Genomic DNA, 112,839 nt, shown 5'->3' on the forward strand with positions numbered 1-112,839 from the left:
TATGTTGATGATAAAAAAGCGAATCGATTAAACGATAAAGCGATTATCATTCGCTGGCATAAGCTCTGTAAAGGTACTGTACTTACGCAAAAATACATACAGGGTGAAAAGCTAAGTAAAGCCGAACTTATCTTTTTCAATCAAACAGTAAACGACTACCGCGAGCGCCTATCAAGTATTAGCTGGTTTATGCGGTTGTTAAATGAAAACATTGCTCGCAGAGCAAATAAAGAAGATAACTGCACAGGTAGATTCTGGGAAGGCAGATTCACATCACAAGCATTATTAGATGAAGCAGCACTTGCTGCTTGTATGGCGTATGTCGATTTAAACCCTATTAGAGCGAAAATGGCTAACACCCCAGAGGAGTCATACCATACCAGCATCAAACAGCGTTTAACGTATGCAAAGGATGGCAAGCAACCAAAACAACTACTGCGCTTTGCAGGCATGTCTCGTCAGGTTATGGCAAAAGGGCTGCCGTTTGAGCTTAAATCGTACCTTGAACTTGTTGAGTTAACTGGACGTTGTATACGAGAAGACAAACGCGGTTATATTGATAGTATACACTTGCCTTTATTAGAAAGGGTGAATATATCTTTAGAAAACTGGTTAAAGCTTACAACCCAATTTACGCGCGTATTTCATGGTGCAGTAGGCAGGCCAGCCTCACAAAAAAGTTATTGTGAAAACTTAAAGCGAAAGCGGCGAGCGAATATCAGTAACTGCGAAAAGCTATTGGCATAAAACTTAAACTACTCAGTAAAACTATTCAGTAATAAATCACAACTGCACCATGCAGTTATTTTCATGGGCCGAATTTAGGTTTAAGCGTGCTAATTTTTTTATGGATGAAATGTAAGTAACTGAGTAGTAAAAGATAAATTCTTAACCAACAAATTAAATTTAATGGCAACGTTTTGTTTGTTTAATTATAGTGGCTGTCTATTTTAACTGATTAAAGTAGCTTCATAGTTTAGCTGTAGTTTAAAATGGCGATAATTTTAATCTTTTTTAAATTTAGCTGCTGGTAATATAATAACTATTCCCGCCCATATCCCCCAGAAAAATATAGCAGGAAAAATGTCACTGATAAAATAGGACATACTTGTATAGTATCCTTCAGGCGCTGATGAATCTGAAGAAACAAAAAACACACCTATAGGTTTAAGGTAGGCAGGATAATGCGAATTGGATTGAAAAATCATACTAATATAAGGCCATACGAGTAACCAATAGATAGATCCAGAAATCTTATTAAACAATATCCGTTTTAATTTACTTTTACTTATGAACATTTATAATTTTCCGTACTAGGTAGGTTTTTTTGTGCTAACCACTTTGCTTTATATGCTCCCCAACCAGCTAGTGAATCTTTATTTTGAGAAACCGATTGTAACCCCAAAATAATCAACTCTTGTGTTGCTTTTACAGCTAGTTTACCTGAATTAGTATTCAAAGACCCTGAGTGTATATCACCTTTGGAGTGTGGAGTAATTGTGTCTATTGGTGAACCATGTTTCTGCTTATCATAATCAAATATTTTAATGATTGGATGGGGGTGGTTAGCTTCTGCAGCATCAACACCACTGATCATAGCTTCTTTTCTGCATTTGATTTGATATATAGCTTTTTCACTTCTTACTGTATGGGCTGGAGAAAATGAATCTTGTAATGCGTGTAAAGCCAAAGCTAAATGTTTTACCCCGTACCTCCTAGTTTGAAAAGTTACATTTTCATTATCATTTTGAAGCTGTTTTAAAATATTAACTTTTTGCTTACACTCAATCACCCATCGATCCATCTTCTCCTTAATGAACACACAGCCATTAATATATGAGTCATATTCGGTTTCATTAGAAGATTTCATGAAGTGATAACGCTGGCCAGTTGGAGCTTCATGTGTCCAACTTTCATCAAAATCAACCGCTGCGATTCGTCTTGCAAGATTTTTTCTAGGATCGAAAGCGTTAAAATTATATGCTCTAAGGTTGACCATGTAGGCAATAAATGCAGAGATAAAATCAGCTCGATTTGAAACTTCGGGGTTGCTCCACTGATAAGTCCCATTTACGAATATTGGAAGGCTACAGAGTTTCCTTTCCACTTGACAGTTTTTTTGCATTTGAGTAATTGCTTCTACAGATATCTTTATATGTCCATCGGCTTTCATTTGCGATTCCTTTGCTTTATGTTTCTTTAGAAAAAAGAGGTAAGCATCCTGTAGAATAAACTTACTTCTTTCCTGCTTGATTTTTAGCCAGTTGATATTAAGTCAGGCTTATAGTTTATGTCAATGCCCATCAGTATAATTAGGAGCACAGGCGTTACTAGAACACGTTATCCGAGCAGACGCTGCATTGCTTTATACAAGTTATACTTTGGCTATGTCTAACTTTGACTAAATATTAATAAAACAAATTAACATGACACATATGGACGCTCCCTTGAAGTCAAGACGAGCCGATGTATAAACATCTAAGTTTTTGCTTTTGTTAATTATCATGTATCCCATTTCCCAGTAATGATGCGTCACAAGCTTGCTAAAAAACAAAGATAAATAAGCCAGACGCCCATCCTAAATTTTGCATTTTTAGAAACAAGTTGTATAGATAAATTAAGATGGGTGTCAGTCAAAAAGAAATGTATATTTTTGTTAAACCGTTCGGTTTTTATTAAGTAGTTTTATTAAAAACGCCCACTAATGTTAAACTACAAAAAATTTAATTATTTAATATTACCATGGCATTTTACATTCCTTTATTACAACCTCATTTTAAGCACATTGAAATTGGCGATACGTTAACATCCCTTTGGAGTGGCTGTGGCAGTATTGTGCAGTGCCAGCTTGATGATGAGGCATGTGTTATTAAAGCGATTAAAATACCTAGCTATATAAACCATCCAAAAATTAAACAAAGCGAATTTGCACTTAAAAGAAAGCAGCATTCCTATAGCGTTGAATACACTTTTTATAAGCTTTATAGCCAGCATTTACCAGTACATGCGCAAAGTATTGAATGTATAAGCGCAATTAATAAAGATGATGAATACGCGCTGGTGTTTAAAGACTTTACCAAGCATGGGTTTACTCAAGCGAAAAGCGAACATATAAAAGCTATATTAAAGTGGCTTGCGCACTTTCATGCATTTAACCTAAACAAACCTGTTGACGGCTTGTGGCGGCAAGGCAATTATTGGCATTTAAGTACGCGGCCAGATGAGTTTAATAAATTAAAAACAAACGCGAATGAAAAGTCCGATATTAAAAATTTTGTACATAAAATAGATGAGGAACTACAAAGTTGTACGTATAAAACGCTGATTCATGGCGATGCAAAACTTGCTAACTTTGCAGCAAATGAGCGCGATAAAATACTCGGTTATGATTTTCAGTATATAGGTGCAGGTAGTGGGATAATTGATGTAATGTATTTTATGACCAGTTGCTTAAGTGATGCACAATTACACGAATGGGCTGAGGATTACCTTGTGTACTATTTTGATAATTTAAAGGCTGCTATTAATATTTATCACCCTACAGCACCAGCAGGTAAAATAGCTGACGATTGGCTCGTTTTATGGCCTGCGGCATGGGCTGACTTTTATCGGTTTTTAGTTGGCTGGAGTCCTGAACATCAAAAAATAAATAGCTATATGCTTAAGCAAGTAAATAACTGGTTAGCAGCTAATATTTAATAAACAGACTGTGTTAGCCACTTGCATAAATATCAAGCAAAGCAATAGATTTTTGCACAGCATATGAAAATCCCTTTAAAATTACAGGTCAAATGACCTTTTTTAATATAAAATACCGCTAATTATTGTCTCTGTAGGTTTTTATCATGGCTATTCACGTTATTACTCATCCTCTTGTTCAACATAAACTTGGTTTAATGCGCGCATATGGCATTAGCACTAAAAGCTTTCGTGAACTGTGCTCTGAAGTAGGCACATTATTAACCTACGAAGCTACTAAAAACCTTCCACTTGAAGATAATGAAATTACCAGTTGGGACGGCAATAAATTAAATGTGCAGCACATTAAAGGTAAAAAAATTACAGTAGTGCCTATTTTACGTGCAGGCCTTGGTATGATGGACGGTGTAATGCAATTACTACCAGCCGCTAAGGTTAGTGTTGTAGGTCTTCAACGTAACGAAGAAACGCTAGAGCCAATCCCTTATTTTGAAAAGTTAGTAGGTAATATTGACGAGCGTTTGAGCCTAGTAATTGACCCAATGCTTGCAACCGGTGGCTCAATGATTGCCACTATCGACATGCTTAAAAAAGCAGGCTGTAAAGAAATTAAAGTTATTATACTTGTAGCAGCACCGGAGGGCGTTGCAAAAACACTTGAGGCTCACCCAGACGTAGAAATATTTACTGCATCAGTAGACAGCCACCTGAACGAAAAAGGGTACATAGTGCCCGGTTTAGGTGATGCGGGCGACAAAATATTCGGTACAGTTTAGGAGTGTTCAGTGCAAAATAACGCCACATTTTCTATAAAAACCATTTTAACGGGTGCACAAATGCTGTTTGTAGCATTTGGTGCATTGGTGCTTGTGCCGCTATTAACAGGGCTCGATCCGAGTGTGGCATTGTTTACAGCAGGGTTTGGTACTTTGCTGTTTCAGATAGTGACTAAAGGTCAAGTGCCTATATTTTTAGCCTCTTCATTTGCTTTTATTGCACCTATTATTGCTGCCGTGCAAATGTGGGGTGTGCCCGCGACAATGGGGGGCTTAATGGCGGCTGGTTTTGCATATATGCTGTTGAGCTTATTAGTAAAATTTAAAGGCGTAGCAACGCTTCATAAAATTTTACCACCTGTGGTTGTAGGCCCCGTAATTATGGTTATTGGTTTAGCCCTTGCACCTGTTGCTGTAAATATGGCGATGGGTAAAAGTGGCGACGGCAGTCTTCAAATTATTGATTACAATAACGCTATTTTTATTTCGATGTTTTCGTTATTAGTAACGCTTGTTTTTGCAGTATGGGGAAGGGGCGTATTTAAACTTATTCCTATTCTGGCAGGGGTTGTAGCGGGTTATGGCTTATCGCTTATTTTAGGTGTTGTGCAATTTGACGCAGTTAGTAATGCACAATGGTTCGCTGTGCCTAACTTCACATGGCCAGAATTTAAATGGCAAGCTATTTTGTTTATGGTGCCTGTGGCTATTGCGCCAGCCATTGAACACATTGGCGATATGATGGCGATTAGCCAAGTAACCAACAAAGACTTTTTGAAAAAGCCTGGCTTGCACCGTACTTTGTTTGGTGACGGCTTAGCTACATCAGCCGCGTCATTATTTGGTGGCCCGCCTAACACTACTTACTCAGAAGTAACGGGGGCAGTAATGCTTACCAAAAACTTTAATCCAAAAGTAATGATGTGGACGGCCATTATTGCTATTGCTTTAGCGTTTATCGCTAAAATGGGGGCTGGGCTGCAAACAATACCGGTACCTGTAATGGGCGGTATTATGATTCTACTTTTTGGTTCTATTGCCGTTGTTGGCCTAAATACACTGGTTAAGTCGGGAGATGATTTAACTGCGCCGCGCAACTTAAGCATTGTTGCCCTTATTTTAGTGTGCGGTATTGGAGGAATGCATGTTGGTGGTAGCCAATTTAGTTTGGAGGGCGTAAGTTTATGCGCCATCTTAGGTATCGTACTTAACTTAATATTACCTAAAGCAGAGCCTGTAGAGGCTTAATTTTGAACATTAACTAATTAGTTTGCACCATAATAGCGCATTTTAAATGCGCTATTTTTTTAACCTATTAAAAAATATACAAAAAAAATATTGGTCTAGTATCTGCATTTACTCCTTCAGAACGTATTGTATGCAAGGAGTTACTATGTCAGAGGCCAATATTGTGGATATAACCCCGTTTTTAGTAAAGCACCAACTGCCTTTAAAGTATCAATATTTGAGTGAGCAATACTTTGTTCCACTCGCGCATGACATCCTCGAATCTAAAAAAACAAATACTCCTATTTTTGTTGCCATAAATGGATGCCAAGGATCAGGGAAAACAACACTCGCTGATTTTTTAGTTACGTGGTTTTCTAAAAACACATCCCTTAACAGTGTCGCATTATCTATTGACGATTTTTATTTAGCTAAGCAAGCGCGTAAACAACTTGCTGAGGATGTTCATCCACTATTTGCAACTCGTGGAGTACCAGGTACTCATGACACGGAGTTGATGAATAGCACTATTTCGCAGCTATTAGCAGGTTATATAAATGTGCCATTACCACGCTTTAATAAACACATTGATGATTGCGTTTCTCAAAATGAATGGTTAGCTAATTCAACGCCTGTCGATATTGTTATTTTAGAAGGATGGTGTGTAGGCAGTGAGCCGCAGCCATTATTTTCATTGAGTGAACCGCTTAATGAGTTGGAGCAGCTTCATGATAAGGAGGGCGTGTGGCGTCGTTGTATAAACAGTTGTTTAGCCAATGAGTATAAAGCAATTTTTAATAAAATTGATTACACCGTAATGCTTAAAGCGCCAAGCTTTAGTGATGTATTTACATGGAGACAAGAGCAAGAGCAAAAACTAATTGCTAAAGAAGGTGCAGGATCAGGCACGATGACTAATGCGCAGTTAGTGTGGTTTATTTCTCATTTTGAGCGTATTACACGCGAAAATTTAAATACTTTGAGCAGTAAAGCAAACGCACTGATTGAGCTTGATGGTAATCGCGATATAAGTGGGATGCATTTAATTAGCGATGACACCCTTCAGCCAATTATTTTTACCGATTTAGATGGCACTTTACTCGATCATAGCGATTACAACACCAGTAATGTGAGTGTGTTATTGCAACAGTTACAAAACGCACATATCCCAGTGGTGTTTAATACCAGTAAAACATTTTGCGAAGTGGTTGAAATTAAAAACGAATTAAACATCCAACAGCCTTTTATTGTTGAAAATGGCGCTGCAGTTTATATACCCGATCACTACTTTGAACTTAAACCGATTGGTTGTAAAAAAGTTGGCGCTTATTGGTGTTTTGCATTAGCTAAGCCTTTGTCGCGTTTATTAAGTGATTTAGAGTCGCTCGATTCTAAATACAAAGCGCATTACAAATTATTTAGTAACTTAACCGGTGAACAAATCTCTGAGTTAACAGGGTTGAGTGACGTACAAGCAAGGCGTGCGCAAACGCGAGACTACTCAGATCCACTTTATTGGTATGGCAATGATGACTTACTAAATACCTTTGTCGAAGATGTTAAAGCGCTTGGTTACGACATAAAAGTAGGAGGGCGCTTTATTCACATTGCCAAAAATACAGATAAAAGCGCAGCACAGCAGTGGTTAGTTAAGCAGTTTACCCATCACTTTAGAAAGCCTCTCACAGTCATAGCATTGGGCGATAGCGATAACGATAAGCAAATGTTAGAGCAAGCCAATATTGCCATTATTATTGCAAATCCGGCGAGCAAAAAACCGGTTAAATTGTCACATAACAAGGCACGCTATTCACAATCGCCAGCACCATTAGGTTGGATTGAAGAAATAACATCACTACCTTGTATTAACAGTATTTTAAGTATTACTGAGGAGCAAACATCTCATGGCTGATTTTTATCAAAATGGCGTAATTACTACATTACACAATATAGCTGACCGACCAATTGAAGAGCTAGAAAAAGAATTAATCGGGTTTAGTAAGCAGCGTCCAATGGGGCTTATATTACCATCGTTATTTAGCGAGTTAGAAGGCCCTGCGCTGCAAAATATAGTTAGCGAGTTGCGTGAAGTACCGTATTTATCGCAAATTACTATTGGCCTAGATAGAGCTGACGAAGCACAGTATCGCCACGCACTTGGTTTTTTTAAAGAGTTAAATCAAAACCACAAAGTACTTTGGAACGACGGCCCGCGCTTACAAGCTCTTGATAAAGAATTACAAGAGCTAGGCGTAGCGCCAAGAGAGCTTGGAAAAGGCCGAAATGTTTGGTACTGCATGGGTTATAAGCTAGCAACAGCAGAAGTAGAATCTATCGCACTGCATGATTGCGATATTTTAACCTACGACAGAAGCCTACTTGCTCGCTTAATTTACCCCGTTGCGCATCCGCGTTTTAACTATGAATTTTGTAAAGGCTTTTACCCGCGTACAGCAAACGGAAAAATTAACGGCCGTGTATCACGCTTATTAGTAACGCCACTACTGCGTTCATTCAAAACTATATTAGGTAACCGCGACTATTTGGAATACATGGACTCATTTAGATACCCATTAGCAGGTGAGTTTTCGTTCAGACGTGATGTATTAAACGACATTCGCATCCCAAGTGATTGGGGATTAGAAATTGGCGTACTAAGTGAAATGTATCGTAATTATTCACATAATCGTTTGTGCCAAGTAGATATAGCCGATAACTACGATCACAAACACCAAGCACTATCACTTGATGATCAAAGTGCTGGGTTATCTAAGATGTCGATTGATATAACCAAAGCTTTATTTAGAAAGCTAGCAACACAAGGCGTTACTTTTACCAGTGAAACTATTCGCTCACTCAAAGCAACGTATTACCGTATTGGTTTAGATTTTATAGAAACCTACCATAACGATGCAATAATGAATGGCTTAACGCTTGATGTGCATCAAGAAGAAAAAGCAGTAGAAATGTTTGCACAAAATATTATGAATGCAGGGCAACAATTTTTAGATAACCCAATGGAAGCGCCATTTGTACCAAGTTGGAACCGTGTTGTGTCAGCAATGCCAGATGTATTTGAGCGCTTAAAAGAAGCAGTGGAGTTAGATAACAAAGAATATAGCCAACCTAAAAAATAAATGTTCAGGTTAAGTAACTAAAAAATAAAAGGGGCGCATGTGAGCACAGTTAACGAACTATTTTTACAGCGGGTAGAGCAACATCTTCGAATAATTTATGAGGATGTTGAACTGCCCTTATCAATTGCTGAGCTTGCTCAGCAATTGATTAAAATTATTTTAGGCAGCAGTCCACTTCGCGACCCGACACCGCATACAAATAGGTGGGATGAACAAGATATAGTATTGATAGCTTATGGTGATTCAATTATTAAGCATGATAATAGTGATTTTGCGGTATCGAGCCCAATGGAAGCTCCGCTCAAAACACTACACCGATTTATAAAAGATCAATGCGATATGCAACTTAATGCGCTGCATATATTACCATTTTACCCGTACAGCTCAGACGAAGGCTTTGCGGTAATGAACTACGTGCAAGTGAACGAATCGCTAGGGGATTGGGGAGATATTCAAAATATTGCTAAAGACGTAAAGTTAATGGCAGATTTAGTTATTAACCATTGCTCAAGCAGAAGCGTATGGTTTGAGAATTTTTTAAACGATTTACACCCAGGTAAAGATTACTTTAAAACGGCAAGCTTAACTGATGATTTAAGCCAAGTTGTACGCCCGCGTACCTCATCGTTATTGAATACCGTAACAACGCCAAGCGGCGAAAAACACGTATGGTGCACGTTTAGTCACGATCAGGTTGATTTTGATTTTGGCAATCCTGATGTACTTAAAGAGTTTGTGGGCATAATTCGGCATTATTTAGACAACGGTGTGCGCTTATTTAGACTCGATGCAGTTGCTTTTTTATGGAAGCAACTAAATACAAATTGTATTAACTTACCACAAACACATGAAGCCGTAAGGCTAATGCGCACGCTTATTGAGCATGTAGAGCCAAGTGTGGTCATAATTACCGAAACCAATATCCCAAATCAAGAAAACCTATCGTATTTTGGTAACGCCAATGAAGCGCATGCGATTTACAACTTTGCACTGCCACCATTATTGCTACACACTTTGTTAAGTGGTGATAGCACAGCACTTAAACACTGGATGATGAGTATGCCGCCGGCGCAAAACGGCACAGCCTACTTTAACTTTATAGCATCGCATGACGGAATTGGGCTTAGGCCAATTGAGGGTTTATTAGAACCTAGCGAAGTGGCTTCACTCGTAAGCACAACGATGCAATTTGGTGGGCGTGTTTCAATGCGTACCAGTAATGACGGCACACATACCCCATATGAGCTAAACATTGCATTATTCGATGCGCTACAAGGAACACATAACGGCCCAGACAAATTTGGCCTTGAACGGTTTATGTGTGCACACGCAATTATGTTTGCACTTGAGGGAATACCAGGGCTTTATATCCATAGTTTACTTGGCACAACAAACGATTACGAGCGTTTTGAAAACTCTCAACACAACAGAGCCATTAATCGTCATCGTTGGCAAGAGTCAAAATTGTTAGCAGCGATTGGTGAAAAATACAGCCATCATCATAAAGTATTTAACGGTATTAAAGCGTTATTGGGTGTACGTAAAAAGCAAAGTGCGTTTCATCCTAATGCCACGCAGTTTACGCTGCATTTAGCGGGGGGATTATTTGGTTTTTGGCGACAAAGCATCGATCGAAAGCAAAGTATATTTTGTGTTTATAATATAAGCGATAAAGCACAAACCTTAATACTAGCCGATTTAAACCTAATTAATACGCAGCAATGGTTCGATTTAGTTGCAGTAAACACAATAGAAGAAGGGCAGTTAAATATTGAACTCGAGCCATATCAAAGCGTGTGGTTGAGCAACCTGCAGTAAATATTTTTAACGATTTAAATATAAAACTAACTGTAAAGGGGCTTTACAGTTAGTTTTAAGCCATTTCACTACCCGAGTTACTTTCTTTTCTATCCTTGATACAATCTGTAGGTTTTTAACTTAGTAAGGTTGTTCATGAAGTCTTTTTATATATTTTTCACATTGTTATTTAGCTCATTAGCATTTGCTGATCAGCCTGTTGATCTCGAAATAAACATGAAAAACACAGGCCTTGCTTATAAACAAGCAGTACAAGCAACTGATCTAGTAGAATTTAATATCGCAATCGATAAGTTTATTAAGCTGGTAAAAGTAAGTAAAACAGCCAAATTTTATAAAGAGCCCGAACAGTCATTACAAGGCCTTGATAAAGTAATTACTCAGGCTGAGCTTGCTAAAAATGCGGCTAATGAACAAGGGCTCGCAGAGGCGAAAGCATCATTAAAAAATATAGATGATTTACGTAAAAAATATCACAAACTACATGAGCCACCAGGCTTTTTTGAATTATTGTTTGGTTCGTAATCTAGGCTCAAACTAAAAAATTATGTATTAGTAAATATTTTAACCGACATTTAGGTTATATAAGGAATAACAATGGAAATTTCAGTTTCAATGTTAGAAGGCCAAAAGCAAAGTGCAAAATTTGGCGATTTAGAAGTGATAAGCGATCAAAGTATTGCTGCGGGTGGGAGTGCCGAACACCCTGAACCTTTTGACTATTTTTTAGTGAGCATGGTTCTATGCGCAGGGTTTTACGCACGAAAGTTTTGTGAACAACGTGATATTTCTACACAAGGAATGACGCTAACGCAAAACAATGAAAACGTTGATGACAATGGTAAAAAGTTATTTACTATTGAAATTAACCTACCAGAGGGTTTTCCTGAAAAATATAAAAAAGCCCTTATAGCTGCTGTTAATACGTGTACTGTTAAAAAAGTAATTCAGGCCGTGCCTGAATTTTCAGTCATTGTAAAATAGTAACGTCCTAAAATTAGGTAGCTTAAATAAGCTACCTAATTATGCATTAATACCCCGCTGAGATTACTTCTTTTTCATCCCTTGAACGGCTTTAAAGCGAGGGTTGCTTTTACAGATAACAAATACACGGCCTTTGCGTTTAACTATTTGACAACCAGCACGCTTTTTTGCACTTTTGAGTGAGCTAAGTACCTTCATTATTTCTCCTCTTTTTTACTCGTTGAAACACCTTTAAATCGACGATTAAACTGTGCAACACGACCATCTGTAGTTACGGTTTTTTGCTTACCTGTATAGAAAGGGTGTGAATCACTCGACACATCAATAGGCACATACGGGTAAGTTTTACCGTCTACCTCAACAGTGCGATTGGTTTTAATTGTTGAACCGATAATAAAATAAGAGTCGACAGCGGTGTCGTGAAAAGCAACTACTTGGTAGTCAGGGTGAATATTTGGTTTCATAATGCGCCTCAGTAAATGATATGTGATAATATATCATTTAATTTAACGCATTTTTTTGTGCTTTGCAAATAGTTTTAAAAGCAGTGAAAAGCACCAGTTTGATGGCTATTTGTGCAAATAAATCAAAAAATAAGCACTTAGATTAAAAATGCTGGCTATTAGCGTTTAGGCTGTTATAACTATATTTAAGCTAATAAAAACGTTAAAACCGCATTTACAGTTGATCACAGAGGTAATGTATGAGCGACGCAGTACAACAACAAGAAAAAATAGATCAAGGGGTGATGGATACCCTAAGAGAGCGTGACCATAGTGCCTTAGCACATCAACTTAATCCTTTAAGTTGTAACCACAACGACATTGTTGAGTTATTGGCACAATATATGGCACTCAGTGAGCAAGACAATGATGAATTGTTTGACGATTGGTTTGATAATTTATCTAAAGAACAGCATACGGTATTAAAAGTTTTTGAAATTTATCGAGGTCAATATGAGCATCAAAACTAATATTGTTTTAGATGCTTAGTTTTACTCTAAATACGAATAATTTAACTTTATGATTAAAGCGTTATTAGACTAATATAAATTTACTCTCTGATTAAAGTTTGGTTATACCGAGCTAAATTAGTTTAATAATTTCAAGTTTTTAAGAAATGTTTGTTAAAATTAGTCAGTTAACAGGAGTCAACAGTGGCAGACATTAATAAGTTAGTAAATAATATAAAAACAATAGTGAAAGATAATCAAATACCGCTTAATAAACTAATGACACCTGACTTTATTAGCTCACATACAAAGTATAATGATTTTGATAGTTTATTGGCCGGAGGCGGTTTTGAAATAACGGATGAAAAACAATTTAATTTATTTCCTAGTAACGATTGGGAAGCGTACATAACTAGGCAAACGCAGTTTATATCATGGAGAGAGATGAGGATGAGAGCCATGGTTATTTATGTTGGTTATCAAATAACACTCGATGATTAATTTATTACCTTTATTATTTCTATTTTAAAAGATCACAAAGTTAGTTTTGGTTTTATAAAATCTAAAAAAGCGACAATACGAGACGAAACTGCGCTGTTTTTATAATAAACCGCTTGTATAATTTCACGATTATTTGGCCTCATAACCGCATTGGGTAGTAATTCAATAAGTCGCTTTTCATTTATGTCATTTCCAATCATAAAATCCGAGAGTAAAGCAATGCCTTGCCCTACTAAACATAATTGTCGTACTGTCTCTCCGCTACTCGCGCTCAGCGAATAGCTTAGTTTTAAAGGTTGAATTAACGGCCAGCTATTAAGTTTAGGTGAGTCGGTAAAACCAATTAATTTATGGCTGGTTAAATCATTTATAGCATTAATTTTAGGGTTACTTTTTAAATACTCAGGGCTTGCGACTATACGCAGTTTACTATGGCCTAACTTACGAGCATGTAGGTTTGAGTCCTTTAAATCACCAATGCGTATGGCTAGGTCGGTTTTATGTTCAAGTAAATCAATAATGCTATCGTGCGAGGTTATATCAAGCGTTATGTGCGGGTATTGCTTAGCAAATTCGCCAATTAAAGGCGTAAGTTGGTGCAATACAAAAGGGCTTGCCGCATCTATTCGCAGCTTGCCACTTGGCGCTTGTTTTAAAAGCTTTATGGCTTCTTCACCGGTATAAAGCGTATTTAATCCTTCGCGCGCATATTTTATAAAAGTATGGCCTTCTTCAGTAAGCTCTAATCGGCGTGTTGTTCTGTTTAGCAAAGTGCATTGCAGTGTATTTTCAAGGCGTGATACAGCTCGCGACACTTTAGCCACTTGTTGATCGAGCAAATTAGCCGCCCCCGAAAAGCTTCCGCAATCGACTACCGTTATAAACGTTTCTAAATCTTCAGTTCTTGAATGAACAGCCATAAATATACCAACACCATCTTTGCATTATTAACAAAAGTATTTTGTCACTAATGCTATTTTTTGCAAACGATATTTTAGCCAAACTATATTCTTCATATATTAATGAGGATATAACTATGCCATTGGCTTTGTGGGCGCTTACCTTAAGCGCATTTGCAATAGGAACAACTGAGTTTGTAATAGTGGGGTTAGTACCAACTATTGCAAACGACTTAGGCGTAAGCCTACCTTCAGCGGGTTTGCTTGTAAGTTTATATGCGGTTGGCGTTGCTATTGGTGCACCGGTGCTAACAGCTTTAACGGGTCGTTGGAATCGTAAAGTGGTCTTAATAAGCTTAATGGGCTTGTTTGTATTGGGTAACTTGCTTGCTTGGCAAGCGCCAAGTTACGAAACATTAATACTTGCGCGCATTTTAACGGGGCTTGCCCATGGTGTGTTTTTTTCAATCGGATCGATGATTGCCACAAGTCTAGTAAGCAAAGACAAAGAAGCCAGTGCAATTGCCATTATGTTTACCGGGCTTACTGTAGCACTCGTAACTGGTGTGCCACTGGGTACATGGATTGGACAACACTTTGGTTGGCGTGCAACGTTTTTAGTTGTGTCGGTATTAGGTTTAATTGCATTAATCGGCAGCTCTATTTTAGTGCCAAAAAACTTAAAACAATCAATACCAGCCACGTTTAAAGAGCAACTACAAGTAATCGTAAAACCGCGTTTATTACTCGTGTATTTAATGACGATATTGGGCTACGGCGGCACGTTTACAGCGTTTACTTATTTAGCACCTATTTTAGAGCAACAAACAGGCTTTGCGCCTTCGGCTATTGCCTTAATAATGCTTGTTTACGGCGTATCGGTAGCGGTAGGTAATATTTGGGGTGGAAAGATGGCCGACAAACGCGGCCCAATTAGCGCACTGAGCATTATATTCAGCGCTTTGAGTATTATTTTACTGATATTTACTTTTACGATGGAATCAAAAATTGCTGCTGTACTTACTATTTTAGTCTGGGGCGCATTTGCTTTTGGTAATGTGCCAGGCTTGCAACTTTATGTAGTAAAGCAAGCACAAAAGCACACGCCAAATGCGGTAGATGTTGCATCAGGTTTAAACATAGCCGCATTTAATATTGGTATTGCACTTGGCTCAATTATTGGTGGTAGCGTAGTAGAGAGCATGACCCTGCAAGACACAGCATGGATAGGCGCTGTTATCTCTGTTTTAGCACTCGGTGTTACACGCTACAGCGGTATGCTTGATAAACGTGAAATTCAGCAAGCATAAAGTCTTAGCAGGGTCTGTTGACCTTTTAGGATTAAATTTGTTCAATCTAGGGAGGATTTAATCACGGAGCGAGGTTTGTAACCTAGTGGGCTAAGTAAAAATCGAGGGACAAAGAGTAAATCCACCCTAGGAAGAACCTACAGGCAGCGCGTATTTGGCATTTATGCTGCGTTATCGCCTACTTATGTGGAGCAACCACACTGCATAGGCTCTGCCTTGCCTAAATACCAAATACACTGCTGCAAACGTAATCTCTAAAGATTAACAGACCCTAACCTTGAAACTAAAATTAATGACCTCATACCTGTTATAAGGTCATAGATTTTTAAGTGACAGTCGCAATAAGAAGTAAAAGGTGTATTTCGTAAAGCTTTAAAAGAGCTTGTTTTTAACCGATTATTTTATAAGGATAAACCATGACAAAACGTGTAATAGAAATGCCAGAACTAGGTATGGGAACATTCCGCTTAGAGGGCGACACGGCCTATAACTCAGTAAAAATGGCGCTCGAAGTTGGGTTTCGCCATATTGATACCGCACAAATTTATGGCAACGAAGAGCAAGTAGGTCAAGCCATAAAAGACAGTAATATTCCGCGCAGTGAAATATTTTTAACTACCAAAGTATGGAATAACAAATTAAATAAAAGCGACTTTATTCCAAGCGTTAAAAAGTCACTTGAAAAGCTACAAGTTGATTCGGTCGACTTACTGCTAATTCATTGGCCATCGCCTGCTAACGACGAGCCAATGAGTGAATACCTCACTGAATTACTAAAAGCGAAGCAGCTTGGTTTAACTAAGCACATTGGTGTATCAAACTTCACCATTGCAAACTTAAATGAAGCAATGCAAACACTCGACTCGCGTGAAATATTTACCAATCAGGTTGAGGTTCACCCATATTTAACTAATACTAGATTGCGTGCGTTTTGTGCTCAGCACGATATACACGTAACGGCGTACATGCCATTTGTAGTAGGCAAAGTACTTAAAGATCAAACCATTATCGACATTGCTAAAAAGCACGATGCAAGTCCAGCACAAGTTGTTTTAGCATGGGTTAACGCCAGCGGTATGACGACAATTCCATCATCAACTAAGCGCAAAAATTTAGAAGATAACTTTAACGACCACGTTAAATTAGATGATGAAGACATAGCCCGCATTGATGGCCTAGACTGTGGCGACCGCCAAGCAACACCAGACTTTGCGACGCAGTGGGATCAGTAAACTTACCTCAAACGCAAAGTTAAACTAAATATTTTAAGGTGTAGATTATCTACACCTTAACTTTTAAAAAGGAATACACATGTTAACGGTTATAGCGGCACTGTCGTGCAAAAATATTGATGCAGATGTGATGCTTACAGCACTTGAAAACTTACAAAAGTCATCGCGCCAAGAAGTAGGGTGCTTACGTTATGAACTATCGGTAAAAAGTGATGATGAACATACCGATTACGTTGTTAGCGAACAGTGGGCGTCTGACGAACACTTTGAAGCGCATAAAAACGAGCCACACTTTAAAGCGTTTGGTATGCAAGTTACTGGGCTTTTAACCAATAGTAGTATCGATGTATATAAATCAATTGGTTAAATTATTTTTATAGTGCTTATTATGGTATGTATTAAAATACTTAGCTAAATTACATGTAATAAAGTAAATACTCAAATAGGTGCTGTTAACTTACATCACCTTTTTATTTTTTCACTCTAACCTGCCTCTAAAATACTCAACTTCCCCAATATATCAATGCAACCTAATAGGACTCTTTTTATGAATTCGTAGTGTGTCGAAATCTAAGATAGTTTTGTAGTGAACGCCAAATTTTATGATAATAGAAAATCTACTTGGCCCACCTGTTTTAGTTGATAATTCATATGGTTTTGCTCTTACTAATGCAAATTGATGATTCTTCTGTTAGCTTAGCAACTGACATGAAGCTAGGTGGAAAGCACATGGCTCCCTCTTTAGTTGTTGAACTAGGCAAAGAAGCAAGTATTAATATTGATGGTAAAGAGCTTTCAGTTTTAGTAAGCAAATCAAGTAGCTAATAAGTTAAAAATTAGGAATATAATTAATGAGAAACTCAAGAAATGAGATAGTAAAATATGGAGTCTCTTTTGGTACAGCTCTAGCAATTGCTATTTCATGGAGTGCTAACGAGTCTGTGTTATGGGCAATTTTGCATGGTTTTTTATCTTGGTTTTATGTTATTTGGCATGTAATTACGCGATAAGTGCTTTCGCGTGTGCACTGATTGATTATGTTGATTGCGGCCAATGTTAATAGTTGAGCAATTACCATTTAAAACGATTAAGTTAAAAATATAAAAGGAATAATTAATAATGAAAGGTGCGGGTGGAAGCTCTGGTGGTATTGGGCATTTTTTTATTGGTTTAATTATGATGTGCGGTGGCTTTTATATGCTGCTAAACGCAATTTCGGTGACTTCTAATTTTGGACTAAGTTCTCGCATTTATAGTGTTAATGCTTTAGGTGGCTTTGGCGTTACAGGCGGCATGGTTATGATCCCGTTTATTTTTGGTGTGGGCCTAATTTTTTATAATTCTAAAAACATTTTAGGCTGGGTGCTATCGCTTGGCTCGTTAACAGCACTAATATTTGGCGTTATATCGAGTGTTCGATTTAGTATGCGAACTATGACGTCGTTTGATTTGATTGTTATTATAATTTTAGCGTTTGGTGGCTTAGGGCTGTTTTTGCGCTCGCTTAAATCTGTTGATACTTAAATAATTACCACGCTTTGTTTTAAATACAATTTTAACTAGAGGCATTTAACATGATGTTCCAATGCCTAAACTAATATATGAATAATGTAATCCTTCCTATTTACTGCTTAACCAGTAATGTATTTTAAAGAGATTTATGTGAACAACTCAATACAGCTAAAACTAATTGCTACTCATTTATTAGCACAAAGAGAAGAGAACCCAGCGCGTTCAAACTTTCCCAAAGAGTTAGTACTAGACTCGACTGACGATGCGATAGAAGTACAAAAGTTGATGATTTATTTGAATGATCAAACTGTATATGGCTGGAAGTGTATGCTGCCTTTAGATGATGGCTCAATTATATTAGCGCCTCTTTTACATGCACCTATAAAACAAGCTGAAAATTGCCCACTGTATACAACAAACAATAAAGCGCTTATTGAACCAGAAATTGCATTTATTTTACAAAGCGATTTACCGAGTAATAATACCTATACAAATGAAGACGTGGATACTGCATTTGCAAGTGCCCACTTGGCACTTGAGCTTATTCAAAAAAGATTTGATGAAGACACTCCATGCACTCACATTGAAAAGCTGGCTGATGGTTTATCTAATCAAGGCGTGTATTTAGGTCCACAAATAGATAAAGCCAAAGCGTATAACGCAAGTACTGTAAATATAAACGTTAAGCAAACTGAGCTGGAGTTAAATTTAGCGGGTGTGCATCCTGCAGAACTTGCGCAGCTTCCACTTTATTGGGCTGTTAATTACTTATCAGCAAAGGGAATTAACTTAAAAGCAGGGCAAGTGTTTATAACTGGTTCTTACTGTGGTGTGGTTGAGCTTAATACTAATGAGCAAACATGTATTACATATGAAGATTTAAATACATTTAATGTGACATTTTTATCCCATTAAGCGTAATACTCATTTTAACGGTCATAATAAAACAACCCACTAATTAGTGGGTTATTTTTTATTAGGCTAAATTTTAATTATTTGATTTTAGAGAGTAATGCAGGGTTTATTACGAGATTTCTTACACCGTGAGCATGATCTTCATTAAAGGTATTACTTTCACACCACTTACCTACACTGTTTATATCTACTTTTGCTACTTTTGGTTTAACTGACCATGTTACTTGGAAAGGAGAGCCTGCCTCATTGTAACCAGGGCCAGTGGTAGAGCCGGTATAAATAACTGCTTCACCAGTATTAGTAAGTGCATTCGCTGCTTGGTAATAGCCATTAACCGATGACACGTTACTTATTTCGTTAAAATCAAGCGCGTTTGCATCGTTTACTAATACGTATACTTGCGCTTCAACACGTAGTTGCGGATTTTTAATCGAATCACTCAAACAACTACCCAGTGTAGGGCCAGGTTTAACCATTGCACTGCTATGTACATTGTGAACTTCAATAGTGTCGCCGACTGAGAGTGCGCCGTGTTCGCTCGGACAAATCTTTATTTTTGTAGGTTTGCTCTCATTTTTAGTTAAAGAGCCTGAATATACATAGCCACTTTGATAGCCATGACCATCGCCATTGCCTGCATATTTACTAAACTCGCCGCCGGCGTGTTCTGCATTTTTATGAAAATGGATATTGCATAAGTTCATTTGTGATGAAGCAGGCGCATCAGAAAATATTACTGTATTCTCGCCTTTATGATTATCAATATTACGCGGAGATTGAGGGCCAAAACCTTTATTAATTGTGTTTTTAGCAAGTGCGGTGCGCTGTGTTTTTACTACGTCATCGCTTACGTTCTCGTGGTTAGCTTTAGCAAGCGTATTAAAAGAAAGAATTGTGAGTGCAGCAGAAATTAAGCTTATTTTTGTTTTCATTGTCATTGAGTCAGTGCCTTTATTAAGGTGCTTTATTGCGAATTTTCGCTCGTTTGATACGTGATAGTTACGTTAATAGATCTCATTTAATCTAAAAATAATCCTAAAATAGTAAATAATCAACTTAATATAATGTTATTTAATAGACAAATCATACTTTAAAACAAGTGCATCAATGTAGCGAGTGCGTAATGTGCTTTGCTTTTCATGATCGGCACCATGACTCAGTGCACGGTTTAAAAGCTTCATAGCGGGATGTAAGTAAGAACGCTCGTCTTTGTCTAAACTCGCTTTACTTCGTAGTTCGGTAATATCGTCTACAACTAAGCGACCAATATCAACAGCGACTATTTCGTCTATTAATCCATTTTGAGTAAGTACGCCGTATTTACTGCATAAAAATTGTTGCCAGACTTGTTGTAAGTGCTCGTCTATTTCGCAGCCAAATAACTCTTCATTAAATTCAAACCCTTGCTGAGCTAATTTAGTCAAAATGGCAATGTATTGTTGTGCAAAGTAATTAAAAGCATGGCTTGATGATTCTATTTTTTGTTTTATTAAACCTTGCCCCCAATTTACACAGCCGCGTGGGTAGTAATCGTCATACTCTTCGCATTCATACAAACCTGAATATGAACTACAACTAAGTTGACTTTTAATACAATAACTTGGTTTGGGGAAAACACTTTGCTCTTGCCAAGTTAAAAGCATGTCTGAATCTATATTTAATGCTTGGCATAGTTCATCGGTGTTATAAAAATGAGTTGCTAAGTAGTCAGATAAACGCATAAAGCCTCTGGTATCGTTAAAATACAAATACTGTTTATATATACAGTATTTCATTTTGAATTAACAAACTCAATAACACAAGGTATTTTATAATTAAATATGCGCTTACACCTCCAAAAGTACTGGCAAATATGTTACAAATAGCGCAAGTTTTATAAATAATGAATTTTTATGCGCACCCTAGAGCAAATTAAACAAGCAAGCCTTATTACAGCTATTAAAACGCCATATTTAGCAAATGGTGAAATAGACCTAGCAAAGTACGATGAACTCGTTGCAATACAAATTGCAGCGGGCGTTGATGGCATTGTAGTCGGTGGCACAACAGGCGAAGGCCAGTTAATGAACTGGGAAGAGCATTTAATGCTTATAGCGCACAGTGCAAACAAGTATGGCGACAAACTGGTTATTGTTGGTAATACCGGTAGTAACAACACCCGTGAAGCGATTAAAGCAACTAAATATGGCTTTGCCAGCGGTATGGATGCAGCACTGCAAATTAACCCGTACTACGGACGTACGTCAATCGCGGGTGTTAAAGAGCACTTTAAGCGTGTGTTAGATATTGGCCCAGCCTTTATTTACAACGTAGCAGGGCGCACAGGTCAAGACCTAACACCTGATATTATTGAGCCACTTGCAAAGCACGAATATTTTATTGGTGTTAAAGAGTGTGGCGGCAATGAACGCATTGCCCATTATGAGCAACAAGGTATTGCATGTTGGTCGGGTAACGATGACGAAAGTCACGATGCACGCCACACACATAAAGCGCACGGTGTTATTTCGGTTACTTCTAACTTAATACCAGGGTTATTTCGCCAATTAATAGATACTAAAAATAACGAGCTAAATACTTCGTTACAACCATTAATGAACTGGTTGTTCTGTGAACCAAACCCGATTGCTATTAATACCGCGTTGATGATGACAGGTGCAGTAAATCCAGTATTTAGATTACCGTATTTACCGCTTAGCGATGAACAACAAAAAATCGGTTTACCATTAATAAATCAACTTAACGAAAGTGATGTAGTAGGCGGTAAGGCGCAGCGCTTAAATTTAGCTGATGTGTTAACTCTTCCTTAATTATAGTTTTCTGGCCATTAGTAATGCGTGTTTACATGCGTATACTTATGGCCTTATTTATTGCCAGTAGTAATTTAGTTTAAGTTTCCAGGTTGTTAAGTTTGTATGTTTATAACTAATGCGAACATCAAAATTTTGATTTATAGGTATTGATATTTCAGCTTGAGTTGTTGATTTTCCATCATTACCCAAGATAAATTGCTCGTGAGATACCCTTAATTTAATATCTGAATACAATGTTGTTATTGCACCTAGTGCCAACGATGAATCGTAAAGCTGCTCTGTTACTGCAAGCTTCCCTACATAAGCGTTAGCAAGCGTGAAAACCAGCGTTTTATTGTCATTAAACAAAAAAGATTTACCCAGCCCCCCCATTAAAAATGTGCTTGTACAGCTTTGGCAGAGTGTACTTTGCCTTTCAAACCCAGCATTAACTTTCCAAGACCAATTATTATCTTGTGGCCATTTTACATAGGCTGGCGAAAACGATTCTAAATCGAGTAGGTGTAACTTATCGACGTATAAATTTGAATTTAACAAAGACACTTCTAAATCAACCATTTCTAAGTTAGAAAACGCAATACGTGCCACATCTGAAGCTAACGAGTCAAAGTAACTGAGTCTAAAGCCTAACCCCAGGCTGCTTTGTTCATTTATACGTGTTGAAGAGGTAGAGATACTTGATGGTTTTTGACCTTTGTGAGGTGCTTGTTGAGAATATGACGAAACAATCATCTCGTTGCCAATAGAGAGCGCTAATCTCGCTTTAACGAGCGTGTTTTTTAAGCCTTTGATGTGCTCAACATTTTGTTTTTTTATTTGTTGTAATTGCACTAGTTCAAATAATGTTTCAATAATTCGCTTTTTACTTTTTACATCTAGTGTTGAAAATTCATTATGCTTAATAAACTCAGGTGAGTTGTATATCTTCTCTGCAATAGCTGATTCGTTGGCAGTGAGATTATCCATGAACTTAATAAAAACAGTGCTTCGGGATGGCGTAAATAGTATTTTTTTCAATAATTTATTGTTGTCATAGGAAGCTTGGTGCACTTTTGAAAAAACAGTTGTTGGGATCATCCACGGTGAGCTGTTATTTGTTAATTGCTCTCCAATGACGAGCTCAATTAGTTGCGCAATGTGAAAAGCGCAGTTTTCATCAGCAAAATAATAATCGAACTGTGCGCCGAGTAATTCCCACAAGTGATTTGCAATAAATGTTGTGTCGTCATTACTAAGATTGAGCTTATATTCCCACAGGTCTCTTAGCTCTATTTCACCGTAGTTATGCTGATGGCGATAAAATAATTGATCGGAAAACCCGGCTTTATACCCACCAAATAACCCTTTAGTGATATACACAAGACCGTTTTCGTTTTCTGGCACATGAGCACCATAATTTATACTGTAATCGAGTAATTTATTTTTTGTGGCTGTTGAACGATTAAGTTTTAACAACAAATGGCCATAAAGTGACGCTGGATTACTCATGTAGCCTGATGCAAATATAAGGCTTATTGAATGAATAGGTTGCTCATCTCGCCATTTGAATAATTCGGGGCATAGAGCTTTGGGCTGAGAAAATGTTAATCCTTGTTTTTTTAACCACGAGTATCGAGCTGGGTACTTACATTGCATTTGCGAGTCGTTATTAAAGCGGTGCACGGTCGCCCTAAGTTCATCAAAAGGGCTCTGGTGGCCGTTGACAGATATAAAAAAAGACTTGTTGGTAATATAGCTTTTATCGAACGCAGGCTTTTTGTAATGACCTAGTTTTAACCATGTAGGGTGCTGGGCTAACTGCTGTAAATTTGTTGATGCTTGAAGGTTAAATGATGTAATAAAGAAAATAAAAAATATAAACGTATAAACTTTCATAAATACCCAACGGGCTTGGGGCAAAAAGAGTAAAGGGGCTAAATTAGCCCCTTTATAAATTATATTGCAGAGCAGTTAGCCGAGAACTGGCTAGCGATATTGCTTTCAACAAGTGTGTAAAGTGCTTGTGCATCGTTTACAGATGTTTGAGCAAAATCGTTACGGATAGTTGAGATCATTTGTGGGTGAGCTGCACTATCACAACCACGAACGTTTAACATTGCAGAAATGTATTCGCCTTCACCTTGTGCGATTTCTTGCTCTAGGATTGGAAATGTTTGCTGAATAAATTGTGCTGTTTTAACGTTAGCGCCTTTACAACTCTCTACAGATGAAACGTTAGATGAAACTGCAGTTGTTCCTAAATCCCAAATAACATTTGAAATAGCAGCGGCAGTGCCGTTGTCAGGAAAAATCATTGCGCCGATACCACATTGTTGCCACGGGTTAACGTTAGCTTGAGCTGGGGTTACTATGAATGCGCTTGCTAGTACTGCTGCAGTTAAACATTTTTTTATCATTATTAAATCCTTATTTAAATGTCCCTTGAATGGGGCTTGAATTCTATAGATATGTCAGCTTTAGGGCAATAATACTTCTGATAAATTTAATAAAAAGTATATTTTGTTAAATTCAATGAGGGCGGAGCTTCATTTTAATCCAGTTTTACAGTATCAGATCGAAGATGTTATTCAATCAATAGCTTTGTGATTCAACAAAACTAATTTTTAGCTTTTAATCCAGTTTAAAGCTAACTGTTGACTCGTTTTTGCTGTATAATTTGCGACCCTTGATAATGTGGCCGTAGGTTATACAGCATGAATTTTAAATCTTTTAGTTTCGCTCCTGAAATCATCCAGGCGTTGGACGAACTTAACTATCACACTCTTACGCCCATTCAGCGCGCAGCTATTCCTGCTGTTCGTAAAGGTAAAGACGTTTTAGCCAGTGCACAAACTGGTACCGGCAAAACTGCCGCGTTTGCTTTACCTATCATCCAAAAATTGGTTGAGTCTGAACTCAGCACAACGAATGCACCTCATGCATTAGTACTTGCGCCAACGCGTGAACTTGCAGAACAAATTGCAAATAACTTCAGAGATTTTGCAAAGCATACTTCGCTTAAAGTCGTTAGTTTATTTGGTGGTGTTAGTACCGCCGGCCAAGCAAACGCTTTAAAAGAAGGTGTAGATATTGTTGTTGCTACACCAGGTCGTTTATTTGATCATATTCGTTTAGGTAACTTAAGCCTTGCAAGTGTTAAGCACCTTGTTCTTGATGAAGCTGACCGTATGCTTGATATGGGCTTTATTGAAGATATGCAAAACGTTATTAAAAGCTGTGCAGAAGAGCGCCAGATTTTACTGTTCTCTGCAACATTCCCTGCAGCGATTAAACAGTTTGCATCTAAGGTATTAAAACAAGCTGAAATAGTACGTGTTGATCAAACTAACAGTACAGCAAGCACTGTTGAGCATGTTGTTTACCCTGTTGAAGAACGTCGTAAGCAAGAGCTACTTTCTGAATTGATTGGTAAGAAAAACTGGCAACAAGTACTTGTATTTGTAAACATGAAAGAAACGGCTGACGAGCTTGTAAAAGAGCTTAACCTTGATGGTATTCCGGCGGGCGTTTGCCACGGTGACAAATCTCAAGGTAACCGTCGTCGTGCACTTCGTGAATTTAAAGAAGGTAAAGTGCGCGTATTAGTGGCTACGGAAGTGGCTGCTCGCGGTATAGATATTGATGGTTTACCTCGTGTTATTAATATTGATTTACCATGGCTTGCAGAAGATTACGTTCACCGTATTGGCCGTACAGGTCGTGCTGGTCGCCAAGGTCAAGCAATCTCATTTGTTAGCCGCGAAGAAGAAAACACCTTATTTGAAATTGAAACGCTAATTGGCCAAAAAATCAAACGTGTATATTTAGAAGGTTACGAAGTAAGTAATCGTGAAGTACTAATTGATAAAATTGGTAAAAAACCAGCGCATTTACGCCGTACACGTTCTAACAAGTTATCAGGACAGGCAACCGGTGAAGCGAGAGCAGTTAATCGCTCACGTATTTCAAGCGTTCGTAAAAGCTTAAAAGGCGAAAAACTGTCACTTAAAAAGTCATAGTTAACGCCCTTAAGTTTAAAAGCCTGAGTTTACTCAGGCTTTTTTGTGTCTAAATTTTAGTGCTAATACTTATAGTGTTCTAAATCGGAAATTTTTAACAACGTTAGCGTCAGGTTTAAGCGTTTTCTAGCATAGACAGTGCGACCGCTTCAGCTGCTTTAATTCCATCAATACCCGCTGATAAAATACCGCCAGCGTAACCTGCACCTTCACCTGCAGGGTAAAGCCCTTTAGTGTTGATACTTTGGAATGTTTTATCGCGCTTAATATTAATAGGCGACGAAGTACGTGTTTCAACACCGGTTAATAAGCCGTCGTTAGTTGAAAAACCACGAATTTGTTTATTAAACGCAGGTATCGCTTCGCGAAGAGCATCAATTGCAAATTGTGGTAACACTTTACTCAAATCAGTTAACTTAATACCAGGTGTGTAAGAGGGTTGTACTTCACCTAAGTCTGCAGATGATTTACCTTTTAAGAAATCTCCAATTAACTGTGCTGGTGCATCGTAGTTGCTACCACCAAGCTCATACGCTTGCTCTTCAAGTTTGCGTTGTAAGTCTATTCCAGCAAGTGGATTACCAGGGAAGTCTTGCTCTGGTGATATACCTACCACAATAGCGCTGTTAGCGTTGCGCTCACTTCGTGAATATTGGCTCATACCATTGGTAACAACGCGACCTTCTTCAGAGGTTGCAGCGACTACTGTGCCACCTGGGCACATACAAAAGCTGTAAACTGTACGGCCATTGTCACAGTGATGAACAAGTTTATAATCGGCAGAGCCCAAAATTGGGTTTCCCGCATTTGTGCCAAAACGACATTCATCGATCATTGATTGTTTATGTTCGATTCTAAAACCGACTGAAAATGGCTTTGCTTCAACATAAATGCCTTTTTTGTGGATCATATCAAACGTGTCGCGTGCGCTGTGGCCAACGGCTAATACAACATGTCGAGTGTTTAGTTGCTCGCCATTTGAAAGCGTTAAACCTGTTACTTGCCCGTCGTCTAAATGAATATCGTCAACACGTGTGCTAAAGCGAATTTCGCCGCCAAGCTCTATTATACGAGCGCGCATTTTTTCAATCATGGTGACAAGTTTAAACGTACCAATGTGCGGCTTACTTACGTATAAAATTTCATCGGGTGCGCCTGCTTCTACAAATTCAGTAATGACTTTTCGGCCATAATGCTTTGGATCTTTTACTTGGCTGTATAACTTACCGTCTGAGAATGTACCTGCGCCACCTTCACCAAATTGTACATTTGATTCTGTATTAAGTGTGCGTTTACGCCAAAAGCCAAATGTGTCTTTTGTACGTTCACGTACTTCTTTACCGCGCTCTAATATAATGGGTTTAAAGCCCATTTGGGCAAGTAATAAACCTGCAAATAAACCACAAGGGCCAAAACCAATCACGACAGGACGCTCTGTTATATTTTCGCTGGCTTGTGCTACAAATTTATAACTTGTGTCTGGCGCTACTTTTACATGTTGGTCTTTTTCGAATTCGGTGAGTAGATCGGCTTCGTTATCAACTTCTATATCGAGTGTATAAATAAGTAAAATAGCTGATTTTTTACGTGCATCATAACCACGTTTAAACACATTAAAACTGTGCAATTGTTCAGGTTGGATTTTAAGTTTATTTACAATTGCTTGACCAATTGCATCTTCGTCATGATCAAGTGGCAGCTTTATTTCGGTTAAACGTATCATTTATATCTCTTTTAGGTGTCATAGCGGGGTTTTATCTACCGCTCACAATAAGGGGATGCAGGGCACAAAGAGTGTGCAAACATAAGGCGCGTATTTTACGTTAAAATAGCCTGATATGGCACTTATTTATTGTATTTTTGGGATTGATGGGTATGATCCACAGCTGTTGTTTAAAATAGTAGGTGTTAAAGTATTATGGCGTTTGTCGTTACTGAAAATTGTATAAAGTGTAAGTACACCGATTGCGTATCAGTGTGCCCAGCAGATGCATTTTTTGAAGGCCCTAATTTTTTAGCTATTAGCCCAATTGATTGTATTGATTGTGGCTTATGTGTACCTGAGTGTTCAGCTGATGCTATATATCAAGAAGATGAATTACCAGAATCTCAAAAAGAGTTTACTGAGTTAAATGCAGAACTTGCACTGGTCTGGCCGCGCATTACAGAGGTTAAACCTGCTCCAGAAGATGCTGACGTATGGAATGGTATAGACAACAAACTTAAGTTACTCGAAACTTAATTATCACTTTAAAATTAGTCCTTTATTATTAATTCGTTAATATTTAGCATAATAATCTTTGCAAGGTATTAACAAATGTACTCGCTTAAATTACAATTCATCCTATAAATTACTCACAACGAGTAAAGCAAGTTTAAATGGATGTTTATGCAACTCTTTATAACCATAATAAAAAAAATTATTTTTATACTTTCAAGTTTTTCTTTATTACTATCCAGCCTAGATGTAGCCGCTGAAAGACAGCAAGTATCCTTATCCCGCATTGATTCAAATATCACCGTTGATGGTGTTATGGATGAAGCGCATTGGAAAGATGCGACACGTGTTTCCTTACTCTACCAAGACGAGCCTAATGAAAAAGGCACTCCTCCTGTAAAAACTGATGCTTTTATCTATGAAGATGGCACAAACTTATATGTTGCCTATGTTGCACAAGACCCAGACCCTACGCAAATTCGTGCATCACTTCGTGATCGTGATACGCTCTGGGAAGACGACGTAGTTATTCTAGTTATTGATACATTTAATGATGAACGCAGTGGCTATGAATTCCATGTGAACCCGCTGGGCGCGCAAGGCGATATACGAATGACCGATACCGATGGTTGGAGCTCTGATACTTCATGGAATGCTATTTGGGATAGCGCAGGACAAATTAACGAGAAAGGTTATGTTGTTGAAATGCGTATTCCTTTTAAAGCACTGCGTTTTCCTGAAAATAAAAATGAGCTAACGTGGGGTTTTTCTGTAATGAGAAACTATCAACGAGATGTATTATATCAGCTATCAAACATGGGTTTTGACAGAAATGTGAAATGCAGTCTTTGTCAGTTTGATAAGTTAGTTGGCTTTAGTGACATTGAATCAAGTAAAAATATTCAATTAACACCCACGTTGACGGCACTTCGTAACGATAACAAACCTGAATTACCGGGTGATTGGAATAATGGCGATATAGACACTGAGGTGGGTTTAGATTTACGCTGGGGTTTAACAAAAGACGCTGTTTTAAACGCAACAATTAACCCTGATTTTTCGCAAGTAGAAACAGACTCTTTAGAACTTGATGTAAACACAACCTTCTCTATTTATTACGCTGAAAAGCGTCCTTTCTTTTTAGATGGTGCTTCTTACTTTAAAAGCAGCTTATTTGAACTTTTATACACGCGTACAATTGCAGAGCCTAATTTAGGCGCAAAATTAACGGGTAAAACAGGCAATCATAGTTATGCTTTAATGCTGGCTGACGACGACAACAGTAATATTTTACTGCCAACGAATCAGGGCTCTGGCTTTGCAAGCTTAAACGAAAAAACGAATGCGGTGGCTGGGCGTTATCAATATGATATTGGTCAGCAAGGTACTATTGGACTTTCAAGCACACATAGAGAAAGTGATAGCTACCATAATACAGTATTGTCAGTTGATGGTAGTTATTGGTTTAATCAATCGGATACTCTTTTGTATCAAGTATCGACGGCTGATACTCGCAACTCGGCGTTTTTAATTGAAAACTATAACTTATCTGAAACTCAGTCAGATGAAGCTTATGCCTTAGAACTTACCCGCGATAAACGTGATTACAAATTGTTCGCCTCTTATGAAAATATTGGGCAGGATTACCGCACTGATTTAGGTTATCAAGCTAAAGTCGATTATGAAAAAGTAGGCTTAGGTGGCGGACAAACATGGTACAGAGATGAGTCAGATTTACTCACCTCATGGTCATATGAAGCTGACTGGGATAAAACGTGGGCGCAAAACGGCGACTTACTTGAAGAAGAATACGAAGGTTTTTTAAGCTTCAAAGGTCAAAAACAATCCATTTTTGAAATTGGTTTAGTGCACCGTTATGAAAATTATAACGATAATTTTTATAATCAAAATATTGGATATATTTACACTGGGTTCAAACCTACTAAAGATTTAAAGCTTTCGTTATATCTTGAATACGCTAGCCGAATTGATTATGCGAATGAGCAGATTGGCGATGTGTTTGATACCCAAACTCAAGTAATATGGGATATTAACGACCACTGGCAGCTTGATGTGAAACATAATTACAGCCAATTAGACAACCCACAAGGGGATCGTGTATTTACAGCGAACTTGGTTGATTTTAGGCTTCATTATAAATTCAGTATGCGTTCAATACTTAAGTTAATTTTACAATTTGAAGATATAGATCGTAACGAAAAAGCTTACTTTTATCAGGTTAGTCAAACTAATAAGGATTATGGTAGCCAGCTTGTTTACTCATATAAAATTAACGCACAAACATTATTTTATTTAGGGTATTCAGATAGAGGGTACCAAGACGATTCACTTAAAAATATTGAACGAGATCAGCGTACGTTTTTTACAAAAGTTAGCTATGCATGGCAACTTTAAAGTAGCTAAAACGAGGTGATTAATGCTTATTAGTCACCTCGAAAGACTGTTACAATTTTATTTAATTACAATAATCATATGTATAGTTTCGAGTTTAATAGTAAATTCCTTTTACTAGGGCCTGTTGACCTTTCAGGATTAAAATTTGTTCAATCTAGGGGCGATTTAATCGCGGCGTGAGGTTTGTAACCTAGCGGGCTAAGTCAAAACCAAGCAACAAAGAGTAAATTGCCCCTAGGCAGAACCCTTCGGGCAGCGCATGTTTGGCATTTATTCCACGTTATCGCCTATTTATGGGAAATAACCACACTACATAGACTCTGCCTTGCCTAAATACCAAACAGACTGCTGCAAATTTAACCTCGAAAGATAAACAGCCCCTAGCAGATTTAAATTTTCAGTAAAGGTAGTGTTTGCTGAACTACTTCCTCAATAAAATTAATTCAATATAGCAAGTACATAGGGTCTTCGCTTTGTGAAGAACAACGCTCATATCTATCGTTTTTACCTTCTATAGCACTGAAAATAAACACATCAAAAGACACCTTATATTGGACAATATCGAATTTAAAGCTTACGTTTAGTAGTATAAAAAGTTGATAATATTAAACAAAGGCATATCTTTAATGCATGTGAGCCCTCTAATAGAAAAAGAATTAAATGATAGTGTGCGGATCCTTTATTTAAATGCCTATTCTGGATTGTTTATATCTTTTATTGCTAGTACGGGCATAGTTTTTGGTTTTAGTGATAAGTCTTTTACTTCAGTTACCGATAAGCTTATTTGGTGGTTTATCATGGTTGTTGTTTTAGGGATCCGTTTGATAGATGTTTACTATTTTAAACGAAGCAGTAAAGCAGCGAGTTATATTGATTTATATAGATTCTCTTTAAGTGTAATCCTCACGGCGTTGATTTGGTGCTGTTATGGCGTGTATTTCCATTCATCTTTCAGCGTCCTAGAGCTTACAAGTATAATCATCATTTTTTCTGCACTTGGTGGTGGCTCTGCAAATATTCTTTCAGCGCATCGACCAACATGTTTTATATACGCATTTTTGTTATTGATACCATATTCAGTGCTACTGACCCTATCTGAAGAACATTATCAAAATGTATTAGGAGTATTAGGTATAGGCTTTGGGTTTGTTACGCTTATTGCTTTACACAAGGCTGCAAACTTTACGCAAAATGCCATCCATTTAAAAAATCAAAATATTGAATTATTAGAACTGATGGAGCAGCGTGTCGAATTACGAACACAAGAAATTTATCATCTATCAAATAGCGATTCCCTTACTCAATTATTGAATAGAAACGCTTTTTTAAAAGAGTCAAAAAAAAGGCTGTCGCGATACCCTAATGAATCATTTGCGTTGTTATTTATTGACTTAGATGGCTTTAAACATATAAACGATACTATGGGGCATGAGGTTGGCGATCAGATTTTAACAAAAACTGCCCAGAGAATTTCAGCAGTGTGTAGCCAAAATGAGTATAAGTGTCGGTGGGGAGGTGATGAGTTTTTATTACTTACTGATTATAACTGTAAGGATAAAACTAATGATTTTGCAAATAAAATCATTAGTGCCATTACACAAGTACACTCGAATAGCCATTATAAAGCGGGAATAGGTGCAACGATAGGTATTGCATTTTATCCTGAACATGGCAGTGATTTGGACGAATTAATACTAAACGCAGATATGGCGATGTATCATCAAAAGCGTATTAATAGAGGAAAAATTAGTTATTTTGATGATAATTTGCGTATGCAACTTGAGCGTATAAGACGCTTAAATGACAGGCTTTCTTTTGCGGTACAAGACGGAAGTTTATCGCTTGTTTTTCAACCTATTATAGATTCGAATACAAATCGCCCCAGTTCAGTTGAAGCACTTTTACGTTGGCAAATGGATGGTGAACCGGTTCCACCGGATGAGTTTATTCCTATTGCAGAGCAATATGGGATGATTAGTGAAATTGGACTCTGGGTTTTAAAAAACGCGTGTATTCAAGGGCTCGAGTTTCAAAGAATCATTCCCGATTTATCAATTAGTGTTAATGTCTCTGTTATGCAGCTTCAAGGGCAAAAATTTGTTGTTGAAGTTGCTGATATTTTAAGAAAATTTAGCTTTCCAGCTGATAAGTTACATATAGAAATCACTGAGTCAGTATTTGCTAAGGATAAAAGTACATTTTTATCAACGGTTAAATCTTTGCAAGAGTTAGGGGCTAGGATATCGATAGATGACTTTGGTACTGGCTATTCATCCTTATCAAGTATGTTAGATATTGGTGTGGATATCGTAAAAATAGATAAAACGTTTATTCAAGATGTCGATAAAAAAGGTCTGAGTATAGTAAATGCAGTGGTACAAATGGCCAGTTCACTTAGCTTTGATGTGGTTGCTGAAGGTGTTGAGACAATTGATCAGAGCGAAAAGTTATACAGTTTAGGCGTTTCGCATTTACAAGGTTATTATTTTTCTAAACCGTTAGATGCGAGTTCTTTATGCGCTTATCTTGAGAGCATAAAAAAGGCTTCATAAGAAGCCTTTTAATTATTGATGTGTTTTACTTACAAATCAAAAGTACGTGATATGGCAAGTACGATACGCTCATCTGCGTAATCGTAGTCAAGGCTCGTATTTTCAGCCGCCACTTCAATACCAAACCCTTCATAACTAGTTTGATATGCTAAACGGTAATGGTTATATGATTTTTTCTCGTTAACGTCCCACGCCCATTTTTGGCCATCAAGTGAGTTTGATATATCAAAACTTGCACGTAGTGCATGATTTGGAGCCAGCTCATAGGTGTGTGCAACCATTGAGATTACATGACCTCCACCTTGGCCAAAGTAATCCCAGCTATACCAAAAGTTAAGCTCAGTTTGGCCGTATTCACTCGCATAGCCAAACTTAGTGTAAGCTTCAGCGTAGTTACCATCGCTGTTATTACCTTGATAAGTGTAATAAGCAATACCGTAGTCAACGCTAAACTGCTCATCAAGCTGCACATACTTGCCTACATAAGCATCAAGTTCAAAATCAGTGTCATCACCAAAATCTACATTTGACGCCCAAACACCGGCGTATACACCGCTATCAAAAGCATAATCTAAGCTGCCTTGAATTGCAGGGTCGTTATCTGTCTGTGTTACACCATTAAATGTGTAGTCAGACGCTGCCGTGATTGTTGTTGACCAATCAGCAGCTGCTGTTGTTGATAAAAGTGCAAATGGTAGTGCTACTACAAGTTGTTTTAGTTTGTTATTCATTGTTTATCCCTAGTGTACTGTGTCTATTTTTGTGTAATCAATCTTGTTTGCTTTTGGTGAGCTGTCTATATTTTTGACTGTTTTAAATTTACTGTATCCAATAAAAGCAGCACACAGAAAGAATAGTCCAATAACTAATGCGCCTACCCACTGAATTTGTAAAAACTCTAGTTTAAATAATAGTGTTAATAGAGACAGAGCGACAACATTCCCAAGTATATATTTCATTTTACCAAAACGTTTAACAGTAAGGTTTAGGTTATCTGTATATAAACGCACTAACGAGTCGAGTGAGTTGATTACAAATACAATACCTACAAATACCATAGCAAAGTTTTTAATACCTTGAGTTGGGATCCCTGCTTCATGATAGTGATAAAGTACGCTAAACCATATCGCAATAGGAATAGAAGGGAATATCAACATCGCACCTAATACTTGGTATGTTTTAAGTCCACCAACAAAGCGTGATGTAAATTGACCAATCATTATGCTCCAGGCAAACCACCAAAATAAGTAAAACTCATGGTAATCATTCAACGGTAAAATAAATTCGTTAATGTTGGCAAAGTAAGTGCCAATTGAGCCCAAGTTATTAGTAAACGCAGACATTTCACTATCACCAATAACAAACGCGCCAACCCACATGAAAGCTATTAACGCTAAGAATAACCACGTAGTCGCAATACTTAAAATACGCACATATTTAATGTCGGTGCTTGAGTACACTGCAAAACAAATCGCGGCAAATACAATTAAATAAAACTCGCTAACTACACTTGTACCGTCACCTAATTCGGGTAAGTACCAAGGTAAATTTGTAAGTAGTAAATAAGCTGTAAATGCACATGTACCAATAATTACAACATTATTGATAAATTTAACCCAAGGAATTTCGAAAAATTTAACTTTAGGTTCTATTACACAGAAATAAAAGCACGTAAGAAAGTAAAATCCCCAGATCAAGAATCCCCAATAGCCAAATTCAATAGCCAGTGGATTTGCAAACGCGTATTCTGGGCTTGCTTTTATGTCTGCATAACCTGCAAACTCAGTTAAAGGAAACATAATAAGGCCAACATCAAGGCCTGATGTAAAAAGTATCGCTATAAACGTAAAGGTTTTTACCGGTGTTACACCTACTACACGTACATTACCCCATTTAAGTAAGATAATAACAACTGCGAGTAAAGTAAAAATGATGCCTGCATTAAGCCAAATAGTCATTGTTACCCTCCAGTAATGAATAAAAATAATTCATAAGCACTCCGTATTTTATTGTTTTATTCTTGCATTAACACAACGTAACCTATTTACATCGTGTGCCACTACAAGACACGCATTGGTTTAGTCCGACGAGACTAAACCAGAGCATGTGGCTAAAATTAGATCTTTGAACTACGTTGTGTTTCTTGCCAGTTTGTTGTTATGGCAACATTCACATCCGATTTCTGTAATGGGTTTTTACCCAAAATTATGTCAGCTGCTTTTTCGGCAACCATAATGGTAGGTGCATTCAAGTTTCCGTTAGGAACTGTTGGGAATATAGATGAGTCAACAACACGCAGTCCTTCAATACCATGTACTTGCGTATTTGAATTAACAACGGCCATATCATCTTCACCCATTTTGCATGAGCAAGAAGGGTGGTAGGCACTTTCTACGGCTTGGCGAACAAAAGCATCTATTTCTTCATCTGTTTGAATATGTTTACCAGGTTGAATTTCTTCATCGCGGTATTCATCAAAGGCACTTTGTTCGATTATATCGCGTGTTAAGCGAACGCACGCTCTAAAGCCTTCAATATCGTCTTGGTGTTCAAGGTAATTAAATAAAATAGTTGGTGGCTGCTCAGGGTTCGCAGAAGCAATAGTAACACTACCGCGACTTTTTGGTTTGTTATGACCAACATGTACCTGAAAACCATGACCTGCAAATGCACTTCTACCATCGTAACGCATAGCCGCTGGTAAAAAGTGATACTGAATATCTGGCCATTCAACACCTGGTTTTGAGCGAATAAACGCACACGATTCAAAATGATTCGTTGCACCTAAACCCGAACGCGTTAATAACCAGCGCGCGCCAATCAACCCTTTTGAAATAATGCCTAGCTTGCCGTTAAGCGTGATAGGTTGCTTACACTTGTATTGAAAGTAAAACTCAAGATGATCTTGTAAGTTTTGACCTACACCTGGTAGATGATGCTGTACTTCAACGCCTGCTTTTTCAAGCGCTTGAGTATCACCAATACCAGAGAGTTGTAAAATATGTGGAGAGCCGATTGGGCCTGCACTTAGTACAACGTCTTTTGCAGCATGTGCGGTTTTGACGTCGCCATTTACTTTGTATTCAATGCCTGTGGCTTTTTTGCCATCTAAAATCACGCGTTGTGCGAGTGCACCGGTAATAATCGTTAAATTACTACGCGATTTAACAGGGTCTAAATACTCACGAGACGCAGAGCTTCGCACGCCGTCTTTTACGGTCATGTGCATTGGGCCAAAACCCTCTTGCTGCGACGCATTATAATCATCTGTAGAAGCGTAACCTGCTTGTACACCTGCTTTGATAAAGGTGCGGTAAAGCGGGTTTTTCATTTCGTTGCCGTTATTAACGCCAAGCGGGCCTTTGCCACCACGGTAAGTATTTTCACCAAGGTAAAAGCTTTCTGCTTTTTGAAAATACGGTAAACACGATTGGTAATCCCAGCCGTTTGCACCGTGTTGCTGCCATTCGTCAAAATCTTTTGCGTGGCCACGTACATATACCATGCCGTTGATAGATGACGAGCCGCCTAATACTTTGCCTCGAGGACAATGCATTTCACGGTTATCTAAATGAGGCTCAGGCTGCGTATGAAACTGCCATGCGTATTTGTCACTATTCATAGGAATAGATAACGCGGTTGGCATTTTTATAAAAATACTTTTATCGCTACCGCCAGTTTCTAGTAGTAACACGCGGTTACTTGAATCTTCAGATAAACGGTTTGCTAAAACACAACCCGCCGAACCCGCGCCAACAATAATATAGTCGTAATGATTACTCATAGTAGGGCGCCTTAAAATGGGCTTTCTATGTCGGCCATACCAACATAAATAGACTTAGTTTGCGTGTATTGATCAAGAGTTTGTATACCATTTTCACGGCCAATGCCCGATTGCTTATAACCGCCAACTGGCATTTCAGCAGGTGAGTTACCGTATGCATTAATCCAACAAATACCAGCTTGTAACTTATGAATAACGCGGTGCGCACGTTTAATATCGCTAGTAAATACGCCTGCGGCCAAGCCTAGGTGAGTTGCGTTAGCGCGTGCAATAACATCGTCTTCGTCGTCAAAAACAAGCACGCTCATTACAGGGCCAAATATTTCTTCTTTAACGATAGTCATATCATCATTACAATCAATAAACACAGTCGGTGCTACAAAATAGCCATTAGGTGCAGATTCAGGTGAAAGCGTTGTACCACCAGTTAATAGCGTTGCACCTTCTTCAATACCTTTATTAACGTAGCTCATTACTAGTTCTTGGTGCTTTTTAGAGATAAGTGCGCCAAAGTTTGTATTTAAATCTTGCGGGTCGCCAGCAATAATGTTTTTCTCAGTGCGCGCTTTAAGCTCATCAATAAACTGCTGATATACATTTTTATGAACGTAAATACGTGTACAGTTAGTACAAATTTCGCCTTGCGTATAAAAGTTACCTAACATAGCAGCGCTAACAGCTTGCTCTATATTGGCATCATCAAATACTAATAGTGGAGATTTACCACCAAGTTCCATCGTGACATCTTTTAACGTACCGGCAGCACTTGCCACTACTTTTTTACCTGTGCCTACTTCACCCGTAAACGACACTTTATCAATATCGCTATGCTGAGTTAGCCACTGGCCTACATCGCCTGCGCCTTGAACAACATTAAACACACCTGCAGGTACGCCAGCTTCAACAAATACTTCTGCAAGTTTAATTGCGCCAAGTGGTGTTTCTTCAGATGGTTTGAATATAAATGCATTACCAGCAGCAAGGGCAGGGCCCGACTTCCAACATGCAATTTGTAGTGGGTAGTTCCATGCACCTATACCCGCACAGATACCTAATGGCTCTTTACGTGTGTAATAAAAGTCATCACCAACCATTTGTTGTTGGCCTACTTGTGCTGGCGCAAGGCCTGCAAAGTATTCAATTACATCAGCGCCGGTTTCAATATCAACACAATTTGCTTCTTGCATTGGTTTACCGGTATCTAGTACTTCTACGAGTGCTAACTCATCGTTGCGCTCGCGTAAAATAGCCACTGCTTTTAATAAAATACGACTACGTTCAACGGGTGTCATTGCTGACCACTGTGCAAAACCTTGTTTTGCACTGGCAATGGCTGCGTTTTGAATAAATTCGTCGGCAATTTCTACTGCGTAAATAACCTCACCCGTTGCTGGGTTTGTTACATCAAATGTTTTGCCGCTCTGGTTTGCAAGAAAATGGCCGTTAATAAAATTTTGATAGACAGGTGTAGTCACGCTAGGCTCCATATTGCTTGATAAGTGAAAGTACATAGCTTTTTGCTAACTTTTCACTGTGTTTAAACTGATTATTGTCTGATTTACTCAGTACTGCTCTTAACCATAGGCCATCGATCATCGCGGCGCTAAGTTCTGCAGCTTGATTTGCTTGCTCAATAGGCATTAATTGCTTAAAAGAAAATGCTAAATTACTTTGCAAGCGTTTACTGTTTACGTTTTGTAGTCTGTGTAATTCTTCATCGTGCATTGATTGCGCCCAAAAACTCAACCACGTTCGGGTTGTATCATTACGCTGTTGTACAAGCGCAAAGTTGGCTTCGATAATAAACATTAAACGCTCAGTGGCAGTGGTTTGATGACTTACTTTACTTATTAAGCCTTGCTTTAAGCTTGTTAGTAAGTATCTAACCGTGGCTTCAATTAACCCCTGCTTTCCACCAAAATAATGGCTAATGATACCTGATGATAAACCTGCATTTTTACTAATGCTGTTTATCGTTGTGCCTTGAAGTCCCTTAGTAGCAACTGACTCTATAGTTGCGTCAATTAGCTGCTGACGTCTAACAGGTTCCATTCCGACTTTAGGCATAATTATTATTAATTGAACGTTCAATAAAGATAAGCTTAAGGTAATAGCTCTAATAATTCAAGGTTAAGGTAAACACCGAGATATTAAAATGTAGATAGAACATTAATGATCTAGTGATTAATAGAATAAATGCAATGATTTTAAAGTGGGGATATATTTAATAAAATCAAATGGTTAAGTTTGTTTTTTTGAGTATTTGATATGGTGATGATTTCGTTACTATAATAGATTAAGAAAATCATTATAAAATCGTTAGTACCGTAATAGTTAGAGTACTAATAGTGTTATTTTAATGCAAAAGAGTATTAAACCTACAATTAGTTAGTGTTCTAATAAACACATGTGTAAATAGTTGACCCATAAATTAATTAATATTTAAACTAGATTCGGACAACATGATGCTCTGACTTTAAATTTTTATTGCTATTAAGCGTTATTAATAACGCCTTTAAATAGTAGGGGGTAACGTCTTAGTCTATTGCCAATGTAGTCATCAGCTAAAATTTGCTGGCAAATAAAGTCTATATCTTTGCTTGTCTCAAAGACCCAATCAAAACGCTCTATAGCCAGTAAAAAACCACGCTTTAAATGACTTTGAGAGCGGTACTGTTCTAGGTTTTTTTGAATAATTGAGATTTTGCTTGGATCAGCTTGAAGCTCTTCTACTACTTGGTTAATAAAAGTAGTATTGAGCTTACTGGTAGGGCGGTGTCTTAGTTTTCGTGGGTGCATTAGCGCTCGTTTGCAATGTTATATAATTTTTTCAAAAAGTCGTCCTTATGCTTTTCATGTTGGTAGTCAAGGTGGTAAGTATTATGAAAACCAAAGCGCAGTTCTACGCCGCTACCTTGTAAATATACGGTGTAACCGTCTACGTCAGAATAAGCAGTAACCCCTTGATAATGTTTACCTTCATCAGTCATTTCGCCTTTTTGAATTATACGTTCATAAACGGCCAAAATCTGTTTATTGTCGAGTTCGTTTTTCATGCTTTATACCTTTTATTTAGTAACTCATACGATACAGATATGAGGGTCGATCAACTTAAAAACAATAGCTAAAAAAGTGTGATATTGCTTTGTAATTTAGCCTTTTTAAATTATGCTCAAAACTCATTTATTGTTGAGCTTACACCATGATAGACAAGGCGTTACTACTAAAAACTCGTGAATTATCGGATCAATTAATTGCATTGCAAACGCCTATTAGGATACTCGATGCTATTAATTGGGATAAACAAACTAAAGAGGAGTTTTTTAGACAAAAATGTCAAAAAAATCCACTTATTGATCGTGCATACTATCAACAGCGCGACCTCGGTTTTGTACCTAGCGAGTTACGCCAAGCGTTTTCTACTTTGCACCGTAACATTATTAACCAATTGGGGCAGTTAAATCCCATTGCTCAATACATGGGAAAAATGTGCACAGAGTATAAAACGGTATTAAGCATGCTTGAGTATCGTGGCACACCTGAGTTCCATGACTTATCGGTAGAGTTATTTGGTCATCCTAAAGATTTATTTCATGCCGGTGAGCCCTCACTTTCTGAGCTAGCTAATATGCTAGATAAACCGCTGCAAAATTTACTCATAGCCGACATACTACCTGACGACCCTAAAAATATTGCTGCTGTTGATGCGGTGCGTATTTTGTCTGAGCAAGTAAATGCCAGCATGGCAGGTATAAACGTAGAGGTTATGCTTAGCGATGGGATTGTCAGTGATGCAGCCGCCGGTGCAAATAATATAAAACTAAATCAAGATGTAAGTTTTTCCCAGCGTGAGCTTGATATTTTAGAAGTTCACGAAGGGTGGATACACGTAGGCACAACTCAAAATGGTTTGGCTCAGCCTTATTTAACCTGTTTAAGTAAAGGTACGCCAAGCTCGACTATTACCCAAGAAGGTTTAGCGGTACTTACCGAAATTATTACATTAAAATCGACCCCAAGGCGTTTATCTAAATTAGTGAATCGTATTCAAGCCGTTACAAAGGTAATAGATGGCGCTGAGTTTGTAGATATTTACCGTGACTACGTAGCGCAAGGTTTATCAAAAGATGACAGCTACACACTTGCGCAGCGTGTATTTAGAGGCAGTACGCCAACAGGTCTGCCGTTTACAAAAGATATTGCCTACATTAAAGGCTTTGTACTGGTTTATAACTTAATACGCGTAGCAATACAGCTTGGTCGAATCGATAGGCTACCTTTATTATTGGTAGGTAAAATATCGATAGATGACTTTAGATTAATATCGCAGCTTCATGATTTAGGTGTGATAGAGAGCCCACAATTTGTGCCGCCACACTTTAAAGATTTACGCGGTTTGGCCACCTGGTTGAGCTTCGGTCGTTTTATTGGCGACTTATCGTTTGAAAAGTTAGAAAACGATTATAAGCCGTTATTTTTATAATTATAAATTATTGAAATTAAGTCCTTTAATAGAATTAAGAACTGTTGATGTCTAATAAGCTTTTTGGCGTGACAAAGCTAGTTTATATGTTAACGGCTAAGGCGTGTTGAACTTTGTCGATTGAATTTCGTTAAATCAGGGAGAATCATATCGCGGCGCGAGGTTTTTAACCTCGTGGTTCGGTAACTGCTCCTGCTTTACCCTATTGGTTTACTCCATGTAAGAGCCGAGCACAGCTTCCGCGTCTTACCTGCGTCCTTGTCTCTTGAACACAATTTGTCTGTCTGTTGAATTGGTATTAACAATTCGACAGATTCGACCATTTCAGCTAATTTCAACCATCCCTTTGCAGATGGCTTTATGCTAACTCGAACATTTCTCTTACTTTCATACCAACCACCAAAGAGCAACATGCCCTAGTCGTTTATTTTAAGTTATTACTCTAGGTCATTTTTATATAAATACAAAAGCCCGGATAAAATATTTATATCCGGGCTTTTTCATTTCATTATTCAGTTATTAATAACTTAGAATGAAAGTCGAGCGCCTAAGTAAAAACGACGAGGCTCAACCCAGTCGGTTGCTTGACCAAATGCAAATGTACCATCACCTTTTTCTAAGCTCTGTTCAACCGTTGTTGCTTGATCATCAAGCAAATTAAATACATCTAAAAAGAACTCTGCTTTATAGCCATCAAAGTCATGAGTATATTTAACACGAATATCTAATGTGCCATAAGATGGTGTTACTTCGCTACCTACGTTTCCATCAGCTACCCAATTAGTTGTATAACCGCCAAAGTCATAGGCAGTATCAACTTGAAGTGGTAGGTACCGTCCTGAAATTGATTGCGTTTTACTATAGCGAGTACCTGAATTCCAGTTATATACACCACCTACCTCAATATTATTATCAAAATAATATGTACCTAACAATTTAAACTGATGCTCAACATTACCTGGCTGTTTGCCATACATATTTGGCGCACGAGGATCTAAAATTTCCCAGTCACCTTGGAAATCAGCGTTGCCATCTGAATTCGAATTACCTTTTGCATCGTTGTTTGTGTATGACGCAAGCATAAACCAATTATCAGTACGAAGTTTTTTAAACGTTACTTCAATACCTGTATACTCGCGTTTACCGCCAGCAAGAGTACCAATAACATAGTTAGAACCTGGGTTTTCATCATAACCAAAATATGAAAGAGGAAGTTCTAGGTCCGTTCCTGCTAAGTAGCCTTCTTCGGAATAGATACTTAAATCGTAATCTTCCATAATATCTTTAGTAGTACGCTTAGTATACGTTACGGATATATTAGTACTTTCGGTCAGATTCGTTGAATAACCAATTAAGTATTCATCCGTATAAGGTGTTTTAGTACTCGGTGAGAAAAAGGCATCTTGCTGTTTTGCACCACCGCGTGTTCTAAAGGTAACCCAGTCATCGTTGACATATACGCGTTCTTCTAAAACAGAACCGGTTAAATTACCCGCAAAAGAAGTCATGTCAGTACGAAGTGGATCGTAATATCTGCCACCAAACGCCCAAACTTTAGAATCACCATCACCAAAAATATCGTATACAATGCTTAAGCGAGGTGCTATTTCCCAATCAAAAGTAAATATAGTCTCGCCTGTTGATGCTATATGATCCCACTTTTCAGCACGCAAACCTGCGTTAACGGTTAGGTTTTCGTATGTTACGCTGTCTTGTAGATAGATCATTTTACCTTTAGTTTCAAGTTTAGACTTTGCTTGCTGAACTTGTTCTATTTGATAAGCATTTATATCACCGGTAGGGTTACCTGCACTGCTACTAAATATGATAGCTTTAACTTCATTTTCATCGACTATACCATCGCCACTTGTATCTGCACCGTGTAAGTTACCACTATCATTTAGAGCTTTTGCAACACGCACGTAATCAGCCGCTGCAAGACCTTTCTCACCAGTCCAAGAGCCTATTGCGTATGTTTCAAATGACACGCCACTATCAGCGGCCGCAATAGAATTATATTGAGTACTACCATTGTAAACACTGTTTGTAATATTTTCGTTTGTTTCAACAGAGTAACCAGCTTCGATAGTATGTTCACCAAAATCAGTATCTAAATAATATTCAAAGTTAATGTATGCGCTTTTCTTATTTCGATCCCTCAGAGTGTCAGCACCTAAACCCCCGATATCGGTTTGAGCTTTAGATGGCGATGCACTTAAAAAGGCAACATCACTGCGTGTTGATTTATCTGATGCTACAGACGAATATTCAGCTTCATGACTCATATAACCGGCGTTTATAATTAAATCTTCCCACGAATGTGAATAATCAAGTTTATAGTTGTCGCCACCAAGTTTTGTACCTGACTGTCTATTAAATGCCGTTGTAGTTGATGTTGAACCTGATTTTTCTCTCGGATCATTAAAGTAAGTAAAGACGAGTCGATCGTTGTCAGTTGCTTGCCATGTAAGCTTACCAAAGCCAAGATCAGACTCATCTGTTACTGAATGGCTGAATGCACCAGTGTCAGGATCGCTGATGTCGCTGTCACTATTTTTGAGTTGATAAGACGCGAAAAACCAAAGTTTATCTTTGATAATTGGCCCACCTAGGGTAATTGCAGTGTCATAATTTGAGAAATTATTATTTTCTTTTGACTCATTTTCGTAATCGGCGACTAAGCTGTCATTTTGAAAGTAATAATTTATAGAGCCATGGAACTCATTACTACCAGATTTTGTAACAACACGCGATACAAGACCAGCTCCACCGGCATACTTTGCTGCTACACCACCAGTAATGACTTGCTGCTCTTGAATTATCTCTGAGTTGATATTACCACCGGCTGTACCATCAACATTATCTGTTACATTAACACCGTCAATATAATAAACGTTGTCTGTTGAACTACCAACAGTACCACCAATATCAGAATAGTTGACACCTGACTTCGACGATGGATTGCCATCGGTAGTAGGTTTTACACCAGGTACTAGTTGAAGATAGCTTTGAAAGCTTCGACCAGTAGGAAGCGATTCCGTCATATCAAGAGTAACATCAAGACCAGTAGACGATGATGTAGTATCAATTGCAGTTACAGAACGGCCTGATACAACAATTTTCTCTATTGAATCAGTACTGGAAACGACTGAGTAATTTAAATTTAAGTTTTTGTCTGTAATTACTCGAACATTTTTTGCTTCGAATGGTTGAATTGAATTTCCTGTAATATCGACCACATATTTACTTGATGGATCTAAGCCCCTAAGTAAAACATAACCTGCAGAGTCAGATACTCCTTTTTTACTAACTAAACTTTCTGGTGACTGCACTGAAATGGTTGCGCCAGCTACTGGATTGCCTTGTTTATCTGTAACTCTTATTTTCAGTCCACCAGTATCAGCAGCAAACGCAGTGCTAGAAATACTGATAGAGGCAGCAATAGCGATAGATAATAATTTCTTGTTAAATTTTTTCATTAATTTTCCCTAATTCATTGTTATTTGACTTACTTTTGATTAATAAATCACCATAAACATTAACACTATTTTTTAGAATGTAAATAGCTTTAACTTTCATTTATTTGTTTTAAATTAGTTGTTAAGTACTGATTTATGACGGAAGGGGCGGGATTCTAACTCTCTAAATAAGAAAAATAGTCTATTTAGTAGAATGAAAATTATATGTGATTTATCTAAAAAATGCAGTTGGGACGAGCAACTTCGTTTTAATGGTGAAACTATAAAATAGGGCAGTTACACAAGTATTTTGTTAAGCCGTCAAACATTGTTTTTTGCTTGCTCATTTGAAGCGATGATTTCTGCACGTTTAAACGTTGTAGTGGGTTGTCGTAGCTAATTTTATAAGCGCCCATCGTACATCTGATAATTAAACCACTGTTGTTCAATTTAGGTAACTGAATAGGCTGATAATTTCATTTATATTGTCGCAAGTAGGGCTTGAAATATAGAATCAAAATACTGGTTTTATTGTTTAGCACTGTCGGGTGGGGAGTTCGCTTCATCAAACATTAAACCGCAAAATGAACCGTAAATACTACCGTATAAGTAGTACCGTGTTTTGCCTTTACAAACAGACTGCCCCATTATTAATGATAATACTTGTCACACAGCTTATAACAATGAAACGATAAGGTTCTGCAGTAATTTTCACTGTTTCAGATGTTTAGGTAGTTGTTGAGTTTATTAGCGCACAAAATACGTCAAGCGGAAGTGCATTTACACTGTATGGTACAGGAGAATACCACCTGAATTAAGCGCATTAATAGCATTAACTTATTTAGTTGAGCTTACTGATTAACAAAATTAATCGGTAATCTTAATATTCATTTGTGTTGAGCTATATTAAACGTAGTTTTATATATTGCCATCATCCGCTCTGCTACCTCTGGCGAAGTCGAATTATGGTGAGTCTGCTTTAAAAAATCATAGGCTGCAGGTGTTTTCATGTAATTATCAATTAAGGCGATTGCTTTTTTTCCTTCTGAAGTTTTACTACAAGCAAAGTACCCATTTATAAACTCGGGGTATTCACTAATGTCTCGACTTTCTAGCTGAGAAAATTGCGTATCTGTTAAGTTCATTTTCATAGTGTTTTCATAATCGATGATCATATCAACACGTTTATGAATTAATAATTGGCTAAGTTGAGCAAAGCTGTTTGCGCCTGTTATTTTTGCTACTTGGGTTCTATAATCCGAAAATATCGCATCTAATTGTTGATAACTTGTTGAACTAACTATGGCAAAGGTGTATTTGTTATTAAGTAATTTTGAAATAGAAACTTTTGCAGGTAAATCTTTTAAAGTGTTTTTGAAACCGAATAATTTGCGTTGCTGATGCATATAAGTTGGAATTTGAGAAAAGACAAGCTGTTTGTTTCGAGCTTTTGTTTTTATTAAATTAAAGCTACAAACTGCCTCGTTAGTCGATAAACGTTTAATTAATCGAGCATGATTTGTTCTCGTTAAAACGGTATCAAAATACGTGCTCAAAATTGGCTGAAAAAAATTATAGTATTGTTCGCCGGCTCTTGAATCGGCATCTTCATCTGAAAAATACGAATAAGATAAAATAGTGAGGGAGGGGGTCGCATAAATTAAATAAGGTGTAACTAATAAACTGATAAGAATACATATTTTAAAAAACTTCATATTTATGCCTTTTTCTTTAAAAATACCAAGTATCTCCAGTGTTGTCTTTATAAAAAGCCCTTTCGGGCTTTTTTGTACTAAATTTGAATTTTATTATCGAGCGTTGGTGCTTTCAAATATTTTGTCAGCAGAGGCTGCAACAAAACCAGTATAAAGCTCGCCGTCTGCTTTAGGGTAACGAATAGCAAACTCATAAAAGCAGCTAGGAATGCTCATATCACCGTCACTAAAGGTAACTGAGTATTCATCAGCAAGTGTTGACGATTGCTCTAGTAACACCTCTGGTGAGCCTTTAACTTCGCCGCCTGATGTATTAAGCGAAAAACCTGCATTTTTTAGAGCTTGGTTAACATCATGAATGTTATCAAACTTAGCAAGCGTATTAATATTTACGGTAAAGTGATTGGCACGGTAACCCCACGCCGACATCCACGCTGCATATTCGCTTTCAGCTAGCAGTTGTTTGTAAGTATCGGTGCTTACTTGCCAATGCGTGCCTGAATATAAAAAGTTGTCTGCTGTAACTGCACTTTCGTCAATTTGACTTACCATATCTGTCACGATGGCTTGTAACTCTGGCGAGCATTTTTCTACTAATAGCTCAGAGATAAACACTTTTGGCTGAGCCGGATCGCTATGCTCATAGTGTTTTGCGTAAAGTTTTTTAGCTTCAAAGTGGTACTCACCACATTCTTTGTAACCAATTGCTAAAAAGTGAGCGGCGAGCTTTTCAAGACTCACTTTTTCTATATTAAATGTACGCAGCGCAATATGATCGTTAATGATGTCATCTTTTTGCGTTGACCCTAAAAGGTCATGAATTTTATCTGCCGATGGAGTTACGTTTAAATAATTTTTCCAAAGGTTCTCAAATAATGTGTTTACATCAGTATGCATGTTAAGTCCTTAAATCTAAAATTTTGGTTTTATTGCTTATTCAATTACCAAGCCCGGCGCTAGGGTTTGCGGTAAGCTCACTTTGTCTGACTCCACAGATGCTACAGGGTATGCGCAATAATCGGCGGCATAGTATGCACTTGCTCTGTGATTTCCACTGGCGCCAATACCGCCAAATGGAGCTGCACTAGAGGCTCCTGTAATGGGGCGGTTCCAGTTAACAATACCGGCACGAATGCGCTTTAAAAAGTGAGTGTAGTCATCTTCACTGTCGCTAAGTAAACCTGCAGATAAACCAAAGCTTGTGTTGTTAGCTTCAATAATTGCACTGTCAAAGTCGGTATAACGATACACTTTAATTAGCGGTCCAAAATGCTCTTCATCTGGCATGTTGGTAATACTTGTTACATCAATAATACCAGGGCTTACAAAACCTGTGCCTGGTTTTAATTGCTTAAGTTCAACAAGGATTTGCGCGCCTTTTGAGACTAATTCACTTTGCGCGGCAACCATACCCAGTGCTGCTTTTTCGCTTATCATTGCACCCATAAAAGGCTGCTCTGTAGCAAAGCTGTCGTCTACAACTATGTTTTTAGTTGCGCTTATTAGCTTTTCTAAAATAGCATCGCCGCTGGCTGATTTTTCAATAAATAAGCGACGTGCACACGTACAACGTTGGCCAGAGGTAATAAAGCCTGATTGAATAATATCGTGCACAGCGGCGCTTATATCGCTCACATCTTTTACAATAAGAGGATTATTACCGCCCATTTCAAGTGCTAAAATTTTGCCAGGATGTCCTGCAAATTGCTTATGTAATAAGTGGCCTGTGTTTGAACTACCGGTAAAAAACAAGCCATCTATATCTTTATGAGAGGCAAGTGCTTTACCTGTGTCAACTTCACCTTGCACAAGGTTAATAACACCCGCTGGTAAGCCCGCTTTTAACCAAAGTGAGAGGGTAAATTCTGCAACGTGCGGCGTTAGTTCTGATGGCTTAAATACCACGGTATTACCGGCTAAAATTGCAGGAACAATATGCCCGTTTGGTAAATGCCCCGGAAAGTTATACGGACCAAAAATAGCCACAACGCCATGCGGTTTGTGTCTAATAAACGCTTTAGCACCGGGCATTGGGTTTTCGGTTGTACCTGTACGCTCATGGTACGCTTTTACAGATATAGCTACTTTGCCTGTCATTGCGCCCACTTCGGTACGGGTTTCCCATAATGGCTTACCCGTTTCGCGTGCAATAATAGTAGCAAATTCTTCGCTGTGTTCTTTTAATTGTGCTGCGAAGTTTTCTAAAATGGCGATACGCTCTTCAAGTGGTTTGTCTGCCCATTGTAATTGCGCGGCTCTAGCTGCTTTTATAGCAGAATCTACTTGCTGGGCGTTTGCGCCATTACCTTGCCATACCACATCGCCATTACTTGGATTGATTGACTCAAATGCTGGACCAAGTCCCACATGCCACTGATTATTAATTAGGTGTGTATTCATAAATTATTTACAAGCGGAAAAATCGCGCTGCATCTCCTTGGCTTAAATTAAGCGCATTAGCCACATCTTGGCTAATGACGAGGGTATGTTTTGCATGATTGTAATGTGCGTCTTTGGTAAATGTTGCTCTAAAGCCACTTACGCCTTGATTACATACAGCCAGCGTATCAGAGCTATTTTGTGATATGTGATCAAGCTCGCCAATCGTAACAGGGCAAACTTGAGAGTCGCGAATGCTGCGAATATTACCAAGCTTTGCTTCAACTGTTGGGCCTGCATCAAATAAGTCAACGTAGCCTCTGTGCTCAAAACCTTCCTTTTCTAATAGTTTTAGCGCAGGTTTTGTTTTTTCATGCACATGCCCAATCACTGCTTGGGCTTTTTTACTAAGCAAGTTCACATAAATAGGGTATTTAGGCATTAACTCGCTAATAAACACCTTATCGCCTAAGCCAACTAAGTGATCCGCTTGTGGAAATTCGATACTAAAAAAGTGCTCTTGTAGCCATTGCCAAAAAGGAGAATGACCGTCTTCGTCGCTAACACCGCGCATTTCAGCGATAACAGTATCGGCAAAACGCTCGCTGTGCTGAGCCATAAACAAAAAGCGTGAACGAGATAAAAATCGACCCGTTAGGCCTTTACGGCTATTTTCGCGCAAAAATAATGTACATATTTCTGAGCAACCAGTGTAGTCGTTACACATGCTTAAAATATCAACGGTGTTATATACATTTAAAGTAGGCGAGTGGTGTACTGTTTTACCCAAATGATAATGATATAAAGGCACCGATAAACCTACCGCAGCTTCTATAGCGGTTGTGCCAATAACGTCACCTGTTTCACTGTCTTCTAAAACAAATAAATAGCTTTCATCAAGTGGCTGGTTAATGTTTTTGGCAAAGCTTTTTTCAGCACGTTCAATCTTTTCTTTAAGCTGTGTATCGTCCACAGGTAAAGAGGTAAACCCATGACCGGATTCAATCGCTATTTGTTTAAGCGCGTCAAAATCATTGGCAGTAATAGGACGTAATACTTGCATTTATTGCTTGCTCCAATAGCACGCTTGTAGGCGTGCTAATTTAAACTCTATTAACCGTTTACTACATCGCTAACTGCTTTTTCAAAGCGCGCTAAGCCTTCTTTAATATCCTCAAACGGGATAACTAAAGACGGTGTAAAGCGAATTACATTCATGCCAGCTACAAGGTTCATTAAACCATTATTAGCACTGGCTACTAAAAAGTCGCGTGCACGGCCTTCAAATTTGTCATTTAGTACTGCGCCAATTAATAAGCCTTTACCGCGTACTTCGCTAAATACGTTGTATTTTTTGTTAATTGCGTTTAATCCGTCACGGAACAATTGCTCGCGCTCTTTAACTCCGTTTAGTACGTTTGGTGTATTTACTGTATCAAATGCTGCTTCAGCTACAGCACAAGCTAGCGGATTACCGCCATAAGTAGAACCGTGAGTACCAATTTTTAAATGCTCAGCAATCGGTGTACGTGTGATCATAGCGCCAATTGGAAAACCACCACCCAATGCTTTTGCCGTTGTTAAAATGTCAGGAACAACCCCTAAACCTTCATAAGCGTATAAATCGCCTGTGCGACCAACACCCGTTTGTACTTCATCAAAAATAAGTAACGCGTTATGTTTAGTACAAAGTTCGCGTACTTTTTTAGCAAATTCATCTGTTGGTGAAATAATACCGCCTTCACCTTGTAATGGTTCCATCATAACAGCACATGTTTTATCGCTGATCAGCGCTTCAAATGCCGCTATATCGTTAAAATCACAATGTACTATGTCAGCTGGTTTTGGACCAAAGCCATCTGAATAAGCCGCTTGCCCGCCCACAGTTACTGTAAAGAATGTACGACCATGGAAACCTTTATTAAATGCAATAATTTGCGATTTTTCAGCGCCATATACGTCCAATGCATAACGACGAGCTAACTTAAGCGCGGCTTCGTTTGCTTCTGCGCCTGAGTTTGCAAAGTAAACTTTATCAGCGAATGTTGCTTCAACCATTTTTTGAGCTAAACGAAGTGCTGGCTCATTGGTCATAACATTTGATAAATGCCAAATTTTTTCGCCTTGCTCTTTTAATGCTTTAACTAATGCAGGATGACAGTGACCCAAACAGTTAACGGCAATACCACCGGCAAAATCAATGAACTCATTGTTATTTTGATCCCAAACGCGTGAACCTTCACCACGAACTGGGATAATTGCTGATGGGTTATAGTTTGGTACCATTACGTCGTTAAATAAGTCTCTAGTTACTTGCATTTTTGTACACCTAAATTAAATGGGCTTAGATAAAAGATTAGTTGCTAAATTAAAGAAGAATATAGCCGTTATTCTTGAGCAAACACGTTATTATTTTTTATAGGACACTATTATCGAAGGTTCGCAGTTAAAATTGCAGTGCTATTTTGTGAAAAATGGTTAGAATAAAAGGCAAAATAACGAAATAAATAACCATTATGATAACTCCACAAGACGAAAAGCTATTATCGATACTAAAAACAAATGCACGCGCGAGTATTTCTGACCTTGCCAGACTATTGAACCTGTCGCGCTCTACAGTGCAAAGTAGAATGTTAAAGTTAGAAGAAAGCGGGGTAATTAAAGGGTATAGCGTAGACTACGGAGATGACTATTTAAACAAAATGGTATCGGCGCATGTATCAATAAAAGTAAAGCAAAAGCTCACCACTAAAACCAACTTAGAACTAAAACAAATTGATGCCATTTCACAGCTTTATGCCATAAGTGGCGAGTTTGATTTAATTGCGGTGGTCCAAGCACAAAATTTGGAGCAACTTAGTCATTTGCTAGACGATATTGGCAACCTTGATGGGGTAGAGCGTACAACATCGTCTGTTATTTTAGAAACCAAATTCAAGCGATGAGCCAGAGTATGTATTATGTCAATGCATCAGATTACTTTGTTGATGCATTGGTTATTTTTGGCGTCACTTTTACTCTTTTCACCACAGTTTTATTTGCTTCATCAAGCTTAATAAAGTAAGCATTACCGCCAATACCTTTAAACTCTTCATCTGTGAATACAATGGTGTTGTCGTCAAAGAACGTAACAGCCTCTTTTTGAGTAACAATCCCTAGGTCTATTTTTGATACATCACCAGAGAAAAATTTATCACCTTCAAAGTTTTCAAATAACCAAATACTGGTTGAATCAAGTAATACCAATTTTTTACGATCAGGACTTAAGGCTGCTGATGTTATCCAACATAGTTTTTCTAATGTAGTACATGTTTTAAAAGAATCGATTAACTCAGCTTTAAAGTTAGCGGCGTGATCGCCCACTTTATATACCTTAGTAATACCATCAAACGGTTCAGTGCGGTTTTTAGTAAATAAATATAAATGACGGCCAAGCGCGACAAATGCTTCTAAATCAAAATTTCGATTATTGGGTTTTATTGGACTTCCATCCATTTCTGGGTAGGTAAACTTTATAATTTCTGCTTGAGTTATATCTGTTTTTATATCTATTGGGTTTTCTATTTTATAAATAGTGAGCCATCTGCGGTCGTTTTTGTTATTGCCAAAATCACCTAGGAAAAAATGCCCAAACTTGTTTTGAGTCATATCTTCCCAGTCTATGTTTTTGGCATTTTCAACTAAGATTTCTTTGGCGATAGAGCCATCTTTATTGAGCCTATATAGTTTGGGTTCATTGCCTCCATCGTTAATAGCCCATAGGCGTTTTTGCTTATCAAATTCTATACCTGATATTTCTTTTAATTTAGGATCAACTGAGATTTCTTTTTTGCTATAAAGGGTATAGATTGAAGAACCAATAAGTGTGGCTATTATTAAAAAGGTGATTGCTATAGTTATTAGAATGCTTTTTTTCAACATGAAAATTATGATATTTCAAAGTATTAATATGCGGTTTATTATCGTTTATAAAAGCGCATAACAAAAGAATTTTATAAGTTTAAGTAATACTTTTGAATTATTTCATGTTTGGTACTAATAAAAGTTTAGACAATAAATAAAGTGTGGCACGTCTAGTTGGTTTAAATATTGCTCTATAATATTGAGCTTTTCAAAAGTGAATGTTTAGATACTAACTGCACTTTTTAGGTGCAAAAAAAAGAATTGCTGCACTGTAATAATGCGTAAATAAAGTTTTGGTTAACTTACAACGTGTTTAATGATTTTGAATGGAATCCACATCGCCTTTTTGTTTAGTTGTATGGCCTGTGGCAAAGATTAATTACCCTTTATGGTTTAGTTGGAGCCTGCTATGTTGAATAAACGTTTTTTTAAAACAAAAGATGAAGCTGAAGTTACTTTTGAGTTCACTCACCCTGAGGCAGAGCAAGTCTGTTTGCTAGGTGAATTTAATGATTGGCAGCCAGTGCCAATGAAGCTCAATAAAAAACAGGGCGTTTTTAAATGTAAGCAACGCCTTCCTATTGATCAGCAGTTCCATTTTCGTTATCTAATCAATGGAGATATCTGGGATAACGACCACCAAGCCGACGGTTACATTGGTAATACATTTGGCACAGAAAATAGCATAGTGAATACGCAACGTATAAATTAAGGCCAATAAATGGACGCTCTTTCGCAGTTATTTTACCTGCATGGCATTGGTTATGAATTCACTAAATACACTGGTGAACAGGTTGTTTTTAGCGACGATACACGAAAGCAAGCTTTACAATGCTGTGGTATTGACACTAACGATGCTAATCAAATAGCGCATCTTAACTATGAATTAGATGCAGCTACTTGGCAGCAATTAGTTCCGCGTATTAGCTTGCTTGAATGGCCTGAAAATACCTTAAAGATTCGTATAGATGAGCGTCAACAGCATTTATGTGTAGGCATAAAAGTAGAGGCGCTTGGTCTTGACTTGGCATTTCAAACTATGCGTGATTTACCTGTCACAGGTGAATATTACTTGCATGGCGTGCGATATATTGAGGTTGCGCTTGAATTACCTTTTATCCCAGCTGGATATTATGATGCAACGATAAAAGTAGGCGAGCAATTTTCAAATACACAGGTTTGGTCTGTTCCTGAACAAGTATATCAAGTAGATGATATAAAGCGTACAGGGCTCTCTATTCAGCTTTATACTTTAAAAAATAAAGCGCTATTAGGTGTTGGAGATTTTAGCGATTTATTATCGTTAACTCATTTATGTAGTGCGCAAAACATGGATTATATTTTACTTAATCCACTTCATTTATTATTTGCCGATATGCCAGAGCGAGCAAGTCCTTATAGCCCTAACAGTCGTGCTTTGCTAAACCCTTTATATATTGCCATTGATTTATGTGACGACGCTAATAACAATGCAGCGCTAAATGCTTTAATGCAAAGTGATGATGTTATTTCTCTCATGCAAAGCAATGATCAATTTATAAATTACGAAAACGTAAGTCGTATTAAATATACGTTATTTAAAGCGCTTTATAGTCAGTTTGAATTAACTGCCAGTAATGAGCGTCGACAAGCGTTTACAGCATTTTGTAACACTCATACAAGTACGCTAAATACCCTTGAATCAGATAATTTAACGTTTGACTATTATTTGCAGTGGCAAGCGTATTTACAGTTAGCACTTTGTCAAAAAAGTTGTATAGAGCTGGGAATGGCTATTGGTTTAATCAACGATTTAGCTGTTGGGTGTGCTGGCGATGGGGCCGAATTTAAAAATCAGCAATCATTATTTAGCCAAGAGGCAAGTGTTGGTGCCCCGCCAGACCCATGGGCTGAAGCAGGTCAAAATTGGGGGCTTCCGGCACTCAATCCTCGCAGTCTTAGCAATAATCACTTCGAGTTTTATCGCTCACTTATTCGCGCAAATATGCAAAATGTAGGTGGTCTCAGAATTGACCATGTAATGGCTATTAGGCGTTTATGGTGGTGTTTTGAAACGAATGGTAAACAAGATGGCTGTTATGTTTATTATCCGTTTGAGCATTTACTCGCAATTTTAAAAATTGAATCGCATATTAATCAAAGTATTGTTATTGGCGAAGATCTGGGTGTAGTCCCCCCTGAGGTAAGAGATGCTTTAGCCTCTAGCGGTATTTTTTCTAACAGCTTATTTTATTTTGAAAAACAGCACGATGATGAATTTTTATTGGTTAACGATTTACCATCACGTTGCTTATTAATGATTGCCAATCACGATGTGCCTCCTTTTATGGGCTGGTGGCAACACGATGATTTAGATATAAAGCAGCAATACAGTTTAATTAACGAGCAGCAATGCAACGACTTAACCCACCAACGTGTTGAAGAGCAAGAGCGATTATTGCGCTTTATTAATGCCAATCAAACAAAAGAACTTAACCTACAAGCTAATGCAATGGACGTTTACAAATCACTTGCCTTATGTTTAGCAAAGTCGCAATCACGATTACTTGCGCTGCAAATAGATGATTTAGATGAGCAGCTTTACAGTGTGAATATTCCAGGAACAGATACCGAGTATCCCAATTGGCGGCGTGTTTTAACACACACTTGCGAAGAGATTTTTAGTAAAAATGCCTCTTTGTTAGCTGCAATAGATTCAATAAGGAAAGGTTAATGAGTAGCTCAGCAGTAGATAATATTGGATCTTCTTTTAATAGTTATGATGATCAAGTACAAGCGTTAAGCGCAGGTCGTTTTAAAGACCCGTTTAGCTTTCTTGGGGCACATAAACTAACAAACACAGACACAGAGTTACGACTTTACTTACCCACTGCGTTGAATGTTGTAATTAACCTTGGCGGTAAAAAAATAAAAGCGCTGCGATATAAGCAAAGTGATTTGTTTATTGCAAAGCTAAAAACATTGCCAAGCGCGCCATATCAATGTGATGTTGAATACACAAATACAGCCGTTACGTTTTACGATGAATACAGTTTTGACACTGCGCTCGATACACAGGCAATGTACTTATTTAACGAAGGTAGTTTAGAGCATGCATACTCACACTTTGGTGCACATTTTAGCACTCAACAAAATGTAGAGGGGGTGCGTTTTTGTGTGTGGGCGCCAAATGCAGCAAGTGTATCAATTATTGGAGAATTTAATTTTTGGCAAGCTAATCGTCACTTTATGCGCTTTCATCCTGCAAGTGGTGTATGGGAATTATTTATACCAGGCCTTAAAGCTGACATGTGCTATAAATTTGCAATTACCGCACAAAGTGGAGACGTGTTTGAAAAAGCAGACCCATATGCGTTTAAAATGCAGCAAGCCCCCGGTACTGCCAGTGTATTGCAATACAAACCAGAACCTATAATTCTTGATGAACAGGCCTTAAAAAATAGACAAAAGCGTAACCATATTGATGCACCAATTAGTATTTATGAAGTGCATTTAGGCTCATGGCAACGCGCTGAAAATAATCGTTATTTAAGTTACGCAGAGCTTGCTGACAAGCTAGTTAGCTATGCACTTGAAATGAATTTCACCCACCTACAGCTTATGCCTATCAGTGAATACCCGTTTGATGGCTCGTGGGGCTATCAACCCGTTGGTTTATTTGCACCTACTAGCCGTTTTGGTGACTATAACAGTTTTAAATATTTTGTAGAGCAATGCCATAAAGCAAATTTAGGTATTTTACTCGACTGGGTACCTGGGCATTTTCCAAGTGATCCGCATGGTTTGCATCGTTTTGATGGCACTCATTTGTACGAACATGCCGATATGCGTCAAGGTTTTCATCCCGATTGGAATACCTATATTTATAATTACGATCGCCCTGAAGTTAAAAGCTTTTTGATTTCTAATGCAATGTATTGGTTACACCAATTTGGGCTTGATGGTTTACGAGTAGATGCAGTGGCTTCAATGTTGTATTTAGATTACAGCCGTAAAGAAGGTGAATGGATCCCTAATTGTTATGGTGGACGCGAGAACCTTGGTGCAATCGAGTGCCTAAAGCAGGTTAATTTACGAAGTTATAAAAACAACCCTGGCATCATGATGATAGCCGAAGAATCAACTGCATGGCCAGGTGTTACACAAAGTGTTGAGCATAACGGTTTAGGGTTTGGCTATAAATGGAATATGGGTTGGATGAACGATAGTTTGCACTATATGCAACGCGATCCGCTTTACAAACAGCACCACCATCACGAAATAACCTTTTCGATGGTATACGCCTTTAGTGAGAACTTCATACTGCCATTGAGTCACGACGAAGTAGTGCATGGCAAAGGCTCACTTATTGAAAAAATGCCAGGGGATGATTGGCAAAAGTTCGCAAACCTTCGAGCTTATTATGCGTTTATGTGGGCGCATCCAGGTAAAAAATTATTGTTTATGGGTTGTGAAATAGCTCAGCGCACTGAGTGGGGCCACGATCATTCGCTTGATTGGCACTTATTAGAGCATCAAAGTCACAATGGTATAAAACAAACAATTAAAACACTCAATCATGTATATAAAAACCAACCTGCTTTGTACGAACTTGACACAAGTGCAGCAGGCTTTGATTGGATAGATAACAACAATAACGATCAAAGTATTTTAAGTTTTGTACGGTATGCCAAAAATGCACGAAATTTAGTGGTTGTTATAGCTAATTTCACTCCAGAGTCTTATCAAAATTACGTCATTGGTGTGCCAAATAAAGGCCGCTATAAAGTAATTTTAAATACAGATGAAACCGATTATTTTGGCTCAGGGATAGACGTTACACAAAACGAATTAAAGATAGTTACTACCTTCGACAGCCCTAATCATGGGTTCGCTCAAAGCATTTCTATTGCCATTGGTGGTTTAACTACTATTTATTTACAAAAGGTCGAAGATGAGTAATCAATTTGAAGTCACTCACGGCCAAGTTGAACCCTTAGGTTCAAGTGTTACTGACGGCGGTGTAAATTTTGCACTTTATGCACCAAAAGCAACTCAAGCTTATTTATGTTTATTTGACAAAAGTGGCCATTCAGAAATATTAAAGGTGGCAATGAGCATTAACGAAGGCGGCATTTGGAGTATTCATATATTTCCTTTAAATACAGGTGCTTTGTATGGCTTTAGAGTAGAGGGTGAATATAACCCTAAGCACGGTCAATTGTTTAACGAAAACAAACTATTAATAGACCCTTACGCAAAAGACTTATTTGGTGAGTTTACTTGGAGTGAGCGTCATTATGGGCAAATGCCAATCGGCACTAAAAGCACCGTAAATAATGCGATTGATATACCTAAGTCAAAAGTAGCAGCACCTGTGTTGTACGCGCATAAAAAGCCAAACCATAGATGGTCAAATACGGTTATATACGAATGCCATGTGAAAGGAGCAACGTGCCGTCATCCCGAAATACCTAAGTACTTACAAGGGAAATTTTTAGGACTAAGTCATCCCCGTTTTATTGAACACTTACAGAGCTTTGGTATTACAGCTGTGGAACTTTTACCTGTTCATTCATTTATTAGTGAACAATTTTTAACGGGTAAAGGGCTGCAAAATTATTGGGGTTACAACACGCTTAACTTTTTTACACCTCATAAAGACTACTTGGTTAAAGACGATATAAATGAGTTTAAGCAAATGGTGCGAGAGCTTCATGCGGCCGACATTGAAGTTATTATCGACGTTGTTTACAACCATACCGCAGAGGCCGGTAATGATGGCCCAATATTGTCACTTAGAGGCTTTGATAACTTAGCTTATTACCGCACTGTAAGCGATCGACCAGATTTATATATAAACGATACTGGATGCGGTAACACGATTAATATTGACCACCCTCGTGTATTACAACTTGTACTCGATAGTCTTCGTTATTGGGTTGAAGTAATGGGAGTTGATGGCTTCAGGTTTGATTTGGCGACTATTTTAGGGCGTTCTCAATCTGGGTTTAGCGCTTCTCATACTTTCTTACAAGCGGTTGCCCAAGATCCTATTTTAAACAAAGTAAAGCTCATTAGTGAACCGTGGGATATAGGCCCTGGTGGCTATCAGTTAGGTGCTTTTCCGGCACCTTGGCGAGAATGGAACGACCAATATCGTGATGTAATAAAGCGTTTTTGGAAAAGTGAAGAAGGCATTATCGCCACCGTTGCCAAACGTTTACATGGCTCATTTGATATCTTCGAGCACAGTGAGCGCGGTCCGCTCAATAGTATAAATTTTATAACGAGTCACGACGGTTTTACGCTTGCTGACTTAGTTAGCTACGAAGAAAAACACAATGAGGCAAATGGTGAGCAAAATCGAGATGGTCACAGTGCTAATCATTCTTTTAATTGTGGTGTAGAAGGGTTTACAAATGATCCCAAAATAACAGCGCTCCGCTTGCAACAGCAAAAAAACTTTTTGCTTACACTTATTTTGTCCAAAGGAGTTCCTATGCTCTCATCTGGGAGTGAAATAGCGCACTCGCAAGGGGGAAATAATAATGCTTATTGCCAAAATAATCGCACCAGTTGGCTTGCATGGAAAGACTCACAATTAAATCATACATTGACTCGTTTTATAGACGATGCACTAAAAATCAGACGTACCCACAGTGCGTTTAAACACAGTGTGTTTTTAGATGATATTGATGAGCGCTTTACAGTTAGGTGGTTTACCGAAGAAGGTGTAACTATGACTGACGCGCATTGGCATGAAAATACGCGTCAGTTTTTAATGTACAGCTTGCTCGATAAGCAAAATAAACATGCACTTTTAATAATTTTTAATGCGAGTAAAAAAGTAATGTCCTGCCAATTGCCGCAATCTCCAATAAGTGCGCCTTGGCAAATGGTTTTATCAAGTGTAAATAATGCATCTGTAAGTAGTAACAACGATGCGATGGTTGAAATTTCTGCACAAAGTAGCTGGGTTTTCAGTTCAAATTTAGAGGAAGTAGGTCATGGCTAAGCAAGATGAACAAGTGTGTGTAGTAAAGGGTTGGCAAGAAGGCCCTGTTATTGATGAAAGTACGTTAAAAGATGATTTAACACGTCACTTTTATTACACCCTCGGCCGAGATAAGGTCGGCGAATCACAGTTATATTTATATCATGCATTAGCGCTCACTATTCGCGATCGACTTGTTGCTCGTTGCAGAGAAACCAATCAACAAATTAGACAGCAAAAGCGCCGTAAAACGGCTTACCTTTCTCTTGAGTTTTTAATGGGACGAGCACTGGGTAACGCTATTTTAAATCTAGATTTAGATGATCAAGTTGCTTCTGCATTACAAGAATATTGTACAACAGTCGAAACGCTTGAAGATGCCGAACATGATGCAGGGCTAGGTAATGGTGGTTTAGGGCGTTTAGCGGCCTGTTTTTTAGATAGCTGTGCAAGTTTGGCCCTGCCTGTCATTGGGTATGGCCTTCGTTACGAATACGGTATGTTTAATCAGTCTATAAATGACGGAAATCAAATAGAACAACCCGACAACTGGCTTCGTGAAGGACATCCATGGGAACTGAGTGCTCCAGAGCATGCAAAGCGCGTTAAGTTTAGTGGCTATGTGCAAAGCTATACAGATAAATATGGCCGAGAGCATCGTCAATGGATGAGTTCGCACGATGTATTAGCTGTGCCTTATGATGTACCAATTCCTGGCTATAAAAATAATATTGTTAATACACTTCGTCTGTGGAAGTCAGAAGCGACAGATGAATTTAATCTAACTGAGTTTAATGCCGGTAGTTACTCAGAAGCTGTAGCACAAAAAAATCTAGCTGAACAAATTACTATGGTGCTTTACCCAAACGACAGTAGCGAAAATGGTAAAGAACTTAGGTTACGCCAACAGTATTTTTTATCGTCTGCGAGTATTCAAGACATTGTTGATCAATGGGTTGCACAACACGGTGAGAGTTTTTCTGATTTTTCTGATTTTCATGTGTTTCAATTAAACGACACGCATCCAAGTATTGCTGTTGCAGAGCTGATGCGTATTTTGATTGATGACTACGAACTTGATTGGGAAGATGCTTGGAAAATTACTACTAAAACAATGGCCTATACAAATCATACCTTACTTCCTGAGGCACTTGAAAAGTGGTCAGTATCTTTGTTTGCAAGGTTATTACCGCGTATTTTAGAAATAGTTTACGAGATAAATGCACGTTTTTTAGCCCAAGTTGCACAGCAGTGGCCAGGGGATGTTAACAAACAGCGAGCGCTATCGCTTATTGAAGAAGGTGATGAGCCGCAAATTCGTATGGCTTATTTAGCAATAGTCGGCAGTTACTCCGTAAATGGAGTCGCGGCACTGCATACTGAGTTACTAAAAGCGGGCTTGTTTAAAGAGTTTTATGCACTGTGGCCAGATAAGTTTAATAACAAAACAAATGGCGTAACACCACGTCGTTGGCTTGCTCACTGCAACCCTATTCTAAGCAAATTAATTAGCGAAAAAATTGGTAACGATTGGGTAGGCGATTTTAGTCAAATTAGTCAACTACGTCGATTTTTTGATGACCAAACCTTTCATATTCAGTGGCAATCAGCTAAACGCGAAAACAAACAACGCCTTGTTGATTTAGTCAAAGCGCGTTGCGGTGTTGAGTTCGATGTATCGATGATGTTTGACGTACAAGTTAAGCGAATTCATGAATACAAACGCCAACTACTTAATGTGTTGCATGTAATTCATCTATATGACCGTATTCGTCGCGGTGATACGCAAGGGCTTGTTCCGCGTTGTGTATTACTCGGCGGTAAAGCTGCGCCAGGCTATTACATGGCTAAAAAAATTATTAAACTAATCAACAATGTGGCTGAGGTTATTAATAAAGATCCATTAGCAGCACCGTATTTACGTGTAGCATTTTTACCAAATTATAACGTAACAGCAATGGAAGTTATTTGCCCTGCAACCGATTTGTCAGAGCAAGTATCTACCGCAGGTAAAGAAGCATCAGGTACAGGTAACATGAAGTTCATGATGAATGGTGCATTGACGATAGGTACACTTGATGGCGCAAATATTGAAATTAGAGATGCCGTGGGTGCTGATAATTTCTTTTTGTTTGGTGCTCAAGCACATCAAATTGATGATATTAAATCACGTTATAATCCAGAGCATTTAATTTCACAAAATAGTGACTTGGCAAACGTAATGCAGCTTTTAGAAAGTGGCCATTTTAATTTATTCGAACCATGCTTATTTGATGACGTGATCAATGCGATTAAGAGCCCGAATGATCCTTGGTTGGTCGCGCATGATTTTGAAAGCTATGTTGATGCTCAAAAACAAGTAGATAAGACCTACACTGATCAAACCTACTGGACACAAATGAGTATTTTAAATACAGCAGCCAGTGGCATGTTTTCAAGTGATAGAACCATAAGCCAATACAGTGACGACATTTGGCATTTAGAACCCCTCAACATTAGTGCAACAGACTTAACGACAACTAAAAGTCATACCACTAACAGCAAAAACTAAATGGAGAGAGTATTATGCCCAACTACGAAAATCGTTATATAAGCAGCCTAACCAGAGAAACTTACGCACTAATACTGGCTGGAGGTCGCGGTTCACGCCTACATGAACTGACTGACTGGCGAGCAAAGCCTGCGGTTTACTTTGGTGGTAAACATCGAATAATCGACTTTCCGTTATCTAACTGTATTAACTCAGGCGTTAGGCGCGTTGGTATTGCCACACAATATAAGTCTCATTCACTTATTAGGCACGTTAACCGTGCTTGGGGGCATTTTAAAAAGGAATTGGGAGAGTCGGTTGAAATTCTACCTGCATCGCAGCGTCAAGGCGATGATTGGTATTGTGGAACCGCCGATGCTGTTTTTCAAAATATAGATATTATTCGTCATGAATTACCAAAGTATGTGATGATTTTATCGGGCGATCATGTATATCGTATGGATTACGGTGCTCTTTTAGCTAAGCACGTAGAAAATGGCGCCGACATGACTGTTTGTTGCATCGAAGTACCTGTAGAAGAAGCCGCCGATACTTTTGGTGTAATGACCGTTAATGAGGAAAATCGTGTTTGCCGTTTTGACGAAAAGCCTGCAATGCCAAGTTCAGTACCTGGTAAGCCAGGTACGTGTTTAGCTTCAATGGGCAATTACGTATTTAACACCGAATTTTTGTTCGAACAGCTCAAAAAAGATGCTGAAAATGAAGGCTCTGGTCGCGATTTTGGCCACGATATTATTCCAGCGATAATAGAAGAGCATAACGTATTTGCCTTCCCATTTAGAGATCCAAACCAAGAAGGGCAACCTTATTGGCGTGATGTGGGTACGCTAGATTCATTCTGGGAAGCTAATATGGAACTGGTAATGCCTGAGCCGCAACTTGATTTATACGATCCGATGTGGCCAATTTGGACCTATCAGGAACAATTACCGCCCGCTAAATTTATTTTTGATGACGATGATAGGCGCGGAATGGCCTTAGACTCAACAGTTTCTGGTGGTTGTATTATTTCGGGCTCTGCTGTTAGAAAGTCCTTATTGTTTTCAAATGTACATATTCGTTCATTTTGCGAGATAGAGCAGTCAGTTATATTGCCTGGTGCAATTATAAATAGAGGCTGCAAAATTAAGCGGGCGATAATAGATAGAAGCTGTGAGATACCAGCAGGACTAGAAATTGGTTTTGATCGTAAGACAGATGAAGACAATGGCTTTAGAGTGTCTAAAAAAGGCATCGTACTCGTGACCCGTGATATGCTCACTGAGCTTGCAAAAAAGCTTGCGCGCCAAGCAAATGAAAATAAAAAGTTAGCTTAAATAAACTAGCTAACTAATTTTAAGCATGACAACAAGGCTTGCTCTTTATTGAGCAGGCTCATTAGGTTAAAGGAAGTAGTAAATTAATGCATGTATTAATGGTTGCAGCAGAGAACGACGCGTTACCAGGCGCTAAAGTAGGTGGAGTAGCTGATGTAGTGCGTGATGCACCAAAGGCGTTGGCAGAGCAAGGTGTAACTGTAGATGTTGTTATTCCTGATTACGGCTTTGCGTTTATTGAGCGTATTTATCTCGGTGAAGTAACGGTTGCTTTTAATGCACAGCCACATGTTTTAACACTTTTTAAAGTACGACAAACGCAAAGTAATGTCAGCCAAATTGTTATTAGCCACCCATTGTTTAGTGAATCAGGCACTGTTTACTGCAACGATGCACCCGGTAGGCCATTTGCCACGGATGCAACCAAGTTTGCTTTATTTAATGCCGCAGTTTGTGAGGCATTATTACAAGGGGTACTTACACGCCCTAATGCATTACATTTGCATGATTGGCACAGCGCGTGTGTTGCCGTTTTAATTAAATTTGAGCCACGTTATAGCGCACTAAATAACATACATATAGCCTACACTGTACATAACATAGCGCTGCAGGGAATAAGGCCTTTTAAGCACGATGACTCGAGTCTAGAAGCATGGTTTCCTTCGCTTAGTTATAACGGTCAACATTTATGTGATCCACGTTATCCGCATTGTTTTAACCCAATGCGCAGTGCCATTAACCTATGCGATAAAGTACATGTTGTATCACCAACCTATAGCCAAGAAGTACTTAAACCAAGTAATTATGAACATGGTTTTTTTGGCGGCGAAGGGCTTGAGCAAGATCTGCAAAATGCGGCAGAACAAGGCAAACTGGTTGGTATTTTAAATGGCTGTGAGTATCCTAAGTTAACAAATGAAAATGCAGACTTAAATACTTTATATAAAAAAATAGAGAACACTTTATTTAGCTGGATGAGTAACCATAAGCAGCTTCAAAGTGGTTATTATATTGCGCACCAGCGACTACAGCAATTTAAAGCAGCAGCAAATAATGGCCCATTAGTAACAAGTGTAGGCCGACTTACAGAGCAAAAAGTCTTGTTGTTGTGCCAGCAGGTGAACGGTACTTTAGCGATTGATAACGTTTGCCAACTAGTTAATAAATACGGTGGTCGATTCATTGTTTTAGGTTCGGGTGACAAAGAGCTTGAAAGTCTTTTTACTAAAGCGATGGCACGCAATTCTAACCTTTTATTTTTGCAAGGTTATGGTCAAGGTGTTGGTGATTTAATGTATCAACTAGGTGATTTGTTCTTAATGCCAAGTTCGTTTGAGCCATGTGGTATAAGTCAAATGCTAGCAATGCGAGCGGGACAGCCTTGCTTGGTGCATAGTGTTGGCGGATTAAAAGACACCGTTCAGCATAATGAAAATGGTTTTAGTTTTAGTGGCGACACATTAGCCATGCAAACTAGTAATTTAATCACCTGTTTAGACGAAACACTCTCAATTAAAAAGCAAGAACCTCAAAAGTGGCATAAAGTAAAAAAGGGTGCTGAGCAAGCCCGTTTTTCATGGACGCAAATCGCAACTGCTTATATAACAACCTTATATAGGTAAATTATTACGTGCTTTGCAAAGTTCAGTGACAATTGTATCGCTTTAATGTTTAATGACTTAGTCCGATGTAAAAAACAAGAAGTAGGTAATGTGTCTGTATTTGTTGCAAGGCAAGCAATATTTAATCGTCGTCAAAATGTAGTAGCTTACGAGCTACTTTTTCGTGATAGCCCTAAAAATTATTTTCCTGATATTGCAGAAGGCCAAGCGACCGCTCGTCTTATTATGGAGAATCAACTTAACTTAGGTACTCGCCATATTACATCAGGTAAAAAAGCACTCATTAATATTGGTCCTGAATCATTGAAGCTCGACTTATGCGCTTTTTTGCCTTGCCAAGATGTTGTAATCGAACTACTTGAAACCATTGAGCCAAACGATGATAACTACGAACTATGCCGAGGTTTATTTCATAGTAATTATAAACTCGCACTCGATGATTTTGTGTATAAACCACAGTGGGATCGTTTTTTAAAGCTCGTCAAATTAATAAAATTTGATATAAGAATGACACCGCTTAACGAAATACAACCCATCGTTAAAAAGCTGCAAGCACATAAACAAATAAAAATATTAGCCGAAAAAATAGAAACACAAGACGACTATAAATTAGCCTTTGATATGGGGTTTGATTATTTCCAAGGTTATTTTTTTGCAAAACCCACTATGATCAAGCAAAACGATATCGATTATAATTATGGGTTAGTTGTCGCTATTTATGCTGAAATAATGAAGCCAAACCCAGATATAAAAGTTATATCTGGGTTGTTTGAGCTAGATGCCGCCCTTGCATATAAACTACTGCGTTTAATAAACAGTGGTGTTTTTCCTATACAAAGTCAAATATCGTCATTAAAGCAAGCACTTGTCTATTTAGGGCATGATCGTCTTAAAAAGTTTGTGAGCCTTATTGTTACCGCTCATACAGCAGGAAAGAAACCTGCTGAGCTAATGCAGGTTTGCGTTGTTCGTGCTCGTTTTTGTGAGCTTTTAGCAAAAAATGTAGCAAAGAGCCAAACTGGAGAGGCTTTTTTAACCGGTTTATTTTCATTGCTTGATGCAATACTTGATCAACCGATGAGCTTACTTGTTGAAAAGCTGCCTTTTCCAGATGAGATAAAAGCTGCATTATTAAATGATAAAAATAACCTTTACTATATTTTAAATGTTGTTAGAGCATACGAAACTGGAAGCTGGTGGGCGCTAGAGCAAGCTGGGCTTTTGTTGAATATAGACAATGCTATACTGCCTGCACTCTACCAGCAGTCGGTCAATTGGGCCGACAGCTATAAGAACAATATTTAACGGACATTAGCTTTAATGCGCAATTACAATATGGACTTCATTCGTGGCATAGCTGTACTGGGCTTAGTTTACATGAATAGCTATGCTTTTGGTGTTTTTGAATTAGGCTACATTGCGTACAGTAATGCCCCTGTTAGTGACTCTATTATTTATATTTTTAGTACCTTATTTGTAGACGGTCGTTTTAGAACGCTGTTTAGTTTGCTGTTTGGGGCTGGGCTTTATATTCAATGGCAACGTTATAAGTCTGATGTGCAGTTAAAAAGTAGGCTTTACTGGTTAATACTGTTTGGTTTAGCACATGGGTTTTTACTTTGGGCTGGTGATATTTTATTTGTTTATGGCATTTCAGGTTGGTTTACTCTGAAATACCTACAAAGCGATAATGCGTTACTTTTGAGGCGAGGTCTTGCATTTATTTTACTGTGTGGCATCACCACTGGGCTGGTTATGTATAGTGCACCTGTGGATATTATTTATCGCGACTCTCAAGATTTTATTTCTTTATATAGTCCACATTATTTTGATTATTTTATTTCTAACTTAGGTATGAATGCATTAATGGTATTTATAGTGCCGATAATGACCTTGTGGATGTGTGCAGGGATTATGCTCATTGGTATTTACTTGTATAAACAGGGAGTATTTAGCGAAGGCTTAAGCACAAAACAGCTAGTAATAACCGTTATTGCAACCGCTACTTTGAGTGCGTTTAGGCTCTATACCTCGCAATACAGTAGTGGTTTTATGTATGCCATACAAGAGTTAATAAATATGTTTGCGGCACTTGGAATGGCGACGCTGTATATTCATTTAATTGTTAAATTTTGCAATAACAGGGCACATGTTGGCAAGCTTATTCAGCAAACAGGGCGCTTAGCATTTACCTTGTATATTAGCCAAACACTCATGCAACTATTGTTATATAAAGTGCTGTTTACACACTGGGTGCTCGGTTTTGATCGTATTGATTACTGGGTGCTGGCAACGGCATTAGTTGTACTGCAGCTCATATTTACCTTTATATACAGCCGCTATTTTAATCAAGGCCCGCTTGAATTTGTATGGCGTAAATTAACGAAAGCAAAAATTAATGCTTAAACACCTATAAATTCTAAATTAGGGGCGAAAAAATAGTGTGGGTGGTTTACACTACTCGCCTTAAAAATTACTACGCTATAAGTGCCATGACCGAATTAAAACGTTTAAATAAATTTATTAGTGAAACAGGATTTTGTTCACGCCGCGAAGCCGATAAATATATTGAGCAGGGTCGTGTCAGCGTTAATGGCTACTCTCCAGAAATGGGCGTAAAAGTAGCCGCTACCGATGTTGTATTAATTGATGGCAAGCCACTTAAAGCCACACCAAAGCGCGTTTATATCGCTTACAACAAACCCGTTGGTATTACGTGTACTACCGAAAGTAAAATTCAAAGTAATATTATACGAGCAGTTAACTATCCTACGCGTATATTTCCAATAGGGCGCTTAGATAGACCGTCTGAAGGGCTTATATTTTTAACTAACGAAGGCGACATTGTTAATAAAATTTTGCGTGCGGGCAATAATCACGAAAAAGAATACGTTGTTACGGTGGATAAACCGCTTAATCGTCAGTTTGTTACAAAAATGGCCAATGGTGTTCCTATTTTAGATACTGTCACTAAGAAATGTAAAGTCACGCAAAGTGGCCCTAAAGAATTTAAAATAGTACTTACCCAAGGTTTAAACCGCCAAATACGCCGCATGTGTGAATACTTAGGTTACGAAGTGGTGACGTTAAAGCGCACTCGTATAATGAACGTAACACTAAAAGGTTTAAAGGTAGGGCAGTGGCGTCATTTGTCTGATACTGAAATGGCGCAAATAAACGACTCGATTTCTGACTCAGGTAAAACCCAAGAGCATTCGCTTGATGCTAACAAACAATCAGAAAATAATACGCCGTCGGCTCCCAAAAAACGTGACTTTCAGGGTGAAAATCCTCGCCGTTTTAATAAAGGCGAACAAAGTGGCGAGCGTAATACTGAGCGAAGTTCAAATCGCAACTCTGAGCGTAGTAATGCTAATGGCGAGCGCAAAAATGAGCGCAGTAAAGCACCTTATCAAAAGCGTTCTACCACGTATGTTGGTAAGCCAAAAAGTATTAAAGAGAATAAGTCGTCTAATGCTAAATCAGACTTACAACCAAGCTCAGGCCGTATTCTCAGTTTAAAAAAATAATGTGCAGCTAAGTCCATGCGGTCGTATATCAGAAGTTTTTAACACAGTTAGCGTCAGGCTTAAGCCCTCAAATTGATCAAGTATTATTACGGATTGATATTAGATACTAAAATGTCTCTAAGCTGAGTCAGCGTAATTTCACTCTATTACGAATTTAAGGTTTGTCTAAATCTCTATTTTAAATCCATTAAATAGCTTATTTATGTCGTTATATTAGGCGTATATACAGTAAAGCCTAATTTATATTGTGCATTAACAAGTACACTTAGTTATATGTTGGGTAAGCTGTTAAGATGCGGCGTCTTAATAATGTAGAAAGGTTATAGAAGTAGCATGTCAAAGTTTTTCTTTATGGGTAAGCCCGATATAATGGGTAAAAATAACAGTAGCGGATTTTCGCCAAAACGTACCGCAAAGGTAGGGACAGAGTTACATCCGCTAACATTAATTGTAAACTCGTCAGAACGACAATCTGAAGTACAAGCAATATTAGCAGAGCATTCGCTGTTTGCTTCGATTGAAATTAAAGCAGACGTACCAGAAGATATTCGCGAACTAGACTTTGCGCTTAGCAAGTCAACACCACAAGTATTTGATAAAGTACCAGAGCGTAACGCACCTTGTGTATGTGGTAGCGGCAAAAAATACAAAAAGTGTTGCGGCTAATTTATTAACCACTCAATATGTGGCCTTTCTTTTTTCATCGGTATTAAATAAAAATGCCACTGACCTTGAGCCAGTGGCATTTTTTATGTTAACCGATTAGATGTTTAACTACTTACGCGGTTCGTAATCAATTCTAAATATAACCGTGTAAAGTACTGGCACTACAATGAGGGTTAGTATGGTGGCAAAGCCTAAACCGAACATTATGGTTACCGCCATTGACTGAAAAAACACGTCAAATAGCAGCGGGATCATACCTAAAATAGTGGTTATAGCGGCCATAGCAACTGGGCGTACACGACTCACACCAGAGTCAAATACGGCCTCATAAGGCGATTTACCTTCCCTTAATTCGAGATTTATTTGATCGACCAACACAATCCCATTTTTGATCAACATACCGCTTAAGCTTAACAAACCAAGCAAACCCATAAAGCTAAATGGTGTATTCATAATCAATAACCCTGCACTTACGCCAATAATAGCAAGAGGCACGGTTGCCCAAATTACCAAAGGTTGCTTAACTGAGTTGAATAATAATACAGTTACTGCAAACATAGCTAAGTAACCCAATGGTAAAGAGCCAAATATTGCTTTTTGAGCCTTGCTTGATGACTCAAACTCGCCGCCCCATTCCAGTTGGTAACCACGTGGCAGTTCCATATTCTCTATTGGGCCGCGAATACGCGCAAATAGTTTAGCTGGGGTTTCATCGCCGAGTACATTATGATCGGCCATCACAGTAATAGTACGTTTACGGTCGCGGCGCATTATTAGGCTGTCTTCCCATTGTACAATAAACTCGTCTACTACTTGGGTTACTGGTACAAATACACCAAGTACTGGGCTGTATATTTGAAGGTCGTGAACGCTTTCTACGTTTAAGCGCTCGTTAGCCGGAGATCGTGCAATAATAGGCAGCAACTGCGTACCATCACGATATACACCTACTTGCTTACCTGACAAACTGGTGAGTAATATATCATCCAAGTCTGATTTGCTAATGCCTAAGCGGCGTGCTTTTTGTTCGTTAAACTGTGGGCGAATCATTTTGGTACGTGCGCGCCAGTCATTACGAATATTGTATGCGCCATCATCGTTACCAATCAGTTCTTCGGCTTTAGCGGCCAGTTGCCTTAAAATAACAGGATCAGGGCCCGAAAAACGGGCTTCTATTTTGGCATCGGTAGAAGGGCCTATTTCCATTGGTTTAATTTTAAGTTGTGCAGAAAGCGCATACTGATTTGAATAATCACGGACTTTTTGCATTATAGTGGCAACAGCTTCCCTGTCGGCAACACGAACAATCAATTGCCCATAAGCTGGGTATGACTTTTCTGGCGCGTAGGTAAGCATAAAGCGCGGTGCGCCTTGCCCTGTGGTACTTGTTATTTCTTCAACGAGTTCTTCTTTTTCTAAAAACGCCTCAAGCTGTTTAACTCCCTCAAGGGTTGAGCGAACATCAGAACCTTGTGCTTGCCAGTAATCTACATAAAACATAGGTGTATTAGAGGCAGGAAAGAATGACTGTTTTACAGAGCCAAAACCAACAACCGCAGTACACAGTAAAACAACCATTAATATAAGCGTGGTTTTTCTAAAGTGTAGAGAAAAATCTAATACAGCCTTATAGCCATTAAAAATAAAGCCTTTGTATGGGTCTTCATCTTCTTGGTCATTTTCGCCTTTGAATTGAGTTTCTTTAAACATCAAATTGGCAAAAAATGGCGTTAATGTAATAGCTGTTATCCAACTTAATAAAAGCGAAATAAACAGCACCCAAAATAAGCTACCGGCAAATTCACCACTGGCATCAGAGCTTAAACCTATTGGTGCAAACGCGGTTACCGCAATGACTGTTGCACCTAGTAAAGGCCACTTTGTCTGTTCAACAATATTAACTGCTGCTTTGAGTTTTGTTTGGCCACGTTTAAGGTTTATTAGTATCCCTTCGGTTACTACTATTGCGTTATCAACCAGCATCCCTAGGGCAATAATAAGTGCCCCAAGCGATATGCGCTGTAAATCGATAGCGAACAACTTCATAAATATAAATGTACCTAGTACGGTCAGTAGTAAAATACCACCAATTAAAATGCCGCTTTTTAGCCCCATAAACAAAAGCAAAACCACAATTACAATCGCAATAGCTTCAACCAAGCTGATAATAAATCCATCAACTGACTTTTCAACTTCTTTAGGTTGATTGTATACCGAACTAATATCAATGCCATGTGGTCGTTGATACTCAAGCGATGCCAAGTGTTCATCTATATGCTTGCCTATATCAACCACGTTAACACCAGAGGTAAATGACACACCTATTAGTAATGCTTGTTCATTATTGTAGCGAATAATATTACTTGGTACTTCGGCATATTCTCTGTGTACCTTGGCTACATCACCTAAGTAAATTAGTTCACTTGCGCCTGTTTTTGAAATCAGTAGCGTTTCAAGCTCTTTTACATTTTTAAACTCACCCGTTGGATGAAAACGGATTGATTCATCGCCAACGCGAATTTTACCCGCGTTTGATACCGTGTTTTGCGATTGTAAAAGTTGAAATATATGACTAGGAGCTATGCCTAATTGCGCTAATTTACGAGTCGATATCTCTACCATAACCTGTGCTTGCTGCTCTCCAGCAACGGTAACTTTACTAACCCCCTTAACAAGTACCAGCTCGCGCTTTAAATAGTCTACGTAATCTTTAAGTTCATCATACGAGTAGCCATCGCCTGTTACCGAATACATCACACCGTATACGTCGGCAAAATCATCTAAAATTATACTTGGGTAGACACCGGTAGGTAATGAGGGGGAGAGATCATTAATTTTACGACGCATTTCATCCCATATTTGTCGCAGTTGTTCTTTACGGTAGGTGCTTTTCATTTCTACTGTAATTTGCGATTTTCCATTTGACGAAATTGACGTTACATAATCGACATAAGGTAATTGTTGAATCGCATTTTCGATAGGGAAGGTTACTTCTTCTTCAACTTGTTGCGGTGAAGCACCTGGGTACATGGTTATAACCATGGCCTTTTTGAGTGTAAATTCAGGGTCTTCTAATTGCCCTAAATCAAAATACGATACGCTACCACCAATTAATAGCAGCAACGTAAACATCCAGCTGATTACTTTTTTTTCTATAGAGAGTTGTGCAAAGCTCATTGTTATAAGCCTCGCTCTTTATTCCACGCGCGTACCTTCATTCCTTCTTTTATTGAGTGTACACCCGCAGCCACAACTATTTGACCTTCTTTAATGCCGCTTAGTACTTCAATGCCGTCGCGATGAAGTTGACCAATTTCTACCGCTTGCTTATGAACCTGACCTGTTTGCTCGTCGTAAAGCCAAACATATGCATTGTTTTTAATGGTTTCTTGAGGATCAGAAAAAACGGATTCTATAGGTAAAATTGTGTAAGCAACTTGTGAGTTAGTTACTTTACTCAAATCAATAAATACACTGCCCGTCATACCCGCTAGTAAATTAAAATCCTCAGGTACAGGCAGAGAAAAAACAACTTTATAAGTAAGTGTTGCAGGGTCTGCTTGCGTATCCCATTCTTTTATCGTTAAGGTGTATTCTTTGTCGTCGTAACCGTCAAATTTAACAGTAGGTTGGTAGCTAGTGCCTTTATTAAAGCGTGCAACTATTTTTTCAGGAACTTGTATTTCAACGTCCATTAAATCGCGGGTTTCTAAACGTAATATATTTTGCTTCGCTTGAATATTTTCAAAGTTTTTAACAAATACTTTAGCGACGATGCCACTAAAAGGAGCACGTAATTCACTGTACTCAAGGTTTGTTTCAGCTATTTTGAATGCTGATTCAGCAACTTGCATATCAGCAGTTGCTTTATCGAGCTCTGATTGGCTAGTAATTCGTTTTTCAAATAATTGTTCAACCCGGTTAAGTTGAGATTTTGCAAGTTCATACCTAGCTTTTCTATCATCATATTGCAATTCAAAATCTTCAGGATCGAGCTTTGCCAATAGTTGGCCTTTCTCTACATGTTCGCCTGCTAAGACAGGAAATTTTACAAGCTCGCCATTTACTCTAAAAGCAAGGTATGACCCTTGGTTTGCAACAACTTCAGCAGGAAAGCTGCGAATGTTAATTTGAGAATCATGACCTATGTTGAATAATTTAACAGGGCGAATGGGCTCTTCTTTAACTTGTTGTTCTGGCTCAGAACAGGCTATTAAGCTAAGTAAGGTCGTTGTTAATAAACATAGACGAAAGAGTTTCATGTCTTCTCCGTTGCAGTGATGGCAAAATAATTAAGTGCAGCATACGCTGCAAACATATAAAATAAAAATCATTAAATTTTAGAAACTCAATAAGTTTTACTTATAATGTTGCAGAGCGGTATATGAAGCTGAATCAATTAATAATTTTAGATGCCATAGTGCAAAGCGCAAGCTTAAGTGGGGCAGCACTAAAGCTACATAAAACGCAGCCCGCGCTTACACTTGCTATTAAAAAACTAGAAGAAAAAATAGGATTTGAGTTACTAGATAGAAGTAAGTACCGATTACAGCTTACTGAAAAAGGGCGTATTTTTCACCGCGAGGCGCAGCAACTCCTGCATGCGAACGGCGAGTTAGCACAGCTTGCTAAAGAATTAGCACTCGGGAATGAGCCCCAATTTAGAATTTGTTACGAACAACTTTGCCATATGCAAAGTTACAACGAGATCATAAGTAATACTTTTAGGTTGTTTACCAGCACGGAATTTAGCTTAACAAGCGGGAAGCGCTTTATTTCGTTAGAGCAAGTAAATAATGGGCAAGCCGAATTAGGTATTGGCCCGTGGTTTGATTTATTCCATGCGACAGGCGATTTAGAAAGCGTACCTATAGGCAGGCTCGATATTGGCATTGTCAGCGCTAAAGGCGTACTTCCTCAAAAGCTAACCTATAGCGAACTACAAACGTATCCGTGTTTAGCCATGTTTGAAAGTGACTTGAGTATCGACAGTGACAGGCTATCGTACTCAAAAGGCTCGGCCATGATGAAAATTGATGATGTATCGACCTTAAAATCGTTTTTACTCTCAGGCGCGGGTTGGGCAATGATGAGCCTAGAGCACTGCGACCCTGAAATAAAAGCAGGCTTACTTCAAGAAATACACATAACTGACCGTGAGCATAAGTTTAGTGCACAAATTAGAGCCTTTAGACAACATGCAGTGCACCACGGCCCTGTAGCGCGCACTATATGGGAGCAATTTAAAGTACTTAGTGAGGCGTATTTAAATGAACGCTGATATTGATAAAGAAACACTTATTTATACTGTTATCGCAGGCATACCAGTAGGAAAAGTAGCAAGTTACGGGCAAGTTGCAGCTCTTGCGGGCTACCCGCAAAACTCACGGTTGGTTGGGCGCTTATTAAAAATGATGCCAAACGACTCGGTTATACCTTGGCACAGGGTAGTGAATAGCCAAGGTAAAATATCATTCCCTGCAGGTAGCGAAAAATACCAAGAACAACGCGAAAAGCTATTATCAGAAGGCGTACTGTTTAAAAATGACAAAGTGAATATGCGCGAGTGCCGGTGGGAGTGATATGACTATGTATGGGCAGGTAAGTGCCATAGCTGACTTTCAAGGCGTGAATTGATACTCTGTTGGGTGGCGCCTTCGGCTTAACCAACCTACCTTTTGACGTAGGTCGGATAAGTGGCGAAGCCACGCCATCCGACACAGTAAAATACCTTGCCAATTATTATCAATATTTTATGTTGTCGACTGGCTGGAGAGTGCCATAAGCGGACTGTCGTAACCTTAGACTCTTGATAAGTGGCAATTATTCTCTAAGAGCACTTCTCTCAATATATGCTCTGAATTCTTCTTCAGTCATTTTATTATGGCGTCCATCATAAGTTCCTGAAACTTGGTTGTAATACGATCTTGTACTAAAAATCACAAAGCACCCTTCAAAATATCTACAAACTAGATGTGCTTCTTCAGGTAACTCTTCACCTTGAAATTCATTATAATCCCAATGATGCCTTTCTATGTATTTTGACGGCTCTATTTCAACTAATTCTTCGTATGGAAATATGTATGAGTCTCGATCGTAAATCCCTGTTTTATTGATGCTTTTAGCTTCTAAACGAAAATAATTCCACTGGGGATCTACACCAAAAGATTCGTATGTTAATTTTTTTGGCGCTAAAATATCAAACATTTTCTGAGCAATTTTGAGTGCTATTAGTCCTGACTCATTAGCCAAACTAGCGCCAACAAAGGTATTTCCACCTCCACCGGGCAAAAACATGTGATTTAAACTAGGAACATGTCCTATCTCATTAAGAATAGTTACAATATCATCAGGATTAGTCCAAGTTACAGAGTTTGGGGAACCTGCTGGAAATAGCTTATTTTGTAGGTCAAACCATTCTGCTAAATTTTGTATATGAAAGTCATCGTTGGTCTTAATCCAATCTTGTAATTTCTGAACAACCACATCCATCTTTGGGCGATTTTCAGCTGTATGATCAGTACATTCAGCTAATAGGTCATTTAAGGTTTTTGTATAAAGACCTTTACAAGAATTATTTATGCTTATTGAGGAAAACACATTGTACTGCCCATCAAAGCATTTCATATCTCCTTTAATTGCAATCCATAGTGTTTTAGCAAATGAGTAGACATCAGCATATTCACCATTAGCTTCATGAGCGTGCCTGCGCATCTCGGGTGCCATAGTAAATTTTGGCCCAACGTCAGATCCTTTTTCGGTCACATCATCTCTATTAGGGTATTTAACTAACCCAAAGTCAGCTAAATACAACCTGCCATTCAAGAATAAAATATTTGCAGGTTTTATATCTCGATGGTAAAAACCCCGAGAGTGAAGCTCTTTCAAAGTAATTGCTATTTTAAGCATTTCTTTAACTGTTGCTAAAACCTCTTTACCTTCTCTCCATTCTGAAAATCGAGAAGCGATAGGCATTACAAACCAAGGAACTGTTTTAGTCGTGTCTTCAGGTAATCCATATTCTTTTATAGGGATTACACCATCTATATCTTGATTCTTTTCTATCGCATGAATTTCAGCTTTAAATCTAATATATATAGACTCTCTTATATTTTTTAAAAGCTTAATAGCTCCTATTTCACCATCATTACTAGAAGCCCAAACTTCTCCATTGCCACCTTTACCTAATCTTCTCTCCAGCTTCCATCCACCAATATTTTGATTTGGTTTATAGTTATTTCGTTTAGCCATGTAATCCTTCTGCGTATAAAGATGAAAACTTCGTTTGCCACCCAACGCCCTGTTATATTTCTTCTTCTACTTCAGCCCTATATTTTTTCACTTCTTCTTCATGAAATTTTCTAACATCGTCTTCGCAGCGATGACAAGCAAAGTATTGAATTCTCTGAACATCTCCAGTGACAAAACTGACACAGTTTTCACAGTTTAGTGCAGTCCAGCCACGATCCTCACATTCAACACAAATCCACATCCCTTCCAAGTTAAGTACCGTTGGTTCTTCAAGCTGACAGTTATGGCAGTAAGCTAATGGTTCAGCTCCATCGTCATATCGAGCTTCAGGGTCTTGTTCTTGATATATTTCAGTATATTTCTCTAGAGCATATTCAGAAGTTAACTCTGTCTGGCACTCAGTACACTTATGATCTTTAACCATAAAGTACTTAACTTCTTTATTGCAGTCTAAGCATGGTATTGACGTTTGGATTGCCTTTAACTTTAGATCTTTTACATCACAGACTAGGCACTCTATATCTTCTCCACCCCAGCTATGTGATTTAAGTAGTTTAGCTGACTCTAATCTGCATGATGTGCATTCGACGATGCGATTTCCTTTTTTCTTTTCTATCTCAATATCATCTTTAATTAAGTCAAATTTCGCCTTGAGGAACTCATGGTTTAATTTAACTTTGACATGTATTTTTTCTATCGAATCTTGATAACCTTCAAATATTTCTGACCAATTATTAGTCAGCAGTTCATGTAAATGAAACCATGATGCCCAATGTTCAATTACCACTTCAGTTTCTTTACCTGCAAACCCAGTGTGAGCAAAATGTACGATCTGATTTCGGTGTTCTCCCAAGGCTTTAAAATTATCCATAGCCTCTTTTTTAATCTTGTCACCACAGATATTTTTCAAACGAGTGTGAGCTTGCTCTAAGTAAACTGAATGGAAGTCACCACTTTCGAATTTTTGTTTAACTGCTGATTCAGGTTTAGAAATGATAAGTGACCAGTGCTCTTTCATTAATCTAGCTTTAAAAAACAGCTCTATTGCAGTATACAGATCAATAAGAGAACTTTTGGGAGACGTAGACAGATTACTAACTGAAGAGTTAAGAAAAAGAATACCATTATTGACTACAGCGTCAAACCAACCATCAACATCATTTTTGTTTTGTTTAATATAGTTCGCCATTGATTCATCCTTAAGAAATATAACGCTGCGTTATGTTTACTGCTAACCGCAACGTTGCTCACAAGAAGGACACTTGAAACGCCCGAAAGTAGCAAAATGACCAGTCACTGGGCTTAATCTTATTTTTTGTTTTTTAGAGTCGTAACACCCCGAACAAAAAGGACCATCGTCAGAATCTGTATAATAAGCAAACTCTTTAAAAATCAAATCTGATTGTGATTCACCTCTAGAATGCTTAAGTTTAGTAAGTTCAGATTTTAATTCGGCATTCTCTTCGGTAACTTGAGCTAATGCTAATTTCGTATCTGACATTTCTATGCTTAAATCTGCTAAGACATTTTTAAACTCAGCATCTTCGATGTTTTTACTTATTTCACGTAATCGTTGAGCTAAAGTAATAGCGTTATTTATGGATGTTATAACAGAATGCATGAGACTCTCCTTGTTTAACAGCTTGTTATGTGTTTTTTATATCGATATCATCTAGTATAAGTGGCATATCTTCTTTGTGTTTACAAACAGCTTGTTCACCAGTTATATCATTATCAGCAGTCCATAAACCACCACCTTCATCATAATAAATTTTCCAATTCTTGTACTGTGTTTTAACTATATTCATAAATGATTATTCCAGTTATTAATTAATAATATAAAATTTCAAAGTGTATCTAAACTTATTCCGCATAACTACTATGAAACACATAACAGCTTATTGAGCAGCATTTTGGTGGTTTATAGCACACCAAAACGGCGTGTATTACATACCCTGATAATTTCACCAATAATTACCTTTGTAAACGAGTAATTAGAATAGCTAAAAGTTAAGCATGTTATTTTGCCCCAAAACGGTGATTAATAATGTTGTTGGAAAAAACTAGACTCCTACTCAAAAAATCGGGAATTAATTTAATTTTTTCAATGACCGGTTATCGCTCAAACTAGACCATTCTAATTGACTTAACCAGCTCAATAAACATATTTACTAATTGAAATATAATGGCAAACACACCCTGCAATAACAAATAAGTGCCAAATTGCGTGGCTAAATTGGGTGCTTTTAGCGCTGTAAAATAATGTACCTAAACTATAAAAAATACCGCCGGCAAGTAGCCAGTAAAGTGCTTTTACATCAACACTTGAATAAAGCGGATATACAATAGCCAGTGCAAACCAACCCATGAGTAAGTAGGTGGCGAGTGATATTTTTTTATTGCCGTTTTTTACAAATACTTTGTACGCAACGCCCGCCAGTGCGACAGTCCAAATAAATGTAAGTGTTGCCCATGACCAAGCACCGGTTAATGAGATTAATAAAAAGGGAGTGTAGGTGCCGGCAATTAATAAGTATATGGCGCAGTGATCGCACTTTTTATAAAAGGCTCTTAAGCGCGGTTGAATACTGGCGTGGTACAAAGTGGATGACAAAAACAGCACAAATAAGCTGCTGCCATAAATTGCAGTACTAATATAAGCGTTAGTGCTGGTGGCTTGGCTAAATAAATCCCACATAACAAATGCGGCAAATACAATACCAAGTGCATGACTAATTACGTTTAGTTGTTCTTCTTTTTTAGAATAGGGCGCTTCTAACGACATGACAGATCCTACCACTATTTGAATGAATTTTAGTGTACAAGTGTACGCTGAGTTTTTCAATATTATAATTTTTATATAAATATAATAATTTATTATTTTTCATAAAGTTGAAACATCAATTTAACCAATGCGTAATTAATAAGACGTAAAAAAGTCGTAATAGTTCGTTAGATTACCGGTAATTCCTAAAAACAATTAACCGGACGAACAGTGAAAAACATGAAAAATAAATTAACAACACGGCCTTTTCTTAAACTTACTAAATTGTCTGTGGCGATGATTTGCGTTACATCAACAAATAGTTTTGCAGATCAAACCATAAATAAAGAACTTGATGAAATAGTGGTTGTTGCTCAAAAGCGTGCGCAATCAATACAAGATGTGCCTGTAACAATAAGTGCCTACGATGGCGACTTTTTAGAAAGCTTAGGTATTGGCGAACTCGACACTTTATCTGAAATAACACCGGGGCTTGTTATTCAAGAGCAAAGCCCTAACAACCCAGGCTTTGTAATTCGTGGTATTACGTCTGATAGTGGGTCGTCTCAATCATCCCCTCGTGTGTCTATTTATTATAACGGAGCAGATGTATCACGCTCTCGTGGCTCATACTTTGAGCTTTTTGATGTAGAAGGGATTGAAGTTGTTAAGGGACCACAAGCGACACTGTTTGGAACAGCAGCTTCTGTAGGTGCTATTAGTGTAGCAACACGTAAACCACAAAAAGATTTTTCGGCTCAATTAAAAGCATCCGTTGGTAATTACTCGGCCAAAGGTGTTAGTGGTTTTGTAACGGGTGGTAATGATTTAATGCAAGGGCGAGTTGCTTTTACTTATCGTGAACGTGATGGGTTTATAAAAAATATTGCAGGAGATAGTAACTCCCAAAATCCGGCTGGGTTTAAGCAAGATGATATGCATGCTATTGAGCGTTTTTCTTATCGTCCGTCTTTACGTATTACACCTAATGACGATGTAACGATTGATTTGGTGTATACGTATGAAAAAAATGATGACTCGGGTACATCTTTTAAAAATGGGCTTTATGCACCAACCGGTGGTGATACAAGTCCATATAGTTTTGTTGAAATGCCAGGTAGTCCGTATGCAGAGTCTGTGTTTGGAAAAAAAGACTTAGGTGTAGAGCGCACAGTTAACGATTTAAATTTGACTGTAAATTGGGATGTAAGTAACGATTTAACAATCACCTCAATTACTGCAGGGCGTAATTTTGACTCTTTAGAAGTGTTTGATGCTGATGGTACGCAGGCATGGTTTTTAGAATTTGCAGAAGCTGCTGAGGGCGATCAATTTAGCCAAGAATTACGCGCTGTTTATACGCAGAATAAGTTTACTAGTATTTTTGGTGTGAGTTACTTTGAAGAAGATGGTAGCCAGCGTATTCCATTTAGTACAGAGGAGTCTATATTCTTAAATTGCTTAGGTGTATTGGGTACAGGTGTTCCTTGTATTAATAATGATGGTAGCGTTAATATTTTAACGCCAGCATTAACAGGTGGTGCAATAAACGAGTTGCCATATTCATTAGAGTTTACAAACTATGGTGAAAACAAAGCGTACTCAGCGTTTGCTGATGTAACTTATGCTGCAACTGAGGCACTGGAGTTAACAGCGGGTCTTCGTTATATAAAAGAAGAAAAGCGCAGTGGTTATAGCTCTGCTGCACCCAATAGTGTTTTAACTCAAGCGCCATTGTTTACGGTTGATACGAATGGTGAAACATTCTATGGCGATGCTGATTATGATGATTGGCTGCCACGTTTTAATGCGCTTTATATAATAAACCCTACTACAAATATGTATGCGACTGTTTCAAAAGGTCGTCGTTCGGAAGTACTTGAAGTAAGTTCGGCTAACGATGAACAAGGGAGTGTCGAAGCTTCTATATCAGAAGTCCCAGCGGAAATTATTTGGAACTACGAAACCGGTATTAAAGGCAAAGCGCTTGACGGGCGTTTAGATTACTCTGTCGCTGTATTTTATCAAGATTACTCTAACTTTCAGGTTACGTTACAGGATGATGAAGGCGTTGCGTTTTCTGCAGATGCGGGCTCTGCCACTAATGTTGGCGCAGAGGCTGAAGTAAGGGCGTTAATTAATAATGAGTTTGAGGTATTTGCCAATACGGCTTACCTTGATGCTGAAATAGATGATGACAGTAATAACGGTAACCTCGCTGGCAATAAATTTAGATTACAACCAGAGTGGACATTTAGTACGGGGCTGTTTTATTCAACAGAATTGTCAAACTCACTTAATTTAACGAGCTCTTTGATATATAGCTACCGCTCTGAAGTGTTTTTTGAGCCAGCAAATGCGCCAATATCAGGCTTAGATATTAGCCAACCAGCGCTTGGATTAGTCAGTGCGCGCTTAGGTATCGCAAATGGTGATGACTGGGCTGTTAGTGTATTTGCTAGTAACTTATTAGATAAAGAGTATTTAGTTGATGCTGGTAATACTGGAGGAGGATTTGGCAACCCAACATTTGTTGCAGGAGCACCTCGCTTTGTTGGTATTGAGTTAACTCTCGGGTTTGGCGGACAATAATACATTTAACTACTTGATATTTTAATTGAGCCACTGCAAAGTGGCTTTTTTATGTGACCACTTTAAAAAGTGTAATTTCTATATTGGATAAATATGAAACCAGATCTTAAAGCTGCTTTACTTACCGCCATTGTTTATCCTGGAGCGGGGCATTTTTCTTTAAAAAAACACCTTATAGGCGCTATTTTTGCGGGTGTTTTTTCTGTTCTTTTAATTTTAACCCTTCAAGATATATTTGCGATTGCACAGTGTACTGCAAATGAAATTGTACACGGAAAAATCCCCATGTCGGTTACGGCTATTTTAAAAGCCGCGCAACAACCATCTAACGCCTGCGCTCAGCTCGCTGAATATAAGTACGTACCTTTAATGATTGTTATTTGGATATTGAGTATTGCAGATGCCTATCGTTTAGGACGTAAGGTGTTGCCCAATATAATTGACTAAAATGTATGCAAGGTGGTGTTTCTTAATCGATGGCTACCTATTTACTCTACTTAAACATTTTATTTTTACCTAATGTAAAAAAAGTGTAAAAAACAATATATCCCAGACAAAATCTTCGAACTTCGTTAAACATGCCTTTTATTCTCCTTTTCCTAATTCACGGCAGTGCTTCGTGAATTTTTTTGTTCAGTTAATGTTAATAATAAGTTGGTACTTTTAACTTACGTAAAATATAATGGGCAATTACTTTGTATTGCTTTTGCGGTTTTACTTTATTACATCAGCGAAATGACGACTGATAACTTCAATTTAAGGAAATATTATGGATAACAGTTTAATTAATCACAACAAAAGGAACTTTAAAGTGACGAGCTTATCGTTAGCTTTATTATTAGGTTGTTCAACAATGGCTAATGCCGCTGTTGAGAAATTAACGGTTAGTGGTAATCAAATTCTTGCTGGTGGTGAAAATACGAGCTTTGCAGGTACCAGCTTATTCTGGAGTAACACGGGGTGGGGGGCTGAAAAATTTTATACCGCAGAAACAGTAGCACGTGCTAAGTCTGAATTTAATGCAACATTGATTCGCGCGGCAATAGGCCATGGGTCAAGTGCTGGTGGTAGCTTAAATTATGACTGGGATGGCAATATGAGCCGTCTTGATACTGTTGTAAATGCTGCTATTGCTGAGGATATGTACGTTATTATTGACTTTCATAGCCATGAAGCACATACAGATCAGGCAACTGCCGTTCGATTTTTTGAAGACGTAGCTACAAAGTATGGGCAATACGATAATGTTATTTATGAGATTTATAACGAGCCGTTACAAATTTCATGGGCTAACGATATTAAGCCTTACGCCGAAACTGTAATTGATAAAATTAGAGCAATCGATCCTGATAATTTAATTGTGGTTGGTACACCAACATGGTCTCAAGACGTTGATGTGGCATCACAAGATCCGATAGATCGCGCCAATATTGCTTACACTCTGCACTTTTATGCTGGCACGCACGGACAATCATATCGAAATAAAGCGCAAACAGCACTCGACAACGGTATTGCATTGTTTGCTACAGAGTGGGGGACAGTTAATGCTGATGGCAATGGTGGTGTTAATGCTAATGAAACAGATGCATGGATGGCATTTTTTAAAAGAAACAATATTAGTCACGCTAACTGGTCTATTAATGATAAAAACGAAGGGGCTTCGTTATTCACCCCTGGCGGCAGTTGGAATTCATTAACCGCTTCAGGCACTAAAGTTAAAGAGATCATTCAAGGTTGGGGTGGCAGTACCGTTGCTTTAGACTCTGATGGCGATGGTATAAGTGACAGCCTTGATCAGTGTGATAATACTCCTGCAGATACAGTGGTTGATAGTATTGGTTGTGCGGTAACTGATGCCGATGCTGATGGTATTAGCGATAGTGTTGATCAATGTCCAAATACACCTGCAGGGGAAACTGTTAATGATGTGGGTTGTGCTGTTGAAGTAGTTGAACCACAAAGTGATGCGGATAATGATGGAGTGAATGATGATATTGATCAGTGCCCAGATACACCCGCAGGTACAAATGTTGATGCAAATGGATGTAGTGTTGTGAGTTCAACCGATTGTAATGGTATTAATACATACCCTAATTGGGTGAAAAAGGATTATTCGGCCGGTCCATTTACACACAATAACACCGACGACAAAATACAATATCAAGGCAATGCATACAGTGCAAATTGGTATACAAACAGCCTTCCAGGAAGTGATGCTTCGTGGACGCTTCTTTATAGTTGTAATTAAGCGCGTTTAATAAAATAAACGAGAAGGTAAATAATGTGTTTACCTTCTCTTTTTATACAAAATGTTAGCCTTTATAGACACTTTGGTGTTGAGCAGCAATGTTGTAGCTTGGAGAGCTTATGTTATCTACATAGCGCCAATCGGTTGTGATTTGCTCTTTAGTGATTGTAAGCAACATATAGCCACGGTGTGATAAGTCACAATAGTTTAAGTCGTTTATTAACAATGAAAGCGAGTCAGCCATCTGCTTTGCTTGTGCTGTATTAAGCGCTAAATAATGCTCCATACCCGGGGATGTAACACCAGGTGTTGCAAATTCTACTCCCACACTTTCGCCTTTTGCATTTTTTAATGTGCCATGCCACGCATTGTGCGTATCACCTGCAACCACTACTAACTTTTTATTTAATGCGGTAACGCTTTTGTATAATGCTTCGCGCTCGCTTGGGTAACCATCCCACGCATCTAAATTATAAGGCATTAAAGTATTTACGCGTGCGAGTTGCGCGGGTGTTACCGCTTTATTAGCTAACACGGCTTTTTTAATGGCAACAAGCTCTTTTAATACCAGCGGGATTTTAGTGCGATCGGATTGCGAGAATATTTCAGTAGGCAGCCACATTTTGCTCATGAGTACTTGCTGCCCTAATACTTGCCACTTTGCATTTGACTGAGTTATTGCACTCGTGAGCCAGTTTAGTTGTGTTTTACCTAGTAACTGCCTTTTTGGATTATTTAAATCACTGACAAAGCGCGCAATATCCATTTGCTTGGTCTCGGAGTTTTTGTAATCGCTGTAGGCGAGTTGTTTATCGCGTGCTATTACGCGAGTATCTAGCATGTGTAAGCTTATTAAATTACCAAAATCAAACGTGCGATATATTTGCGGGCTTTGTTCGCCCATAGGCGGTCTAATTGGCAGCCATTCGTAATAAGCTTGAATAGCCGCTGCACGACGTTTAAAAAAATCACCTTCGTTAGTGTTGTGATTTTCCGCGCCATTTTTGTATGTATCATTAGCAACTTCGTGGTCATCCCATATTGCAATAAAAGGCGCTGCTGCGTGAAGTGCTTGTAGGCCTTTGTCTGTTCTGTAAATTGCATAGCGTTTGCGGTAGTCGCTTAAAGTAATAATTTCACCGCTGTTATCGGCGGCTAATTGGCGGCCAATTTTTTCAGCATTTTCAGTGGCGTATCCACCCATTGGGTATTCGTAAATGTAATCTCCTAAATGCAGTACTACATCTAAATCCTTTTGCTTGGCGGCATCAGTGTAGGCATTGAAGTACCCAGCAGGGTAGTTTGAGCACGACACAACAGCCATTTTTATTTGTTCAACATTACTTATTGGCAGTGTTTTAGCTCGGCCTATAGGGCTTTGTGTTTGCAAACCCATAAAACGGTAAAAGTATTCGGTATTTGGTGCAAGATCTTGCACGTCTATTTTTATAGTAAAGTCGCGGCTTTTATCTGTTTGTTCGTAACCGCTGCGTAATATATTTTTAAAATCAGGATCACTTGCCAGCTCCCATGAAACAGTCGCAATGGAAGATGGTTGAGAGGTTGTGGCTCGCGTCCAAATTATTAAAGCATTACTGAGCGGATCACCACTGGCAACACCATGCTTAAACTCAATTGCTGATAATGGTCTGTCAGCTAGTGTTTGAGCGCAGCCTGTTATAGCGCTGGAAATAGCAACGGTAAATACACTGGCTACTGATGTTTTTAAAAAACCACGACGAGATAAGATAGACATACTGCACTTTTCAATTATTTATAGTAATGGAACTTTAACGTTTAGATATGACGTTTTTATAAACGCTAAATGTATTTACTGTGACTTTTATTAACGTGGGTAAATAGATCTTAATTATTAACCAAATATTGGTCAAAAAATAAAATTAAGTGGTTAGATTAATAGAGTGTGAATTTTTGAAATTAATTAAATTTATAAAAACCTATTTAATTACAATACTTTAATTTTTATTTTCATGTTGGCACAACCCTTGATTATATAACTTCGTCTAATCAAACAATATACAAACAAGGAATACCATTATGAAACATTCAATTAAAATCGCTATGGCAAGTTTATTAGTATTAGGTTCTGCGCAAGTACACGCAACAGAAGTGGACCTAGATGTTACTGATATATTAGCTCAAAGTGTAACAAGCTACGTTAAGCAAACAACATTCGAACTTGAAAAGTCATTAAAAGAAACGCTTTATTTTGATGCTAAAACTGTTTTAGTTGGAATATTAGATGAGGCTGTTTTAACCGAGAATACTGCGTCTAAAAATACTGACGCGAGTGTTAAAAACGTTAAATAAACCATTTAAAGGATTAAAACGATGAGCAGTGAATTTGGGTTATTTGCTTTAATGTTAGCGCCAGTAGCCAGTATGATAAGTGCATATTACTCAGTCCAAGTACTAAAAAGCATGGGGAGCTGGTTTAATATTTAACCAATGGTGGAGTAGGTAATTAATTCGATTCATGCAAAGCTGATCGACTTAGCAAAAGCGCACGTAAGTAAAGGCAGAGTGTTTGAAATAAGTAGACTTTATGAAACGTGCGATTTTTCCATTACCCATTTTTATGTTACCTGAAGGTTATACGCGATTACGCATATTTGAGCCTCGCTATTTAAATATGGTTAAAAACGCATTAAAAAATAATACAGGGTTTGTGCTTTGTACATTCGAGCATGACACGCCTTTTAATATAAGTGCGCAAGGTTGTCTTGTTGATATTATCGATTTTGATCAAGACGATAACGATGTATTATTAATTGATGTATATGCATCTAAAAACGTGCAAATTAATGATGCTTACCAAGACGAAGACGAACTGCGACATGGGCTGGTATCGCCTTGTAAGACGCCTTATTGGTACAAGGACATTAACAACCCAATTGGCAAACATTACCTATTACATGATGCGCTTTTAAACGTCTTTGAAAGTAATCCGGAACTTAGTTTACTGTACAAAAAAACTCATTTTGACAAGTTGCCTTGGATTGCAGCACGTTGGCTTGAGCTCCTGCCTATTTCTATCGAGAAAAAACAGCAACTTGCGTTTGAAACGAACTTTGATAACTTACTGAATTTCCTCCATACTGTGATTAATAACGAATTTGCCTAAATTTTATGATCCTAAATTAATTATTGCCCGTATTACTTAATACAAAAGCAATAACGGGATAAATTATTATGGTAAGTCAACAACAGTCACCACGTTGTGAACCTAATACAGGTAAGTACACTGCCATGCCAGAAACGCCGAGTAAAGAGCTCATGCAAGCGCTTATAGACGTTGCGCAATCACGCGACAAAAAAGCGTTTTCCTATTTATTTGAATATTTTGCGCCAAAAATTAAACGCTTTGGAATTAAGCAGTTTGGTGTTGAAGCTCAAGCAATGGAGCTTGTTCAAGAGACGTTAACGTCTGTTTGGCGTAAAGCACATTTGTATCACAGTGATAAAGGTGCAGCGACTACGTGGGTTTATACCGTTATGCGTAATGCTTCATTCGATATGCTTCGCAAAATGAAAAGTAACAAAGAAGAAAACATCAGCGAAGATATTTGGCCGTTATTAAACGAATCACAAGATACACATCACGAATACAGTGATCATTTAGAAGACAAGCAAATTAAACGCTATTTAGACAAGCTACCAATCGCTCAACGTGAAGTGGTAAGAGGCGTTTATTTTCAAGATATGTCGCAAGAGCAACTTGCACATCAACTTAACATTCCAGTAGGCACGGTAAAATCACGGTTACGTTTGGCCTTGCAAAAATTACGTAATGAAATGGGAGATCAGCATGATTAAACATCACCCGAGTGAAACTTTACTGACACAGTATTGCGATGCATCACTTGCTACATCACTGAGTTTAGCCGTTTCTATACATGTAGATATGTGCCCTGTGTGCCAAGCTAAAGTCGCTAAAATCGAAGCAAGTAATGCAGACGCGTTATTTAGTGAAGAGCCAGTCCAATTTGAGACAGTTCAAACTGAGCAATCTGAGTCATTTGAAGACTTTGAATTGAATGTTCTTGATATGATCACATCTGATGATTCTATCGACGAAGTTTATGAGGTAGAGCCTGTTTCTATTAAAGTAAATGAACATAACTACCAGCTTCCACGTGCTTTAACGCGTATTTCTCATAGTAAATTTACACAAGTTGGTAAGTTAGCGCGATCTCGAGTTTCGCTTGATGATGGTGCGCTACGTTCTAGCCTGTTACACATTGATGCGGGTGGTGAAATACCAGAGCATACGCATACTGGATTTGAAGTTACTTTACTCCTAGATGGTGAGTTTAGTGACGAAGATGGTAGTTACGTACCAGGCGACTTTATATGGCAAGATGGTAGTCATCAGCATACACCTTTAACGAAAGACGGGTGTTTGTGCTTTACAGTTGTCAGTAGTGCGCTACATTTTAATAAGGGCTTCAGCAAGTTACTAAATCCAATAGGTAATTTGATTTACTAAGAGAATATATGCACACAGATATAATAAAAATAGGTATAAGCGCCTGCTTAGCAGGCGAAAAAGTTAGATTTGATACGGGTCATAAAAAATCAAATTTTTGTATGGATGAGCTAGGTAAACACGTTGAATACACACGGTTTTGTCCGGAAGTAGCTGTTGGTTTACCGATACCTCGCCCAACTATTCGCCAAGTTAAAGTGGGCGATACTATTAAAGTATGTCGCCCAGATGGCACTGGCGAAGTAGGTCAACAACTTACCGAATATGGTAAAAAAGTTGCAACAGAACAAGCTAAAGAGTTGAGTGGATTTGTATTTTGCGCGAAAAGTCCAAGTTGCGGTATGGAACGCATTAAAATATACAATGAAGCAGGCACGGGTAATACCTCAGAAGGCGTTGGTTTTTTTGCTGAGCAAATAATGAAGCACAACCCATTATTGCCATGTGAAGAAAACGGGCGTTTAAACGATATGCATTTACGTGAAAACTTTGTAATGAGAATTTACGTATTTAAAAACTGGCAAAAGTTAGTACAAGAGCCGCTTACGGTTCACAAGCTTACTCAATTTCACTCTCAGTATAAGTATTTATTGATGGCTCACAATTATCAAGCTTATCGTGATTTGGGTAACCTGCTCGGAACGTTTGTAGGTGACGATATAAATGCAGTTGCTGATGAGTATATTTTAGGTTTGATGACAGGTCTTAAAAAGCCAGCTTCTCGCAGAAATAATTGCAACACGCTAATGCACTTACAAGGTTACTTTAAAACTGATTTATCGAAGGTTGAAAAACAAGAACTTCGTGATGCGATAGATGAATACCGCGAAGGATTGGTACCATTGTATGTACCACTTACCTTGTTAAAACATCATTTGAAAGTTCATCCGAATGAGTACCTCGAAAAACAAGTGTTTTTTAACCCATACCCTCACGATTTAAAACTACGATTTGGTATTTAATGGATACATTATTTTGGTTTAGGCGCGATTTGCGCCTTTTTTCTAACGAAGCGTTAATTCAAGCGCTAAACAATGGCGCTAAACACGCCATTTTTTTTGTGTCTGAAAAGCAGTGGCAACAACACCAAACAGCGCCTATTCAGATTGACTTACTCAAGCGCCGAGTTACTTATCTTCAATCCCAACTTGCTGATTACGGTATTACTTTACATATTATTGAAGCGCCTAGCTTTTGTGATTGTACGCGCGAGCTCATTAACTTTTGTAAAGCAAACGATGTAAAACACGTAATTGCTAATACAGAATATGAGCTTAATGAAGTAAACCGCGATAAAGCAATTTTGTATGAATGCGATGAGCGTTCAATTACTTTTACTTTGTACGAAGGTGATTTAATTGCGCCTGCAGGCTCAGTTAAAAATCAAAGTAATGAAATGTATAAAGTGTTTACTCCATTTAAACGTGCATGGTTAAAGCAGTATCAAGATACACACTTTAGTTTGCCACAATGGCCTTTAACTTCTGACCCTATTGAGTTTGACGAGAGTGATTTACTAAAAAATGATGGGTGCTCAGATAAGTGGCCGGTTGACGACGAAACACTCTCTACCGTAGTTGATAATTTTATATGCGACAAACTTACAAGTTACGACGACCAGCGTGATATTCCCAGTGTAAAAGGCACATCGGGTTTAAGCCCGTATTTAGCACTAGGTATTGTAAGCACAAAGCAACTGCTTATTAATATTCAGCAACGTTATCCTGATATTTTAACTACATCAAAAAGTAAAACGTTTACGTGGATTAACGAGCTTGTTTGGCGCGAATTTTACAGGCATTTAATTGCTGAATTTCCGAAGCTTTCACGTGGCGATAACTTTAACGAAAAGTATAACGCTGTAGTGTGGCGTAAAAGCGAAAATGAATTTACAGCATGGTGTGAAGGGCGTACAGGTTACCCGTTAGTGGATGCTGCAATGCTACAACTAAAGCAAACCGGTTGGATGCATAATCGTTTACGAATGGTTGTTGCGAGCTTTTTAACTAAGCATTTATTAATAGACTGGCGCGAAGGTGAGCGCTTTTTTATGCAGCACCTAATTGATGGCGATTTAGCCTCTAATAATGGTGGTTGGCAGTGGGCTGCAAGTACGGGCTGTGATGCTCAGCCTTACTTTAGAGTTTTTAACCCTATCAGACAAAGCGAGCGCTTTGATCCAACGGGCAAGTTTATCCGTAAGTATTTGCCAGAGCTTGAAAACGTGCCAGATAAACACATTCATTTTCCACACACTTATTTAGCCGCAACAGGCAAAGATAAGGAATGTTACTGGCCAGCAATAGTTGATCATAAAGCGGCACGAGAACGTGCACTTGCTGCATTTAAGGTGTGATATGGATAACCAGTTACCAGTAGATAAATTTGTTGAAATATACCAACAGCTTGATAGCACTAATCTTGATTTATTGAGTGATATTTACTGTGACAACATACAGTTTATAGACCCGATGCATGAAATTAATGGCATTGTAGAATTGCGCAGGTACTTTGCTAACTTATACAGCAATGTTAAGCATTGTCAGTTTGATATTAGTGATTCGTTTAATAGCGGTAACAATGCTTTTATTTATTGGACTATGCATTATGCACATCCAAAGCTCTCATCAGGTAAAACTATTTCGGTAGAAGGTCATAGCAAGCTTATTTTTAAAGATGGCAAAATTATCAAGCACAGAGACTACTTTAATGTGGGCGAGTTGTTATACAAACACATTCCTTTACTTGGTAGCGTTATAAAGCTAATTGATAAAAGGACAGGTTAATTATGATCACACTTATAACGGGTGCTACATCAGGTATTGGAGAGCAGCTAGCAATTAAATATGCGCAGCTAGGAGACACTGTTATAGCTTGCGGACGTAATAGTGAAAAGCTCGCCGAGCTTGCTAAATACGACAATATTCAAGCTTGTAAATTTGATGCAACTAACCTGCAAGATATAAAAGAGTCTACTATTGGCTTTCCTCATTTTGACCGTGTTATTTTAAACGCCGGTAACTGTGAATATATAGATGATGCGCGAAATTTTGATAGTGCATTATTTGCGCGTGTAATAAACGTCAATTTACTTTCTATGGGGTATTGCCTTGAGGCGTTACTCCCTAAAATAAATCCAGGCGGCCAGCTTGTTTTAGTTAGCTCAAGTGTTACTTATCTTGCGCTACCTCGTTCAGAAGCTTATGGTGCATCAAAAGCGGGTGTAAGTTATTTAGCAAAAAGCTTAGCTGTTGATTTAAATGATGTTGATGTGACTTTAGTTCATCCAGGTTTTGTAAAAACCCCGCTCACTAGTAAAAATGATTTCCCGATGCCTATGGCCGTTACTGCTGAAAAAGCCGCTGACTACATGATTAAGGGTATTCAAAAACGCCGCAAAGACGTTCATTTCCCTTATCGTTTTACACTTATATTAAAAGCATTACGTATTTTACCACTCCCACTTTGGCTTAGAATCGCAAAAGGATTAGCCCGTTGAAAAAAATAGCAATAATAGGAACTGGTGTATCTGGTTTAACATGTGGGCATTTGCTTCACAAACATTATGATGTAACCATTTTTGAAAAGAATGATTACATAGGTGGTCACACTGCAACAGTTGATGTTGATGTAAGCGGCATCAAATACGCAATAGACACAGGCTTTATTGTGTTTAATGACCGAACTTACCCATACTTTGAAAAGCTGCTAAAGCGTATTGGTGTCAATAAACAAAAAACAGAAATGAGCTTTAGTGTTCACAACGAAGCCACTGGTTTTGAATATAATGGCCATACGTTTACAAGTTTGTTTGCACAGCGCCGTAATATTTTCAGACCAAAATTTTGGCGTTTATTGTACGACATTGTTAGGTTTAACAAACTGTGCAAAGCAATGCATGAAAAAGGTGACTATCAATCTGAACAATCATTAGGACAATTGCTTAACGATAACCAGTTTAATGACTTTTTTAAATACCATTATATTCTTCCTATGGGCGCGGCTATTTGGTCTACCAGTATTAAAGAAATGGAAAACGTAGGCGTTGAGTTTTTTGTTAAGTTTTTCTTTAATCATGGGCTTTTAGATGTAACCAATAGACCACAGTGGTATGTAGTACCAGGAGGCTCTCGTCAGTACATTAAGCCGCTGATCAGAGGCTTTGCCGATAAAATTAACCTCAATACAAATATTAAATCTGTTACGCGTCAAAATGATGAAGTAACAATAGAGTTTGCCAATGGTGAGCAAAGTAAATTTGATAAAGTAATATTTGCTTGTCATTCAGATCAGGCCCTTGCACTACTTGGTGATGCTACGGAGCAAGAAAAGTCAGTATTGGGTGCAATAGCTTACACTGAGAACTCAGTGGTGCTGCACACCGATACAAACCTTTTACCAGATAGAAAAGCGGCATGGGCAAGCTGGAACTACCTACTTAATAACAACACTGATAAAGCAGCTGTTGTTACTTACCAAATGAATATTTTGCAAGGTATACAATCGGATACACAGTTTTGTGTAACGCTTAATCATATTGAAGGAATAAGCCAAAGTAAAATTTTGCGCGAGTTTACCTATCATCACCCTGTATTTAACCAAGAATCTATTGCTGCTCAAAAATTAAAACACAGTATTGATGGGAACAATAATAGTTATTTTTGTGGTGCTTATTGGTACAATGGCTTCCATGAAGATGGTGTACACAGTGGTGTAGATGTGGCTAAACAGCTTGGGGTCGAATTTGACTAGTGCAGTTTATTTAGGCGATGTAAAACATCGCCGTTTTGCTGTTAAAGAACATCGTTTTAGCTATCCTTTGTATATGATGTGGGTCGATCTAAACAATCCTCAGCAATTAAATGGTGTACATAAAAACTTAGGTACATCAGGCTTAAAAGCCTTAAAGTTTAACGAGGCAGATTACCTACAAAGTTTATCAGCTTCTGACCAATCTCCCATTATTGAACGTGCTCATAAGCAACTTTCTTCATTAGGTATAAAGGAAACATTTACTCATGTTTATATGCTTGGGCAACTACGCTGTTTAGGGGTTTATTTTAGCCCTGTTAATTTTTACTTTTTTGGTAATAGCGATAATAGCTTTACGTATATGATTGCTGAAGTAAGTAATACACCGTGGAATGAACGCCATTACTATTTAGTCTCCCTAGAAAAAAAAGTGAACTTTAAGAAGGTTTTTTCCGTATCACCTTTTATGAATTTAGATATGAACTATCATTGGCATATTCGACAGTCGCCTGATAAAACATTGATACATATTGAAAATAAACGAGATGAAGTATTATTATTTGATGCAACACTTCGTTTGAAACGTGCAGAGCTTACTAATCAAGAAGTCAGTAAGTTACTAAAACGTTTTCCGGCCATGACGTGGTCGATCTTTAAAGGTATTTACCATCAAGCGCTAAAGTTATTTATAAAGCGAGTGCCTTTTTTAGGTCACTCAGGTAGGCCATAAAACATATACAGATAGTTAGAACAATAAATAGGTATTTTAATGGATAAAGTGTCGAGCTTAAATTGTGAACAAAGCACGAGTTGGTTAACTAACATATATAAAAAATTAGTAACTAAAGCCTTTTCGTCAATTAAAACTGGTCAAATAGTTTTGATTGAAGGAAACGAAAGAACTATTTTTGGGGATTCATCTTCAGAACTAAAAGCAACTGTTACAGTAAATGATAAAGCAATGTATAAAGCATTTGCTCTGTCAGGCAGTGTTGGCGCAGGCGAAGCGTATATTCTTGGGCATTGGTCTTGCGATAACTTAACCTCATTTATAGAAATATTTGCTATAAATGAAAAGCAACTTGATGAGTTTGAAAAAAAATTCGCATTTTTTAGCAATGTCGCACACCGGTTCAATCATATAAAAAATAAAAATTCTGAATCAGGATCTAAAAAGAATATTGTTGCTCATTACGACTTAGGTAATGATTTGTACGAATCATTTTTAAGTAAAGAAATGCTTTACTCAAGTGCTGTATATCCTACAAAAGAAGCGACACTTGAAGAGGCTCAACTATACAAGCTTAAACGCATTTGTGAGCAAGTTGAGCTTCAAAAAAATGACTCAGTTATTGAGATTGGTACAGGGTGGGGGGCTTTTGCTATATATGCAGCCACGCATTATGATTGCCATGTTACAACAACAACCATATCTGACGAACAACACGATTACGTAGCAAATAAAATTATTGAGCTTGGTCTTGAAAATAAAATAACGTTACTCAAGCTCGATTACAGACTATTAAAAGGCAAGTACGACAAGCTTGTTTCTATTGAGATGATAGAAGCGGTGGGCCATGAGTACTTACCTAGCTTTTTCACCCAATGTGGTGAACTTTTGAAAGATGATGGTGCTATGCTCATACAAGCTATAACTATTGGCGATCAGCGTTATAAACACTACTTAAAAAATTCTGACTTTATCCAACAGTATATTTTTCCGGGCGGATGTTTGCCATCACTTAACGAAATGAGTGAGCAGATTAAAAATAATACCGACATGGTAATTCATACTGTTAATGATATTGGTGCTCACTACGCACGAACATTAGCTGATTGGCGAACCCGTTTTATAAAAAGCTGGCCAGATTTGGACCGTTCAAAATTTGATGAACGCTTTTATCGCTTGTGGTTATTTTACTTTGCTTATTGCGAAGGTGCGTTTAGAGCTAGAGCTACAAGCACAGTGCATTTAATGGCACGTAAACCGAGGTTTATGAGCGATAACGATGATATTGCGCTCGGTTATTAATTTTGTTTTATTTCAAGCAGTGTGGTTTTTATCATTGCTGCTTGAGGCTGATTCGCTATTTTTTAGCGGATTAATTATTGTTTTAATGTTTTGTTTGTCAAAGCAGAAAAAACAAGACACCTTACTACTAATTAAAGCCCTACCTTTAGCAATGTTGTTAGAGTTTATAGCGGTAAAGTTAGGCTTGTTAGAATTTAAAGTTTATCCCTTTCCTCTATGGCTCGCCTTTTTATGGGTTGCATTATTACTTTCTTTAAACACCTCAATGATCTTTTTAGGTAGGTTAAAACTTTGGCAGGCCTTTTTAGTATGCATAGCTTTTGCGCCAGCAAGTTATTGGGCTGGGGGGCGCTTTGAAGTAATAAGTTTAGGCTTACCTTTATGGCAGTTTTGGCTCGTGTACGGTGCGCTTTGGTCTACTGTGTTTACTGCTATTCTTTTTATAAACCAAAAAATTAAGTTATTCATCAACCGCTGATCGCCCACAATTCCCATTTCGTAACATTACTCATTGACTCGAGGGAGCTTATTTTGAAACTTATACTAAAGGCAGTTACTTTTTATTTGCTTACAACTTCAATTGTTTTAGCTGACACACAGTTTAATAAAGTAGGCGAAGCACGAATGGAGTATTTATTTTGGGATGTATATGACGCGGTTTTATTTACCCCTTCAGGTAATTACAGCGCAGGAACGCATCCTATTAAATTTAAACTTACCTATTTACGTGACTTTGAAGCTAAAGAAATCGTAAAAGCAACAAATGAGCAGTGGGAGCATATTGGAAAAAAAGAGCTAGCTGATAAATATGACAGTAAATTATTGTCTATTTGGCCTGATATTAAACAAGGCGATTCGCTAACGCTGATCACTAATGAGCAGGGTATGAGTACTTTTTATCATAATGATGAACAAATTGGTGAAATAAACGAACTTCAATTTTCGAGTGACTTTTTAGCCATTTGGCTTGACGAAAAAACTTCTGAGCCAAAACTACGAAAGCAATTATTAGGGAATTAATATGAATATATTAAACACGTTAAAAACAGCATTGATCTGCTTATCAGCTCTACTTTTAATTAGCTGTTCAGCGCCAAATGTTGAACATTATAAAAATACATCGCCAAACTTTGACTTTAAAACATTTTTTAGTGGAAATTTAAAAGCCTATGGTGTTGTACAAGACTTTAAGGGTGAATTGACCCGCAAGCTTGTCGTAGATATGAATGCAACGTGGGATGGTAACCAGGGTGTTATTGAGGAAGATTTTGTTTACGATGATGGTGAAACACAAAAACGTATTTGGAAAGTAACGCTTAATAACGATAACAGCCTAACGGGCACTGCTGATGATGTTATTGGTGTAGCTAAAGGGAAAAGTAATGGCAGTGTATTTCATTGGAACTATAATGTTGAACTTGCATATGATGACAGCACTTTAAACGTTAATTTTGACGATTGGATGTACTTGGTTACACAAACGCGCTTGATAAACCGCACATCTATTGTTAAGTTTGGTGTCGAGGTTGGGGAAGTGACCTTAGTTATCGAAAAAATATAGTTTATTATGTTGCCTAAGTTGCACCAAAATTGTACTTAAATTAAGTTGTTGTTAACTCAACATGCTGTATTTTACCGAGAATTATTTAAATTTTATGTGTTTTTGAAGATTTTAAACAAAAAATGCAATTTGCTGTTGCTAACTGTTTAAAAATGCATAAAGATAGGATTTGCGAAGGCAAAATAATAACGAATAGGAATCTAACAATGAATAAAGCTCAATTAGTTGAAAAAATTGCTACTGATGCAGAAATCTCTAAAGCTGCCGCTACTCGTGCTCTTGACGCGTTTACCGGTGCTGTAACTTCTTCTTTAAAAGAAGGTGATTCAGTAGCGTTAGTTGGTTTTGGTACTTTCTCAGTAAAAGAACGTGCGGCACGTACTGGTCGTAACCCGCAAACGGGTGCTGAGATCCAAATCGCAGCAGCAACTATCCCAAGCTTTAAAGCAGGTAAAGGTCTTAAAGACCAAGTAAACCCTTAATAGGTTTAACAAATTAAATAAAAAAAGGGCTAATTAGCCCTTTTTTTTTATCTATTAAAAAGCCAAATTTCAATGGCTTAATTATAGGTAAGTTATGCTTTTAAGGCTTTATCGCCTCTTCCTATGCCTACAGCACCTGAGCGCACAACTTCAATAATGTCAGTTTCATGTCGCAACGTATCTAAAAATGATTCTATCTTATCTGTGCTACTAACAAGTTGTAGGCTGTAACTTTGACGTCCCATATCTAAAATAGCGCCTTGGAAAACATCGACCACACGGGTTACTGCAGCACGGGTTGATTCATCTTGCGCGAATACTTTAACTAATAAAAGCTCGCGTTCGATGTGACTCATCTCGGTTAAATCTATAATCTTTAATACATCAACAAGTTTATTAACTTGCTTTGTTATTTGCTCAACAACACGGTCATCACCCATGGTGGTAATAGTGATACGCGATAATGATTGATCATCAGTTGTACCTACAGTCAGGCTATCAATATTGTATGCACGTTGTGAAAAAAGCCCAACAATACGTGATAGAGCACCGGGTTCATTTTCTAATAATATAGATAAAATACGACGCATTATGCTTTTACTCCTTTACGTAACCACATCTCATCAATGCCACCTAATTTAATTTGCATTGGATATACATGCTCTTTTTCGTCGACAAGAATATCTAAAAAGACTAAGCGGTCGTTTATGCTCATCGCCCTGTCAATTGCAGGTTGTAGTTCATCAAGCGTATTTACTTGAATACCTACATGTCCGTAGCTTTCAACTAACTTAACAAAATCAGGGAGGGAATCCATATAAGATGATGAATGGCGTCCGCCGTAAACCATATCTTGCCATTGACGTACCATACCTAAAGAGCGGTTATTAAGTGATACAACTTTTACCGCAAGGTTGTACTGTAAACAGGTAGATAGTTCTTGGATATTCATTTGAATAGAGCCATCACCTGTAATACATACAGATTCTTTATCCGGAAAGGCTAGCTTTACACCCATTGCAGCAGGTAAACCAAAGCCCATAGTGCCTAGGCCGCCTGAATTTATCCACTGACGAGGATGCTTAAATGGGTAGTATTGCGCTGCAAACATTTGGTGCTGACCAACGTCAGAACTTACGTAAGCATCGCCATTAGTGGCTTTATAAACAGCTTCTATCACGGCTTGTGGTTTAATTTTTTCGCCATCAGTGTTGTAGCTTAAACATTTTTGTTCGCGCCAGCTGATAATTTGACGCCACCAATCTTCTTGTGCGCTGCGGTCGATTTTAATTGGGCTTTTATCTATACCTGCTTGTAGTTGCTCCAGCACCGTTGCTAAGCAACCCACAACGGGAATATGCGCTTTGATTGTTTTAGAAATAGAGGTTGGGTCTACATCTACATGTACAATTGTGGCATTAGGGCAAAACTTTTGAACATTATTAGTTACCCTGTCATCAAATCGGGCACCTAATGCCAAAATAACATCAGCGTTAGCCATTGCTTTGTTTGCTTCTAGTGTACCGTGCATGCCTAGCATACCGACAAAGTTAGGGTGCACACCTGAAATACCACCCAATCCCATTAGTGTGTTTGTAATTGGCGCATTTAACGATTCAACTAAGTGTGTTAATTGCTCTGACGTGTTTGAAATAACAATGCCGCCACCCGAATAAATAACGAGCTTTTTAGCTTCTAAAATGGCAGTAACAGCTTTTCGAATTTGCTTAGAGTGACCTTTAGTATTAGGACTGTATGTTCTAAGTTCTGTTGTTTGAGGAAATTCGTATTCAAACTTAATCGCAGGGTTTAGCATGTCTTTAGGGAGTTCAACTACAACTGGGCCTGGACGACCTGTACTGGCTATATAAAAGGCTTTAGCGAGTATTGCAGGGATATCCTGCGCACTTCTACAATTAAAGCTGTGTTTAACTATAGGGCGAGAACAGCCAACAATATCAGTTTCTTGGAATGCATCGTCACCAATTAAATTTGTAGGTACTTGGCCTGATAATACAACCATAGGAATTGAATCCATGTAGGCCGTTGCAATACCTGTAATACAGTTTGTAGCGCCAGGGCCTGAGGTTGCAAGCACAACACCCACGTCACCAGTTGCTCGTGCATAGCCGTCGGCCATATGCGTAGCAGCTTGCTCGTGACGCACGAGTATGTGTTCAATATCATCTTGTTGAAAAAGTGCATCGTATAAATCTAATACTGAACCACCGGGGTAGCCAAATATGTATTTAACCTTTAAATCTTTTAATGCCTGAACAACTAGTTCAGAACCATTATATTCTTGTTTGCTCATCCTCATTCCTCTGTGCGCTTTTTATGCATAAAAAAACCCCCGCGTAGTGCGAGGGTTTTTAAAAAGCAGTATCACCTTTTAATACATCCCCGCTGGGCTTATAACTAAGACCAGTACGAGTACGACTAAAAGATTAATGTGTGTGTTCATAGTTTTTACTCTACTTAGCAAAACACTGCTTTTAAATTAAAAATTCTGTATAGGTTTATTTTTAAGGGTTTTGAGCCTTTATGTCAACCTTGAAAGCGGTTTTTTGCATTTTAAATTCGTTTTGTGGCTTTTTTTAATTTAAATCTGCAGAAACTCTGTGTTTAACTGAGTTTACTAGCAGAAATTATGCACTTTAGGTTGTGGGTTCGATTTTAGATATAAAAATAGTGAGAGACCATTAACTTTTATTGCATATGTTAACTATATGTTTTTATCGCCTGTTTAAATTCCTATTATTAGGTATGATTACTACATAATTATGTTTGAGGAAGACACAGTGAAAAAAGTGATGTTAATTGCGCTTTTAACTACGCTATTAAGCCCAATAGTGGCAGCTAATAATATAAGTCCGCATGATGTTGGTATAACTAACGAAGAACGTATTTTATATTGGCTTAAAAAAAGAGACCAAATATCTTCAAGTGAGTTAGATAGTTCATTTAAGTCATATATGAGTAATAAAGAAGCTGCCAATCACTCAATTAAAAATGGCTTTAGGCAATTTAAATCCTCCTCCAACGTTTTTTCAAACACAAATAAACAGCAGGTTGCTTTTTCAACGTCACTAGTGCCAGATCAAAGTGTTAATGATGTAAAAGTGTTAGCTATCTTAATTGATTTTCCTGATCTAAAACATGACGACAATCAGCTTGTAGAGCAAGACACCGACATGTTTTACGCTGAATATTCAACTGAGCACTATCAGCAAATGCTTTTTAATACTCAAGGTTATACGGGCCCTGATGGACAAAGCTTAAAAACGGCTGCTGATTATTATAAAGTGGCTTCGGGGAACAGCTTAAACTTTAACGGACAGGTATATGGCTGGGTAACCGCTGATAGCAATGCAAAAATATATGGTGAGCGCCAAGGCAGTACACGGGATATAAATGCACCCGCTTTAATTAAAGAGGCTGTGGAGAAGGCGGTTGCAAAGTTTAATATTAATTTAGCGGATTATGATTTAACCGATTTAGATGATATTGATGGCGACGGTATTGTTAATGAACCTAATGGCATCATTGACCATGTAATGATTTTTCATTCAAGTATTGGTGAGGAAGCAGGTGGCGGTTACCTAAGCACCGATGCTATTTGGTCGCACCGCTACTATGTGTTTGATGAAAATAGCGGGCCGAGCGAGATTGCAGGCAGCAATATTAAGCTCTTTGGTTATACCATTAACCCTATTGATGCAGGGATTGGTGTGGTAGTGCATGAGTTTGGACATGACTTAGGATTATTGGATGAATACGACTTGCAATCTAACACGGTAGGTGAACCCGTCGCGTCTTGGTCAGTTATGTCGACAGGAAGTTGGGCTGGTTCGCCAAGAGGCTCAGAGCCGGTTATGTTTAGTCCTTATGCGCTTGAGTATTTACAAAAACGATACCGGGGTAACTGGGTTAACCAGCTTACGCTTGATATGGATGAGATAGAGGCTAACTCACAGCAAACATTAATTAATACTGCGAGTATTTCACAACTGCAAAATCAAATAAAAATAACACTGCCACCAAGGCTCGAAAAATTTAGGGCTCCAGTAGAAGGTGATTTTCAATACTATTCAAATACGGGCGACAATATTAGCAACAGCTTAGCGAATACAATAGCGCTACCAAGCACAACTGAGACACTTACTTTAAGCTTTATTGCTTATTACAGTATTGAGCGCGATTACGATTTAGTTCAAGTAAAAGTAAATGGCGAGCCAATCGCGAGTAATTATACGCAAGCGCTTAATCCATACTACGGTGATATTGGTCCGTATATCTCAGGTGATTCATTTCTTAATAGTGATGCTAAGCAACCTAACGGCTATTTAACCCATAAATTTGATTTATCAGCTTATGCTGGGCAAACAATTGATTTAAAAATTGAATACATAACAGATGCGAACACACATTATTATGGTTTTGTTGTTGATGATATGCGCATTGAGCAAAGTGATACTTTAATTTGGCAAAATAATGCACAAGATCAAGTTAACACTGAGTTTAATGGCTTTGAAAAAATTGGTAATTACACATATGCATCACCATCACATTACTATTTACAATTACGTTCATACACAGACGTTGACAGTAGCTTACAAGCAGAGCAGTACTCACCGGGGTTATTATTGTGGTACAGCAATGAATCTCAAGCAGATAATAATACTACCGAGCATCCAGGCAGTGGTTTTGCATTAGTGGTAGATGCCGATCAGCGCTCAATAAATAAAGGCAGTACGCAAACTCCGGCTGCTTCAGCAATTCAAATACGTGATGCTGCTTTTAGTCTATACCAACAAAGGGCAGGGTTAGGTGATGATGATTTATCAGCTATCACCCAGTTCACTGATAAAAACGATTATAGCTTTTCAGCACAAAAACCATCGGGTGTTATGCTTCCACAGGTTGGTTTTGGGTTTAATATTATAAATCAGTCAGCTGATAGTGAAGACATAGAAGTAGAGCTTAATTACGATGTCACTAAGGGTATTAATTTTACCAAAACAGGTTTAACCGTTAATTTTAATGTAGAAGGTTTTGCACTCACGCCTTCGGATACATTTACGTGGAATTTTGATGATGGTAGCTCAAGCATAGAGTTAACCCCTACTCATGAATACCAAGACTATGGCACTTACAACGTTGAGTTTATGGCAAGTAATGGTACTTCAGATCAAGTAGCTGTAGTTCAAGTTACACTAGCTGAACCATTATCTGTAAATGAAATTGAATATGAAATAAACCAAGGAACTTTAACAGCTGAGGCTTCGCTTACAGGTGGGGTCGCACCGTATACTTATAATTGGCAGCTAGGGGATGGAAGTATTTTAACGACGCAATCGCTTACTTATAATTATTTATACTCTGGTGATTACCAAGTAACGCTTACAGTGACAGATAACGAAGGCACGGAGCAAACTAAAGCGATTGATGTAACTGCAACTGTTCCGCTTAGCATAAACGCAAACGCTACCGTTAGTGATTTAAGCGCACAATTTAATGCCCAAGTAACCGGCGGCTTTAATAGTTATACTTACAGTTGGGATTTTGGTGATGGCAGTGCGTTATCAAATTTACAAAACCCAAGGCATACTTATCAAGCTGGCGGGACATATAACGTAACGTTGAATGTTACTGATACTCAAACCAATGATACTTTTACTAAAGAGTTATCTGCTACTGTGCAAAAACAACAAAGTAGTTCGGGGTCAAGTGGCGGATCACTTTCAGGTTTATTAGGATTACTACTTTTGGGCTTATTTAGGTTTAATACTAACTTGCATAAATACACTAGGTTAGTATAAACGTAGTTAGCAAACATAAAAAAGCCCGCTAAATTAGCGGGCTTTTTAAATTAATAACAAATATTAATTATAAACGGTCAATTACTGATTGAGTGAAATCAGTTGTACCGTGGCTGCCACCTAAATCGCGAGTTGTACGGTCGCCTGATTTAATTACATCAGCAACAGCACTACGAATACGCTCTGCTGTATCGCCCATATTTAAATGCTCAAGCATTTGAATAGATGCTAAAATTACAGATGTTGGGTTAGCTAGGTTTTTGCCTGCAATATCAGGCGCGCTACCATGTACAGCTTCAAAAATTGCTGCGTCTTCACCAATGTTAGCACCAGGTGCCATACCTAAACCGCCAACTAAACCAGCACAAAGGTCAGATAAAATATCACCAAATAAGTTAGTCGTAACAATTACGTCAAACTCTTCAGGTGTCATTACCAGCTTCATACATGTAGCATCAACAATCATTTCATTTGATTCAATTTGTGGGTAACGCTCTGCTACTTCACGTGCTACTTTTAAAAACAAACCAGATGTTGATTTTAAAATGTTAGCTTTATGAACGGCAGTTACTTTTTTACGACCTTCGCGTACCGCTAGCTCGTATGCAAAAGTTACGATTTTTTCTGCGCCTTCACGCGTAATTATCGATTTTGCTTGTGCTTCATTTCCGTCTTCACTTACTACTTGGCCAGCACCTGAGTACATACCTTGGGTGTTTTCACGAATAGTAATGATATCAATATCGTCGTAACGCGCTTTAGTACCAACAAATGATTTAACTGGGCGTACGTTAGCGTATAAACCAAATTGCTTACGAAGCGTTACGTTAATAGACGTAAAACCTTCACCTACAGGCGTAGTTAAAGGACCTTTTAATGTGATTTTGTTTCTAGCAATGGTATCAACCGTTTCTTGCGGAAGTAACTCACCTGTTTTTTCAAGTGCTGCAAGGCCTGCATCAACAAATTCATAATCAAAGTCGCAACCTGCGGCTTTTAATATTTCAAGTGCTGAGTCGATAATGCTCGGACCGATGCCGTCGCCTTTGATCACTGTGATGGTTTGTTTGGCCATTGACTTTTCCTTTAAAGATTTTGATTTGCACATAAATTATTACTCTGAGAGAGTAACAGCTTGTTAGGTCATTTATGTGAATGGGATTGAAAATTGTAAGGGCGCATTTATACCAACTTATCGCCCATTTTGCCAGTTTATACTACAAATACTGGGTATAAATTGTATTTATAATGGAAATAAAAAGACTAAATAACCTGAACACAGATATAAGATATTTACTAACATATTGAACCATAATGATATTTAAAATTATTTTTCTAGCCAGAGATTTTCAATGAAAAAAGGCGAATTTGCGCGTCATTAGCTTGCTTATTGCAAGTAGATTAAACGCAGTTAGCGTCAGGTTTAATCCCTCAAATTGATTAAGTATTATTACGGATTGGTATTAAATAGTATTAGATAAGGCAAGCTCTTGGAGCTGTTCATTAAATAAGTGATGGTTTTCCCATTTTTGAGTAGTTAATTGCTGATCTAATATTTGCTGTTGCCAAGTGCTTAGCTTTAGCTGCGGTTTAAATACGGTTTGTGTAAGCGCCTTTATTGCTACCCATAGTTTACTGCGTTCGTTGAGCTGCTTTTTTGGAAGATGTTCAGCTTCCAATAATGCGATTGCCCAAGGGTTATCACTTAATAGTAATGTAAGTTGTGCTTTTAGCTGCTCAGTGTCTAATGAACTAACACCAAAAAAGGCACTAATAGGCGTATTCAATGTGGTGTTAGGTGTTTCATCAATCATTATTTTTCTAGATATATGTGTACTGCATTGTGTTAATAAAAAATAAGCATAGCCATAGAGAGGAAGTGCGATATGTTCAAATTGAATCATTTTATTTTTACTAACCAATAGAGCAATAATTTCTACTATGCACTCTAGTCGCGTTAAAACAAATTGTTGTAAAGGGTGAGGAGTTACCTTAACCAGTTGCTCAAATATAACTCGCTGAATAATTGCAGGGGCGTTAAAATAACCAACCATAGATAGACTATGTTTCAAATTTTTAGCCGCTTGATGTTCATTATTATAAGGTTTTACAGCCTCACATAGATTTTCTATTACATTAGGATAAGGCGCCATAATTTGGCTTAACGCTTTGTAGCTGTATTCATGCTGCAACTTAAGACGACTAATTAACTCTATCAAAGCTAGCGACCCATTATTTAGTATATTGGCAGTGGAAGTTATATGCTCACTGTCCCATACACTAATTTGGATACGTGAATCATTTGATTGCCACTGGATAGCGTTGCTGTTTAGCAATGCCTTGACTCTATACCACGCTATTTTATTTTTATTCTCGGCGTTTATTAGTATATGACGCTGCTGATTGTCGCTGGCCAAATACACCATTAATTGATCATTATATATAACTCGGCTACCCGGTAATAATGGGCCTATATGTGCGATTAAAAATTTTATTAGCTGTTGCGCAAATAGGTTAGGTGTACGTATATATAAATCGCCAAGAGCTTTAAAAAGACTAATATGTTGTTTAGAAGGGCTATAAGTAATGTTCATTGCAATTATATTAGCGATAGCAACAAGCGTAATGCCACCATCATAAAGCATTATTTTTGGTGTAGTGACTAATGCTTGCTTGTACTTACTTAGTTTTGCAAGAACTTGCGTTATTGGTTTTGCTGAATCACCACCAGTTAAGATTATTTTAGCGGTGAGCTGGTGGCGTAGTTGCCATATTTTTTTATCACTATCACTAAACTTTAACTGTTTGGAAAGCTTGTTTAGTTGCTCACCCACACATAAGTGATCAACAAGTGCAGCACAGATATATAATTCACTAAGCTGATTATTGTATTGCTGGCTTTTACACAAAGCAGCGGTTAAAACACATTGATTGATAACCAAATTAACAGAGTAACTATATTTAGGGTTAAATACAGCACACCTAGCTTGTAAAGCTACAGGATATTGCTCATATAGTTCTCTGTATTGCTCAGAAAGTTTACATACTGCAGGGTAGACTGTCTGCCATTGTTTTTTTACATTATATAAAGTTAAAAATAGTTTTGTATTTTCAAGTAATTGGTTTAGTTTGACAGAAATAGGCTCATTCATTATGCCTTCACCTAGTTTTAATCCTGATATTTTTTATAAGCACTAGGCCCCCACAAAATAAGTTGACCATTTTTAAATAACAGTCCGGTACATTCATCTATGGTTGTTATGCCATCGGACGTTTTATGTTGCGTGCGATAAAAAATGATTTGAAGTACTTCATCACTATTGCGTTTTGCAAAAGTAAGATCTGGGCTGCCTAAGTAGTCAAGTACACTATTAATAGTAGTAGGCTGCTCTAGTGAAAGCTTTTCGATATAACGTTTATTAAATGCTTCGCGGTCTTGCCAAATCATCGCTTGGGGGTCATCTTTATAAAAAGTGATCACCAATGTTGCTATTAGCGCATATAGCCCTAAACCTAGAATTAAATACCTAAAAAACTTTTTCAACATTATTTACTCTGGTCACAGAATCTAATAATAGTATACGTATTGTAATTAGCACACGCTATAAACATGCGACTAACTAAGCCTTAATTGCTTTAAACTAAAACCCAAGTTTATATCCGTGCGTAAACTAACCAGTTGTTTTGAGATTACATACATTTCCATATTTGCTTCTAGCTTTTTATGAATACTTGGGCTTAGTAATTTATCTTCTAGCGCTTGCTCAACAGTATTATAATTATTAATAAGTTGTTGAGCCGACTTTATCCCTATGCCTTTTACGCCTGGAATATCATTGGTTTTATCACCAGCGAGTGCCCAAAAGTCTACTAACCTACTTTGTTGAACTCCAAAACGTTCTTTTATACTGTGCTCATCAAGGTATTGCTTTTTAAAGTAATCATAAATAGTTATGTATTGACCTAAATGAGGTAAGAAACCTTTGTCAGTAGATACAATTGTGTTGCTTACATTATTCGTTGCAGCTTTGCACGCAAGGGTGGTAATAATGTCGTCAGCTTCGTCATTAATAGGTTCAAATACTACAATACCTGTTTCTTCAATGGCTGTTTTGAAATGTATTAATGCATCTTTCAAAATTTGTGGCATTGGCGAGCGTGAATGTTTGTAATTTTTATAGAAATGGTAACGCCAACTTCTGTCTCCATCAAACACAGCAATAGCATGGGTGGCGTTGGTAGTGTTTAGTAGTTTTTTGCATGCATGAGCTACTCTAGCACAACATGCTTCGATCATTTGATCATCACTGTGGTGTTTTTGGTTTACGTCAACCGCGTAAATGCGCCTAATTAGATTAAGCGCATCTATAAGAAGTAAATGTGGTTTCAAATTATAAAACTCATGCTTTTATTTCATAACATGGAGTGTACTTACTACCAGGGAGCTTCATACGTCCTTGGTCAACAAATGCCTGAAGCAGTTTATCCATATCTTTCATCAAAGCGGGTTCACCGCTTAAAATATAACGGCCATTTTGTTTAATCGCTTTTATACCTTCGTCTTTTACATTGCCGGCAACAATTCCTGAAAATGCTCGTCGTAAATTAGCTGCTAATAACTGTTTTGGTTGATTAAGGTGTAAATCAAGACCAGCCATATTTTCATGGGTTGGTGCAAAAGGTTGCTGAAAATCGTTATCAATCTTTAGCGTCCAGTTAAAGTAATACGCATCACCTTCGCTTTTACGATAATTGCGTACATCAGTCATTGCTGACTTTAATGTTTGTCCAACTAATTTAGGGTCATCAATAATTACTTCAAATTTGTTGAGCGCTTCTTTACCTAATGTCATTTCAACAAATTCGCACAGTTCTTTAAAATAAGCTTCGCTTTCTTTTGGGCCCGTTAAAATCACAGGCATGCATTGTTTGGCGTTGTCAGGATGTAACAATATACCTAATAAATACAAAAGCTCTTCTGCGGTGCCAGCTCCACCAGGAAAAATAATTATAGCGTGAGCGGTGCGTATAAATGCCTCTAAACGCTTTTCTATATCAGGTAAAATTACCAGCTCATTTACAATTGGGTTCGGTGGTTCAGCAGCAATAATACTTGGTTCAGTCAAGCCTAAGTAACGATTATCTTTAATGCGTTGTTTCGCGTGGCCAATGGTGGCTCCTTTCATAGGGCCTTTCATTGCGCCAGGTCCACAGCCTGTGCAAATATTTAAACCGCGTAAGCCTAATTCGTATCCCACTTGCTTAGTATATTTGTATTCAACTTCATTAATAGAATGTCCGCCCCAACAAACTACCATGCTAGGTTCGCTATTTACGCGCAATGCATCGGCATTTCTTAGCATGTCAAACACCATATGAGTAATGGCTTTTTGTTCTTTAAGATTTTTTTCGTATTTTTGACATATAAATAAAATATCGCGGATAACAGAGAAAATATGTTCGTGAATACCGGTGATGATCTCACCATCTACAAAAGCAGTTAAGGGTGGATTTTCAAGCTCAATTTTAATCCCGCGTTCACGGCTCAATAGGCGTATATCAAAATCTTGATATTTATCATAAATTTCGTTGCTGGCGTCCGTATGACTCCCCACGTTTAGCACAGCAAGTGCACAATTTCTAAATAGTTTATAGCGCTCGCTAGTGGATGATTGCTCTAATAAATCAACTTCTAGTTGTGACAATAAATCTAAAACCCCAGTTGGGTTTAATTGTATTAGCATCGGCGTTCTCCTTGCTATTCTTTTATGTAAATTACCACTTCGTGATATCTTTTATTTAAAATAAAAAATATGACATTATTTACTTATACAAAGACGATCCCGACCTGTATTTTTCGCTTCATAAAGAGCATCATCTGCTCGGTCAAAAGCGATTATAGGTGTATCGCCTTTCTTTAACTGAGTAACACCTAGAGAAATAGTTATTTCAATTTGTTTATCTTTAAATTTAAAAGGAATACTTTTAATTATCTTCCTCAGTTTATCAAGAGGGGCCGTAGCATTTATGAGCGAAGTACTAGGCATAAGTAAAACAAACTCTTCACCGCCATAACGGGCAATAAAATCTGATTTTCTAACCGATTTTTGTAGTGCTTTGGCTATAACTTGTAGTGTTATATCCCCAGCAGTATGACCAAATCTATCATTAATGGATTTAAAATGGTCAACATCAATCACCGCAAGAGTGACATCCGATGACTGAACATTAAATAGGTGTATTTCATGGTTGTAACGTTCATCAAATGCAGCACGATTAGGCAGTTTTGTTAAACTATCCAATAGACTTTTGAAACGTTGTTCATTTAAGCGTTTTTTATATTTTGTTAGTTTGCTTTCAAGGCTACCAATACGACCATTAATTTCATCAAAGCTAGAAACCAGCATTTCTCTGTCAGTGCGTTCAAGTTTTTCTTTTGCAATAAAGTCTTCACTAAGCGATTTTAATTCGTTATCAACCAACTCTTTTAAAGATGATATAGAAGTTGCATTTTGAGTTTGCACATTAAGATTTTTAATCTTACTTTCAATGCTTTTATTTAAAACATCAAACTCAACTTCCATCGATTTTGAGTGTTTACTTGTTGATACAATTGAATGATGTAAATCTTCAAGTGTTTGGTTTAAAGAAGATAAAAAGCTTTGTGCCGATTTACGCTCTTTATTAATATTCTTTACAATAACACTAATTATATTAATAGAAGCCTTTAACAGTGCATCTAACGTGTCGCTTTCTGTAATACAATTTTTTATGTATTTAATTTCTTCAGTTGCTTCGTCTTCCAACACTAATTCGTTAGCTAATTTTAGTAATTTTTGTGCAAGCTCAGGTGTTGCAGTACATTCATCGTCAGACGCAGCTTCTAGTTTGAGACTTAATGTTTGATGATAAAAAGAAATTAGTTGGTCAAGTAAAGGTATAAAATCATGGGTAGAGTGCACTTGATTAATTTCGTGATCTAATAAATGGCGAAGTGTTCTACGTGTATCCTCTGGTAACCCTTTTGTTTTTTGCAGTTGTTTACCAGCACTCTGTACGCTGTTATACAAATCTCGTTGTTGGGAGAGTTGTACTGATTCTTGGTTTTTTAATAAAACAATTGTTTCACTTATCAATGGCGATAGATCTTCAAAGCTGACACCTTTAATGAGTGCAGCCCTGAACTTAGCAAGCCTATTATCTAATTCAGTATCAAGTCCTTTACAACTCAATGATAATTTAGCTGAGAAATCAGAAAGAGTGTCCACCTGATATTTACGCGCGTCTTCAACAGCCATTCGGGCGTCAATTGCTTGTTTTAGTTTCTTATCTGTAGCGTTAGATTTATCAGACACCTAAGCTTACCGCCATCGTATTAGTTATATTATCTTCAGTTTACAACAAATTTTTGTTATGTGTAGTTATCTAACTAAAAACTTAGTAATTTTAGTAAGCTAATGCGTATAAACTCATGTACAAGACTCTTTATCGTATTTAATTCACATTTAAATCCGAGCTTGTTAATCTAGCTAGTAATTAAGTTTCTATTAAGAGTTTTTATGAAAAAGTTATTAGCTTTATCGATTGTAGCTGCATGTTCTACTTCAGCTTTTGCTGATGTAAATTACGAATTAAAAATATCTGAACCACAGCATCATTTGGGTAATGTAAGTGTTGAATTTCCAAAATCAGCACAATCTCATATCGATGTAAAACTTCCTGCTTGGCGTACCGGGCGATACGAAATTTTAAACTTAGCCAATGGCGTACGTTACTTCAATGCAAAAGATGAAGATGGCAAAGAGTTAACGTGGGAAAAAGTTGATCATAGTACATGGCGTGTACATCTTAATAAGCCAACAGAAGTTAATGTTGATTATCAAGTGTATGCAAATGAACTAGGCAAACGCGCCCGTCATATTGACGACAGCCATGCATTTATTGATGCATCAGGTTTTTTTATGTTTAGCGAGTCGTTTCGTCAAGAGCCAGTAACAGTCAATTTAGATATACCTAAAAAATGGCGTTCTGTATCAGGTATGGATAATTTAGAAGGTAAAAATTCATTCAAAGCAGCTAACTACGATGTGCTTGTTGATTCGCCAATCGAAACAGGTATAAATCAATTAGACACATTTGAAGTAGATGACCGGGAATATGACTTAGTTGTATGGGGCGATGGTAACTACGATGTAGATTTAATGCTTACAGATCTGAAAAAGCTAGTAGCGACAGGTAATGTAATTTGGGATGGCTATCCGTATGAGCGTTATGTATTTATGGTACATGCAACGTCGGGAGCGGGTGGTGCAACTGAGCATTTAAACTCTACTATTATACAACGTCCACGCGATCGATTTGGTAGCCGAGAAGATTACTTAGGTTTTATAAGCACAGCCGCACACGAATTTATTCATACATGGAATGTAAAAGCATACCGCCCACAGGGTTTAGTGCCGTACGATTACACGAATATGAATTACTCTAAACTACTTTGGATCGCAGAAGGTTCAACAAGTTACTTTGAAGATCATTTATTAGTGCGCTCAGGCATCCAAACAACAGATGAATTTTTTAAAGTAATGAGTAAAACAATTAATCGTCATTTACAAACACCGGGCCGTGAAGTGCAAAGCGCAAGCGAAACAAGTTTTGATAAATGGATTAATCAAGGTGGCGATCACGCACGTAATTACAGTACCAATATTTATTCAGAAGGTTCGTTACTTTCACTCGCTTTAGATATCGACTTACTAGAAAAAAGCCAAGGTACAATAAGCTACCGCGATGTGCACAAAGCACTTTATAACAATCATAAAATGCCAGCGGGGTTTACAGACGTAGATGTGCTTAACATTTTAAAAGATTTAACAGGGCGTGATTACTCAAGCTGGTGGCAAGAAAATGTAGAATCGCCTGCAAGTATCAACTTTGATGAGTTACTTGCTAAAGTGGGCTTAAAATATGAACGACCAGAAAAAGCAAAAGCGCTTGCGAGTGTTGACGCCACCGCTAAAAATACCGGTGAGTTACTAACACTAAGTTACGTTCGTCGTGGCGGAAGTGCATGGGAAGCGGGTTTAACTACCAATGATAAAATTGTTGCTATAAATAAGCATCATGTTGGTAAAGATTTAAAAACGAGCCTAGAAACATTTAAAGCAGGCGAGAAAGTAACCGTTGACTATATTCGTCGCGATGCTCTTGATAGCTTAACATTAGTATTATCAGAAGATTTTGATAAACCTAAAAAAGTAGTTGCTAATAAAGACGCTACGCTTGAACAAAAAGCGCTATTTAAAGCGTGGATCGGTGTAGAACACCCTGCAGATGTAAAAAAAGACTAAAAGTGATTTATACCAACCTGCATAAATACTTGAACAATTTAACGAATTAAATTTCACTATAACGTCGTTAAAAATTTTTATTTAGAACAACTAGATAAAAAAAATTTTGCCTAGTTCTAGGGCCTATTGACCTTTCA

97 protein-coding genes are annotated in these 112,839 nt (G+C 37.9%); 58 read left to right on the forward strand and 39 right to left on the reverse strand.

Annotated elements, in window-relative coordinates; all coding sequences use genetic code 11:
• On the forward strand, positions 1-747 hold a 747-nt coding region (locus DC53_RS09065), incomplete at its 5' end, for a hypothetical protein (RefSeq protein ID WP_033030115.1).
• Positions 748-1,288: 541 nt separating this feature from the next.
• Here the strand turns inward: DC53_RS09065 and DC53_RS09055 are convergent.
• Positions 1,289-2,173, reverse strand: coding sequence for a hypothetical protein (locus DC53_RS09055; RefSeq protein ID WP_033030117.1), 885 nt, complete (start codon positions 2,171-2,173; stop codon positions 1,289-1,291).
• 569 nt (positions 2,174-2,742) lie between these two features.
• Between DC53_RS09055 and DC53_RS09050 the strand changes: the two genes are divergently transcribed.
• The 8 genes from DC53_RS09050 (at position 2,743) to DC53_RS09015 (ending at position 11,641) form a co-directional block, all read left to right on the forward strand.
• A complete protein-coding gene (locus DC53_RS09050) occupies positions 2,743-3,699 on the forward strand; it encodes a phosphotransferase (protein ID WP_007378879.1) in 957 nt (318 codons plus the stop codon).
• 146 nt (positions 3,700-3,845) lie between these two features.
• Positions 3,846-4,475: a uracil phosphoribosyltransferase gene (gene upp, locus DC53_RS09045; protein ID WP_007378878.1), complete on the forward strand. Its 630-nt coding sequence runs from the start codon at positions 3,846-3,848 to the stop codon at positions 4,473-4,475.
• Between the two features lie 9 nt (positions 4,476-4,484).
• A complete protein-coding gene (locus DC53_RS09040; RefSeq protein WP_007378877.1) occupies positions 4,485-5,723 on the forward strand; it encodes a uracil-xanthine permease family protein in 1,239 nt (412 codons plus the stop codon).
• 145 nt (positions 5,724-5,868) lie between these two features.
• The gene (locus DC53_RS09035) at positions 5,869-7,614 is read left to right on the forward strand and encodes an HAD-IIB family hydrolase (protein ID WP_033030119.1); all 1,746 of its coding nucleotides are present in this window, start codon (positions 5,869-5,871) and stop codon (positions 7,612-7,614) included.
• On the forward strand, positions 7,607-8,839 hold the full coding sequence (locus DC53_RS09030; RefSeq protein WP_008137237.1) for a glycosyltransferase family protein: 1,233 nt from the start codon (positions 7,607-7,609) through the stop codon (positions 8,837-8,839). The genes DC53_RS09035 and DC53_RS09030 overlap by 8 nt, the downstream gene beginning before the upstream one ends.
• Positions 8,840-8,878: 39 nt before the next feature.
• Positions 8,879-10,657, forward strand: a complete 1,779-nt coding sequence (locus DC53_RS09025; RefSeq protein WP_033030120.1) for a sugar phosphorylase — start codon at positions 8,879-8,881, stop codon at positions 10,655-10,657.
• 135 nt (positions 10,658-10,792) lie between these two features.
• Positions 10,793-11,182, forward strand: coding sequence for a cytochrome b562 (locus DC53_RS09020; RefSeq protein ID WP_033030122.1), 390 nt, complete (start codon positions 10,793-10,795; stop codon positions 11,180-11,182).
• 72 nt (positions 11,183-11,254) lie between these two features.
• Positions 11,255-11,641 (forward strand): OsmC family protein, encoded by a 387-nt coding sequence (locus DC53_RS09015; RefSeq protein WP_033030125.1) that lies wholly within the window; start codon positions 11,255-11,257, stop codon positions 11,639-11,641.
• A gap of 63 nt (positions 11,642-11,704) precedes the next feature.
• Here the strand turns inward: DC53_RS09015 and ykgO are convergent, their stop codons facing one another.
• Positions 11,705-11,839 carry a type B 50S ribosomal protein L36 gene (ykgO, locus tag DC53_RS09010; RefSeq protein WP_033030127.1) on the reverse strand — a complete coding sequence of 45 codons (135 nt, stop codon included), beginning with the start codon at positions 11,837-11,839 and terminating at the stop codon, positions 11,705-11,707.
• On the reverse strand, positions 11,839-12,105 hold the full coding sequence (locus tag DC53_RS09005) for a type B 50S ribosomal protein L31 (protein WP_033030128.1): 267 nt from the start codon (positions 12,103-12,105) through the stop codon (positions 11,839-11,841). Before DC53_RS09005 ends, ykgO begins: the two co-directional genes overlap by 1 nt.
• A gap of 239 nt (positions 12,106-12,344) precedes the next feature.
• Here DC53_RS09005 and DC53_RS09000 point away from each other — a divergent pair, with 239 nt between their 5' ends.
• Together DC53_RS09000 and DC53_RS08995 are read left to right on the forward strand one after the other, a co-directional pair.
• On the forward strand, positions 12,345-12,614 hold the full coding sequence (locus tag DC53_RS09000; RefSeq protein WP_007378869.1) for a hypothetical protein: 270 nt from the start codon (positions 12,345-12,347) through the stop codon (positions 12,612-12,614).
• A gap of 183 nt (positions 12,615-12,797) precedes the next feature.
• Entirely contained in the window at positions 12,798-13,094 is a 297-nt protein-coding gene (locus DC53_RS08995) for a hypothetical protein (RefSeq protein WP_007378868.1), read from the forward strand.
• 32 nt (positions 13,095-13,126) lie between these two features.
• Here the strand turns inward: DC53_RS08995 and DC53_RS08990 are convergent, their stop codons facing one another.
• Positions 13,127-14,014, reverse strand: a complete 888-nt coding sequence (locus DC53_RS08990) for a LysR family transcriptional regulator (RefSeq protein WP_007378867.1) — start codon at positions 14,012-14,014, stop codon at positions 13,127-13,129.
• A gap of 116 nt (positions 14,015-14,130) precedes the next feature.
• Here DC53_RS08990 and DC53_RS08985 point away from each other — a divergent pair, with 116 nt between their 5' ends.
• From DC53_RS08985 to DC53_RS08965, 7 genes are all read left to right on the forward strand, one after another.
• Positions 14,131-15,303: an MFS transporter gene (locus DC53_RS08985; RefSeq protein ID WP_007378866.1), complete on the forward strand. Its 1,173-nt coding sequence runs from the start codon at positions 14,131-14,133 to the stop codon at positions 15,301-15,303.
• Positions 15,304-15,719: 416 nt separating this feature from the next.
• Positions 15,720-16,535 carry a 2,5-didehydrogluconate reductase DkgB gene (gene dkgB, locus DC53_RS08980; protein ID WP_033030131.1) on the forward strand — a complete coding sequence of 272 codons (816 nt, stop codon included), beginning with the start codon at positions 15,720-15,722 and terminating at the stop codon, positions 16,533-16,535.
• 79 nt (positions 16,536-16,614) lie between these two features.
• Positions 16,615-16,902: a putative quinol monooxygenase gene (locus tag DC53_RS08975; RefSeq protein WP_007378673.1), complete on the forward strand. Its 288-nt coding sequence runs from the start codon at positions 16,615-16,617 to the stop codon at positions 16,900-16,902.
• Positions 16,903-17,204: 302 nt separating this feature from the next.
• The gene (locus DC53_RS22155; protein WP_007378674.1) at positions 17,205-17,360 is read left to right on the forward strand and encodes a hypothetical protein; all 156 of its coding nucleotides are present in this window, start codon (positions 17,205-17,207) and stop codon (positions 17,358-17,360) included.
• 26 nt (positions 17,361-17,386) lie between these two features.
• Positions 17,387-17,545 carry a hypothetical protein gene (locus DC53_RS22160; RefSeq protein WP_007378675.1) on the forward strand — a complete coding sequence of 53 codons (159 nt, stop codon included), beginning with the start codon at positions 17,387-17,389 and terminating at the stop codon, positions 17,543-17,545.
• Between the two features lie 109 nt (positions 17,546-17,654).
• The gene (locus DC53_RS08970) at positions 17,655-18,059 is read left to right on the forward strand and encodes a hypothetical protein (protein WP_007378676.1); all 405 of its coding nucleotides are present in this window, start codon (positions 17,655-17,657) and stop codon (positions 18,057-18,059) included.
• A 138-nt stretch (positions 18,060-18,197) separates the two neighbouring features.
• A complete protein-coding gene (locus tag DC53_RS08965) occupies positions 18,198-18,962 on the forward strand; it encodes a hypothetical protein (protein ID WP_007378677.1) in 765 nt (254 codons plus the stop codon).
• A gap of 77 nt (positions 18,963-19,039) precedes the next feature.
• Here DC53_RS08965 and DC53_RS08960 read toward each other — a convergent pair whose 3' ends face one another.
• Together DC53_RS08960 and DC53_RS08955 are read right to left on the reverse strand one after the other, a co-directional pair.
• Positions 19,040-19,900 carry a delta-class carbonic anhydrase gene (locus DC53_RS08960; RefSeq protein ID WP_081824566.1) on the reverse strand — a complete coding sequence of 287 codons (861 nt, stop codon included), beginning with the start codon at positions 19,898-19,900 and terminating at the stop codon, positions 19,040-19,042.
• Between the two features lie 129 nt (positions 19,901-20,029).
• Positions 20,030-20,683 (reverse strand): DUF6058 family natural product biosynthesis protein, encoded by a 654-nt coding sequence (locus tag DC53_RS08955; RefSeq protein WP_007378679.1) that lies wholly within the window; start codon positions 20,681-20,683, stop codon positions 20,030-20,032.
• Positions 20,684-20,854: 171 nt separating this feature from the next.
• Here DC53_RS08955 and dapA point away from each other — a divergent pair, with 171 nt between their 5' ends.
• Complete coding sequence (dapA, locus tag DC53_RS08950; RefSeq protein WP_033030133.1) at positions 20,855-21,772, forward strand: 4-hydroxy-tetrahydrodipicolinate synthase; 918 nt, start codon at positions 20,855-20,857, stop codon at positions 21,770-21,772.
• A 57-nt stretch (positions 21,773-21,829) separates the two neighbouring features.
• On the opposite strand, the gene DC53_RS08945 is transcribed toward dapA, so the two are convergent.
• A complete protein-coding gene (locus tag DC53_RS08945) occupies positions 21,830-23,650 on the reverse strand; it encodes an Lnb N-terminal periplasmic domain-containing protein (protein WP_033030135.1) in 1,821 nt (606 codons plus the stop codon).
• Positions 23,651-23,709: 59 nt separating this feature from the next.
• Complete coding sequence (locus tag DC53_RS08940) at positions 23,710-24,171, reverse strand: DUF3015 family protein (protein WP_033030137.1); 462 nt, start codon at positions 24,169-24,171, stop codon at positions 23,710-23,712.
• A 297-nt stretch (positions 24,172-24,468) separates the two neighbouring features.
• Between DC53_RS08940 and DC53_RS08935 the strand changes: the two genes are divergently transcribed.
• The gene (locus DC53_RS08935; RefSeq protein WP_002958629.1) at positions 24,469-25,773 is read left to right on the forward strand and encodes a DEAD/DEAH box helicase; all 1,305 of its coding nucleotides are present in this window, start codon (positions 24,469-24,471) and stop codon (positions 25,771-25,773) included.
• 115 nt (positions 25,774-25,888) lie between these two features.
• Here the strand turns inward: DC53_RS08935 and DC53_RS08930 are convergent, their stop codons facing one another.
• A complete protein-coding gene (locus tag DC53_RS08930) occupies positions 25,889-27,496 on the reverse strand; it encodes an NAD(P)/FAD-dependent oxidoreductase (protein WP_033030139.1) in 1,608 nt (535 codons plus the stop codon).
• A gap of 195 nt (positions 27,497-27,691) precedes the next feature.
• On the opposite strand from DC53_RS08930, the gene fdxA reads away from it, so the two are divergent.
• The 3 genes from fdxA to DC53_RS08915 all read left to right on the forward strand — a co-directional run bounded on the left by fdxA (position 27,692) and on the right by DC53_RS08915 (position 32,958).
• Entirely contained in the window at positions 27,692-28,015 is a 324-nt protein-coding gene (gene fdxA, locus DC53_RS08925; RefSeq protein WP_024599924.1) for a ferredoxin FdxA, read from the forward strand.
• Between the two features lie 147 nt (positions 28,016-28,162).
• Positions 28,163-30,406, forward strand: coding sequence for a carbohydrate binding family 9 domain-containing protein (locus tag DC53_RS08920; protein WP_033030141.1), 2,244 nt, complete (start codon positions 28,163-28,165; stop codon positions 30,404-30,406).
• Positions 30,407-31,032: 626 nt separating this feature from the next.
• On the forward strand, positions 31,033-32,958 hold the full coding sequence (locus tag DC53_RS08915; protein WP_033030143.1) for a putative bifunctional diguanylate cyclase/phosphodiesterase: 1,926 nt from the start codon (positions 31,033-31,035) through the stop codon (positions 32,956-32,958).
• A 29-nt stretch (positions 32,959-32,987) separates the two neighbouring features.
• On the opposite strand, the gene DC53_RS08910 is transcribed toward DC53_RS08915, so the two are convergent.
• The 7 genes from DC53_RS08910 to DC53_RS08880 all read right to left on the reverse strand — a co-directional run bounded on the left by DC53_RS08910 (position 32,988) and on the right by DC53_RS08880 (position 39,798).
• Positions 32,988-33,689, reverse strand: coding sequence for a TorF family putative porin (locus tag DC53_RS08910; protein ID WP_007376370.1), 702 nt, complete (start codon positions 33,687-33,689; stop codon positions 32,988-32,990).
• A gap of 9 nt (positions 33,690-33,698) precedes the next feature.
• Entirely contained in the window at positions 33,699-34,916 is a 1,218-nt protein-coding gene (locus DC53_RS08905; RefSeq protein WP_007376369.1) for a BCCT family transporter, read from the reverse strand.
• Positions 34,917-35,074: 158 nt separating this feature from the next.
• Positions 35,075-36,742: a choline dehydrogenase gene (gene betA, locus DC53_RS08900; protein ID WP_007376368.1), complete on the reverse strand. Its 1,668-nt coding sequence runs from the start codon at positions 36,740-36,742 to the stop codon at positions 35,075-35,077.
• 11 nt (positions 36,743-36,753) lie between these two features.
• Positions 36,754-38,217 (reverse strand): betaine-aldehyde dehydrogenase, encoded by a 1,464-nt coding sequence (betB, locus tag DC53_RS08895; protein ID WP_033030146.1) that lies wholly within the window; start codon positions 38,215-38,217, stop codon positions 36,754-36,756.
• A gap of 1 nt (position 38,218) precedes the next feature.
• Positions 38,219-38,794, reverse strand: a complete 576-nt coding sequence (gene betI / locus DC53_RS08890; protein ID WP_007376366.1) for a transcriptional regulator BetI — start codon at positions 38,792-38,794, stop codon at positions 38,219-38,221.
• 441 nt (positions 38,795-39,235) lie between these two features.
• Positions 39,236-39,541, reverse strand: coding sequence for a hypothetical protein (locus DC53_RS08885; protein ID WP_033030148.1), 306 nt, complete (start codon positions 39,539-39,541; stop codon positions 39,236-39,238).
• Complete coding sequence (locus DC53_RS08880; RefSeq protein WP_007376364.1) at positions 39,541-39,798, reverse strand: DUF3081 domain-containing protein; 258 nt, start codon at positions 39,796-39,798, stop codon at positions 39,541-39,543. Before DC53_RS08880 ends, DC53_RS08885 begins: the two co-directional genes overlap by 1 nt.
• Before the next feature lie 146 nt (positions 39,799-39,944).
• Between DC53_RS08880 and DC53_RS08875 the strand changes: the two genes are divergently transcribed.
• Positions 39,945-41,225, forward strand: a complete 1,281-nt coding sequence (locus DC53_RS08875) for a flavohemoglobin expression-modulating QEGLA motif protein (protein ID WP_007376363.1) — start codon at positions 39,945-39,947, stop codon at positions 41,223-41,225.
• 527 nt (positions 41,226-41,752) lie between these two features.
• On the opposite strand, the gene DC53_RS08865 is transcribed toward DC53_RS08875, so the two are convergent.
• The 6 genes from DC53_RS08865 to DC53_RS08840 form a co-directional block, all read right to left on the reverse strand.
• Positions 41,753-44,704, reverse strand: coding sequence for a TonB-dependent receptor (locus DC53_RS08865; protein ID WP_008137163.1), 2,952 nt, complete (start codon positions 44,702-44,704; stop codon positions 41,753-41,755).
• A gap of 866 nt (positions 44,705-45,570) precedes the next feature.
• Entirely contained in the window at positions 45,571-46,398 is an 828-nt protein-coding gene (locus tag DC53_RS08860; protein WP_033030150.1) for a transporter substrate-binding domain-containing protein, read from the reverse strand.
• Positions 46,399-46,491: 93 nt separating this feature from the next.
• The gene (locus DC53_RS08855) at positions 46,492-47,295 is read right to left on the reverse strand and encodes a DUF1338 domain-containing protein (RefSeq protein ID WP_033030152.1); all 804 of its coding nucleotides are present in this window, start codon (positions 47,293-47,295) and stop codon (positions 46,492-46,494) included.
• Positions 47,296-47,331: 36 nt separating this feature from the next.
• On the reverse strand, positions 47,332-48,798 hold the full coding sequence (astD, locus tag DC53_RS08850) for a succinylglutamate-semialdehyde dehydrogenase (RefSeq protein WP_033030154.1): 1,467 nt from the start codon (positions 48,796-48,798) through the stop codon (positions 47,332-47,334).
• Positions 48,799-48,805: 7 nt separating this feature from the next.
• Positions 48,806-49,840, reverse strand: coding sequence for an arginine N-succinyltransferase (astA, locus tag DC53_RS08845; RefSeq protein WP_007376359.1), 1,035 nt, complete (start codon positions 49,838-49,840; stop codon positions 48,806-48,808).
• Positions 49,841-49,890: 50 nt separating this feature from the next.
• Positions 49,891-51,096 (reverse strand): aspartate aminotransferase family protein, encoded by a 1,206-nt coding sequence (locus DC53_RS08840; RefSeq protein ID WP_033030156.1) that lies wholly within the window; start codon positions 51,094-51,096, stop codon positions 49,891-49,893.
• A 197-nt stretch (positions 51,097-51,293) separates the two neighbouring features.
• Between DC53_RS08840 and DC53_RS08835 the strand changes: the two genes are divergently transcribed.
• Positions 51,294-51,722: an Lrp/AsnC family transcriptional regulator gene (locus DC53_RS08835; RefSeq protein WP_007376357.1), complete on the forward strand. Its 429-nt coding sequence runs from the start codon at positions 51,294-51,296 to the stop codon at positions 51,720-51,722.
• 31 nt (positions 51,723-51,753) lie between these two features.
• Here DC53_RS08835 and DC53_RS08830 read toward each other — a convergent pair whose 3' ends face one another.
• The gene (locus tag DC53_RS08830; RefSeq protein WP_033030158.1) at positions 51,754-52,698 is read right to left on the reverse strand and encodes a hypothetical protein; all 945 of its coding nucleotides are present in this window, start codon (positions 52,696-52,698) and stop codon (positions 51,754-51,756) included.
• A gap of 391 nt (positions 52,699-53,089) precedes the next feature.
• On the opposite strand from DC53_RS08830, the gene DC53_RS08825 reads away from it, so the two are divergent.
• From DC53_RS08825 to DC53_RS08775, 11 genes are all read left to right on the forward strand, one after another.
• On the forward strand, positions 53,090-53,392 hold the full coding sequence (locus tag DC53_RS08825; RefSeq protein WP_007376355.1) for an isoamylase early set domain-containing protein: 303 nt from the start codon (positions 53,090-53,092) through the stop codon (positions 53,390-53,392).
• Between the two features lie 9 nt (positions 53,393-53,401).
• The gene (malQ, locus tag DC53_RS08820; protein WP_033030160.1) at positions 53,402-55,393 is read left to right on the forward strand and encodes a 4-alpha-glucanotransferase; all 1,992 of its coding nucleotides are present in this window, start codon (positions 53,402-53,404) and stop codon (positions 55,391-55,393) included.
• Positions 55,393-57,621, forward strand: a complete 2,229-nt coding sequence (gene glgB / locus DC53_RS08815) for a 1,4-alpha-glucan branching protein GlgB (RefSeq protein WP_033030162.1) — start codon at positions 55,393-55,395, stop codon at positions 57,619-57,621. Before malQ ends, glgB begins: the two co-directional genes overlap by 1 nt.
• Positions 57,614-59,677 carry a glycogen debranching protein GlgX gene (glgX, locus tag DC53_RS08810; RefSeq protein WP_033030164.1) on the forward strand — a complete coding sequence of 688 codons (2,064 nt, stop codon included), beginning with the start codon at positions 57,614-57,616 and terminating at the stop codon, positions 59,675-59,677. The genes glgB and glgX overlap by 8 nt, the downstream gene beginning before the upstream one ends.
• Positions 59,670-62,207: a glycogen/starch/alpha-glucan phosphorylase gene (locus tag DC53_RS08805; RefSeq protein WP_033030166.1), complete on the forward strand. Its 2,538-nt coding sequence runs from the start codon at positions 59,670-59,672 to the stop codon at positions 62,205-62,207. The genes glgX and DC53_RS08805 overlap by 8 nt, the downstream gene beginning before the upstream one ends.
• Positions 62,208-62,221: 14 nt before the next feature.
• Positions 62,222-63,523, forward strand: a complete 1,302-nt coding sequence (gene glgC, locus DC53_RS08800) for a glucose-1-phosphate adenylyltransferase (RefSeq protein WP_008137132.1) — start codon at positions 62,222-62,224, stop codon at positions 63,521-63,523.
• An 86-nt stretch (positions 63,524-63,609) separates the two neighbouring features.
• On the forward strand, positions 63,610-65,145 hold the full coding sequence (locus DC53_RS08795) for a glycogen synthase (RefSeq protein WP_033030168.1): 1,536 nt from the start codon (positions 63,610-63,612) through the stop codon (positions 65,143-65,145).
• A gap of 90 nt (positions 65,146-65,235) precedes the next feature.
• Positions 65,236-66,450 (forward strand): EAL and HDOD domain-containing protein, encoded by a 1,215-nt coding sequence (locus DC53_RS08790; protein ID WP_007376348.1) that lies wholly within the window; start codon positions 65,236-65,238, stop codon positions 66,448-66,450.
• 15 nt (positions 66,451-66,465) lie between these two features.
• Positions 66,466-67,551, forward strand: coding sequence for a DUF418 domain-containing protein (locus DC53_RS08785; protein ID WP_500687263.1), 1,086 nt, complete (start codon positions 66,466-66,468; stop codon positions 67,549-67,551).
• An 86-nt stretch (positions 67,552-67,637) separates the two neighbouring features.
• A complete protein-coding gene (gene rluF, locus DC53_RS08780) occupies positions 67,638-68,675 on the forward strand; it encodes a 23S rRNA pseudouridine(2604) synthase RluF (protein WP_033030219.1) in 1,038 nt (345 codons plus the stop codon).
• Positions 68,676-69,008: 333 nt separating this feature from the next.
• Positions 69,009-69,341 carry a PBPRA1643 family SWIM/SEC-C metal-binding motif protein gene (locus DC53_RS08775; protein WP_033030169.1) on the forward strand — a complete coding sequence of 111 codons (333 nt, stop codon included), beginning with the start codon at positions 69,009-69,011 and terminating at the stop codon, positions 69,339-69,341.
• Between the two features lie 108 nt (positions 69,342-69,449).
• On the opposite strand, the gene DC53_RS08770 is transcribed toward DC53_RS08775, so the two are convergent.
• Both DC53_RS08770 and DC53_RS08765 read right to left on the reverse strand, forming a co-directional pair.
• Positions 69,450-72,518, reverse strand: coding sequence for an efflux RND transporter permease subunit (locus DC53_RS08770; RefSeq protein WP_033030172.1), 3,069 nt, complete (start codon positions 72,516-72,518; stop codon positions 69,450-69,452).
• 2 nt (positions 72,519-72,520) lie between these two features.
• Positions 72,521-73,603, reverse strand: coding sequence for an efflux RND transporter periplasmic adaptor subunit (locus DC53_RS08765; RefSeq protein ID WP_033030174.1), 1,083 nt, complete (start codon positions 73,601-73,603; stop codon positions 72,521-72,523).
• 122 nt (positions 73,604-73,725) lie between these two features.
• Here DC53_RS08765 and DC53_RS08760 point away from each other — a divergent pair, with 122 nt between their 5' ends.
• Together DC53_RS08760 and DC53_RS08755 are read left to right on the forward strand one after the other, a co-directional pair.
• Positions 73,726-74,622 carry a LysR family transcriptional regulator gene (locus DC53_RS08760; protein WP_033030177.1) on the forward strand — a complete coding sequence of 299 codons (897 nt, stop codon included), beginning with the start codon at positions 73,726-73,728 and terminating at the stop codon, positions 74,620-74,622.
• Complete coding sequence (locus tag DC53_RS08755; protein ID WP_033030178.1) at positions 74,612-74,923, forward strand: MGMT family protein; 312 nt, start codon at positions 74,612-74,614, stop codon at positions 74,921-74,923. The genes DC53_RS08760 and DC53_RS08755 overlap by 11 nt, the downstream gene beginning before the upstream one ends.
• A gap of 241 nt (positions 74,924-75,164) precedes the next feature.
• On the opposite strand, the gene DC53_RS08750 is transcribed toward DC53_RS08755, so the two are convergent.
• The 5 genes from DC53_RS08750 to trhA form a co-directional block, all read right to left on the reverse strand.
• Positions 75,165-76,592, reverse strand: coding sequence for a serine/threonine protein kinase (locus DC53_RS08750; protein ID WP_033030180.1), 1,428 nt, complete (start codon positions 76,590-76,592; stop codon positions 75,165-75,167).
• 52 nt (positions 76,593-76,644) lie between these two features.
• Entirely contained in the window at positions 76,645-77,781 is a 1,137-nt protein-coding gene (locus DC53_RS08745; protein ID WP_045984393.1) for a hypothetical protein, read from the reverse strand.
• Positions 77,782-77,823: 42 nt separating this feature from the next.
• On the reverse strand, positions 77,824-78,213 hold the full coding sequence (locus DC53_RS08740) for a hypothetical protein (protein ID WP_033030182.1): 390 nt from the start codon (positions 78,211-78,213) through the stop codon (positions 77,824-77,826).
• 25 nt (positions 78,214-78,238) lie between these two features.
• Positions 78,239-78,400, reverse strand: a complete 162-nt coding sequence (locus tag DC53_RS22165) for a hypothetical protein (protein WP_157847569.1) — start codon at positions 78,398-78,400, stop codon at positions 78,239-78,241.
• A gap of 347 nt (positions 78,401-78,747) precedes the next feature.
• Positions 78,748-79,377, reverse strand: a complete 630-nt coding sequence (gene trhA / locus DC53_RS08735) for a PAQR family membrane homeostasis protein TrhA (protein WP_033030183.1) — start codon at positions 79,375-79,377, stop codon at positions 78,748-78,750.
• Positions 79,378-79,596: 219 nt separating this feature from the next.
• Here trhA and DC53_RS08730 point away from each other — a divergent pair, with 219 nt between their 5' ends.
• The 3 genes from DC53_RS08730 (at position 79,597) to DC53_RS08720 (ending at position 84,196) form a co-directional block, all read left to right on the forward strand.
• Positions 79,597-81,948 (forward strand): TonB-dependent receptor, encoded by a 2,352-nt coding sequence (locus DC53_RS08730; RefSeq protein WP_033030185.1) that lies wholly within the window; start codon positions 79,597-79,599, stop codon positions 81,946-81,948.
• A 93-nt stretch (positions 81,949-82,041) separates the two neighbouring features.
• Positions 82,042-82,395, forward strand: a complete 354-nt coding sequence (locus DC53_RS08725; protein ID WP_033030187.1) for a hypothetical protein — start codon at positions 82,042-82,044, stop codon at positions 82,393-82,395.
• A 322-nt stretch (positions 82,396-82,717) separates the two neighbouring features.
• A complete protein-coding gene (locus DC53_RS08720) occupies positions 82,718-84,196 on the forward strand; it encodes a cellulase family glycosylhydrolase (RefSeq protein ID WP_033030188.1) in 1,479 nt (492 codons plus the stop codon).
• 64 nt (positions 84,197-84,260) lie between these two features.
• Here the strand turns inward: DC53_RS08720 and DC53_RS08715 are convergent, their stop codons facing one another.
• Positions 84,261-85,952, reverse strand: coding sequence for an alkaline phosphatase D family protein (locus DC53_RS08715; protein WP_033030191.1), 1,692 nt, complete (start codon positions 85,950-85,952; stop codon positions 84,261-84,263).
• A gap of 302 nt (positions 85,953-86,254) precedes the next feature.
• Between DC53_RS08715 and DC53_RS08710 the strand changes: the two genes are divergently transcribed.
• The 15 genes from DC53_RS08710 to DC53_RS08640 all read left to right on the forward strand — a co-directional run bounded on the left by DC53_RS08710 (position 86,255) and on the right by DC53_RS08640 (position 97,533).
• Positions 86,255-86,527: a hypothetical protein gene (locus DC53_RS08710; RefSeq protein ID WP_007376333.1), complete on the forward strand. Its 273-nt coding sequence runs from the start codon at positions 86,255-86,257 to the stop codon at positions 86,525-86,527.
• Between the two features lie 235 nt (positions 86,528-86,762).
• Positions 86,763-87,341 (forward strand): LON peptidase substrate-binding domain-containing protein, encoded by a 579-nt coding sequence (locus DC53_RS08705; RefSeq protein ID WP_033030193.1) that lies wholly within the window; start codon positions 86,763-86,765, stop codon positions 87,339-87,341.
• 68 nt (positions 87,342-87,409) lie between these two features.
• Positions 87,410-88,033 carry a sigma-70 family RNA polymerase sigma factor gene (locus tag DC53_RS08700; protein WP_002962457.1) on the forward strand — a complete coding sequence of 208 codons (624 nt, stop codon included), beginning with the start codon at positions 87,410-87,412 and terminating at the stop codon, positions 88,031-88,033.
• Entirely contained in the window at positions 88,026-88,706 is a 681-nt protein-coding gene (locus DC53_RS08695; RefSeq protein ID WP_033030195.1) for a ChrR family anti-sigma-E factor, read from the forward strand. The genes DC53_RS08700 and DC53_RS08695 overlap by 8 nt, the downstream gene beginning before the upstream one ends.
• An 8-nt stretch (positions 88,707-88,714) precedes the next feature.
• Entirely contained in the window at positions 88,715-89,668 is a 954-nt protein-coding gene (locus tag DC53_RS08690) for a YbgA family protein (RefSeq protein WP_007376329.1), read from the forward strand.
• Positions 89,668-91,062 (forward strand): deoxyribodipyrimidine photo-lyase, encoded by a 1,395-nt coding sequence (phrB, locus tag DC53_RS08685; RefSeq protein WP_033030197.1) that lies wholly within the window; start codon positions 89,668-89,670, stop codon positions 91,060-91,062. The genes DC53_RS08690 and phrB overlap by 1 nt, the downstream gene beginning before the upstream one ends.
• 1 nt (position 91,063) lies before the next feature.
• Positions 91,064-91,492, forward strand: a complete 429-nt coding sequence (locus DC53_RS08680) for a nuclear transport factor 2 family protein (RefSeq protein ID WP_007376327.1) — start codon at positions 91,064-91,066, stop codon at positions 91,490-91,492.
• Between the two features lie 2 nt (positions 91,493-91,494).
• Positions 91,495-92,205, forward strand: coding sequence for an SDR family NAD(P)-dependent oxidoreductase (locus DC53_RS08675; protein ID WP_008137092.1), 711 nt, complete (start codon positions 91,495-91,497; stop codon positions 92,203-92,205).
• Entirely contained in the window at positions 92,202-93,458 is a 1,257-nt protein-coding gene (locus DC53_RS08670) for an NAD(P)/FAD-dependent oxidoreductase (protein ID WP_033030198.1), read from the forward strand. The genes DC53_RS08675 and DC53_RS08670 overlap by 4 nt, the downstream gene beginning before the upstream one ends.
• Positions 93,451-94,188, forward strand: a complete 738-nt coding sequence (locus DC53_RS08665; protein WP_033030200.1) for a DUF1365 domain-containing protein — start codon at positions 93,451-93,453, stop codon at positions 94,186-94,188. Before DC53_RS08670 ends, DC53_RS08665 begins: the two co-directional genes overlap by 8 nt.
• A gap of 39 nt (positions 94,189-94,227) precedes the next feature.
• A complete protein-coding gene (locus DC53_RS08660) occupies positions 94,228-95,490 on the forward strand; it encodes an SAM-dependent methyltransferase (RefSeq protein WP_008137087.1) in 1,263 nt (420 codons plus the stop codon).
• Complete coding sequence (locus tag DC53_RS08655) at positions 95,468-95,968, forward strand: DUF2878 domain-containing protein (RefSeq protein WP_033030202.1); 501 nt, start codon at positions 95,468-95,470, stop codon at positions 95,966-95,968. Before DC53_RS08660 ends, DC53_RS08655 begins: the two co-directional genes overlap by 23 nt.
• A gap of 53 nt (positions 95,969-96,021) precedes the next feature.
• Positions 96,022-96,510 carry a chalcone isomerase family protein gene (locus DC53_RS08650; protein WP_033030203.1) on the forward strand — a complete coding sequence of 163 codons (489 nt, stop codon included), beginning with the start codon at positions 96,022-96,024 and terminating at the stop codon, positions 96,508-96,510.
• Between the two features lies 1 nt (position 96,511).
• A complete protein-coding gene (locus DC53_RS08645; RefSeq protein WP_007376320.1) occupies positions 96,512-97,051 on the forward strand; it encodes a DUF3833 domain-containing protein in 540 nt (179 codons plus the stop codon).
• A gap of 206 nt (positions 97,052-97,257) precedes the next feature.
• Positions 97,258-97,533: an HU family DNA-binding protein gene (locus DC53_RS08640; protein WP_002962474.1), complete on the forward strand. Its 276-nt coding sequence runs from the start codon at positions 97,258-97,260 to the stop codon at positions 97,531-97,533.
• Between the two features lie 92 nt (positions 97,534-97,625).
• Here the strand turns inward: DC53_RS08640 and ilvN are convergent, their stop codons facing one another.
• Both ilvN and DC53_RS08630 read right to left on the reverse strand, forming a co-directional pair.
• Positions 97,626-98,123: an acetolactate synthase small subunit gene (gene ilvN / locus DC53_RS08635; protein ID WP_007376319.1), complete on the reverse strand. Its 498-nt coding sequence runs from the start codon at positions 98,121-98,123 to the stop codon at positions 97,626-97,628.
• On the reverse strand, positions 98,123-99,847 hold the full coding sequence (locus DC53_RS08630; RefSeq protein WP_033030206.1) for an acetolactate synthase 3 large subunit: 1,725 nt from the start codon (positions 99,845-99,847) through the stop codon (positions 98,123-98,125). The genes ilvN and DC53_RS08630 overlap by 1 nt, the downstream gene beginning before the upstream one ends.
• Before the next feature lie 487 nt (positions 99,848-100,334).
• Between DC53_RS08630 and DC53_RS08625 the strand changes: the two genes are divergently transcribed.
• On the forward strand, positions 100,335-103,355 hold the full coding sequence (locus tag DC53_RS08625; RefSeq protein ID WP_033030208.1) for an immune inhibitor A domain-containing protein: 3,021 nt from the start codon (positions 100,335-100,337) through the stop codon (positions 103,353-103,355).
• A 67-nt stretch (positions 103,356-103,422) separates the two neighbouring features.
• Here the strand turns inward: DC53_RS08625 and DC53_RS08620 are convergent, their stop codons facing one another.
• The 6 genes from DC53_RS08620 to DC53_RS08595 all read right to left on the reverse strand — a co-directional run bounded on the left by DC53_RS08620 (position 103,423) and on the right by DC53_RS08595 (position 110,710).
• Positions 103,423-104,430 (reverse strand): isocitrate dehydrogenase, encoded by a 1,008-nt coding sequence (locus DC53_RS08620; RefSeq protein ID WP_007376316.1) that lies wholly within the window; start codon positions 104,428-104,430, stop codon positions 103,423-103,425.
• A 388-nt stretch (positions 104,431-104,818) separates the two neighbouring features.
• Positions 104,819-106,507, reverse strand: a complete 1,689-nt coding sequence (locus tag DC53_RS08615; RefSeq protein ID WP_033030210.1) for a hypothetical protein — start codon at positions 106,505-106,507, stop codon at positions 104,819-104,821.
• 17 nt (positions 106,508-106,524) lie between these two features.
• Positions 106,525-106,902, reverse strand: coding sequence for a DUF3192 domain-containing protein (locus DC53_RS08610; RefSeq protein ID WP_007376313.1), 378 nt, complete (start codon positions 106,900-106,902; stop codon positions 106,525-106,527).
• 69 nt (positions 106,903-106,971) lie between these two features.
• Complete coding sequence (gene xni, locus DC53_RS08605; protein WP_007376312.1) at positions 106,972-107,745, reverse strand: flap endonuclease Xni; 774 nt, start codon at positions 107,743-107,745, stop codon at positions 106,972-106,974.
• 10 nt (positions 107,746-107,755) lie between these two features.
• On the reverse strand, positions 107,756-109,099 hold the full coding sequence (gene ppnN / locus DC53_RS08600) for a nucleotide 5'-monophosphate nucleosidase PpnN (protein ID WP_007376311.1): 1,344 nt from the start codon (positions 109,097-109,099) through the stop codon (positions 107,756-107,758).
• A 75-nt stretch (positions 109,100-109,174) separates the two neighbouring features.
• Positions 109,175-110,710, reverse strand: coding sequence for a GGDEF domain-containing protein (locus DC53_RS08595; RefSeq protein ID WP_033030212.1), 1,536 nt, complete (start codon positions 110,708-110,710; stop codon positions 109,175-109,177).
• Between the two features lie 204 nt (positions 110,711-110,914).
• Between DC53_RS08595 and DC53_RS08590 the strand changes: the two genes are divergently transcribed.
• Positions 110,915-112,702: a M61 family metallopeptidase gene (locus tag DC53_RS08590; RefSeq protein ID WP_033030213.1), complete on the forward strand. Its 1,788-nt coding sequence runs from the start codon at positions 110,915-110,917 to the stop codon at positions 112,700-112,702.
• Positions 112,703-112,839 lie beyond the last annotated feature (137 nt).

The sequence above is a fragment of the Pseudoalteromonas fuliginea genome (genome assembly GCF_000690055.1).
Classification (GTDB): Bacteria; Pseudomonadota; Gammaproteobacteria; order Enterobacterales; family Alteromonadaceae; genus Pseudoalteromonas; species Pseudoalteromonas fuliginea.

Excerpts from the sequence above, each read along its gene's own strand:
- DC53_RS09055 (WP_033030117.1), bottom strand. The coding sequence starts at position 2,173 with ATGAAAGCCGATGGACATATAAAGATATCTGTAGAAGCAATTACTCAA.
- DC53_RS09050 (WP_007378879.1), top strand. The coding sequence starts at position 2,743 with ATGGCATTTTACATTCCTTTATTACAACCTCATTTTAAGCACATTGAA.
- upp (WP_007378878.1), top strand. The coding sequence starts at position 3,846 with ATGGCTATTCACGTTATTACTCATCCTCTTGTTCAACATAAACTTGGT.
- DC53_RS09035 (WP_033030119.1), top strand. The coding sequence starts at position 5,869 with ATGTCAGAGGCCAATATTGTGGATATAACCCCGTTTTTAGTAAAGCAC.
- DC53_RS09030 (WP_008137237.1), top strand. The coding sequence starts at position 7,607 with ATGGCTGATTTTTATCAAAATGGCGTAATTACTACATTACACAATATA.
- DC53_RS09020 (WP_033030122.1), top strand. The coding sequence starts at position 10,793 with ATGAAGTCTTTTTATATATTTTTCACATTGTTATTTAGCTCATTAGCA.
- DC53_RS09015 (WP_033030125.1), top strand. The coding sequence starts at position 11,255 with ATGGAAATTTCAGTTTCAATGTTAGAAGGCCAAAAGCAAAGTGCAAAA.
- ykgO (WP_033030127.1), bottom strand. The coding sequence starts at position 11,839 with ATGAAGGTACTTAGCTCACTCAAAAGTGCAAAAAAGCGTGCTGGTTGT.
- DC53_RS09005 (WP_033030128.1), bottom strand. The coding sequence starts at position 12,105 with ATGAAACCAAATATTCACCCTGACTACCAAGTAGTTGCTTTTCACGAC.
- DC53_RS09000 (WP_007378869.1), top strand. The coding sequence starts at position 12,345 with ATGAGCGACGCAGTACAACAACAAGAAAAAATAGATCAAGGGGTGATG.
- DC53_RS08990 (WP_007378867.1), bottom strand. The coding sequence starts at position 14,014 with ATGGCTGTTCATTCAAGAACTGAAGATTTAGAAACGTTTATAACGGTA.
- DC53_RS08985 (WP_007378866.1), top strand. The coding sequence starts at position 14,131 with ATGCCATTGGCTTTGTGGGCGCTTACCTTAAGCGCATTTGCAATAGGA.
- dkgB (WP_033030131.1), top strand. The coding sequence starts at position 15,720 with ATGACAAAACGTGTAATAGAAATGCCAGAACTAGGTATGGGAACATTC.
- DC53_RS08975 (WP_007378673.1), top strand. The coding sequence starts at position 16,615 with ATGTTAACGGTTATAGCGGCACTGTCGTGCAAAAATATTGATGCAGAT.
- DC53_RS22155 (WP_007378674.1), top strand. The coding sequence starts at position 17,205 with ATGCAAATTGATGATTCTTCTGTTAGCTTAGCAACTGACATGAAGCTA.
- DC53_RS22160 (WP_007378675.1), top strand. The coding sequence starts at position 17,387 with ATGAGAAACTCAAGAAATGAGATAGTAAAATATGGAGTCTCTTTTGGT.
- DC53_RS08970 (WP_007378676.1), top strand. The coding sequence starts at position 17,655 with ATGAAAGGTGCGGGTGGAAGCTCTGGTGGTATTGGGCATTTTTTTATT.
- DC53_RS08960 (WP_081824566.1), bottom strand. The coding sequence starts at position 19,900 with ATGACAATGAAAACAAAAATAAGCTTAATTTCTGCTGCACTCACAATT.
- DC53_RS08955 (WP_007378679.1), bottom strand. The coding sequence starts at position 20,683 with ATGCGTTTATCTGACTACTTAGCAACTCATTTTTATAACACCGATGAA.
- dapA (WP_033030133.1), top strand. The coding sequence starts at position 20,855 with ATGCGCACCCTAGAGCAAATTAAACAAGCAAGCCTTATTACAGCTATT.
- DC53_RS08945 (WP_033030135.1), bottom strand. The coding sequence starts at position 23,650 with ATGAAAGTTTATACGTTTATATTTTTTATTTTCTTTATTACATCATTT.
- DC53_RS08940 (WP_033030137.1), bottom strand. The coding sequence starts at position 24,171 with ATGATAAAAAAATGTTTAACTGCAGCAGTACTAGCAAGCGCATTCATA.
- DC53_RS08935 (WP_002958629.1), top strand. The coding sequence starts at position 24,469 with ATGAATTTTAAATCTTTTAGTTTCGCTCCTGAAATCATCCAGGCGTTG.
- DC53_RS08930 (WP_033030139.1), bottom strand. The coding sequence starts at position 27,496 with ATGATACGTTTAACCGAAATAAAGCTGCCACTTGATCATGACGAAGAT.
- fdxA (WP_024599924.1), top strand. The coding sequence starts at position 27,692 with ATGGCGTTTGTCGTTACTGAAAATTGTATAAAGTGTAAGTACACCGAT.
- DC53_RS08920 (WP_033030141.1), top strand. The coding sequence starts at position 28,163 with ATGCAACTCTTTATAACCATAATAAAAAAAATTATTTTTATACTTTCA.
- DC53_RS08915 (WP_033030143.1), top strand. The coding sequence starts at position 31,033 with ATGCATGTGAGCCCTCTAATAGAAAAAGAATTAAATGATAGTGTGCGG.
- DC53_RS08910 (WP_007376370.1), bottom strand. The coding sequence starts at position 33,689 with ATGAATAACAAACTAAAACAACTTGTAGTAGCACTACCATTTGCACTT.
- DC53_RS08905 (WP_007376369.1), bottom strand. The coding sequence starts at position 34,916 with ATGACTATTTGGCTTAATGCAGGCATCATTTTTACTTTACTCGCAGTT.
- betA (WP_007376368.1), bottom strand. The coding sequence starts at position 36,742 with ATGAGTAATCATTACGACTATATTATTGTTGGCGCGGGTTCGGCGGGT.
- betI (WP_007376366.1), bottom strand. The coding sequence starts at position 38,794 with ATGGAACCTGTTAGACGTCAGCAGCTAATTGACGCAACTATAGAGTCA.
- DC53_RS08885 (WP_033030148.1), bottom strand. The coding sequence starts at position 39,541 with ATGCACCCACGAAAACTAAGACACCGCCCTACCAGTAAGCTCAATACT.
- DC53_RS08880 (WP_007376364.1), bottom strand. The coding sequence starts at position 39,798 with ATGAAAAACGAACTCGACAATAAACAGATTTTGGCCGTTTATGAACGT.
- DC53_RS08875 (WP_007376363.1), top strand. The coding sequence starts at position 39,945 with ATGATAGACAAGGCGTTACTACTAAAAACTCGTGAATTATCGGATCAA.
- DC53_RS08865 (WP_008137163.1), bottom strand. The coding sequence starts at position 44,704 with ATGAAAAAATTTAACAAGAAATTATTATCTATCGCTATTGCTGCCTCT.
- DC53_RS08860 (WP_033030150.1), bottom strand. The coding sequence starts at position 46,398 with ATGAAGTTTTTTAAAATATGTATTCTTATCAGTTTATTAGTTACACCT.
- DC53_RS08855 (WP_033030152.1), bottom strand. The coding sequence starts at position 47,295 with ATGCATACTGATGTAAACACATTATTTGAGAACCTTTGGAAAAATTAT.
- astD (WP_033030154.1), bottom strand. The coding sequence starts at position 48,798 with ATGAATACACACCTAATTAATAATCAGTGGCATGTGGGACTTGGTCCA.
- astA (WP_007376359.1), bottom strand. The coding sequence starts at position 49,840 with ATGCAAGTATTACGTCCTATTACTGCCAATGATTTTGACGCGCTTAAA.
- DC53_RS08840 (WP_033030156.1), bottom strand. The coding sequence starts at position 51,096 with ATGCAAGTAACTAGAGACTTATTTAACGACGTAATGGTACCAAACTAT.
- DC53_RS08835 (WP_007376357.1), top strand. The coding sequence starts at position 51,294 with ATGATAACTCCACAAGACGAAAAGCTATTATCGATACTAAAAACAAAT.
- DC53_RS08830 (WP_033030158.1), bottom strand. The coding sequence starts at position 52,698 with ATGTTGAAAAAAAGCATTCTAATAACTATAGCAATCACCTTTTTAATA.
- DC53_RS08825 (WP_007376355.1), top strand. The coding sequence starts at position 53,090 with ATGTTGAATAAACGTTTTTTTAAAACAAAAGATGAAGCTGAAGTTACT.
- malQ (WP_033030160.1), top strand. The coding sequence starts at position 53,402 with ATGGACGCTCTTTCGCAGTTATTTTACCTGCATGGCATTGGTTATGAA.
- glgB (WP_033030162.1), top strand. The coding sequence starts at position 55,393 with ATGAGTAGCTCAGCAGTAGATAATATTGGATCTTCTTTTAATAGTTAT.
- glgX (WP_033030164.1), top strand. The coding sequence starts at position 57,614 with ATGAGTAATCAATTTGAAGTCACTCACGGCCAAGTTGAACCCTTAGGT.
- DC53_RS08805 (WP_033030166.1), top strand. The coding sequence starts at position 59,670 with ATGGCTAAGCAAGATGAACAAGTGTGTGTAGTAAAGGGTTGGCAAGAA.
- glgC (WP_008137132.1), top strand. The coding sequence starts at position 62,222 with ATGCCCAACTACGAAAATCGTTATATAAGCAGCCTAACCAGAGAAACT.
- DC53_RS08795 (WP_033030168.1), top strand. The coding sequence starts at position 63,610 with ATGCATGTATTAATGGTTGCAGCAGAGAACGACGCGTTACCAGGCGCT.
- DC53_RS08785 (WP_500687263.1), top strand. The coding sequence starts at position 66,466 with ATGCGCAATTACAATATGGACTTCATTCGTGGCATAGCTGTACTGGGC.
- rluF (WP_033030219.1), top strand. The coding sequence starts at position 67,638 with ATGACCGAATTAAAACGTTTAAATAAATTTATTAGTGAAACAGGATTT.
- DC53_RS08775 (WP_033030169.1), top strand. The coding sequence starts at position 69,009 with ATGTCAAAGTTTTTCTTTATGGGTAAGCCCGATATAATGGGTAAAAAT.
- DC53_RS08770 (WP_033030172.1), bottom strand. The coding sequence starts at position 72,518 with ATGAGCTTTGCACAACTCTCTATAGAAAAAAAAGTAATCAGCTGGATG.
- DC53_RS08765 (WP_033030174.1), bottom strand. The coding sequence starts at position 73,603 with ATGAAACTCTTTCGTCTATGTTTATTAACAACGACCTTACTTAGCTTA.
- DC53_RS08760 (WP_033030177.1), top strand. The coding sequence starts at position 73,726 with ATGAAGCTGAATCAATTAATAATTTTAGATGCCATAGTGCAAAGCGCA.
- DC53_RS08755 (WP_033030178.1), top strand. The coding sequence starts at position 74,612 with ATGAACGCTGATATTGATAAAGAAACACTTATTTATACTGTTATCGCA.
- DC53_RS08750 (WP_033030180.1), bottom strand. The coding sequence starts at position 76,592 with ATGGCTAAACGAAATAACTATAAACCAAATCAAAATATTGGTGGATGG.
- DC53_RS08745 (WP_045984393.1), bottom strand. The coding sequence starts at position 77,781 with ATGGCGAACTATATTAAACAAAACAAAAATGATGTTGATGGTTGGTTT.
- DC53_RS08740 (WP_033030182.1), bottom strand. The coding sequence starts at position 78,213 with ATGCATTCTGTTATAACATCCATAAATAACGCTATTACTTTAGCTCAA.
- DC53_RS22165 (WP_157847569.1), bottom strand. The coding sequence starts at position 78,400 with ATGAATATAGTTAAAACACAGTACAAGAATTGGAAAATTTATTATGAT.
- trhA (WP_033030183.1), bottom strand. The coding sequence starts at position 79,377 with ATGTCGTTAGAAGCGCCCTATTCTAAAAAAGAAGAACAACTAAACGTA.
- DC53_RS08730 (WP_033030185.1), top strand. The coding sequence starts at position 79,597 with ATGAAAAATAAATTAACAACACGGCCTTTTCTTAAACTTACTAAATTG.
- DC53_RS08725 (WP_033030187.1), top strand. The coding sequence starts at position 82,042 with ATGAAACCAGATCTTAAAGCTGCTTTACTTACCGCCATTGTTTATCCT.
- DC53_RS08720 (WP_033030188.1), top strand. The coding sequence starts at position 82,718 with ATGGATAACAGTTTAATTAATCACAACAAAAGGAACTTTAAAGTGACG.
- DC53_RS08715 (WP_033030191.1), bottom strand. The coding sequence starts at position 85,952 with ATGTCTATCTTATCTCGTCGTGGTTTTTTAAAAACATCAGTAGCCAGT.
- DC53_RS08710 (WP_007376333.1), top strand. The coding sequence starts at position 86,255 with ATGAAACATTCAATTAAAATCGCTATGGCAAGTTTATTAGTATTAGGT.
- DC53_RS08705 (WP_033030193.1), top strand. The coding sequence starts at position 86,763 with ATGAAACGTGCGATTTTTCCATTACCCATTTTTATGTTACCTGAAGGT.
- DC53_RS08700 (WP_002962457.1), top strand. The coding sequence starts at position 87,410 with ATGGTAAGTCAACAACAGTCACCACGTTGTGAACCTAATACAGGTAAG.
- DC53_RS08695 (WP_033030195.1), top strand. The coding sequence starts at position 88,026 with ATGATTAAACATCACCCGAGTGAAACTTTACTGACACAGTATTGCGAT.
- DC53_RS08690 (WP_007376329.1), top strand. The coding sequence starts at position 88,715 with ATGCACACAGATATAATAAAAATAGGTATAAGCGCCTGCTTAGCAGGC.
- phrB (WP_033030197.1), top strand. The coding sequence starts at position 89,668 with ATGGATACATTATTTTGGTTTAGGCGCGATTTGCGCCTTTTTTCTAAC.
- DC53_RS08680 (WP_007376327.1), top strand. The coding sequence starts at position 91,064 with ATGGATAACCAGTTACCAGTAGATAAATTTGTTGAAATATACCAACAG.
- DC53_RS08675 (WP_008137092.1), top strand. The coding sequence starts at position 91,495 with ATGATCACACTTATAACGGGTGCTACATCAGGTATTGGAGAGCAGCTA.
- DC53_RS08660 (WP_008137087.1), top strand. The coding sequence starts at position 94,228 with ATGGATAAAGTGTCGAGCTTAAATTGTGAACAAAGCACGAGTTGGTTA.
- DC53_RS08655 (WP_033030202.1), top strand. The coding sequence starts at position 95,468 with ATGATATTGCGCTCGGTTATTAATTTTGTTTTATTTCAAGCAGTGTGG.
- DC53_RS08645 (WP_007376320.1), top strand. The coding sequence starts at position 96,512 with ATGAATATATTAAACACGTTAAAAACAGCATTGATCTGCTTATCAGCT.
- DC53_RS08640 (WP_002962474.1), top strand. The coding sequence starts at position 97,258 with ATGAATAAAGCTCAATTAGTTGAAAAAATTGCTACTGATGCAGAAATC.
- ilvN (WP_007376319.1), bottom strand. The coding sequence starts at position 98,123 with ATGCGTCGTATTTTATCTATATTATTAGAAAATGAACCCGGTGCTCTA.
- DC53_RS08630 (WP_033030206.1), bottom strand. The coding sequence starts at position 99,847 with ATGAGCAAACAAGAATATAATGGTTCTGAACTAGTTGTTCAGGCATTA.
- DC53_RS08620 (WP_007376316.1), bottom strand. The coding sequence starts at position 104,430 with ATGGCCAAACAAACCATCACAGTGATCAAAGGCGACGGCATCGGTCCG.
- DC53_RS08615 (WP_033030210.1), bottom strand. The coding sequence starts at position 106,507 with ATGAATGAGCCTATTTCTGTCAAACTAAACCAATTACTTGAAAATACA.
- DC53_RS08610 (WP_007376313.1), bottom strand. The coding sequence starts at position 106,902 with ATGTTGAAAAAGTTTTTTAGGTATTTAATTCTAGGTTTAGGGCTATAT.
- ppnN (WP_007376311.1), bottom strand. The coding sequence starts at position 109,099 with ATGCTAATACAATTAAACCCAACTGGGGTTTTAGATTTATTGTCACAA.
- DC53_RS08590 (WP_033030213.1), top strand. The coding sequence starts at position 110,915 with ATGAAAAAGTTATTAGCTTTATCGATTGTAGCTGCATGTTCTACTTCA.